Below are 115343 nucleotides of genomic sequence, written 5' to 3'. Positions count from 1 at the left end.
GCCTGCTTATTTATATTTTCTAACAACCCGGGTTATATTCAAAAAAAACCACCCGGCTTTTTACCGGGCGGCTAAGCACCAATAAACAAGATCTAACACTATACCTTTTCCTTCCAAACAGCCACTATTTTATATATCTCCCCGGCTGTGTCAAAGTTATAATTTACATTACCCCAGTCGATGTTATTAACAAATCTGGTAATATATTCCTTTTTGTCCGATTTATAATCCATTTGAAAGGCATGCTCGTAAATATCCAGGACCAACAGGGGGAAGGTCAGCCAAATCGCTTCGGCGTTATCATCAGCAATATAGTTTGACAACTTCCCTTCACACAGGTCAAATACAAGCATTACCCAACCCCGGGAACCCAAACCCAAAGCTATGAATTGTTCCAACCATTCCTCCAGTGAACCGAAATCCCGGATCATCATATTGACAAGTCCCGGAGAAGGTTGAGTTTGCCCCGCTCCCAGGGAAGCAAAATAGTTATTATGCAGCACAACGGAGTTCATGACCTGTGCTTCTTCTTTTTTCAGTACCCGCAACATATTAAATGCCAAAACGTTGTATGATGTATCAGCTTTGAGCAACCGGGCCCTTATTTCCCGCAGTCTGAACCGGTAAGCATTAAAGTGGGCGTTGTAATGGTGCTCTAGTTGTTCAGCGGATATTGGACCACGCTTTGTATCACTGACAGGGCTGCCCAGTTTTTCATTCACCAAGTATATTTACCCCCAAGACTTGTTTCCATCCCATAATAACAAATAATAATTAAACGTTATTTAATTAATTATTAAAAAATCATTACAAATATATATCGTTGTTCGATAATTATGCTTATTGAAGGTGTCAGGATATCAACCGGTAAATTTGTATCCCGTACCCCATACTGTTTTTATATATACCGGATTTGATGGATCACTTTCAATTTTTCCCCGCAATCTACGAATGTGCACATTAACAGTGTTGTCGTCCCCCGGGTAGGTATTGTCCCAGATACATTTAAGAAGGTGCGGCTTGATAAATACCTGGTTGGGGTGGGAGGCCATCAGCCACAGCAGTTCAAATTCCTTGGGCGTCAGGCTAATTGACCGGTCTTCAATTTGCACCAACCTTTGATCATAATCAATAACCAATTTACCATACTTGAGCACCTTTGCTTTGTGTTTGGCAGCAGCAACGCTGCGCCTCAGTACCGCCTTGATACGCAGCGCCAGTTCCACGGGACTAAAGGGTTTAACCTGGTAATCATCTACTCCCAGGCGAAAACCCACCACCCTGTCCACTTCATCACCACGGGCAGATAAAATAATCACCGGCGCATCGGTAAATTCCTTTAATTTTTGCAAAGTTTCAAAGCCATCCATACCGGGCATCATTAAATCCAGTACAATGAGATCGGGTTGTTTTTCCCGGGCCGACTGCAATGCTTCAAAGCCGCTGGCAGCACAAATAACTTCAAAACCCTCCCTGAGCAAAGAATGTCGCAATATTTTCAACACCTTGGGGTCATCATCCACGGCCATTATCTTATAGCGCAAATTTTCGCCTCCTTACAAGCGCCTCCTCCCTAAGGCCCAAAATGTATGTAAAATTTTAACACAATTATCAATAAATTAATTTGCAGCTTTTGATTCGTCATTATATAACGGAATGGTAAAAGTAAACAAACTCCCCCTGCCAACATTGCTTTGTAAAGTTATGGTTCCACCATGCATTTCCACCAGGTTTTTTACCAGTGTGAGCCCGATGCCGGTACCACCATATTTTCGGGAACTGGTGCCATCAACCTGGTAAAACATTTTAAAAACGGCGACTTGTTCTTCAAGATCAATACCAATACCATTGTCAGCAACACTTACACTAATTTTGGAATCTTCCGGTTGCAAAGCTGCATTAACCCGCACCCATCCCCCGGGAGCGGTAAATTTAATGGCATTACCCATTAAGTTGGTCAATATTTGTCCCAACCGCCCGTGATCAGCCCTAACAGCCGGTAAATCAGCAGCTATGCTTAGTTTCAAATCCACCCCTTTATTTTCAAACTGCGGTTTTAAACGCCGCGCCACACCCGTGATTACTTCTTCTAAATTCACCTTTTCCAGATTTAAAACCAATTTCCCGGCCTTTATACGGGATAATTCGGCTATTTCATTCACCCTGTTCAGCAAGTCGTGGCTACTATCACTTATTTCATTTAAATAATCTCGTTGCAGAGGATTTAAAGGACCGGTTTCCTTATCGGATAAAAGTTCGGTAAAGGCAATAATGGCGGTTAGAGGTGAACGCAACTCGTGATTGGTATTAGCCAGAAAAAAATCTTTAAATTGTTCGGACTCCTTTAAAAGGCGGTTGGCTTCAGCAAGTTCACCGCTTTGGCGGACCAGTTCGGCATTGGTTTTATATAACTCGCCAATAGATTCATCAAACAGACCCTTTAATATCAAACTAAAAGAGATTATTTTGAAAAAATGTCCCATAAGGTTATAAAGATCATAAACATTTGTGTAAGTAACAAAGGCCAGCTCGCCCATTATACCAACGAGCAGCGCGTAAAACAGGTAGACATCTCTTATATCATTTGACCGGGTGGTGTATATTTTAAAAGCCGCCAGCAGGTAAAATACTATAATTACGCATTCCAAGGCTAATTTTAAGGGTGTTTGCCGCATGGCATGAGGGTCGTACATGATGGGCAAATGGGCCAATTTGACCGCCACCAACCAGGTCACCATCCCGGAAGCAAGTAAAGCCAGGGCCATAATTACCAGCGGTTTTTTTATGCGGATTACCTGGTTGGGCAAAAAGACAGCCGCTAGAATACCCAGTCCCTGCACCATCCTGGCGATCACCCAGTAAGTTGAGGCCTTGTTGGCGGTATTGGGAGTAATAAAGTCGGGCATAGAAACATAAGACAAAGTATGTACGAAATCAAAAACGCCAAATATTAAAAATGTCAGAGCAATAACCAGCATTTTCCTCTGCCACTGGTAAAGATAATCATACCAGCAAAAAATACAAACCAGCATGGCCGCCACAATACTGGCAAATTCCAAAATCATATGGGCGGTTAAAAATATGTCCGGCTCAAGAACCAAGTAAACCCTTCCCACCCATAAGCATAGTAATGCCGATAAAAGGAGTATTACTGCTATCCAACGATTTTGGATGTAAAGGGGCACATCACCAACACCTTTCGATTATGATTGACTTCAAGACCCGGTGAAAGATATTGAGTATAAGATATCTATCCTGCATTGCACTACCGCAAAGAAAAGCAGAATGGAGAACATTCTTATTCGGAAAATAAACTCAAGGGAATAAAAAGAGGGTAATGCAATATATTCGCATAAAGGGCAAAAACTCCTTTAAATAAGCAACCCTGAATTCTTCGGGTTAGATGCAAACAACCGGACGTTAATAGCCCGGTTATCATGTATAACCTACAGGTGGTAAATTTTTGATTAATAAACCATTAATTAATGTTAATCATGTGTGGCGAGATCAAGCCACCTGCTCTTTGTTGATTTCATCCATCATTTGCATAAATATACCAATTATCTGTTTCGATGCATTGGTAAGGCTGATCACATGGCGAAAAGCCTCATTACTATTGCCTTCATGATGATGTTTGACTGCCGCAATGCCATGCTGGTGTACCAGGCGATGGGGTTCTTCGATGGCGGCAAAGGAACGCTGAAGTGCCTCGCTATAGCCTTTGATTACGTCTTTACCATCGCCGTAGTACCAGCGACCTAAACGGCAGTTGTGGTGATCCGCCAGTGTATTATCCCCGGCTATTTCCCCTCTGATAGTCTTAACCACCAGGTTTATCCAATTGGCATGGTCAATAATCCGTTCCGCCAGGAAAGCCGCCAATCCGATAGCCTGAAAATCCCGGCGGTGCTCAATGGCTTTCCATACATCACTGGTAACCCGCAGGGATAGTTCACCATGTTCTTTAGCATCGCTGGCCACCTCATCGGCAAACTTGGTATTTTCAGCAATGGTTTCTGTTTCAGCGGCGATTTCCTGGGTAACCGAGCTTTGTTCATCGGTGGCATTGCTCAGCTGGCTTAGTATTTCCGTCATGGACTTTACACTCTCTTCAATACTGTTAAAAGGTGAAGCTAATTTCATAGCTGATTGAATACCGTTTTTAACTGCATTTACACTATTGTCCAATACTTTAAGGGTAGTATTCATCCCCTCAGTTACCAGGGTAACGTTTTCTTTTATTTGGCCGGCGGACTGTTTGGTCTGTTCCGCCAATTTACGTATTTCTCCGGCCACCACAGCAAAACCACGGCCGGCCTCGCCAGCCCGGGCGGCTTCGATAGACGCATTTAAAGCGAGCAAATGGGTCTGTGAAGTGATTTCATTGATCACCTCAACTATTTCTCCGATACGGTTCACCCGGTGGTTCAGTTCTTTAATGACCCCCACCAATTCACCAATATTGGCATTGGCATGTTCAAGCTCCCGCAGGGCGCTTTCCAGCACCTCTTTGCCGGAGCCCACTTCCTTTTCCACTTCATGCTGCACACCGCTGGCATACTGGGCCGAAGCGGTGATTTCTTCTATAGATGCAGACATTTGTTGCGCCGCCGCCGATAGCGCGTCCAACTCAATGCTTATATTTTTAATACGGTTTTCAGTTTTATAAGCAGTTAGTTCATTATAAGCATTGGAAAACATGGAAAAGGCAGTGGATTTGGCCATGGCACGTAATAATAATATGATATCCTGGTCATTACATTTTTTAAAAAAGGATATTTTCATTCTTTTGCATCACTCCCCGCTTCTTATTATTATATTATATTAAATATAATATTATAAGCCCTTATTGCAAATATTTTATATTTTTTAGACCCAATCTTACCAAAAAGCCAAGGAGCTTTAGGACAGCGGCAGTTCAGTACATACAGCAACTTCGGCAAATAAATTGCATACAAGAGTAAACGCTGCTTTATCCCTGGTGGATATATTCGCCATTGCTACTAAATATCTTTTTTCCTTTAAGAAAGATCCTCAAAAAAGATCTAAAAATTTTAAATTAACCGAGCTCGCAAATAGTAGCTGTTGCAAATTCCCAAAACACATCTATCTATTCCCTTTGATCAACCCGAATATTTTAAACAAATTACGAAATTTAAACGGCTTCCTATCACTTCTTGTGTTATTAATCTCCATAACAGGTTCCTTTTCCTCAGTATGTAATAGTTTTCGTGCCGGAATAGGGGCAAAATGATTGTTAGTTTCTTTACTACGAATCGTTTCTTCTTCAATTTTATGAAGCCGCTGGGTAAAAAAAGCCAGACCTAAACCAAAAGCAAAATGCGCAATTATCGTCACCATAATGCCTAAGGGTTCTTGAGGCAGCTTTGCTTGTACAGATTGGCCCAATAAAGTACCAAAGAGGTTTACCCATATAAATAAACCAAACCCGATTCCTTTAATCCAAATGTGTTTTGTACCGGTCAAGCTGATTAAACCTACAAAAAGAACTCCTAAAGTAGCTGAAACCGTTAAATCTGCCACTCCTCCAATTATGTACGATATTGGTTGTTGCAGATCATCACGTTCGAGAAATCGTGAAGCTGTAATCTGCCAAAAGACAACGTTGGTATAATTCAGTAGATATGAAATGTAATTAACAGATAATTTTAGAATGTCCGCAAGAATACCAATTATCGCACCAATCAAAATGATGTCTTTACCCATAATTTATTCTCCCTTAACACCTGTGTGAGATCCACCTATTATATCTGCACCTGGCACCATAGCCTGTTTTTAAACAAACTTTTTAATATTATTTACCGTTGTTTGAAATGTATACTAATAATTGAAATATGACATTACACCTGAATTCGCCGTGCTTCCCAGGCCGTTTATGGCAAAATTAAAATGAGCACTTTGGAAGTAAAAAAACAGAACATAAAACTGGAAAAAACCATTGCCAGCACCCCTGCATTATCTTACCCTTCTAGTTGATGGGGCTAAAAAGAGGTAAGAAAGAAAGAGAGAATGTTGACAATGGCTCAGATACAGAAGTCATAGCAGAAATGATTTTACCAGCGGCAGCGTGATAATAAAATTAGCCCCTTTACCGGGCTCGCTTTCAGCCCTGATAAGGCCTTTGTGGGTGTGGATAATACGCTGCGCTATAGTAAGTCCCAACCCTGTTTTTTCTTCCCTGGTTGTAAAGAAGGGCGTAAAAACATTATCCAAAATATCATGTTGAATCCCAGGCCCGTTGTCGGACACAATGAGCAGAGCCTCATTTCCGGACAACTCGGTGGTAATATTGATCATTGCACCGCAGGGTAAGAACTCTAAGGAGTTATCTAATATCTGTAGCAGCGCCAGTTTAAGCGAGATCATGTCTCCCAGGATTATCGCACCAGCCTGTAGTTTTGATACCACCTGTATTCTTTTTTCCTTTAGTTGGTCGGCCACCAGCGAAACAGACATATGGACTAACTGGTCTAAATTCACTGGTTTCATATCCAGGGCTTTAGATTTTGACATATGAGTAAATCTTTTTACTAAATTGTGGATTGAATCCAACTCTTTTAAAATAATATCTGTGTATTCCTTGACCTTTTCTGTAGGTAGGTTATTATCCCCGGCTTTTTGGTTCAGGATTTGTACCAGTCCCCTGCTGGTAGTTAGGGGGTTTAGAATTTCATGGGCCATGCCTGCTGCCACGTTACCCAGCATGGAAAGCTTACTTGATTCACTGAGCCGCTTATGAAACTCATAAATGGGTGTAATGTTTTTAAAAATACCTACCGCGCCTATCGTATTACCCTGTTCATCCCTCAACAGCATGGTATCTGTGGTTATATAAAGGTTATTAAAACGGGCTTTTTCGGAACCAATGTTTTCAAACTCCTGGCCGGTTTCCAGGGTAATCAGGGTGTAACGTTCTCCCGGGGGGATTTGGGCAAAAACTTCGTTATAGTGAATTCCACTGATATCTTCGGATCTAACATGAAATATTTCCTCGCAGATACGATTCACGTAAACTAAATTTCCCTTGGCATCAATGATAATAATACCTATATTGGCGGAGTTTAAAATAGGTTCAATTACAGCCCGTACTTGTTTATTAAAAACTAGGCTAGCGATACCCTTATGGAACATATAATATACTCCCTAAATGATTAATAATTCTTTGAACTTATTTTTACGCGCATTGTCCCAGGCAGCGCAGATTACCGGTTTCTGTTGCATAACAAGCTTGATACATGTATCGCATTCGGTCCTGCACCGTTTAATCTCCTCGTTTTTCCCTTCTGCAGCCTTTTGAGGCCAAGAGGGGTCTGCAAACAGGACCCTGGCCAGCCCCACCAGATCGGCCTGGTTGGACGCCAGTATCTGTTCCGCAGCCTCCGGGGTAGCTATACGGCCGGCGGCTATTATCGTGGTTCCGACAACTTCCTTGATGGAGCCGGCCAGATCAGCCATGTAGTTTTCTTGCATGGATAGGGTAACCTTATCCGGTAAGAACATGGACTCATAAGTACCGGCGGTCACGGAAAGATAAGCAACGCCAAGTTTATCCAGTTCTTTTGCGTATATTTTGGCTTCATCCAAATGCAAACCGCCGGGCAACCATTCGTCGGCCATAAACCTGTAACCCACCGGGTAATCCGAGCCGAGTGCCTGCTGTACCCTGTGCACAAGCTGAAGTCCGAAACGCATGCGATTCTCCAGACTTCCGCCGTACTGGTCGTTACGCATGTTGGTTCGCGGGGAAAGAAACTGCGCCGGTAGATAACCGGTAGCCCCGTGAATTTCCACCCCGTCAAATCCTGCTTGCTTTGCGCGCATAGCAGCATCAACGTATTTTTGTATCACTGATTCGATCATTTCTATGTTCATTTCCTCAGGTGCCGGGCCGCCGAACGCAGGAACTGGCGACGGTGCAATTGGGTTCGGCACCATGGCGAACCGCCCACCATGATTGATCTGGCAAAACGCCGCCGCTCCACCTTCTTTAATCACGCCGGCTAAACGTGATAGCTCAGGTATGGATTCGTCGCTGTCGATGGCCATAAGCCTTCCAAATCGGGAACGCTGACCGTCTACAATCATGTTTTCCACCACGACCAGGCCAACCCCGCTTGCGCCCATTTCTTTGTAATGTTCCAGGATAGCCGGGCTTATGGTACCGTCCGCATTGCCGTAGCCGGTAAACATAGGCGCCATGGTTATCCTGTTTTTCAGCAAGCAGTTTTTGATCCTTGCCACCGTGAAAAGCCTGGAACCCAAAATCATCCCCTCCTTTTATTATCAATAATTTAACATTTTCTTGACAGATTAATGAATATCCTTCCAGATATAATAAAATATATCATTTTATGTTATATTAAAAGTCAATTTATGATTTTAAGGATAAATAAGATCTCAAAAAAGAGATAACACCGGAGATTGACTCCGGTGCTACTGCTGATTTCCTGGTGGGAGCAAACGGGCTTGAACCGCTGACATCCTGCTTGTAAGGCAGGCGCTCTCCCAGCTGAGCTATGCTCCCTCGCTTGTTATTCAATTATAATGCCGGAGATGTGTCCTCCGGCACCGGTTTTTACTGGTGGGCGATGACGGACTTGAACCGCCGACATCCTGCTTGTAAGGCAGGCGCTCTCCCAACTGAGCTAATCGCCCTTGTGGTGACCCCACCGGGATTCGAACCCGGGTTACCGCCGTGAAAGGGCGGTGTCTTAGGCCTCTTGACCATGGGGCCGTTATGATCCTTGAATTAGTGGTGGGCCCACTAGGATTCGAACCTAGAACCAGCCGGTTATGAGCCGGATGCTCTACCGTTGAGCTATGGGCCCGGAGGGATTGGCTCCCCGAGCTGGATTCGAACCAGCAACCCTCCGGTTAACAGCCGGATGCTCTACCGTTGAGCTATCGAGGAACGCTACAGCAGTTATTATACAATAAACCTACCCCTCGGTCAATAGTATTTATCAAGTAAATTTTAACTAATCCAAGTAATCCTTTAACTTTTTACTACGGCTGGGATGGCGTAGTTTTCTGAGGGTCTTGGCCTCAATCTGCCTGATCCTCTCCCGGGTGACACCGAATTTCTGGCCCACTTCCTCAAGGGTTCGCGCCCGGCCATCATCCAGCCCGAAGCGCAGGCGCAGCACCTTCTGCTCCCGGTCGGTCAGTGTAGTTAGAACATCATCCAATTGTTCCCGGAGCAAAGTAAAGGAAGCCTCCTCGGCCGGTGCCCGGGCATCGTGATCTTCAATGAAATCACCCAGGTGGGAATCTTCCTCTTCACCAATGGGAGTTTCCAGCGATACAGGCTCCTGGGCAATCTTCAGTATTTCACGTACCTTTTCCTCGGAAATACCCATTTCTTTGGCAATTTCCTCGGGCAGCGGCTCGCGGCCCAACTCCTGCAGGAGTTGCCTGCTCACCCTTATTAATTTATTGATGGTTTCCACCATATGCACCGGAATGCGAATAGTCCGGGCCTGATCGGCTATGGCTCTGGTAATGGCCTGCCTGATCCACCAGGTGGCATAGGTACTGAATTTAAAGCCCTTGCGGAAATCAAACTTTTCCACGGCCTTAATGAGACCTAAGTTGCCCTCCTGTATAAGGTCCAAAAACAACATGCCCCGGCCTACATAGCGCTTGGCAATGCTAACCACCAGGCGCAGGTTTGCCTCGGCCAGCAGGCGTTTGGCTTCTTCGTCACCCTGTTCCATACGCTTGGCCAGTTCAACTTCCTTTTCCGGTGTCAAAAGGGGTACCCGTCCGATTTCCTTTAAGTACATGCGCACGGGATCATCTATGCCAACGCCCTCCGGAACAGTTAGGTCAACCTCCACGTCGTCGCCGGAGTCGTTATCATCTTCTTCAATGGGGGAAGCGTTGATGGTCTCGATATCCTGAGCGTCAGGCACCACTTCGATACCCATGGCGGACAATTTCTCGTATACATCGTCAATTTGCTCGGGAGTAAGGTCTATACCCTGTAAACTGTCCATGACCTCGTGATAAGTCAAGACTCCCCGCTTTTTGCCCTTTTCAATTAATTCCTTGACATTTTTTAAAACCTGTTTTTTATTGGAGTCTTCCTTGCTCATTGCAACATTTCCCCTCCCTTCAGGGTTTGATTAATAGAACCTATCTCTTGCAAAAGGCGTACCATTTCATCGCGATCCCCGGTTTTTTCCGCAACGGCCAGGGCATCCTGCAATTGCCGGCTCTTATCCTGCAGTTGTCTTTTTTTTATAGCAGTAATATAGCCGTGTAAAAGCAACTCCGTATTTTCGCCGGGAACCGGTTCCATTAACATAGCACTCAACCTTTGTTGATACTCCTCTTCCATGTAATCAAACACAACAGATAATGTATAAGAAACAGGCTGTTTATATGTGTCTAAAATTTTGTCATAAACCTCGCGGCAAAAATCATCCTGAAAAAAGTTGCCCGGCAATACACCGGCAACGGTATCAATCAATTTCTCATCTTCCAGGATTAACCTTATTAACCCGTACTCGGCCCTTTTACCAAAATCACCGTTAAATTTAATATTACTTATATTATGCTTATTATTAGCAATTTTATCCGGTTTTACTGCATTTTTTCGATTGTTATTGGTAAATTTTTGGAGTTTTTCCACCACAACATGGTAACCGGTAAACAGTTTGGCCGCCACCAACCTGATCGCTTCGTTCTTTTCCAGTTCTCCGGGTATAGCTGCCAAAGCGGGTAAAACCTCCTCCAGCACGGCATCCTTGGCCACAGAACCCCCCTGATACCTGGCCATGGCCCTTTGGAGTTTAAACTCCACCAGCGGTGTGGCCTTTTCAACCTGCTGTTTCCACTGGTCGAGGCCCCGGGTGCGTAAAAATTCGTCCGGGTCCTTGCCTTCGGGCAAAGTTAATACTCTTACCCGGCACCCCAACTCCTGCAATATATCAAGTCCCCGTACTGCCGCCGCCATTCCCGCAGCATCAGCATCGTAGGCAATAATTACTTCCCTGGTATAATTCATCAACAAACGCCCGTGTTCTCTGGTCATACTGGTGCCCAGTGATGCCACCGTATTGGCCATACCAAATTGGTGAGCGGCTATGGTATCCATATAACCTTCGGTGATGATAACGTATCCCGCTTCACGAATGGCCTGCCGGGCGCGATCCAGACCGTACAGTATCTTACCTTTACTGAAGTAATCCGTTTCCGCGGTATTCAGATACTTGGGCAATCCATCCCCCAGCACCCGCCCGCCAAAACCGACCACCCGCCCCCGGACATCACTGATGGGAAACATCAAGCGACCCCTGAACCGGTCATACACTTTACGTTCACCGCTAACCGCCAGACCAACCTCCAGCAACTCGGGTATGCTAATACCCTTACTCTGCATAAACTTCAGCAGAGCGTCCCATGACGGAAGCGCATAACCCAAGCCGAAGTTTCCGATCATGTCCGGTGAAATACCCCTGCCCCTCAAATATTCCCTGGCCACGGCCGCTTCGGGATGCCGCTGCAGTATAGACTGAAAGAATTCTCCAGCCAGGGCGTTTATCTTCCAGGCTTTTTCCTCCCGGCGCAGGCGCTCCCGAACCCTGGGGCTGTAACCGTCGGGGACCGCCACACCCACCCTTTCCCCCAACATTTTAACCGCCTCGGGAAAGGATAAATTATGCTGCAGCATGATGAATTTAAAAACATTACCGCCCGCATTGCAACCAAAACAATAAAATATTTGTTTATCGGGCGTAACTGTAAATGACGGATCGTTTTCCCGGTGAAATGGACAGTGGCCTACATAGTTGCGACCTTTTTTCTGCAGCGTTACATACTCGGATATTATCTGTATGATATCAGCCCGCTGCCGAATATTCTCCACTATCTCTTCGGGAATAAACCCGCCCATGGATATCACCTTCCAACTGACCGCTGTTTGGCAAACTTTCCAAAACGCAAATCATATTGGTCGTTTAACATTTATTCGCTGTCACTATAAATTATCCTTCCGGGTTCGACATTTTTTTGTCTGCTGTTCCACCCTGCCTGGTGAAACTGCCCCCGGGAATGGCGAAAGACCGGGGAATAAACAACTGTTTAAACTGGGTAATGGCGTAACGGTCCGTCATGCCCGCTATATAATCGCAAACCGCCCGCTCCACGCCTACGATGCGGGACCTGGTCCGGTGTTCTGCAGGTAAATACTGGGAATACTTAACCCAGTAAGTATAAAGGTATTGCAGCACATGCCGTGCCTTGTCCTCTTCACCCTTGGCTTCGGAATCTATATAAACATGGTCAAAGAGAAATTGTCTTAATTTGTCGGTCGCCTGCTGCACCTCACTGCTCATGGCAATAACCGGCCTATCCCGGCTGTTTATAATAACATCCGTGACCATGGTATTAATGCGCGTCCGGTGCTCAAAGCCCAGTATTTCCAAACAAATAGCGGGCAAGTCCCGTACTTTTAAGATTCCGCCCCGGATAGCATCGTCAATATCATGGTTTATGTAGGCCACCCGGTCAGCTATGCTAACTACCTGGCCTTCCAGAGTGGACGGGCGCACCGGCCCGGTGTGGTGCAGAATACCGTCGCAAACTTCCCAGGTAAGGTTAAGCCCCGTCCCACCCTCCAGTTCTTCCACCACCCGCAGGCTCTGCCGGTTATGTTTAAATCCACCCGGCATGACTTCATTGAGAGCGTTTTCTCCCGCATGGCCAAAGGGAGTATGCCCCAGATCATGCCCCAGCGCTATAGCCTCGGTGAGATCCTCGTTAAGGCGCAGGGCCCGGGCTACGGTGCGGGCTATCTGAGCCACCTCCAGGGTGTGGGTAAGTCTGGTACGATAATGATCGCCCTCGGGAATGATAAATACCTGGGTTTTATGTTTGAGGCGACGGAACGCTTTGGAATGGATAATTCTATCCCGGTCACGCTGGAATGCCGTTCTGATCCGGCACGGCTCTTCAGGATGACGGCGACCAACCGAGCGTGCGCTGCACACTGCAAAGGGAGATAAAACTTTTTCTTCCATTGCTTCGGTGTACTGGCGAATGTCCACCTGTACCCCACCCCTTGAAAAATAGATTTAAACGGGTAATCCACAAGTAAGATAAGTTACCCCCGACAAGCCTGACAAGCGACCAGCGGGGGTAAACAGGCAATACTATTATTTCCCCTGGGTACGGTGGGCACGCAGGCCAGCGGTAGCCTGGGCCACCTCCAACACCCGCCGCGCCAGGATACGGGTGCGTATTAACCCATCACGGTCATCTTCGACCGGACGCTGGGCACAGGCACCCAGGTGCCCGGAATCATAATCAATAAAGCCGTCCCCCACCACAGTCATACCCTGACAAAACATCATATCCTGCATAGACCGCAGAGTAGTTTCCTGCCCGCCAAAACGGCTGGCACCCACCGCCAGCGCACCGCCCACCACATTAAGCAGCGCCTTGTCCTTGCGTAAAAAACGTGTTTTATCCCAAAAGGCCTTCAGCGGTGCTGAAACAGTACAGAAATACACCGGGCTGCCCATAATGATACCGTCACAACGGCGCAGCAAATTATAAGCTTCCTCCAGCGCCGTGTTACGGAAGCAATTACCTTCACAAGGATTGGAACAGGCCACGCAATAGGGCACCTTGGACTTGGTCATTAAGTCGGATACCTGCATAAAATGCCCTTCACCGCCTGCAGCCGTTATCTCTTCCAATGCCACCCGAAGCATCAGTGCTGTATTACCTTTGGCGTTGGGACTTCCATTAATTGCAACTATATACATAGAACTCCCTCTTTCTTCAATAACCAGTGTTTAAGTTGGCCCAACTACTTAACATCTCATCTAAGATTTAAGCACGAATTTATAAAATTTATGCCCAAAACCATGATTTATGCTTTATATCAAGGGGTCAACCGTACCGAAGCCAATAATTGATACACCGGGCCTCTACTGGTGAGCCGGCTTTTCATTAAATCAATGCTGGATACCGCCAACCCGCCGATATTCCCCCGGTCATCGCCAATTTCCCGTGCCCTGCGCACCAGCAAATCACTGCCCTGGGGAGAGCGTAATCGCCCCAGAGTTAAATGGGGCGCAAAATTTTGACCATCAGCCCAGCCCAGCGCGGTCATACACTCCTCCACCCGCCGGTATAGGCGGTGGAACTTTTGCACTTCACCATGCACGCCTACCCAGATAACCCGGGGGCGGCGCGGCCCCGGAAAAAAGCCAAGCCCGCTCAACTGCAATTCAAAACCACCCGTTCCGTGCACGGCTTCATCCACCACTCGGACAATTTCATCAATCCGGGCATCTTCAACATCACCCAAAAATTTCACGGTTAAATGCAGGTTATGCTTTTCAACCCATTTAACATTAACCGGGGCGGTACGTAAATCGGACTGCAATGCAGCCAGCCCGGCTTTTATATCCTCCGGTAAATTAACGGCCCAAAAAAGTCGCAACTGCCGCACTGTATCACCTGCCTGTCCAACAAAGGGTTGTGTCGATGCCCTGGATTTTTTGTACTTCTATATTTTTTCCCATATTCCTCTTAGTTAACAAATATTTAATATTGACCATTTAAAAGGCCAACGGCCTTCTGCTAAGCTTAAATAAAAAACCAGGGTACCGCGTCATAATCCCATCAGGTGACAGAACCCTGGTTAAAATTTTTATTTAAGCCTTACTTAGATTGGTCTTTATTTTTAACAGCAGCCTGGGCGGCAGCCAACCGGGCAATGGGCACTCTGAAGGGTGAGCAGCTTACATAGTTTAAGCCGGTAATATGACAGAATTCAATGGATGAGGGCTCGCCACCATGCTCACCGCAGATACCTATCAACAAATCGGGTTTCACACTACGACCCAGCTGCACCGCGGTTTGCATTAATTTACCCACCCCGCTGCGATCCAGCACCATAAAGGGATTATCCTTCAATATTTTCTTCTCCACATAATGCTGCAGGAACTTACCCTCGGCGTCATCACGGGAGAAACCCAATGCGGTTTGGGTCAAATCGTTGGTACCAAAGGAGAAGAAATCAGCCGCACCGGCCACCTCGTCGGCCAAAAGCGCCGCCCGGGGCACTTCGATCATGGTACCCACGGTGTATTCAAACTGCACACCTGTCTCCTTCATTACATCGGTGGCCGTCTTCTCAACCACCTGGCGCAGGAAGGAAAGTTCGTTAACATCAATCACCAGTGGTATTTCCACTTCCGGAATTACCTTATAGCCTTCCCGTACCAGCCGCGCCACGGCTTGGAAAATAGCCCTGGCCTGCATGGCGTAAACGGCCGGGAAGGTGATACCCAGGCGGCAGCCCCGGTGTCCCAGCATGGGGTTGAATTCAGACAGCGCGCGCACTTTCTTGAGCAGTTCTTCCTTTTGCCTGATTTCGTCGGCACTGCCTCCGGTCAGCCGCAAAGTGGTGATTTCCACCATCAAGTCCTCAGCATTGGGTAAAAACTCATGCAACGGCGGGTCCAGCAACCGGATGGTTACCGGCAAGCTTTCCATGGCCTTCAGAATACCATAGAAATCCTCTTCCTGCATAGGCAGCAATTGAACAAGGGCATTATTCATCTGCTCGACATCCGAGGCCAGAATCATCTGTTGCACTATGGGCAGGCGATCCTGGGCCATAAACATATGCTCGGTGCGAACCAAACCGATACCCTCGGCACCGAATCCCCTGGCTTTGGCAGCGTCTGCAGGTGTGTCGGCGTTGGCCCGCACGCCCAAAGACCGGATTTCATCCGCCCAGGTAAGCAGTTGCTGAAATTCATCGCTGAGCTCGGGATCAATCATGGGCACCTCGCCCAGCATGACCTGACCTGTAGCCCCGTCTATGGAAACGATATCGCCTTTTTTAACGGTTACCCCGCCAACTACAAACTCTTCTTTGGCATAATCGATACGAATAGCTTCACAGCCGCACACACAGGGTTTACCCATACCCCGGGCCACCACTGCAGCGTGGCTGGTCATACCGCCCCGGGAAGTAAGGATACCCTGGGCCTGCACAATACCATGAATATCATCCGGTGTAGTTTCAGTGCGCACCAAAACCACCTTTTGCCCGTCCAGGCCAAGTTTCTCGGCCTCATCGGCATCAAACACCACCTGGCCGCTGGCGGCACCGGGGGAAGCCGGAAGACCTTTGGCAATTACCTGTAGCTTGGCATTGGGGTCGATGCGCCGGTGCAGCAGGTGATCCAGGTGGGCCGGTTCCACTCGCATGATTGCCTCTTCCTTATTAATCAGACCCTCGTTTACCATATCCACCGCAATTTTGATGGCGGCTTGGGCGGTACGCTTGCCATTACGGGTCTGCAGCATCCACAACTTGCCCCGTTCAATGGTAAACTCGATATCCTGCATGTTGCGGTAATGTTTTTCCAGTAGTGTGCAGGTTTCAGCAAATTGTTTGTATACACCGGGCATGGTATCCTTCAAAGTGGCAATGGGCTGCGGGGTACGGATACCGGCCACCACATCCTCACCCTGGGCATTAATTAGATACTCGCCGTACAATTCATTAACGCCGGTGGACGGGTTGCGGGTAAAGGCCACGCCGGTACCACAGTCATCGCCCAGGTTACCGAACACCATCACCTGGACGTTCACAGCAGTGCCCAGGCTGTCCGGTATTTTATTCACTTTACGGTAAACAATGGCCCGCTCGTTATTCCATGAATTAAACACGGCATAAATGGACTTAAACAGCTGTTCCATGGGTTCCTGGGGAAACGGGCTGCCGGTTTCCCGTTCAATAAGCTTCTTATATTCTTCCACCACCACCTGCCATTGTTCGGCAGTCAGTTGATTATCAAATTGGACATTGGTCAAATCCTTTTGCCTTTCCAGGATGTGTTCAAATTTATCATGCTCAATACCCAGCACTACATCGCCGAACATATTTAAAAAGCGGCGGTAGCAGTCCATGGCAAACCGGTCATCCCCGGCGGCCCTGGCCAGTCCCTTGACTGTTTCATCGTTTAAACCCAGGTTCAACACAGTATCCATCATACCGGGCATGGAAATGGGTGCACCGGAACGCACGCTGACCAGCAAAGGATTGTCCGGATCGCCAAAGCGTTTACCGGTTTTCTCCTCCAGTGTTTTTATCTTTTCCCGCACTTGCTCTTCCATGCCGGGTGGGAATTGCCTGTTCTCTACATAAAACTGGTTACAAGCATCGGTGGTGATTATAATGCCAGGAGGAACCGGTAATCCTATACTGGTCATTTCCGCCAGGTTGGCACCTTTACCACCCAGCAGATCCTTCATATCAGCCCTTCCTTCTTCAAATGTATAAACCCATTTGTTAACTACCATGCCTTTCCCCCCTGTAGTATATTTCCAGCACGCGGCTGGCGGTTTCTTCAACGGCTTTATTAGTTACATCAATTATTGGGCAACCAATTTTTTTCATTATCATTTCTGCGTATTCCAATTCTTTTAAAATGCGTTCCATGCTGGCATAATCGGCATTGGAAGTAAGACCCAGCGATTTTAACCGCTCCCGCCTGATTTCATTAAGCTGCCTGGGACTGATTTTCAGGCCAATCACCTTGTGCCGAGCCAGGCTGAAAATTTCCTCGGGCGGAGCCACTTCCGGTACCAGCGGCACATTGGCGGCCTTGATACGTTTATGGGCCAGATACATGCACAATGGTGTCTTGGAAGCGCGGCTCACTCCGATAACCACCAGATCCGCCCGCAGGATACCGCGGGGATCCTTACCATCGTCATATTTAACGGCAAACTCAATGGCCTCCACTTTACGAAAGTACTCCCGGTCCATTTTGCGCACCAAACCCGGTTCCAACCTGGGCGGGGAGCCTTTCAGCCTGGTTAGGGCTTCCAACATGGGGCTCATGATATCCACCGTTAGGATCTGGTGTTTTTTTGCTTCCGCCACAAGAGTCTCCCGGAGCTCCGGCAGTACCAGTGTATAGGCGATCATACTATTAAACTGACCGGCTTCCTCCACAATTTCCGGAATTTCCGATGCTTCATTAACGTAGGGAACCCGGCGGATCTCCACCTCGCTGCCGTCAAACTGGCTGGCTGCCGCCTTGGCCACCAATTCAGCCGTTTCACCAATGGAATCCGATATGATATATATTACCGGTCTTGGTTTATTATTTTCCGTGGATATGGATACCGCCTCCTTAGTAAGCACCTTCGCCCAATTCAACAAACAGCCTGGTGACATTGGTTTTGCTGAACCGCCCCACCACTTCCAGATCCTTGTGGTCGTCCTTTCCTTTAACCTGGCGCACCACCGGTAAGGCATCCACTTCATGGGTGATTAATTTACGGGCAGCCTCCAAAACTGAAGCGTCTGACTCCACATAAACAACATTGGGCATTCTGGTCATTATTACCCCTACAGGCAATTTGTGTATATCCTGCCCGCCCAGGGTGGTTTTGAGCAAATCTTTGCGGGAAATTACCCCTTCCAGAAGGCCACCTTCACGTACAACAAACATGGTGCCCACATCTTCTATGAACATGGTGACAACAGCATCATAAACCGTGCACTGCTCGGAAACCACCACCGGTACCGATTTGATATCATTGATGGTTATTTGGTGCAGTTTTTCAGCCAGCTCCTGCCCGGGTTTTTTGCCGCTGTAAAAATAGCCTACCCGGGGGCGGGCTTCCAGCATGCCCGACATGGTTAAAATGGCCATGTCGGGTCGCAGCGTGGCTCTGGTAAGTCTCAGCCGCTCGGCTATTTGTTCACCGGTGATAGGCCCTTCCTTCTTAACTATTTCAAGAATAGTTTCCTGCCTTTTGCTTAGCTCCATATCATCGCCCCTTGCAGAGCAAATATGCCATACTATTAACCTTGGCTCTTATAAATAATATATATTATATATTCAGATGGAATTTCCTCTTAATAAGTATATTATTTTTTTGTTAAGCTTTTATCATATTTCAATGATTTTATTTATTTGATGTTACCATTTTACTCAAGTCTGCCATACTACCAATAAATGCCGCGATTTTTTTCAATAGCGCCAGGCGGTTATCCCTGATCCGTTCATCATCCACCATCACCATTACATCATTAAAAAAGCGGTCCACCGGTTCTTGGAGCCGAGCAATGGTGGAAAGGGCGGCGCCGTACGCCCGGTCGTTCATTCTGGTGGTGGCGGTGGCGGATACTGATTGAAAAGCCTGGTAAAGTTCCCGCTCGGCGGCTGAATCAAACAGTGCCGGGTCCACCCGGTCATGGGCCGCTTTCCTGGCCAGGTTATATGCCCTGGTAAAGGCAGTGAGCAAGGCGTCAAAGGCCGGGTCCGTGCGAAATTCTTCCAGGGCCTGGCCCCGCAGCCAGGTTCCCGCCAAATCATCTATACCGGCGGCCAAAACAGCATCAACCGTATCATAGGGCAATCCCCTGTCGATAAATAAACCACGCAGGCGCTGCCGGAAAAATTCTTCCAACTCTCCGGTAACCTGCTCCAGCGTCAGTTTCATGTGCACCCGGCCGGTGTAGCCGCTGTACGCCCGGGCAATAATCTCCCGCAGGGACAGTACCAAACCGCCATCCAATATAATATGGCATATTCCCAGAGCCTGGCGCCGCAGGGCGTAGGGATCCTGGGATCCGGTGGGCATAATACCCACACCAAAGCAACCCACTATGGTGTCGGCCTTATCGGCAATGCTCAATACCCGGCCCGGTAATGTTTCAGGCAACTCATCGCCTGCAAAGCGGGGCAGGTAATGTTCATATATCGCCCTGGCCACCCTTTGCGGTTCACCTTGACGCAGGGCGTACTCCCGTCCCATAATCCCCTGCAACTCCGGAAACTCGTAAACCATGTTGGTTAACAGATCTGCTTTGGCCAAATAGGCGGCCCGGGTGGTGTCCCCCTGCTCTTCAAGACTTGCGCCCAAACGAGCGGCCAGCAAATCGGCCAGGGCGGTAATGCGCTGCACCTTTTCGTAAACCGTACCCAGGCTTTCTTGAAACACCACCTTTTGCAGTCCTTCCACCCGATCCGCCAGATTTGTTTTCAAATCTTCCTGCCAGAAAAAGGCGGCATCGGAAAGGCGGGCTCGCAGCACCTTCTCATTACCGGCTCGGATAATATTGATGCTTTCCTGATCGGTACCGCCGTTACCCACGGCAATGAACCGGGGCAGCAGGTTACCACCCTCATCGCGCACCGGAAAATAACGCTGGTGTTCCCGCATGGGGGTAATTAATACTTCCCCGGGCATTTGCAAATATTCTTTATCAAAACTACCGCACAGGGCAGTGGGATATTCCACAATATTAGTAACCTCATCCAACAAGTCGGGATCAATTTCCGCCTGCCCGCCTTCCCGGGCTGCAGCTTCAGTTACCTGCCGGCGAATGATTTCCCGGCGTTCGGCCAGATCAACAATTACATTCGCTTTACGCATTACATCAAAGTAAGCGCCGGCCTCATCAACAACCAGCTTACCGCTGCTCAGGAAACGATGGCCGTAAGTATAACGATCGGCTTGCAAACCAGCCATAGTGAAGGGCAGCACATCACCGCCCAAAAGACAAAGCAGCCAGCGGATGGGGCGGGCAAAGCGCATGTCCAGGTCGCCCCAGCGCATGGGTTTGGGGAAATGCAGCCCTGTGATTAGTTCCGGGGCCAACTCCTTTAGCACGGCAGCGGCAGGCCGGCCGGCCTCCTGCTTGACGGCAAAAACATAGTCCACCGGGCCCACCGATCTGCGCACCAGATCTTCCACCTTGACACCGTTGCTTTTGGCAAAGCCAAGGGCAGCCCGGGTGGGCTCCCCATCAGCATTAAAGGCCACCTTCACCGCCGGGCCTTTAACCTCTTGCAGCAAAGATTGCTGGGTTTCCGCCACTTTCCGTACAAAGACGGTAATGCGGCGGGGGGTGCCGCAGGTGATAATTTCCTCATAAGCCAGCCGGTGCTCCTGCAAAGATTGTTCGGTTAGTTTTTGCAATTGAGTCAGGGCCGGTTCTAAAAACCGGGCCGGCAGTTCCTCCACACCTATTTCCAATACAAAGTCCTTGGCCATATCAGGCACCCTCCTTCCTCAACAGGGGATATCCCATGGCTTCCCGCTGCTCCACATATTTTTGCGCACAGGTCCGGGCCAGGTTGCGTACCCGGTGGATAAAACCGGTGCGCTCGGTAACACTGATGGCGCCCCGGGCATCCAGCAGATTAAAGCTGTGTGAGCACTTTAAAACATAATCATAGGCCGGCAGTACCAACCCTTTGTCCGCCACCCGCCGGGCCTCGCGCTCGTACATATCAAACAGTTTGAACAGCATGGCTGTATCCGCTTCCTCAAAGTTATAGTGAGAATGTTCCACTTCACCGCGGTGATGCACGTCACCATAGCTGACGCCATCCACCCACTGGATATCATAAACGTTATCCTTTTCCTGTATATACATGGCCAGACGCTCCAGACCGTAAGTGATTTCGGCGCTTACCGGCCGGCAATCAATACCGCCGCACTGCTGAAAGTAAGTGAACTGGGTAATTTCCATGCCGTCCAGCCAGACTTCCCAGCCCAGACCCCAGGCACCCAGGGTGGGCGATTCCCAGTTATCCTCCACGAAACGAACGTCGTGTTTGCGCGGGTCAATACCGATGGCCTGTAAGCTCTCCAAATAAATATCCACCACATTGTCCGGCGAGGGTTTCAAGATGACCTGGTACTGGTAATAGTGCTGCAGCCGGTTGGGGTTTTCCCCGTACCGGCCGTCCGTAGGCCGTCGTGAGGGCTCCACATAGGCCACCCGCCAGGGCTCGGGTCCCAGCGCCCGCAAAAAAGTAGCGGGGTTCATGGTACCGGCTCCCTTTTCCACATCATAGGGCTGCTGAATAATACAATTTTGTTTGGCCCAAAAGGCATTCAGCGCCAGTATCAATTCCTGGAAATTCAAATCTAACCAACCTCCCATATAAATATGAAAACCCCCCGGCCCGGCATAAAGCCAGGGACGGGAGGCATTTCCCGTGGTTCCACCCTGATTGACCGCCCCAATAAGGAACGGCCCACTCTTTGTGGGCAGGCTTTACTCACCGGCCCAAAACACCGGCTTTCCTCCTGCGGCTCGGGAGCCCCTTTCACCAAGGCATGCCACCGGTTCACACCACCCACCGGCTCTCTGCAGGGCAACACATTAGCTACTCTTTCCCTCATCGCCAAACTTTAATTATTTTTGAAGCAAGTTTAATTCAGGTGAAGATGCTTTAACTCCACTGAATTTAAAACTGCAAATGTTGGCCTTTGCTTCCCGCTTATAGAGGCGGGAGATTTGCGCCGGTATTTCTTACCATACGTCCTTTGTAAGGTTGGAATACCAGTCCTTCAGGGCGCCAAGTTATTCAGGTCAAAATAAATTTATCAAATCTTGTCATTAAAGTCAATTATATTAGATTACTGTACCGGTGGGTTTTTATAGGTAAAGGTTTCGCCGGTGGCAGGCTGTTCAGATTGCCCTTCCCCCTTTTTGGACCGGTGCTCTATCTCCAGGGTGTATTTTTTGGCCATTGCGGTGGCCGTGCCCAGTGCCCCCAGTATGGCCAATTCACTGCTGGCCAGGGCGGCCAGCACGCCCAGTGCGCCCATTGTGGCCGGCATTTCAAAAACAGTGCGCTCGCCTTGCTTAACCTTGATTCTGGTGTCCTGACCCCGTTGCAGCATTGATTTAACATGCTCCAGGATATCCTGGGCACGGCCCTGTACCTTTTCGGTAAACTCGTCCTGGCCTGTACCCCCGGAGCATGACCGCTCAGACTCTTCCAAATTGATTAACGCCTCAACCACGTCACCCCCGGCATCATCAAGGGCCTTTTTGGCTTCCCGGTAGGTAACCCCGGTTCTGGATCTGATTAAATCGATTTTTTCCAGATCGCTGTTCATGCACGGTTCCCCCTTAAATCATAATTTTGGATATCTTATGGATAAACATATCGTGTTTTGATTAATTTAACCTTTTAAGCAGCTTCTTTATACACCGGGCTTAAAACTATTCAGTTTATCCATAAACTGTAGTGACCGGGACAGTTTTTCCATGTGCCACTGTAAATATTCCCGCATGATAGCGCGCATTTGGAACCGGCATGACTGCGACACGCGTAACCTGTTAATCTTATTTATATCCCAGTTTAATAACGTTTGCATTACCGCCACTGTGCCCCTATTACAGGATATTCCCCCGGCACTGCCGGCACAGCGGGAACAAACCAGGCCACCGGCCCGGGCACTGAACCGGGCTATGGGGCCGTTCACCTGTCCACCACAATTGACACAACTGCTTAAACCCGGCAAATAACCCAACATGGCCATTAATTGCATTTCAAACCACCGCGCCACCAATTCCGGGTCGGCTGTTTTATCCAGTTCCCGCAGGGTTTTAACAATGTGCACAAAAACATCCCCGTGGGGATCTCCGTCCATAGTAAGGGCATCCACCAGTTCAGCAACATGGCCGGCATAAAGCATTTTATCCAGATCCGCCACTAGCCCGGGAAAAAATTCCCGTCCCTCGCACTGGCTGATACTGTCCAACTCCCGCCCCCGCCGCAGTAAAAAATCAGTTACCGAAAAGGGCTGCACCGCCCCCCGCTTGCGGCTGGTGGGTTTGGCCACTCCGTGGGCCACCACCTTGATTTTGCCCCGCTCTTTGGAGAAAAGGGTTAAAATGCGGTGAGCGTCACGCATTTGCCGCGAATTGAGCACCACCGCCAGTACTTTGTAAAGCTTCATTATATCCTCCCAGCCACAGATACTCCTAAATTATATCATGTCAATATGACAATAAAATGTCCACAATGTACAGTTAACCGTCAATGAAAATAAAAATGAGGAGGAACTGTAAATGTCCAGCACGTGCATAAAAAAGACGGGCTTGTTAAAATACCGCGTGCCATTGGAGCAACCGTGTATTTAAACAATTCCGTCCTTTGATCCCTAAATCCATTTTTTCATCTTGAACACCATAAACATCCAAGCCGTCACCCCCAAAAGTCCCGCGGCAATGGCAACGGTGGACCAGGGGCTGTTCTGTTCGGGTAACGGTACATTCATGCCGAAAAAGCCGGTAACAAAGGTCAAGGGCATGAAAATAAAAGATATCACGGCTAGTACACGAATGGATTCGTTGGTCCGGGCACTGATGATGGAGTAGTATGTCTCCAGGGCACCGTCCAGTAAATCCCTAAAGCTGTCGATGGAATCGATGATGCGCTCAATATGGTCCACCAAATCCAGGTAGTAAGGTTCGCTTTCTTTGGAGATCTGGAATACAAACTGGCCGTTACTACCGGAAAACATCCTCTTTTGCGGTAAAATAGCTCTGCGCATGGACAGGATAGTCCTTTTCAGGGCCAGGAACTCCTCGGTAATCTCCTTACTGGCCTGCTCGTACAGTTGATCCTCCAACTCGTCAACCCGCTGGTCGATGCGGTCAAGGATGGGGAAATATTCATCGGTAATACCGTCCAGGATGTAGTATAAAAACATGTCGGAACCTTGTTCCATATACTTGGTCCGGTTGGACAGGCACTCCCTGGCCATACGCCCCAGGGTGGGCAGCGTTCTGCGATGCACCGTCACCACATAATTGGAACTTAAAAACACATTGAGCTGTTCAAGGGTTATTTCCTCGTCACTGTCTTCCTTATAGCGCAGGGCATGGAGCATGAAAAAATAGTATTTATCATAAGCGTCCACCTTGGCCCGGGGGCTCTGCTGCAAACAGTCCTCCACAGCCAGGTAATGAAAATCAAAAATATCCGCCAGGTAATTCAGCTCACGCCCGTTTGAAAAGTCATACAGGTCCACCCAAAGCAAATCATCTTCATGTTGAATTAAATCTTTCTGCGTTAAATCTACATCATGGATTAACCGTTTCCGGGTGGCATCGTAAAAATAAGTTTTGATCATCCGGGTCACCTCCACGGAAGTTATGCAGTTCTGTATTAGTATGCACAGCTAAACTTCGTCGGTGAGGAGATTCTTCCATGCAGGCACCCCCTTTTAATGCAATATAAAAGGCCTTCAGTAGAAATATGAAGACCAATAAAAAACATTCGCCTTCTTCACTCGTGCAGTTTTGGCTCTATACAGCTAGAGAATTTATCTCAGCCACATTAGGTAAAACCTTAATTCGGTAATACCTGCTAACCCGTTACTGTCTCTCGACATTTCCGGGCAGTGGCCTGTGTCTGCATAGTAGCCTCACCTAACGAAGAACAATATTTAATTATTATTCCAAGTATATCTTATTACTTACATGGATAATTGTCAAAAACTTTTATTCCTCCAGCAAACCGAAATTACGCATATCTATGTCCCGGTTACGCCAGTCTTTTTTTACCTTGACCCATAATTCCAGGAAAATTCGCGAGCCCAAAAGCGCCTCCATCTCCTGGCGAGCCCGCTGGCCCACTTCTTTAAGCATGCGACCACCCTTGCCGATTAATATACCCTTTTGACTTTCCCGTTCGGTATATATAACCGCCCGTACAGCCACCATATCCTGGTTTCTTTGTTCCACCTCCTCCACCACCACCGCTACCGAGTGGGGTACTTCCTGGCTGGTCAAATGCAATACCTTTTCTCTGATCAGCTCGGCCATAATAAACCGTTCGGGCCGGTCCACCACCACATCACCGGGGTAGTATTGGGGGCCTTCGGGTAGATAATCAATAATTATCTGCTTAAGACGCGACACGTTTTCTCCGGTAAGGGCCGATACCGGGACGATTTCGGCAAAATTACCGGCTTGCTGAAAAGCTGCTATTATGGGCACCAAATCGCCTGGTTTAACCAGGTCTATTTTGTTAATAGCCAGCAGCACGGGACCCGTCACTTTTTTAAGCTGTTCCAGCATATAACGGTCCCCGGGGCCGGGCATGGCCGCTTCCACCAGCAGCAGCACCACATCAACTTCCCGCAGGGTATTCAGGGCTACCCCCACCATATGTTCACCCAGTTTGTGCTTGGGCTTGTGGATACCGGGAGTATCAATAAATACGATCTGGTAATCCTGGCCGGTAAGCACGCATTGTATTTTATGACGGGTTGTCTGGGGCTTATCTGACATGATGGTTATTTTTTGACCCAACATGCTGTTTAGTAAAGTGGATTTTCCCACATTGGTTCGCCCTACAATGGTTACGAAACCTGATTTGAAAACTGGATCTGGCATAGTAAACCTTTATCGTTCCTTTCGTTATAGAGGATAAAACTGCCGGCACAACTTAAATACGTGTGCTCAGCGAAAAAGCCGAGGGTAGTAATTCCGCGACAGTTGTTTCCCGGTATGCACCATGCCGGTTGGCCAGATATACCCTGGTACCGGTGTCAAACTCAGCCAGCACCTGACGGCAGGCCCCGCACGGACTGCAGTATTCCTCGGTGCCGGCGGCCACCGCCAGCGCGGCAAATTTACGTTCTCCATTGGCTACAGCAGTAAATAGAGCTACCCGTTCCGCACAGACTGTCAGACCATAGGATGAGTTTTCCACGTTGCAACCGGTATATACCCTGCCACCGGTTGTAAGAAGCGCCGCACCCACCGCAAAATTTGAATAAGGCACGTAGGCATTTTGCCGGGCTTCCAAAGCCAGGGCAACCAATTGTTCCGGTTTCATTCCCTCTCCTCTCCTTAAACCCGCAAACGGGGCCAAATTAATAAATAAGCCACTACCAGTGCATTTAATGCAGTAAGCAACACAGCACCGGCAGCCACATCTTTAGCAATTCGGGCCAGCCGGTGTTGCCGGGGGGACACCAAATCCACCACCGCCTCCAGGGCTGTATTGAACATTTCCGCAGCCAGCACCATAAATATCGTTACGGCAAGCAGCACCAACTCTCCCGGTGGCAGTTTCAAGTACAAACCGGCGGCCGCTGCCACTAGCGCTGCCAGCAGGTGAATTTTCATATTACGCTGGGTACTCACAGCGTAAAGTATACCGCTTATGGCCCAGCGAAAGCTGCGCAGCAGGCTGAACAACCGCCATCACCTCTTTACAAAATAGTTCTTTTACAACATAGCTAATGTCAACTTCAATGCCCGGCTTTTAACCGTTCAACGCCTGGTTCAAGTCCCACCTCAAGCGGCGGCAATTCAGTCCCCTTGCCGGGCATGTTATCTTTCAACCATTCAAGCTTATGGGCATGCCTTTCCAGGGCGCAAAACATATAAAAATATTTCCTCCAGACTTTCAACACCCGGCACCACCGGGGGTGGTAGTGCCATTGGATGCGGGAAGGCCCGCTTTGGTCAGGATGTTTTCCTCCTGTACGCGCATTTTTTGTTTGCCGGGCCGGTCCCCGTGGTCATAACCCAGCAGGTGCAACACACCGTGTACGGTCAGGTAGGCTACCTCCCGGGTAAAACTATGACCGTATTCAGCGGCCTGGCGCCGGGCGGTTTCCAAAGATATCACCACATCACCCAGCATGGGTTCGTCTTCATCCCCGGGCATGGCGGGACCTTCCAGCATGGCGAAGCTCAGCACGTCCGTGGGACCGTCAACGCCCCGGTATTGCCGGTTTAAACCAGCAATATAATCATCATCCACGAATACCAGACTCACCTCGACGTTTTCAGGTATGTCGTGCTCCTCAAGGGCCCAAGCCACCACCCGGGTGAGCAATTGCTCCAGGTCAGGACCAACTGGTACCTTTTCCTGTATATTGTTTATTAATACCGGCACTTAAGTTTTCTCCTTTCCATTCCCAGTAACCCGTAAAAAATATCAACCTCTACTTAAAACTTAATCAACCGGTACCTTTTCCCGCAGATTGTTTGCGATTACCGGCGCGTTTACTATTCCTTCTTTCCATTTCCTTGCTCATATCCGGGTATTCTATCCTGTTATGAAATATTCCTGACAGCACCCTTAAAAATGCGCCGGCTATAATATTTAGGTCCTTCAATGTGAGGTCACATTCGTCAAGTTGCTCGTCCATAAGCTTGTCCTTGATTATTTTGCGCACCATCCCCTCCACCCGGCCGGGGGTACGGTTTGGCATGGAACGAACCGCCGCCTCCACCGCATCGGCAAGCATCACAATGGCTGCTTCCTTGGTTTGGGGCTTGGGTCCTTCATACCTGAAGTCATCTTCGGACACGCTTTCATTTTTATTATTTTCCGTCGCCTTGTGGTAAAAGAAACTGCATAAACTATTACCATGGTGCTGTTCGATTATTTCAGTAATGCCCAGGGGCAATTTGTGCTCCCGGGCCAGTTCCACCCCGTCTTTGACATGGGAAGTCAAAATAAGGGTGCTTAAAGTGGGCGCTATTTTGTCATGGGGATTTTCCCCCCCCATCTGGTTTTCAATAAAGAAATAGGGACGTTTTATTTTTCCGATATCGTGATAATAGGCCGCCACCCGTACCATAAGGGTGTCTCCCCCCACCGCGTCCGCTGCCGCCTCGGCCAGGTTACCCACCAGCAAACTATGATGATAGGTGCCCGGTGCCTCGATTTGCAGGCGTCGCAAAAGCGGGTTGCCGGGGTTGGACAATTCTAAAAGGCGCACGGAAGAGGTAATACCAAAGGCACTTTCCAGATAGGGTATGGCCCCGTTGGTCAAAATGGAGGATAGTATGCCGTTGACGGTACCCAGTACCAGGCTGGAGGTAATCAATAGGCCAGTGGGTGTGCCATCCACCAATCCCATGGTAAAAATAGCCGCCACATTGGCCGCACCGGTATAAAAACCGGCCCGGGCCATATCACCCCGCTGGCTGAGCTTGCTCACCCCGTAAACGCCGGTAAAACCGCCGATAAGGGCCACCGCGGCGAACCTGATCTGACCACCGGTCATAATGGCCAGTAAAAAACTCATAATGGCCACCACCAGGACGGCCAAACGGGAATCCAATAGAATGGCGATGAGCATACCCGCCGTGGCAATGGGGGCGACGTAAGCCAAAAGAGCCCCGAATTCAGGCCACTGGGTGATGTTAATGGCAATGATAGCCTTGGATACGCCCAGCACACCAATTACAATGATACCCATCAAATATAAATGGCCGGCATGATTATATATTTCCCTGTTTTGCTGGTAAAGGTAAAAAAGAACCACCAACATCAACAGGGCCACCAGCAAGGCCGAACCCAAAATGGAGGAAACCGGCAAAATGGGACGGGAGAGACCCAGTGCCTCCAGCTTGGCAATATGTTCCTCGGTGACTATCTCCCCCACACCGATAATCTTTTCCCTTTCCTTAATGGTCACCATCACCGGGGGTACCGCCTCCCGGGCCGCCTGCTGCAAACGCTGGGTTTTATCGATGTCAAAGAATTTATTAGGGCGCAGGTAATAGCTCACCATTTCCGCCGCCAGCGTTTTATAGGAGCTATTCAACTGTAAATTATTAACCTCACTCACCAGGTAGTTTTCCACATTTTTAATATTTTCCTGGGTTATACCCTCCCTTGCCTCCATAGCCCTGGCTATCATAGAGGTCAGACTGTTTCTCACCCGCTCCAGGCTTCCCGGATCAGGGATGGCCAGTGTGGTAAGAACATCACCGGGCAGGCTGAAGGGGATTTCCTCTTCCAGCCTGGCTATTTTTTCGCTTTCATCTAGCCCGGCATCCATTTGTATCTCACCGATGGTATTTACCAGCGTGGAAATGTTCTGTTGCACATCCACGCTTACCCGCGGGTCGGTAATATATTGCTGTTCCACCTGGTTGGCCGCTAAATTTTTGGCCTCCTCGGTTTTTACCTTGTCTTGAAAGATCACGCTGCGAGGGGCAAAAACATTGGTGGGCGAAACCTGTCCCACCACCAGGTTAACCCTTTGGGGCATAAACTCCACGGAAATAAGTAAAGTCAGCAACACAAAAAACAAACCAGCGGCCATCCCCCTGCGCACTTTGCGCTTGCCGACCAGCCGGTTTAAGCTATCCGCCAGTTTTCCCCTTACCGCACCCAGAGAAAACATTTATATCACACCTCAGTTCTTTCCGCCAAAGCACCTTTTTCCTCATAAGCCTGGACTATTCGCTGGACCAAAGGATGTCTGACAATGTCCTCACCGGTAAAATGATGAAAAGCTATCCCCTCGATACCATCAAGCACTTGACGAGCGTGCACCAATCCCGATTGTTGTCCCCTGGGCAGGTCCACCTGGGTTTCATCGCCGGTAATCACCGCCCGGGAGCCGAACCCCAACCGGGTTAGAAACATTTTCATTTGTTCGGGGGTGGTATTTTGGGCCTCGTCTAAAATAACAAAAGAATCGTCCAGCGTCCTACCCCGCATGTAAGCCAGGGGTGCGATTTCAATAACCTGCCGCTCCAGGTATTTTTGGGTATTTTCAATACCCAGCACATCATAAAGGCTATCATACAATGGCCGCAGGTATGGATCCACCTTTTCCTGCAGATCGCCGGGTAAAAACCCGAGCTTCTCACCCGCCTCCACCGCCGGCCTGGTCAGCACTATTCTGTTCACAGCCCGGTTGCGCAGTTCCCTTACCGCCATCACCACCGCCAGGTATGTTTTACCCGTACCGGCGGGTCCCAGGGCGAATACCACGTCATGTTTATGCAACTTCTCGATATATTGCTGCTGGCCTATTGTTTTTGGTTTAATTTTTTTACCCCGGGCTGTTACCAGTACCACATCCCTGGCCAGTCCGGTCAGCGCTCCGGCATGGCCGGAATTTACCGACTTAATGGCATAATTGATCTCGTGTTTGGTCAACCGGTTGCCGGCCTGGTAATATTCCTGTAACTGTTCAATTATTTTTCTTGTTTTTTGCACCTGTTCACTTTGTCCCATGATGACCAGCTCTTCACCCCGGGCTACCATTTTCACCCCCATCGAGTTTTCCACCAAAGACAAGTTCTCATCATGTTTGCCAAATATTTCTGCCGCAGCACCAATATCATCAATTATAATTCTGGTTTCCGTTACCCGTGCACCTGTATTATCCGTCAATACCAGAGCCTCCTCCACCCGGTTGATGAGGTTTTTCCACAGTTATTTCCTCCAGCGTTTCCACCTGGAGCCGAACCCGGACAATATCCTCTTCACTGGCGGTCTTCACTTCCTGCAATTTTGTTTGCAATATTTTAACATTACCGGGCATCCTGCCACGCAATTCCTCCATTGCCCGGTCACCGGCCAGGTCACGGGCCTCGGCCCGGCTTATTTTATTAATATAAATATCTTGTTCTACATATTTAACCGTTATAAATTCGACGGGTACATTAATATTCCTCCATTGGGGCAGCCTTTTAACTTCGGCGTGTTCAGCATAATGAGTATAGGGCACTTGCCGGGGACCCATTAAAATTATTTCCTTGCCCCCGATTTTCATGCAAAGTTTGGTAATCTCCCGCCCGGTGGGCCTGGTTATCTTTTCCTCCAGTTTGATTTCTTTATAGTCATCATACCATACCCGGGCCCGAACAATACCCCGGGCATGCACATACTGCACCGGCGGCCGCTGCTCATCCTCTTCCGGCATATCAGCATTATTTTCATCTTCTTCATCAATTTCCGGGGGAGGTATAGCCGCCGAAATTAAAACCTGACCGGCGGTTACTGTGTCCCCCTCCTGAACCAGCGGGTGACCGGAAAGTACCAGTATTTCTTTAATGAGACCGTCCTTTTTGGCCACCAGGTCTACGGGATGTTCTCCGTTATCGGGTGGTAATACCTTTTCCACCACTTTAACAACCACCCTTGTCCCATCAACAGTCACACCTACCCATGCCAGGCCGCCCACCTGCTGCATAACCGCCTTTTCCAGTTTCGCCGTATCCAAAGACCACCTGGGCACCCCGCGATGCAGGCCGGCTTTGCGGAGAACCCCGGCTATTTTTTCATCATCCACTGCATTATTGCCTGTTATGTCAATAAACCATACAAAAGAAGATAGTGCATACAGTACAACGACAAAAAACAGTGCCCCGCCCACCAACGCCCGGCGGCGACGCAACCTGCCGGCATAAAATGGTAAACCGTACCGGTGCATAATTTGAAACCGGCAGCGTGTCATACGGGCCACATGACGCAAGGGTTGTACATCCCTGCGCCGTACATTTAGCGCCACCCGTTCTCCGATGGCACCTGTGATTCCCCAGAGATAAATACCCCGGGTGGTGGCCAGGTTGACGAACTTTTCCAGGCATTCCTCGGGGAGGGTAATAGTTACATAACCGTCTAAATAATTTAACAGCTTGAAAAACATTCTCCACCCCCCTAACTTAGAAAAGTAAGGCCGGTTATTTGCCCCTCCACGCATATTTCGTCAGGCATAATATTGCGCAGGGTCAAGTTTTCACCGGTCACCTCGATCACTTTGTCGCTGACCACCACCCGCACCAAGTGGGGGTTATATTCCTGAATACCGCGATGATTTTCGATAAATACCTGCAGGTTACCCACTAACACGATTTTGGGCAAATCCAGCATAATATCCCCCGGTAATTCCAGGTAATCTGAAAATTGTCTTTTAACTTTGTTTTTCAAGTCCTTCCAGGCCATAAAAAATCCCTCCTCGCCACTAATTTATGCGGCGGGGAGGGGAAAAATAACGGCTGTCTGGTTAAATATGCCATTATTTGACCTGCACGCTATTAATTTAATTGTTCTGTTTTTTCTGCATATCCCGCAAGGCATCCGAAATAACTTCGGCAGATATGCCACCGTGGAAGCGAGGTTCATCGTTAATCACCGTAAGGGGCAAACGCACCCGGGGTAAAATAGATTCGATTTTGGGATAATCCTTCACTGCCTCGGTGGAAACATCCACGAATTTCACATTAACTTCGTCGCCAAAACTCCCTTTTAAGGCAATGCCTAATTCCTCGGCCTCTTGTTTCATGGTCTTTTCTGATCCGCAACCTGCGGAGGGCCTGGGGCCTCAGCCAACATGGGGCGTGGGAGCATTTAAACCGAAAATAATAACTTCAAATGGTTGCAATGTTATTTCCTCCTTATATATCGTTAAACTAATTTACCTTCAAATTTTATCATAACCTGTATCTTTAATGTATACCTTTACTATTTTTTTTATAGCCTGCACACTTAAAAATAAGCATATTTTTTTGCTGATACCCGTTCTATAAAATTATTTTATCATTTCCATAAAGGATTTATTAAATATGAACAGAATATTCCACTGACATGCCCCGTGAATATAATGTTAATTTTATGCCCGTTAGGTGGCATGCTATATTAAAGGAGGCCCACAGGCTATGTCTGATAACGCGATAAAGCTTACCGCCCTGGCCAAGACACCCGGGTGAGCGGCTAAAATAGGGCCGCATACCCTGTCGCAGGTACTGCGACACTTACCCGTATCCAGTGACCCGGGTCTTTTGGTGGGGCTTGACACTTCGGATGACGCCGCGGTATACCGCCTGAATGAGCACCAGGCCTTAATACAAACCGTGGATTTCTTCACCCCCATGGTGGATGATCCCTATCTGTTCGGCCAAATTGCCGCCGCCAACGCCCTGAGTGATATTTATGCCATGGGAGGCAAACCGCTTTTGGCATTAAATATAGTATGCTTTCCTGATTGCCTGCACACCGCCATACTGGAGGAAATCTTAAAGGGCGGGGCCGACAAAGTGGTGGAAGCGGGCGGTATTATTGCCGGGGGACACACGGTCCGCGATGATGAACCCAAATACGGGCTGGCGGTGACCGGCCTGGCAGCACCCGAGGGTATTATTTCCAACGCCACCGCCCGGCCCGGAGATTGTTTAGTATTAACCAAACCCCTGGGCACCGGTATTATCAATACCGCCATCAAAGCCGGCCTGATATCCACCGCAAGCGTGGAAAAGGCAGTACAATGCATGTCCGCATTAAATAGCGAAGCTTCTATGGCCATGCGGCGCAACCGCGCCAGCGCCTGTACCGACATCACCGGATTTGGCCTGCTGGGACACGCCGCCGAAATGGCCGCGGCCAGTAAAGTAAGCCTCGAAATTTATTTTTCCGCCGTGCCGTTGCTGCCGGAAACAACGGCGATGGCCCGCATGGGTATTATACCGGGAGGCGCCTACGACAATAAAAACCACCTGGGTGATCAAATAGCCCTTGACACATCGCTGAGGCCGGAAGAACAAATGATACTTTTTGATCCCCAAACCTCGGGCGGATTGCTCATTGCCGTAAAGGAAGCGGCAGCGAACCGGCTGGTGGCGGAGCTAGTGGAAAGAGGCGTAACAGCGGCTGTGATAGGCCGGGTAGTGCCGCCCGGGGAAAAACTGATTAGTGTCATGAAACTGCCTGATAGGCCTTTATAGTACTTTAGAGTTTGTTTGAAAAGCAGGCTTTGGCGGGCACCGCAAAAACCAGCCAACGTAGAAATTATAAGTGGATTTGGCACGGACTTTTCTAACAGCCCATTTAAAACCAGTTCAAGCTCACAAGGAGGCAATAGCATGAGCCCTAAATTAGTGGACTGCCGGGGACTGGCCTGTCCGAACCCGGTCATAAACACCAAAAAAGCTCTGGAGGAAACAGCTGACGGCACCATCATCACCATTGTGGACAACGATGTGGCCCGGCAAAACGTCATGTTGTTCGCCCAAAACGCAGGCTGCCGGGTGAGCGAACAACAAAAAGACGGCGCATATTATTTGACCATAACCCGTGGCGATGCCCCGCCCGCAACAGGCCAAACCGCTACAAATCACTCCGGGGACAACGCCCGCACTTTGGATGCGTCCCCTGACAGACCGGTTTATTTTATCACCACCAACGCGCTGGGACAGGGGTCCCCGGATTTGGGGCAGGTACTGATAAAAAGCTTGTTTACCACCCTGGCAGCCATGACCCCGCCACCGGCAGCGTTGTTATTTTTAAATACCGGGGTGTTTTTAACCTGTGAGGGCAGCCCCGTCCAGGAGCAACTGGAAAAACTACACGCCTCGGGCACCGCCGTGCTATCCTGCGGCACCTGTCTGGAATATTACCGGATTAAAGATAAACTTTTACTGGGCAACATATCCAATATGTTCGAAATAAACAATTGGCTCACAGGACCGTATAAAACTATTACCATCGCTTAACACCGGGGCAAAGCGATATTGTTCAAGGTTATTTAAGCAATATATCCCACCGAAACGGCAATAAACCCTGTAACAAGGGTTTATTGCCGTGTATTTTGTATTTTTATTATTTTCAAAATAATCTACTCAGTCATTATGATATAATTGTTGTGCAACATAACAATTCACAAACAACGGAGGATTTTATGTACTGGACTGGATTTACGCCGGATGAAGCCAGGGAAATCCTTGTCAACAAGGATAAATCCAAAAGGGACAAGCGTATGGAATTGGCCGAGGCCATCGATATCTTTGTCAAAGACGGCTATAACATTGGCATTGCCGGTTTTGTAAATAGCCGTCAACCCGTAGCCGCAATTCATGAAATAATCAGACAGGGGAAAAAAGATTTAACCCTCTCTTTTCAATCCGCCGGGCTGGCCGTGGAATACCTGGCCGGTGCCATGGCCCTTGACCCAACCCGGTGTTCAATTAAGCGGTTGGAATTTGCCTATTGGGCTCACGAATCTTTCGGCATATCACCGCTGTTTCGTTATTTGGCCGAAAGCGGTAAAGTAGAATTGGAAGATTGGAGCAATTTTAATATGTCGGCCCGGTTTAAAGCCGGTGCCATGGGTATCCCCTTTATCCCCTGCCGTAGCCCGCTGGGCAGTGATGTGATGCAGGCCAACCGTTCCAAAATAATGGAATGTCCCTTCACCGGCGACCCGGTAGCCTTACTGCCCGCCGCACACCCCCATGTGGCCGTAATACACGTACAGGAAGCCGATATTTACGGCAACTGTAAAATTAAAGGGCCGCTGTTCACTTGTCCTGAGATAGCCATGGCTGCAGGTTATACCATATTAACCTGCGAACGGATAGTGGACCATGAAAGAATTATCAATGATCCCAACCGGGTGAATATACCATTCTTTGCCGTGGACGCGGTGGTGGAAGTACCCTTCGGCGCTTACCCCGGCAACTGTCATAGTCATTATTATTTTGACGAAAGACACATCAAAGAGCTGCAGGCAGCGGGAGAAGCCTTTCGTAAAGGTGACCGAAAGCCACTGGAAAATTATTATACACACTACATTTATGAGGTTAAAAATACAGCAGAATTTCTCAGTAAGATACCTTATAAACAACTGCAGCACATTCAACAAATTGAAATTAGGGACTTTCGCCTTATCCACAGCGTATCACGATCGGATAACGGCGCAAATGCAAAATCTCCGGCCATGCTCCACAGACAACTAAGCAGCGGGAGGTGAACAACATGGAAATTCTTGACACTTATGCCGATGATTTTTCTCCCCAAGAAATGATCGTTGTGGCGGGAGCCCGCCTACTGGAAAATAACAAGGTGGTGTTTGCAGGTACCGGGCTGCCGATGGTGGCCATAACCCTGGCCCAGCTTACCCATGCCCCGGGCATCATACCGGTGTTTGAAGCCGGGGCGGTGGGGCCGCGCTTGACCAGGGGGCTGCCTCTTTCAGTGGGTGATTCACGAACCACCAGCAAAGCCATGTATTTGCAGGGGCTCAATTCAGCCTTTGAACTGGCTCAGCGTGGTTTTTGCGATTATGGTTTTATCGGCGGTGCTGAAATAGATGTTTATGGCAATCTAAACTCCACCATGATCGGAGATTTCCCGGCGCTTTACCAAAGCCCCAAAGTACGCTTGCCAGGCAGCGGCGGTGCCAGTGATATGGCCGCTTCCTGCGAGCGAACTATTATCATCATGGTGCACGAGAAGAGACGTTTTAAGGAAAAGTTGAGCTATTTGACCAGCCCGGGCTTTTTGGACGGCAGCCCCGGTGCGCGTAAAAGAGCCGGGCTGGTGGGCAAGGGGCCATACCGGGTGATTACCACCCGGGCAGTGTTGGGGTTTGATAATGAAACAAGGCGCATGAAACTTTTAGCCACCATGCCCGGGGAAACTGTGCAAAGCGTGCAGGAAAATACCGGTTTTGATCTGCTGGTTGACGACAATGTTTACCAGTTTGAGCCGCCTTCCCGGGAGGAAATCAGGCTGGTACGTGATGAAATTGATCCCGAAGGTTATTTTATCAAGAAAATAATCAAGTGAATTCTCTTTATCGAAATAGACCGCGATGGCGTCTATTTCTACCGCCACGGGAGTTTAGCACTTCGCCGAGGATCATGCTCCCCAAAATGGTTCTTTTGCTGTGTATTGCAGTAGCCAGCGGATTACCGGCACGCCGCCACATTCGGTTTGCCGTGGGTTTTTGTGGTATGGTGGTAACGGTATCGTCAACAGGACCGGTATCCTTTATTGTTTCTGCTGCCGCAGGTTGCTGCCTCCGGTTAAAGACCGGTTCCTCCAATTCCACCGGCCTTTCCCATTCCCACGGGCTGTCGGGCGACGGAACGTTTCCGCTGCGGGGGGGCCTGTTCCACGGGCCGGGTAGAGGGCCGTCCTCGCCGCGGGTATCCCATGGGCCGGGCAGAGGGCCGTCCTCGCCGCGGGCATCCCATGGGCCGGGCAGGAGGCCGTCCTCGCTGCGGGCATCCCATGGGCCGGGCAGTGGACCACCCTCATTTCTACAAATTGCGTCGCCCGAAGCGGTATGTTCAATATCCCCCCGGGGCGGGCGGCCAGGCCTTCGGGGTAGGTTACCTCTGTTTTTGCCCATGATTCTGCTCATTATAAGATATGCTATTATCAGTATAATGATTGTAGTGCTCACGGCTATATGCCCCCCATTTTCTTTGGTATTATGCTGGCAATTTCCAAACGCTATTTGGAAAGGTAGCCGTTCCCTTCTTCCTTATCTTCACCCGTGCCCATTTTGGATATATTTTGCCGCATACCGGTGTCAGCCAGTATATTCTGCATATTATAGTAATCCATAACTCCCAAATTACCCTGCCGCAGCGCATCAGCCAAAGCCCTGGGCACCTCGGCCTCGGCCTCCACCACTTTAGCTCGCATTTCTTCCACGGCAGCCCTCATTTCCTGCTCCCGGGCCACGGCCATGGCACGCCGTTCTTCAGCTTTGGCCTGGGCGATGTTTTTATCCGCCTCGGCCTGATCCATTTGCAGTGTGGCACCAATGTTCCGGCCCACATCAACATCGGCTATGTCAATGGACAGTATTTCAAAGGCAGTACCGGAATCAAGCCCTTTTTCCAGCACCGTACGGGAAATAGAATCGGGGTTTTCCAGCACTTCTTTGTGGTTTTCCATGGAACCCACGGTGGATACCACCCCTTCGCCCACCCGGGCCAAAACGGTTTCCTCACCGGCACCGCCCACCAGCCGGTCGATATTGGCCCGTACCGTCACCCTGGCCATTACCTTTACTTCAATGCCGTCCTTGGCCACCGCCGATACCAGGGGAGTCTGGATAACCTTGGGGTTGACACTCATCTGCACGGCTTCCAACACATTGCGTCCCGCCAGGTCAATGGCGGCGGCCCGTTCAAAGAGCAAATTGATATTAGCCCGCTCCGAAGCGATCAGTGCATCAACCACCCGGTCCACATTGCCGCCGGCCAGATAATGGGCTTCCAACTGGTCCACCGTTATATCCAGACCGGCCTTGTAAGCCTTAATCAGCGGGTTAACTATACCGGCCGGGGGTACCCGGCGCAAGCGCATCCCGATCAGGGTGACAATGCCCACCCGCACACCGGCCGCCAAAGCGGAAATCCACAGCCCCACCGGAATAAAACTGAATAAAACCACCACCGCCAGTATAATAAGTACCACAAGAATTAAAAAAGTAATACCGGCAAACATTAAATACCTCCTCTAAACTAATTATTCATACATACCTATGCCAGGGAGTTTATCGTATAGTATATTTTTACCCGCCAAACTTTTTCCATAACCGCCACAGGCGGCGGCCCCGGCAGTCGGGAACTGATATAATCATGATTGATCCCACAAACGCACCACGATACGAATACCTTCCACACGCACCACCTTTATCTTGGCCCCGGCCGGAATAAATCCCCCTTCACTTACCACATCCAGGCGCTCCCCGTTTACCCGGGCGGCACCGGACGGGCGCAGCGGAGTTAAGGTAACACCTTCCTGACCGGCAAAACGCGCCAATTCCTGTCTGGACACACTGTATCCCTCTTCTTTGCGCTGCCTGTTACCCAAAGTAAACCACTGCCATAAATTAAATTTGGACATTACTTTAATGCCCGCCACAAATACCAGTATACCAACCGCCAGGGCCACCACCAATGCTTTGAGGGTAATGGTACCATCAACACTAAGCAGCATTACACCCCAGCCAATGAAGATAATTCCGGCCAGACCGGCCACCCCGAAACCCGCGGTAAACACTTCCAGTACCAGCGCCAAAAAGCCCAGCAATAAAGACAAGACCGCCAGCCACGGAACCAGTTCCGGAGACACGTTAAAAACCCCCCGTTTCTTAATTAAAATGAATGGGACCCCTAAAAGCCAGGTGTCATACGTATTTTATGCAATTGTCCTTTATATGCGCGGGTATTTTAAATGCCCGGCGCTGTTAGCACCGGGCACATCCCTTTGTTGTTCAAGACCGCGCAAAGGTCTTTAATTATATTCAATTAAAACGATCTGGAAAATCTAGCCTTGCGCTTGCGAGCAGCTTCAGACTTTTTCTTTCTTTTTACGCTGGGCTTTTCGTAATGTTCGTGTTTTCTGGCTTCAGCGAGAACCCCTGCCTTTTGACAGGTGCGTTTAAAACGCCGGAGGGCACTGTCCAGGGTTTCATTTTTGCCTACTCTGACTTCTGCCACTGACTCTTCCCTCCCCTCCGCTTAAACCGTAAAACTTGCACTAAAATCAAGCTGAAATACAACCTCCAAATAAAAATTACCACACCGTAACATTATACATTATGCCTTTAGGGTAGTCAATTACCCGGGCGGCCATTGAAGGGTCCTGCCGGCCAAAAAATGATAATGAATATGCCAAACCAGCTGACCGGCATCCTTCATGCAGTTGGAAACAAGCCTAAATCCCCGCTCGGTAAGTCCCATGTCTTTGGCCACGCTAGCGGCGGCTAATTGCAGTTTACCCAGAATATGGCTATCCTCGGGCTGTAGATCAAAAAACGTGGGAATATGTTTTTTAGGTATAAACAAAAGGTGGGTAGGAGCGGCAGGTTGAATGTCCTTGAACGCCAGTATGCAGTCGTCCTCGTACACAATATCAGCCGGAATTTCCCTGTTTATTATCTTACAGAAAATACATTCCTGCACCTTCTTCCACCTCCTCCCTAAAAAAGAAGCATCACGGCGACTTAAGACTTGTTATTACATTTCAACACGGCATCTCTAAATCCTGCCTTATTTATACCTTATTTATAAATTATTCTCCCCTTAAGCCCGGTGCCACTGATTGCGGTTACCTTTATATCCGCCAGTTGTCCCCGCCACTCTTCCCCGGCCGGAAAGAAAACCCGCACATAATTTTCAGTCAACCCTTCATATATTTCCCGGTGTTCACCCGCCGTTCGGTCCAATAACGGCCCGGCGTGTTCACGGGCTGTGAAACCGGGCACGGCTTGTTCCACCAGCACCGGCACCGTTTTACCCAGATACCGGGCCGCAAAGGAGCGGGCCAGTGCATGGCCGATATTAATTAATTCCCGGCTGCGTTCCTCCTTGACCCGGGGGTCCACCTGACCGGGAAAGTTCGCTGCAGGCGTGCCCCGGCGGGGTGAATATTTAAACACATGCAACGCTGAAAACTGCATTTCTTTAACAAATGCACAACTCCGCCGGAAATGTTCATCCTCTTCACCGGGAAAGCCCACCATAATATCGGTGGTGATACCCACTTCGGGTAATTTATCACGCACCTGGGCCAGCAATCTACGGAAAAAGCCGGTGTCATAACGGCGCCTCATTTTCTTTAATATATAATCGTCCCCGCTTTGCAAAGGTATGTGCAGATGCTGGCAAAAGGGCGGCCCGGAAGCCACGAGGTCCAATAATTCCGGCGTAATATCGTTTGGCTCCAGGGAACTGAGTCGCAGCCTGGCAAGACCCGGCACGTTAGCCAGCGAGGCCAGCAATTGCACTAAATCGACACCACCGCCGGTCCCCCGGCCATAGGCACCGGTATGTATACCGGTAAGCACCACTTCCTTAAAGCCATGTTTCACCAGACTGCGCACTCCGGCCTGGACACTTTCCGGCGCCCGGCTGCGCAGGGGGCCCCGGGCATAGGGGATAATACAATATGAGCAGTAGTTTTCGCAGCCCTCCTGAATTTTTAAGTAAGCCCTTACCCGGCCCTGGTGAGACTCGCCGGGCAGTTCCTCGAACTCCCGGCACCCGGCAATATCCTCAACCGCCTTTACCTTACGCCCTTTGGATGCGCTTTCCACCAGGTCCACAATATCAGCCCGGCGCCCGGCCCCCACCACCACATCGACCCCCTCCAATTCCAGCACCTCATCGGGAGCTGTTTGGGCGTAGCAACCCGTTACCGCCACTACCGCCCCGGGGTTGGTTCGGCCGGCCCGCCGGATTAACTGTCTGGACTTGCGGTCGCCCAGGTGGGTCACAGTGCAGGTATTGATTATGTAAACATCCGCCGGGCTGTCAAAGTCCACCACCTGGTACCCCCGCCGCCGGAATAATTCCTCCAGGGCCGCCGATTCATACTGGTTTACCTTGCAGCCCAGGGTAGTCAGGGCCACCTTCTTTTCCGCCATGTCAAGGATTACCCCCCAAATCACCCCAGTGATATAATATCATGGCCAAGGCGGCGGGTCCGGCCGTTTCGGTGCGCAGTATGCGCGGCCCCAGGGTGACGGGAATGCCCCCCCGCCGGCGGGCTGCTTCCACTTCCTGTTGTTCCAGACCGCCCTCGGGGCCAATCAAAACATATACCTCATCCGGCCTGGGCCGGCTGCGCAATACCTCTTTTAAAGTCAGGCCGCATTCCTCTTCCCAGGGAATCAGCACCAGCGCACCCGGTGGTATATTATCCAGGGCACAAGACCACTCCAACGGCTCGGCCACCCCGGGCACCAGTGCCCGGCGGCATTGTTGGGCAGCCCCGACAGCAATGCGCTGCCAGCGTTCCATGCGGACTGCTTTTTTAGAGTCATCCAGGCGCACCACACTGCGCTTGCAGAATACTGGCCAGAAAGCCGCCGCGCCCAGTTCTGTACCCTTTTGAATGACAGTATCCATCCGGTCGCCCTTGGCCAATCCTTGCACCAGTACCACCCGCAGGGGGGGTTCGCCGCCGGCCTGTCCCCGGCGGAGTACCAGGCAGTTTACACTCCCACCCGCTACGGATTCGATGCGGCTCTCATATAAATTACCCCGCCCGTCCAGTAAAGTAATTATATCCCCCGGCCCCAGCCTTAATACCCTTTTGATATGATGGGCTTCAGGCCCGGTGACGATGATGCTATTGCCCTGCACTTGATCCGGTGTTACAAAAAACCTGGGCATAATTTATCACAACCTTGCCACGGTTAACCTTTATTTAATTCCAACACAGCTGTAGAACAGCACAAATACATTAAGGTCCGCGGTTAACCTGTCAACTATAACCTTTCAACTTTATATGCATGCCTTTCCCGGGCACAAGACGCCAAGAAAGAATTTCTTTCAGACTTTCAACCTTTCAATGCCCGGCACCGGAGGTGGTATTGCCACCGCTGCGGTAAACCACGGCCACCCATTCGCCTTCGGTCAGTTCTTTTACGGGCTCAAGACCGGCAGCGACCAGCGCCCGGCGCACTTCACGGGCCCGTTCATTGATGATCCCCGAAGCAATTAACCTGCCTCCGGGCTTGAGCGCCGCCGCCGCAGCCGGGGCCAGGCTGATAATGACATCGGCAATGATGTTGGCCACTACCAAATCGGCCTGCCCGGCCGCCAGGTCATCCAACAGGTTGCCCCTGGCCACCGACACCCGGTCAGCCACACCATTGCGCCGGGCATTCTCCCGGGCCGCCCGCACCGCTGTTTCATCGATATCCACAGCGCTCACCTGCCGGGCACCCAGCAGTGCCGCCGCCACGGCCAGTATACCTGATCCCGTACCCACATCGTAGACCACCGCGCAGCCCGGTGCAAATTCTTCAAGCAAAACCAGGCACATGGCGGTGGTGGCGTGAGTGCCGCAGCCAAAGGCCATACCGGGGTCCAGTTCAATGATGATTTCCCCCACCCGGGCGCAGTAATCCTCCCAATAGGGCTTCACTACAATATTTTTACCCACCCGCAGCGGTTTATAATACTTCTGCCAGGCAGTGGCCCAATCCTGCTCCCTAACCTCCCTGGTACGCCAGCGCACGGGCAAATTAGTAAGCCTGCGGGATAAACTCTCCAGCCGTTCCGGCAGGGAGCAATCACAACAAAAATACCCCTTCACCGTAGTTTGCCCGCCTTGCGGCAACTCCAGGGCAGGGGACACCGTTTCAGCGTTACCTTTGGTCACAAGTTCTACAATTAAAGCGGGGTCTTCTATAACAACCCCGCCCGAACCAATTTCATTAAAAACATTAGCCACTACCTCCACCAACTCAGCGGGGGCAGTAACTGCAATTTCCAACCATGTCAAACCCAATACCCCCCGGGGTCAGACCCCAACTTGTTAAACTTATAGACACATCTCGACATTTTTATCCACTGCCGTGCCAGGGTTACAGTTTAAAAGGCGGCTAAACGGGACCCGGGCACCCGTTTTCAGATACTAACCGGTAAAGGCATCCTTTACCTTTTCAAAAAACCCCTTGTCCGCGCCACGGGATTTTTGACCCTCAATGCGCCCGAATTCCCGGAGCAGTTCCCTTTGCTTACTGGTTAGCCTGGTGGGTGTAACCACTTTAATACGCACATGCTGATCCCCGCGACCATAGCCCCGTACATCGGGAATGCCCTTATTTCGCATACGCAGCACCGTACCCGACTGGGTTCCCTCCGGCACCTTCAGCTTAGCCTGGCCCTCCAAAGTGGGTACGCTGATTTCATCACCTAAAGCTGCCTGGGCAAAATTGATTTCCGCGTCAATAATGACATGGTTACCTTCCCGCTTGAAAACAGCATGGGGCTGAACATAGATATATACAAACAAATCACCCGGCGGCCCGCCTCGCAAACCGATTTCCCCCTCACCGGCCAGGCGCAACCTGGAGCCGGTATCAACCCCGGCGGGGATTTTTACCTTTATCGTTCTGCTGCGTTTCACCTGGCCGGATCCCCGGCAGGTGGGGCAGGGTTTTTCAATAATCACCCCGGCACCGCGACAGCGGTCACAGGTGCGGGACTGTACGATACGCCCGAAGGGGGTACTTTGGGCATACTGAATCTGCCCCGTGCCATGACAAACGTCACAGTTTCTCTTTGAGGTGCCCGGTGCCGCACCACTACCGCCACAGGTACTGCAATTCTCGGTACGGGGGATTTTAACATCCTTTTCCAAACCAAAGGCGGCTTCCTCAAAGGTAAGCTCCATATCCACCCGCAGGTCGGCACCCGGCTCGGGACCATTCCGCCGCTGGCGCCCGCCACCACCGAAAAACATATCAAATATATCACCAATACCCCCGAAGTCGGCACCGCCAAAACCGCCAAAACCACCGTTAAACTGGCCGTCTGTGGCCGCATGCCCGAAACGGTCATAAGCCCCACGCTTTTCGGGATTGCTTAATACTTCGTAAGCCTCGTTAATTTCCTTAAATTTTTCTGCAGCATTTTTGTCTTCCTTATTGGCGTCGGGGTGATACTGGCGGGCCAGTTTGCGAAAAGCCTTTTTAATTTCATCCGGTGAAGCGTCCCGGGAAACGCCCAGTACCTCATAGTAATCCCGTTTTGCCACGGCAACCACCACCTCATACTTCAAACACCACAGGGAGGGCTTAAAGCAGCCCCCCACGCAGCATCTATTTTAAACCACACGAACTTATACTATTCTACGCCTTGCGGCCAAATCCTGTTACTTTATTTGCAAACAATATCTTTATTTTTCTTTTTTATCCCCATCAACCTCGTACTCAGCGTCCACAACGTTCTCTTTGTCGTCTCCGGCCGCCTGCCCGCAACCACCAGCGCCACAGCCCGCCCCGGTATCGCCGGCCTGCCCGGCCCCGGTCTGTTGCTGTTGTTGATACAGTACGGCGGAAAGCTCATACAGCGGCTTGGTCAATTCTTCAATGGCCTGCTTGATTTTGTCAATGTCATCGCCCTTGGCGGCTTCCTTGAGCTTCTCCGAGGCCTGATTGACCTGTTCCACTTTATCCTTATCGGCCTTATCACCCAGGTCTTTAATAGTTTTCTCGGCCTGGTAGATCAGGCTGTCGGCCTGGTTGCGCAGTTCCACCAACTCTTTGCGGCGCGCGTCTTCCGCAGCATTTTTCTCGGCGTCTTTGACCATCTTGTCAATCTCTTCATCACTGAGTCCCGAACCGCCTGAAATGGTAATGCTCTGGCTTTTGCCCGTACCTTTGTCCTTGGCCGATACATTGACGATACCGTTGACGTCTATATCAAAGGTAACTTCTATTTGCGGTACACCCCGGGGTGCCGGCGGTATGCCGGACAGTTGGAAACGCCCCAGCGTTTTGTTATCCGCCGCCATGGAACGTTCACCCTGCAGCACGTGGATTTCAACTGTTGTTTGCCCGTCGGCGGCGGTGGAGAATATCTGGCTCTTGGATGTGGGAATGGTGGTGTTACGCTCGATCAGCTTGGTAAACACACCACCCAGGGTTTCAATACCCAGTGAAAGCGGTGTAACATCAAGCAGCAGCACATCCTTTACCTCACCGGCCAGCACACCGCCCTGAATGGCCGCACCAATGGCCACACACTCGTCCGGGTTGATACCTTTGTGGGGTTCTTTTTGAAGATACTTTTTAATGGCTTCCTGAACGGCCGGTATACGGGTAGACCCGCCCACCAGCAGTATCTTATCGATATCCTGGGGTTTAAGACCGGCATCGCTCATGGCTTGCCTGGTTGGTCCCATGGTCTTTTCCACCAAATCCGCAGTCAGTTCATTGAACTTGGCCCGGGTAAGGTTAATATCCAGGTGTTTGGGACCGCTGGCATCGGCTGTAATAAAGGGCAGGTTGATATTGGCGGACATTACGCCGCTCAGTTCCACCTTGGCCTTTTCCGCCGCGTCCTTGAGTCGCTGCATAGCCATCCGGTCGCCCTTTAAATCTATACCGGTTTCCTTTTTAAATTCGCTGATCAAGTATTCCACAATGCGCTGGTCAAAATCATCGCCACCCAGCCGGTTGTTACCACTGGTGGCTTTCACCTCAAACACACCGTCGCCCAGTTCCAGGATAGACACGTCAAAGGTGCCCCCGCCCAGGTCAAATACCAGGATGGTTTGCTCGTCACCTTTATCCAAACCGTAGGCCAGTGAAGCCGCCGTAGGCTCATTGATAATCCGCAGCACCTCAAGGCCGGCGATTTTACCGGCATCTTTGGTAGCCTGGCGCTGCGCGTCGGTAAAGTAAGCCGGCACGGTAATAACAGCCTGGCTTACTTTTTCCCCCAGGTAACTTTCAGCGTCCGCTTTCATTTTTTGCAACACCATAGCGGATATTTCCTGGGGGGTATAATCTTTACCATCTATATTTACTGTATAATTGGAGCCCATATGCCTCTTAATAGAGCTTATGGTGCGGTCGGGGTTGCTGACGGCCTGGTTTTTAGCCACCTGGCCCACCAACCGCTCGCCTGTTTTTGAAAATCCCACCACCGAAGGGGTGGTACGCCCGCCTTCAGCATTGGGGATAACCACTGCCTCGCCACCCTCCATGACAGCCATACAGGAGTTGGTGGTGCCCAGGTCTATACCCAGTACTTTAGCCATATTTGTTCGCCTCCTATTGTTTTGCTGTAAATCAGCCTTCGGATTTAGCTACTTTTACCATCGCCGGGCGCAGTAATTTATCCTTCAGGAAGTATCCCCGGCGAAATTCCTCTATTACTGTATTATCATCATACTCATCGGTTATTTCCTGCATAACTGCCTCATGCCGGGTGGGATCAAATTGTTCACCCACTGCGGCAACAGGGGAAAGCCCCTCTTTTTGCAGCACATCCTGCAGTTGCCTGAAGATCATGGCCACTCCCTCGGCCACCTGGACCGGGTTCTCCTCCCTGGCGGCCAGGGCCAGTTCAAAATTATCCAACACGGGCAGCAACGCCTCACATAACGAAGCCGAGGCATACTTAAAGACTTCTTCCCTTTCCCTGGTCGTACGTTTACGATAATTATCAAAATCAGCCTGCAAACGTATCAAACGGTTATAATATTCCTCGGCCCTGGCCTTTTGAGCGGCCAATTCCTCCTGTAGTTGTGATACATCCACCGGTTGACCTGTAGATCCACCCGGCAAATCAATCGGCGGGTCATCCACCGCCCCACCTTCCATCCGGCTTTCAGGCGAGGTTTTGTCAGAGGCGGCACCTTCAGCAGTGTTATCTGCCCGGCAATCCGCCTGAGTCAAGTCATTATTCGAAAGGTCTTTATCAGATACCGCGCCACAGTTGACGTCCGCACATCCGCCAGTTTCTCTGCCGGCTGCGGCACAGTGTACTTTATCCATGCAATCACTCCTTGCCACTACATACAGTAAAGCGGTCCTTTATGTTAATAGTGGTTTTATTATTTGCCTCGCCAGCGCATTAATCTTTCCATGACCAGCGAAAGGTTTTCCGTCATATATTCCACCACAGCAAACGCCCGGGCATAATCCATCCTGGTGGGACCCAAAAGGCCGATACTCCCCACCGGTTTACCTTTCATGCGATATGTGCCCATCACCAAACTGTAATCCCTCAACCGGTCGTCCATTATCTCCTCGCCAATACGTACCGTAACGCCCTCTTCCTGAAAAACATCGGACATGATATTGGCCAGTTCATGTTCATTTTCCAGCAAGCCCAGCAGCACCTTTACCTTTTCTATACTATGGAACTCGGGCTGGTTTAAAATATTGAATAAACTGCCCAGGTATATTTTCTCCCCGGTTTCGAGGGACAAACCCTCCTGGATTACATCCATCGCCATGTTTAGAATATGCTTTTGTTTAGCCAGCTCAAAATAAATCTCTTTAATAAGTGTAAGGCGGATGTTTTCAATTGTTTTGCCCTGTAGTTTATGATTCAATACAGAGGAAATAGTTTCCAGGTCGGCAGCCCTAATACTTTCCGGTATATCAATAATCCGGTGGTGCACAGCACCGGAGTCGGTTACCACCACCACCATGGACTGCCCCTCACCCATATGAACCAGCTGAATGTGCTTGAACCGGCCCCGGCCAAAGTGGGTGGACATAACCACACCGGCATAGTTGGTAATCTGCGATAATAATTGCCCGGCACTCCTGAGCACATGGCCAACTTCCTGCTTCTTGGTCAGGTAACCGTTCAGCAATAGTTTTGCCTCATCAAAATTGAATTCCTCGCGTTTCATCAAATGATCCACGTAATACCTGTATCCCTGGTCGGAAGGAACCCTTCCAGCCGAAGTATGGGGTTGCTCAATATACCCCATCTCCTCCAGATCGGCCATTTCATTGCGAATGGTGGCCGGACTCACCCCCAGTTTATACTTTCGTGCAATGGTTCGTGAGCCCACCGGTTCCGCTGTGGCAATATAATCCTGCACAATGGCCATGAGCACACTTTTTTTCCTGGCGTCAAGGGTCACTTGCCACACCTCCCTTGTTAGCACTCTCCCATATTGAGTGCTAACATCTAATAAAAACATAGCACTAGTGGTTTCATTTGTCAAGAATATTCAGCACAGGGACAAACTCACTCATTACCGCATTGGCCACCGCCAGTCCACCTGCAGTTAAACGCAGGTGTTTACCCTGGAACTCCAACATACCCTTGTTTACCAGTGATTCGGTAAGGCCGGGGTAGATATGATCAATAGGCACGCCAAACCGCTGCTCAAAAAGCTCCAAATCAAGACCGCCGGTCATACGCAATCCCAAAAAAATTGTTTCAAAGATATCGTTCTCCGGGGTAATATCTTCAGTCCAGGCCACAGGTAAACGCCCGGTTTCCAACTTGTCTATGTATTCAGCCAGGCCGGCCTCGTTAGCCATCCGTTTTCCGCCAATACGGGAGTGGGCCGCCGGCCCCAACCCCAGATAGTCCTGGTTATGCCAGTAAACCAGGTTGTGGCGGCATTGCCGGCCGGGCCGGGCAAAGTTTGATATCTCATATTGCCCGAGGCCGGCGGCATTTAACATGTCAATGGCCGCCCGGTACATAGCCAGGCTGGTTTCTTCGGTACAGGGAACCAAAATTCCGCTGTCCACCCGCTCCTTTAAAGGAGTACCCTCTTCCAACTGCAAATCATAGGCGGATACATGCTCGGGCTGCAATATTATCACCTGTTCCAGACAGTAATACCACTGGTCGAGGGTCTGGCCGGGCACCCCGAAAATGAGATCCAGGTTAATATTGGAGAAACCCGCTTCCCTGGCCCACCGTACCGCATCCAATGTTTGTTCGTGGGTGTGTATACGCCCTAGGGTGTCCAGTATATCCCGGGAGCAGGCCTGGGCCCCCAGGCTGAGCCGGTTGACCCCTGCCCGGCGCAAGGCGGAAAGCTTGACGGTGTCCACCGTACCGGGATTGGCCTCAACGGTAAACTCCGTTTCCGGTGATACAATAAAATACACATCTATTAAATTTATTATTTCCAAAAGCATACCCGTTGATAAACAGGTGGGGGTGCCCCCACCGATAAAAACGGTGGACAAATGCCACCGTTTTTCATGCTTATCTCCAGCCAGCAGTTCCATTTCCCGGCGTAAGCCGGTAATATAACGGCGAGCACTGGATTCGTTATATGAATATGAAACAAAGTCGCAATATTGACATTTGCGAACGCAAAAGGGGACATGAATATATAGCGCGGTGGGCGGGCCAAACAGTGGTTTTAAAACATCCTTGGTTTTAACCATCCGGTACTTCCCTGTCAGGCAACGCCTGATGGGCCGATTTTTTGTTTCAGGCGGGCAACCAGTTCGGCCTCGCCCTCGGGATGCTGCAGGCGCTCTTTGACCGCCTTCCAAACTTCGGGGCATTTAGCCCCGGGCAGTTGCATAATTTCCCGCACCGCCCGGTCCACCCGGCGCCGCTCTTCTTTGTTGGAAGGGGTAACGCCCGCCTTTTCCATGATAACGCCCATATGTCGTAAGTAGCAGCTCATTTGTGTCACCCTTTACTTTTTTTCTTCACCAATATTCAGTACCGCCATAAATGCTTCCTGGGGAATCTCCACATTACCCACCTGTTTCATCCGCTTTTTACCTTCTTTTTGTTTTTCCAAGAGCTTGCGTTTACGGGTGATGTCACCCCCGTAACATTTGGCCAGCACGTCTTTGCGACGAGCTCGCACCGTTTCCCGGGCCACCACTTTATTGCCGATGGCGGCCTGGATGGGTATTTCAAACAAGTGGCGGGGTATCAACCCCCGCAGTTTTTCCACCAGTGCCCGGCCACGCTGGTAAGCCTTTTCCTGGTGCACGATAAAGCTTAAAGCATCCAGGGGCTCTCCATTGACCAAAATATCCATTTTAACCAGTTTGGATGGACGGTAACCCGCCCAGTCGTAATCCAGGGAGGCATAGCCCCGGGTACGGGATTTCAACTGGTCGAAAAAGTCAAAAATAATTTCACTCAGGGGCAAATCATATTTTAGCATGACCCGGTTCTGGCTCATATACACCATATCCTTGTAGACCCCCCGGCGTTCCTGGCTTATCTCCATCACCGCCCCCACAAATTCCTGGGGCACCATGATGGTGGCCGCCACAAAGGGTTCTTCCACTGATGCTATTTTACCCGCGGGCGGCATCAGGCTGGGGTTGTCTATTTCCTGTGTTTGGCCGTCCGTTGTGTTGACCCGGTACACCACACTGGGGGCGGTGGTAATGAGGCCCAGGCCGTACTCCCGCTCCAGTCGCTCCTGGATAATCTCCATATGCAGAAGGCCCAAAAAACCGCAACGGAAACCAAACCCCAAAGCTTCGGAAGTTTCAGCTTCGTAAACAAGCGAGGCGTCGTTCAACTTGAGCTTGTCCAGGGCGTCCCGTAAATCACTGTAATCGTTTGATTCGACGGGGTACATCCCGCAATAGACCATGGGCTTGATCTGGCGGTAACCCGGCAAGGGCGCAGCGGCGGGGCGGTTGGCATCCGTAATGGTATCCCCCACCCGGCAATCCCGGGCGTTTTTTATGCTGGCGGCTAAAAAACCCACCTCACCGGCCAGCAGTTCATCAACCGGGGTGGGGCCGGGCTTGAACACCCCTAACTCGTTAACTTCGTATTCTTTCCCGGTGGCCATCATTTTAATGCACATGCCCTTTGCCAGCCGGCCTTCCATCACCCGAAAGTAGGCAATAACCCCTTTATATGAATCATAGTGAGAATCAAAAATCAAGGCCTGCAGTGGTGCTTTGTAGTCACCCCGGGGCGGGGGAATTTTATTTACAATAGCTTCCAGGATTTCGTCAATACCTTGCCCGGTCTTGGCCGAGGCCAGTATAGCGTCCGAAGCGTCAAGACCAATAACTTCTTCTATCTCGTTTCTGACCCTTTCAGGGTCAGCCGCAGGCAAATCTATTTTATTGATCACCGGTACCACTTCCAGGTCGTGGTCGATAGCCAGGTACACGTTGGCCAGTGTCTGGGCCTCGATACCCTGGGCGGCATCCACCACCAACAGTGCCCCCTCGCAGGAAGCCAGGCTGCGGGATACTTCATAGGTAAAGTCAACGTGTCCCGGAGTATCAATAAGGTTAAGGATATATTCCTCCCCGTCCCGGGCCCGGTAAATCAGGCGTACAGCCCGTAGTTTAATGGTAATGCCCCGCTCCCTTTCCAAATCCATATTATCCAGCACCTGCTCGTACATTTCACGCTGAGAAAGTGCACCGGTATATTCCAACAGCCTGTCCGCCAGAGTGGATTTGCCATGATCAATATGGGCAATGATACAAAAATTACGAATCCGATCCTGTCTTATTTCCAACGGTAATTCCTCTCCCCCTTAAAAAGGTCAATTCATGATATTATATCATTTGCCCGCATAGGTGAAAAGAACCATAGCCAGTGTACAACGGGGCTGACCGCTGCCGAAGTTATGTTAAAGTAAACGCTACCCCTTTACAGGTCGAAAGCCGGCGGCCAGAGCCTCTTTTTCTGTTTTAAACCAGCGTTCCGGCTTAACGCTGTCGTAATAGGGGCTGTCCGGCATATGGTATATTTTTTCCCCTTTGCTGTTTATATTTCCTTTAATCAGACCACGGCCGCCGTCATCAACATATACACGCTCGTTATTTGGAGCAACTGCGCCGCTTTTTATGGGTTCGGCGGCGGCTCCTGGCTCGCCTGTTTGTCCCGGTGCACCGGGTTTGTTTTTACCGGTGGTTACATTTATCTCCCGGCCATCTGTAACAAAAACAACCGTGCCGTCGAGATCGGTCCTAAACACATTGACTCCTTGTAGCCTGGCCATAGTTTCCCGGTGCGGGTGACCGTAATCATTACCGGCACCAACACAGATAACCGCGTATTGGGGCTCCACCGATTGCAAAAAAGCTGCTGAAGTTGACGAGTGACTGCCGTGATGCCCCACCTTAAGGACGTTGGCTTGCAAGGAAACACCGCTTGCCAGCATTTCTCTTTCCGATTGTTCCTCGGCGTCACCGGTAAAAAGGAAACTAACCTCTCCCCAGGTAACCTTGATAACAGCCGAGTAATTGTTCATCTCCTCGTATTCAGTGCCAAGCGGGGCCAGTATTAACGCTTGCAGGTTGCCATCATCAATTATCTTGAGCCCTGCTTTGGCAGTGTTGATATTTAATCCTTTGTACTCGATGGCTGCCAGTACATCTTCAAACGTTTTGGTGGTGGTGGTTACCCGGGGCATGTATACCCGGCCGATGGTAAAATTTTTTATTACCGTGTCCATACCGCCGATATGGTCCGCATGGGGATGGGTGCCCACCAGGTAATCAATTTTCTCAACCCCGGCTCCGGTTAGATAATCAACTATTGTATCACCATCGTCATTATCACCGGCATCGATAAGCATGTTTTGGTTGTTGGGCAGTTGCACCAGTATGCTATCAGCCTGGCCCACATCAAGAAAATGAACCTTTAATTGGCCGGACAGTACTTCTCCCGAAGGCTGCCCCTCAGTTGTCCGTTCAAAACCCGAATTATTTGTTTCCGGGCCGGACAAAAAATCCGTAGATTTCGTATCGCTACTACAACCAGCGGCAAACAGCAGCAATATGGCGCAGACAATAAGAACAGGCCATAACCCTTTTTTTCTATTACTCTTTTTATACACAGGTCATCCCCTTAATCACTGAAAACCCGACCGGCCAGCTTTTCCATGGCTTGTTTTCTCCGGCCGGTGGCTTCCTGGTCAACTGAAATTTGGATATTAATAACATCGCCCGGCCTGGCACCCTTTGGCACCAACACCTTGGGGATATGAAATATTCTTCTTTTATATTCTATCAAGGCGTATTCCCCTTCAAAACGGTCAATTACCAGCATTTAAAACCTCCTTGTGTTTTCTGTTCAATCATAGATCATGCCGCCGGGTTACCAATTCAAAGGCCGGCGGTTTAGGCGTGTTTATTAATATCCCATCATACGGCTTAACCATGCCTGGCGGTTATTTTTTATATATCTCCAACGGACTTTTAATTGATTGTATTTTTTTCGACCGCCTCCTGTTAAAAAGTTGCGCTTTAAAATTTACAACATTTAGTTAACTATTATTATTTATTTAGCTATTTCATATCCTATTCCTGCACGCCTGGTTTAAATAAAATCATAACGCCCTTTACCTCGTTTATGGTAAAGGGCGTGACACCGGTTGCAGGTTAGGGCCAACCAATAACTTCCCGCACTTTATGCTGTACCGGAACCAGTCGCCGGCTGACTTCATCCAGGCCATCGCGGCAAAGCTCACCGGCCTGCTCAATTATTTTTTCCCGCTCCGCGCTGTCCGGCCATACACGGTTCGGCAATATATCACCCGGCCACGGGTTATCCAAAGACAAATGCAAAGTTTCACCCAAAAGGGTTATCTCCATCTCATCTCCCACCCTGCGCCAATCAAGTAAAGCCAAAGGTTGCTCGGGAGCCACCAGGCAATTAAAATTTATGACAGCAATATTAATGCCAAAAAAAACCAGGCCCGTACAAAAGCCCAAAACAACTAGCATTGATTTACTTGGCATTTGCATACCTTCACCTTTGCCGCTTTTATCTTTATATAATTACCAAATTCAGCCTGGCCTATTCACCATCCATATATCGTTTGACCAATTCTGCCACGGGACCCGCCAGCATGCGCGCGGCAAGAACAGCTTCCTCGGTGGAGTTGCTGACGCTGCCCACTTCCAACAGCACAGCCCGGGGGTGTAAAAACTGATTATATCGCCCCTCCAGGATACGCACCCCCAGGCACAGCCCGGGCCGCTGTTTATCGATCTCAGCGGCTAACTCCTGGGCAAAGTTGTAGTTTTGCCGCCAGGTGGGGAAGGGTGACCGGGCATCCGAGCCGACGACGATAAGCACAGGTGCCACCTGCTGCCCGTCCACCGTTACCAGACTGTTTTCCCGCGACTTGCCTGCATCGCGGTGAATATCCAGCACCACCTGCACCGACGGGTTTTCTTCAAGCAATTTTTGCAGTGTTTCCTGTGATTTAGTGTAGGAGCTGTTGTAATTGGTGTCATTGATGGTGTCGGAGCGGGCTACCCGCACCCCGTATTTTTTTTCCAGCTCATCCTCCAAAGCCTCGGCCGCTTTTACCACTCCGCCCCGCTTACCGGTAAGCCGTTCCATACCGTCGGTAAGGGCATAGGTCTCACCGGTATGAGTGTTATAAATAGCCACCAGGCTTTCCTCCGAAAGGGGGGGTGGGGACTGTATTGCTTCCTCACCGGGCAAAGGCTCATGGTCAAGTGACATTTCCGGGGCCATAACCGGGGCGCTTGGCTCTTGGCCGTTGACCTCCCGGGCCCAGAGGGGCATTTGGTAGGCAACTATATGCACCGGGCGCCGCGGGTCCGGTCTGAATACCCGCCCCAATTGTGCCACCAGGGCACCCGGCGCCACCACCTGGGGAACATCTTCCCGGCTTCCCGACCAGGCCATCACCGGTACGGCCACCCGCATGATACTTTTGGGATCACGGTCGTTCCAGGCCAGCAGTGTATTTAATACTGCGTGTCCGGCCCTGGTAAATGCAGGCGACAAAATAACCAAACAATTGATTAGTAGCAAGGCCAGCGCCAGTAGCAGTATTAAAGATATGCCCGGTCCAAACCTGGTCCGCGGCCTGTACCTGCGATAGCGATAATGATATGCGGGGTGCATAAAATCCCCCCTGTTTACCCGGCATTTGCGACCTTACTGAGTTGTAGTAACCTAATAATACAAGGCCACACCCTGAATGATTTTGCCATGACATTTCTAATAACTATTCCCGGGCTCGGGGAATTATTACCACTTATCACACACACGGGTTCAACAGGGTTTGGCAAGTTTCCAAATATGAACAATAAGTTATGTACGTTATTCCTGTATAATTTCGTACTAAAGAGCGTGCTTGGACCATGAAAGCAAGGGAAAACGTCCCCGTGCTTCCCCTGTTTCGGTCACAACTAAACCCCCGCCACTTTAGCGACGGGGGTTTAATATGCCTTTAGGTGCATTCACAATTAGCACCTCATGGATGCACAAAACGACGGAGCGTCAGCGCAGCACCGTGGGTACCACGGCGTCAATCAACCCGATTACGAAGGCCGAAATCAACGCCCCCACCAGGCTGACGCTGAGCATATTGGGTATAATAAATTGCGCCAGGTAAATTACCACGGCAGCGGTAAGAAAACCTACGATGCCACGGTTCTGGGGCGAAATTTTATCGCCCAATAGTGCCTCGGCCACATAGCCCAGCACCGCAATCACGGCCGCGGCAATCAAAGCGCCTGTAAAGCCGCCACGTACTACAAACCCGGGAGCCAACCAGCTGACAACAATTAGTACAAGTGCTGAAACAACAAAGCGAATAGCCAGTCCAATCCATTGCGACATTTTTACTTCACCTCCTTATATTCATGCTATAATTATCATTAACCAAAAAACCCGCCTGTATACCAGGGGGAGCTTGCAATTTTTTTTAGTGCATGGTAAAATTGACGCTGTTGGGAGGTGAAAAAATGCCTAATATTAAATCTGCTGCCAAGCGGGTGCTCATTACTAAAAAAAGAACCGAGCGCAACCGGCGCATTAAATCCACAGTTCGCACCGCCATCCGCCGCTTCCAGGAAGCTATGGCCGCTGACAACAAAGATGACGCCCAATTGAAATTACGCCGGGCGCTTGTTACCATAGATAAAGCGGTTACCAAAGGCGTACTGCACAAAAATACCGCAGCCCGCAAAAAATCGCGCCTTACTAAATTCTTTAATAAAAATATAGCCGGTTAAAAAGCTACCACCCAGTTATGAAAACATGGGTGGTTAATTTATTGTTAGAGGCAAATTTTTAAAATAAACGTTTCCATGGCCGGGTAAAAATCCGCCCGGCCGGTTTTTATATTATGATCCAGCTCGGTAAGATTTTGTAACGCCTTAACCAGCTGTCTCGCTCGAAAGTTCTTACGCTGGGCGTATATTTTTGAATAAACAAAGGGGTGCAGGTTAAGGTCTGCTATGATTTGCTCCCGGGACCGGCCGGAGCCTGCCAACCCTTGCACCTGCAATATCAATCTGAACTGCCTGGCCACCATACCGATAATTTGCTGGGGCTGTTGTTTTTGCAGCAGCAGGTTGCGAATACCGGTCAGCGCCCGCACGCAATTTTTTTCCCCGATGGCATCAACCACTTCAAATATGTTATCCTCCACCCGTGCGGCCACCAACTGCCGGACCGTCTCCAGAGTAATGGTTTTGCCGTGCCCGGTATAACATGACAGCTTCTGCATTTCATGGTAAAGGGTGTACATATCCCGCCCGCAGCGGGCCAGCAATTCCCCCGCCGCTTCCCGGCTGATGGTGCAGCCTTCTTCCTTAGCCCGCTTGGCCAGCCATTTGGTGAGGTCTGCCGGCTTTAACCGGGTGAATTCAATAGCCCGCCCTACCCGGGCCGTTTCCTTGTAAATCTTTTTACGCCGGTCCACGTTTTGGTCCGTTTCAAATACCAGGCATGTGTTCTGGCAAGGGGCGGCCAGGTAATCCAAAACATATTTTATTTCCCGGTCATTTTTTCCCGCAGCCGCATGGAATATTTGCGGACTGCGCACCAGTAACAGCCGTCGTCCCGGTAAAAAGGAGGCGTAGGTAGCGGCAGTTACAATTTCCTGCCCCGATAGTATAGAGCCGTCCAGTACATCGAAGTTTAATTGCTCCCCGCCCGGGGGTAAAATATATTCCTTGAGACGCTGGACAGCCTGCTCCCGCAAATAACTTTCCGGGCCGTAAAGCAGGTAGACCGGAGCAATACCACCCTTTTTCAGCTCAGCCAGAAAATCAACATAGTATTTCAAGACAAAACACCGCCGCATACGGGGCAGGACGGGTCGCGACTGATATCAACGGTGAAGAACTGCATGGACAGGGCATCAAAGGTTAAAAGACGACCCCGCAGCGGTTCCCCGATGCCCAGGATTACCTTAACCGCCTCGGCGGCCTCCACCGCACCGATAATACCGGGCACTGCCCCCAAAACCCCCATCTTGTCACTGGATGGAGCGCCCTCGGGGGGGCTTCCTCTGAATATGCAGGCCAGGCATGGCCCCTGCCCCGGTAGTATGGTCATAGCTTGTCCGGTATATCCCAACACCCCGCCGAAGATATACGGCTTACGCTTTTCCACACAGGCCTGGTTAATAAGAAACCGGGCCGCAAAATTGTCGGTGCCGTCCACCACCAGGTCATAGAGGGCGATTATCTCTCGAAAGTTTTGCTCGTTAAGCCAGTGCCCGTAACCGGTAACCTGCACATCCGGGTTAAGGGCGGTTAATTTTTGCCGGGCCGACTCGATCTTGGGGCGTCCCAAATCCGGAGTGGTATGCATAATTTGCCTTTGCAGGTTGGACAAATCCACCTGGTCACCATCCACCAAGCCTATGTGCCCGATACCGGCCGCAGCAAGGTAGTAACTTACGGGAGAACCCAAACCACCGGCCCCCACCACCAGAACCCGGGACTGCAGCAGCTTGGCCTGGCCGACCGCGCCTACCCCATCCAGCAAAATATTTCTTTTGTAGCGCTTCAGTTGTTCATTAGTAAATTGAACGTTTGGTTCACCCATCAGAACAACTCCCTACTTCGTAATAATTAAAAGGCATAATATTTTTATTATTTACGCCCGAACTTTTCCAGTATAAAATTCGCCACTGCAGTAATATCTCCTACATCAAAACACGGTACATCTTCTTCACCAGGATAAGGTTTACCCACCACGGCCACCAGTTGCCCGGCCCGGGCCGCCGGTCGATCCTCGCCATAGCCGGCCCGGCGCACCTCCAATTGGGGATACGGCCCGCTTTTGTATCCTTCGGTAAAAACCATATCCACATTACCCATCAAGGCAGCTATATCGCCGGGGGCGGGGTCACCTTCCGTCTCCATCACCAGACCGATTTTGCCCGGCCCGGCTATGGCAGTGCAGACCGCCCCGGCCCGGGCCAACCGCCAGGTGTCTTTACCCGGCTGGTCCATTTCAAAGGGACCCCGGTGGTGTTTAATTACCCCCACCCGTATTCCCCGGCTCCGCAATTCGGCCACCAGCTTTTCCAAAAAGGTGGTTTTACCCGTGTTGTGCCAGCCTACAATGGAGATTATCGGTAATTCAAGCTTATTCGTCAATGACCCGCACCTCATCGCCCACTTTTACCAAACCATCCTTTAACACTTTGATAAATATACCCTCTTTGGGCATGACACAGTCACCGGCCTGGTGGTATATGGCACAGCGGGTGTGGCATTCCTTGCCAATCTGGGTAACCTCGCCCAGCGCCTCTCTCCCAATGGCTATCTTTGTACCGATGGGCAGGGTGACCAAATTCACTCCAACGGTGGTAATGTTTTCGGCAAAATCGCCGGGATTAACATCCAGCCCGGCATCGCGCATTTTTTGCACGCTTTCTAGGGCCAGCAGGCTAACCTGCCGGTGCCAGGGACCGGCATGGGCGTCCCCTTCCAGCCCGTGCCCGGCCACTAGCCTGCCGCTGCCGGCGTTCTTTTTGCGCATTCCCTTTTTGGGGCTGGTGCAAACCGCCACTACATATCCCACGCTTCCTCACCCTCCCTTTCAAATGTGCCACTTTTACCACCAGTTTTATACACTAGCCTGACCCGGCCCAGCACCATTTCCCGGTCCACGGCCTTGCACATATCGTAAATAGTTAAACCGGCCACGGTAACCGCCGTCAAGGCCTCCATTTCCACCCCGGTCTTGCCCGTGGTACGCACCCGGGCCTGGATTTGCACCCGGTCGGGAGGCTGCAGGCGGAAATCCACGTTGACCCCGGTTAAGGTAATGGGATGGGCCATGGGAATAAACCGCCCCGTTTCCTTGGCGGCCATAATACCGGCTACCCGGGCCACGCCCAGCACATCACCTTTGGCCACCCCGCCCCGGCCGATCAACTCCAAGGTGGCGGGCTGCATGAGCACCTCGCCCCGGGCCACCGCCACACGCACGGTGTCGTCTTTACCGCTGATGTCCACCATGCGGGCCGCACCACTGGCATCGAAATGATTTAAGCCCTTATAGCCATAATCGCTCATAATATTATTAACCTCCGATTTGGGACATAATGCGGTCGTCCTTTTGCCACCCCACCGCCAGGTCATGACAGTCAGGCTTGGCATAAATAGCCTCTTTAAAAATACCGGCCAGTTCACCGGTTCCGGCACCGGCCCGCAGTGCCTGCTTCAGGTCAATCTCCCGGCCGCTGAACAAGCAAGGCCGCAGTTGACCGGTGGCCGTAAGGCGCAGCCGGTTACAGGCGGCACAAAAATGATTGCTCACCGCTGAAATAAAGCCAATGGTCCCCGGCGCACCGGGGAAGCGGCTGTAACGGGCCGGGCCGCTGCCCAAAATATTCTTCTCCTCCTCCAGATTACCCAATGTCCTGGTAATTAATTCTCTGACTTCCTGGTTGGAAATAAACCTCCCTTTGGACCAGGCGTCTGAAGTACCGATGGGCATCAATTCAATAAACCGGACATGCAGGGGCTTGTCCAAAGTAAGCCTGGCCAAATCCACCAGTTCATCATCATTAAAACCCCGAATGGCCACCGTGTTAATTTTAACCGGCCCCAGTTCGTTTTGTAACGCGGCAGCTATACCGCTGCGCACCAAATTAAGATTTCCATACCGGGTAATGCGGTGGAACTTGGCGGGCTTTAATGTGTCCAGGCTTATGTTAACTCTTTTCAGCCCGGCCGCCTTTAAATCAGAAGCCATTTCGCCCAGTAAAATTCCGTTGGTGGTCAGGGCAATATCATCTATCTCAGGTATATCACGCAAATTTCGGAGCAGGTCCAAAATACCGCCCCTCACCAGCGGCTCCCCGCCGGTGAGACGTACTTTTTTGATACCCACAAGTACACCGGCCTTTACAACGGTGACAATTTCCTCCATGGTCAGTATTTCACTGTGCGGTATATGTTTAATTCCTTCGGCGGGCATACAGTAAACGCAGCGCAAATTGCACCGGTCAGTCACCGAAATGCGCAGGTAGTTTATTTGCCGCTGGTACCTGTCATGCATTGTTACACCTTCTTTTATTTTATATAATATTCGCTAATTAATAGCGACCTTTTTGCTGCAGCAGAGTTAATGTAAAAGTAACCACATAGGCAAGCAGTAAAAGGATAACACTTAAGGCAATGCCGATATCAAAATTACCCTTGTTGACCTCCATTACAGTGGCGGTGGTCAACGTACGGGTTTGGCCCAGGATATTCCCCCCCACCATCATGGCCGCCCCCACCTCGGAAACCACTCCGCCAAAACCGGCAATAACCGCGGCTAAAAGGCCCAGGCGGGCTTCTTTGATCAGTAGCCAGTATAGCTGCCAGCGGGAAGCCCCCAGAGCCAATATTTGCAGCCTGATTTTAGGATTCAGCTGCCCGATGGCTGCCATACTAAAACCAGTTACAATGGGCGAAGCGATTACCGCCTGGGCAATAATTATGGCCGAAGGGGTGTAGATAAGGTCCAAAAAACCCAGGGGACCGGAACGCCAGAGCAGTAGGCTGACCCAGAGGCCCACCACCACCGGGGGAAGTCCCATACCCATATTTACCAGGCTTACCGCCACGTTGCGCCCGGGAAAAACCTTGAAAGCCAGGAACAGCCCCAGGGGCACCCCGATTAATAAGCTGATTATAGTAGCCGTACCGGAAACCCGTAAGGTAAACCAGGTAATCCGCAGCACCTCCGGGTCACCGGACAGCAACATCTGCACAGCCTTAACTAATCCTTCCCAGACCATTTCCAAGCCGATATACCGTTCCTTTCCGAGTAATTTTTAAATTTAAGCGAATTTTCAATCAATATGCTCAAACTAACATAACGCATATAAAAAAATTAAACTTCGAAGAACCGTTGAAAAATTTTGTTCATCTCCCGGTCGGCCTCCAGTCTAAAACTATGGAAGGTTTCCAGCAAATGAACGGCCTCCGGAGTAAGTTTGGCACCTCCGCCCGTTTCACCGCCTACCCTGGTGACGACCAGGGGTATGCCCCATTTTTGTTCCGCCGTCTTTATTTTACCCCAGGCGGTACGATATGACATGCCCATAACTGCAGCGGCCCCGGCAATGCTGCCGGTTTGTTTGATATGCTCAAGTAGTTGAAAAAAACCGTCCCCTAGAATGCCGCCGCCTTTTTCCAGCCAAAATTTATAACCCAAACTAAATTTAGTATCCTCCATAGCCAAATCAACCACCTCCCACCGGCGGGAAAAGGGATATTCTTTCTCCACTCGTAGTGGTATAATCCAATGTTTGATGCCTGCCATCCACCAGTACAGTAAAAACCTGATCTTCGGGAACACCTATTTTGTGCAATAAATCCCTGATTGTTGCACCTGCCGGCAATTCCACCGGCAAAGGCTGACCAAACCCCACACCAGGCAAAAATTTCTCCAAGCCGCTGAACACCCGAACCTCAACCTGCAACATTCTCACCTCACATTGAACCAAACTTGCCCGGCAGCAACAAATCATAGTATATTTCGATAAAACAGGGTTTGTGCAGGAAAAACATCTCCCACAAACCCTGCTTGTTACATTATACTAAAAATCACAAGCTCCGTCCACTAATTCGACATATATCGAATGGCTTTTTATACTTGCCCCGCTCTTGTTAATTACCGGTCTTATGCACCGCCGGTTCTTTGCCTTTACCTGACCGGCCCAGCACCAGGGCTAACAAAATGCCTACCGCAAGGGTGGCCAGCATAGCCACGGTGCTATGCAGCACATACCAGGCCATTAAATACAACATGGCAATAACAATGGACATTAGCATCAGCGGAAAGGCCACCTTGAAAAATGCCATAAAAGTAATGGGCACGCCTCTTTTTTCCGCCATGCCTATGACCACCACATTGGCCGAGGCACCGATAATGGTACCATTACCCCCCAGGCAAGCCCCCAGCGACAAAGACCACCACAGGAAATTCAAATCGCTGATACCGCCCAGACGACCCATATCCTGGATTAATGGAATCATAGTGGCCACAAAGGGGATGTTATCCACAAAGGCCGAGGCAATGGCCGACAGCCACAAAATTAATAAACCGGCGGGCAACAATTCCCCACCTGTCACTTCCAGGGCAAAACTGGCAATGGCTTCAATAACCCCCACTTCTTCCAATGCACCCACCACGACAAACAGCCCGATAAAGAAGAATATAACTGGCCATTCAACAGCCTGGAAGGCATGTTCGGGGTCCATACGGGTCACCAAAAGCAGCAAAGCCGCACCGGTCAATGCAATTACCGAACTCTCCAAATGCACGAACTGGTGCAGTACAAAACCAGTGATCGTTATACCCAGTACAGTTAAACATTTCTTGAGCAGGACATGGTCCTTGATCTCGGCGTTTTCGTCCATAGCCATGATATTATTCATTAACTCCGGCCTCGTTGCCAATTGTTTACTGTATATCAATTTTAGTAAAAATATGGTTACAACATAGATTACCACCACCACAGGAGTTAAATTAATTATAAAGTCCATAAAACCAAGATGGGTGGCGCTGCCGATCATTATATTGGGAGGATCACCGATTAGAGTGGCGGTACCACCGATATTGGAAGCCATGATTTCCACAATCAGGTAAGGTATCACGTTAACTTGCAGTTGCCGGGCTATAGCAAAGGTCACCGGCACAATGAGCAGTACGGTGGTCACGTTGTCCAGTAAAGCGGATAGCACAGCGGTAATCAGAGCCAGGGAGGCCATAATCCGTACCGGTTCACCTTTGGCTCCCCTGGCGGCCTTGATGGCCAGGAATTCAAATACCCCGGTTTGCCTGGTGATGCCGACAATAATCATCATACCTATCAAAAGGCCGATGGTATTAAAGTCTACATAATGGACAGCGGCCTCTTCGCTGACAATACCCGCTAGAATAACCAGCGCCGCGCCGCAAAAGGCAGCTACAGCCCGGTGAATCTTTTCCGATACGATAAAGGCATATGTGATCAGGAAAACCGCTGTTGCAAATATAACCTGGTTATCTGCTTGCATAATCATCTCCCTCTATGACGGTATAGTGCTAGTAGTGACCAATTAATATAACAACAATACAACGCACCGGTTGGGTACAGGGGTACTATTGGAACACTATCAAAATCCTTTCATACCGGTCACCTCCCTCAATGCATAAAAGTAAAAAAAACAGGGGAGGTGGTCAAATAAAAATAAACTGACCACCCCCCCCAGCAGTCGAAACCGTTACAGCCTGGCAATCATAGGTATGTTAGTGATACCCTTAGACCCATAGCTTTAGCGTCCCTGGCTTTAACCAGGTTTGCCTAACCCGTGGAGAGTACTTATATCTAATTATTCCGTAAAGTAGTATATTCAAAATAATTATATAGTATATTTATTGACCGGGCAACCTCAATAACGGCCGTATAGCTCAATGGGCTCCCTGAAACAGACCGTTGCTCCCAATATCAGGCCTCTATGACTTTGTGATTTATTTTTCACTTACGTATGGCTATGCGCTCCACCGGTTTTGTGATGACAACTTTTATCACCAAGCTGCTTATTATTAGCGGTGCAGGATGCCACAGCATCACCAACTATTACTCTAAGCAAGTTGGGCCGGTCATACTCATTTTTACCGGCCCCGTAACCAACCCGGTCAATGGTCATGGCAGGCAGCCCCACCCGCCCCTCGGACAGCGTGGCCACCAGCGCGGCCCCGGTGGGGGTCACTGTTTCCATACGCACACCGGCATCATATACCGGCACACGGGCCCCCGTTAAAATTTCCAGCGTGGCCGGGGCGGGTGCCGGTATGATACCGTGCTGGCAGTGTATAAAGCCGGATCCCAGGGGCAGCGGTGATACAAATACTGCCTCGACCTCCAACAGGTGCAGTCCCAGCACCGTCCCCACCACATCGACAATGGCATCCACCGCACCCACCTCGTGAAAGTGAATTTTCTCAGGGGTGGTTCCGTGCACCCTGGCCTCGGCCCGGGCCAGGGTTTGAAATACCTGTTTGCTTTTATTCTTTACATTTTCCGGCAGTTCACTGGCAGCAATAATTTGTTCAATATCGGGCAGGTAACGTAAATGCTGTCCCCGGGTGGAGGTCTCCACCAGTATATTCTCGGCTGCAATACCTGCCCGGTGCACCTGTTCCCGGCGCAGCTCATAACCATCCAGCGCAAGCCCCGCCAATCCCTGGCACAGCCGGTCAAAATTTACCCCGGCGCCCACCAGTGCCCCCAGGCACATATCACCGCTAACACCGGAAAAACAATCAAAATACACTGTTTTCATTGTAAAAACCCCCCACATAAAGCCTTTCCCCGGCAACCCATTGTTTATAATAAAATTAGTTTGTACGGAAAACGAATTAAATCTAAAAAATACTATAACATTTTTCCAGCGGTTTATGAAAAATTTTCACACCGGTGGTCCAAAATAAACTATTCCCGCCAACTTGACAATCCCATTGGCACATTATACTATTTATTAGTTAAGATATATCTTTAAGTCACAGGAGCACCTCGTTTGTTGGGGTTTCACCTGTGCCACAATGGGGTATGCTAAATCCTTGAAGTTGCTCCTACAACTTCAAGGATTTTTAATTACCACTGCCTGACTCACAATTTTATAACTTTGCAACCTGTAAGTAAGAACTTGTTTGAAAAGTAGGCTTTAGTGCCAGGTGTTGAAAAATTTAATCTTTCAACACCTGGCACCGCGGGAGCACCGCAAAAGCCGGCCAGCGCGAAAGATTATAAGTGGCTCCCCCGGGCGAACTTTTCGAAAAGTCTCGGTAATATGAAACGATATTTTATATTATGACCCTGATTTCTAATATAACGCTAGGACGGTGTGCAAATGCAGTTTATTGATTTGACCCATACCATCGCGCCGGGCATGCCCGTATACCCGGGCACCGAACCACCCCGGATAACCGGGGCCTGCAGTATTGCCAAAGACGGTTTCAGGGAAAAGACATTGTTCATGTATTCTCACACCGGCACCCATATTGACGCCCCGGCCCACATACTGGAAGACGGCGCCACCCTGGACAGCCTGCCGGCGGCACATTTTTACGGCAGAGCCACCGTTCTGGATGTATCTCGACTTCCGGGACCGGAAATAACAAGGGAGTTAATCAGCCTCCCCCCCCGTGTAAACATAGATTTTGTTATTTTTTACACCGGGTGGTATCATAAGTGGGGTACACCCGCATTTTACACGGGTTTTCCGGTACCCTCCCCCCAAGCGGCCAACTACCTGGCGGGGCTTGGTATCAAAGGTGTGGGCACGGATGCCATTTCCATAGACCGGGCGGGAACCACGAATTTTATCATACATAAAATTTTCCTGCAAAAAAACATGATCATAATTGAAAACTTAGCCAACCTGGCCGGTTTGGCCGGTAAGATCTTTACCCTGTGCTGCTTTCCGTTGAAGATTGCAGATGCAGATGGCGCGCCGGTTCGGGCAGTGGCAATTTGTGATAACGGGGAACACCGGGCCAGCAACTGAACCAGGATAAGGCAATAAAACTTAAATACGGGGGAGATGTTGATGAGTTTACTGGAAAAAGATGAAAAACAGGGCAAGCGGATTATCATCACCGTTATCGGTCCCGACCGGGTAGGTATCATTGCCGGGGTCACCGGTATTCTGGCTAAATATAACTTTAACATACTGGATATCAGCCAGACCATCATGCAGGAATTTTTAGTAATGATGTTAATTGTAGACAGTGAAAACAGCACCATTGACCTGTCCGAGCTAAAGAATAATTTGGCTGATAAAGGAACCGAATTGGGTGTTCGTATCGACGCCCAGCATGAGGATGCTTTTAAATTTATGCACAGGCTTTAATAAGGGGGTCTTAGTTTGCTTACCATACAGGAAATCATGGAAACAATTACCATGGTCCAGGAGGAACACCTGGACATCCGCACCATCACCATGGGTATCAGCCTGCGGGACTGTGCCGATAACGACCCCCGGGCCGCCTGCCGTAAAATTTATGATAAAATCACCCGGCTGGCCGGTAACCTGGTGCCGGTGGGCGAGGCCATAGCCCGGGAATACGGCATACCCATAGTAAATAAACGCATATCGGTCACCCCCATCGCCCTGGTGGCCGAAGGCAGCCATACCGATGATTATTTGATCTTCGCCGAAACCCTGGACCGGGCAGCAGCCGAGGTGGGAGTAAACTTCATCGGCGGCTTTTCGGCGCTGGTACACAAAGGGATCACCGGTGGCGATAGAAAACTGCTGGATTCCATTCCTGCCGCCCTGGACACCACCGAGCGGGTATGTGCATCGGTGAACGTGGCCACCACCAAAGCGGGCATTAATATGGACGCCGTAGCTCTGATGGGACGGGTGATTAAAGAGGTAGCTTCGCGCACTGCCGACCGGGACGGGTTGGGCTGCGCCAAGCTGGTGGTTTTTGCCAACGTCCCCGAAGATAACCCCTTTATGGCCGGTGCTTTTCACGGCGTGGGAGAACCCGAATCAGTGATTAACGTTGGGGTAAGTGGCCCGGGGGTGGTAAAGCGGGCTGTAGAACGGGTTAAGGGCAGTGATTTCGGCACCCTGGCCGAAACCGTTAAAAAATCTGCTTTTAAAATAACCCGTATGGGTGAACTGGTGGGACGCTCCGCTGCCGCGCGGCTGAACGTGCCCTTTGGTATTGTGGACATCTCCCTGGCCCCCACTCCGGCGGTGGGTGACAGCGTGGCTGAAATATTGGAGGCCATGGGCCTGGAACGCTGCGGCACCCATGGCACCACGGCGGCTCTGGCTCTCTTAAACGACGCCGTGAAAAAGGGCGGGGCCATGGCCTCGTCATACGTGGGCGGGCTATCGGGCGCATTCATACCGGTCAGTGAGGACGCCGGCATGATCCGGGCGGTGGAGGAGGGGGCACTGCAACTGGATAAACTGGAGGCCATGACATGTGTTTGCTCGGTGGGACTGGACATGATTGCCGTGCCCGGAGATACGCCTGCGGAAACCATATCGGCCATTATTGCCGATGAAATGGCCATCGGCATGATCAACCAGAAAACCACCGCTGTGCGCATTATCCCCGCGCCCAATAAACAGGTGGGTGATCACGTGGAGTTCGGCGGCCTGTTGGGCCGGGCACCGGTGATGCCGGTGCATCGTTTTTCCGCCGCCGATTTCGTCCGGCGGGGCGGCCGCATACCCGCCCCCATCCACAGTTTAAGCAATTAGCCCACCATGTGAATCGTGGTTTATAACAAGCGCTTGGTGGTAAAATTGGTTCAAAGTCAGGCCGGTAAGATACCACCGTTTACAAACAGGCAGCGAGTTGATATATCAAAACAACCCGCTGCCTGTGTCATCTTGCCGTTTGCACCTCAATATCCCACCCGTCGGTAGTGAACAGCACAGCTCCGTCCCGGTCATTGCGAAAAATAACGGCACCGGTGCTGTTTAATGCTTCCAGTGTTTCCGGAGCAGGGTGACCGAAGCGATTATTTTTACCCACCTGGATGACGGCATACCCGGGTGCCACCGCTTCGAAAAATTCCGGCTCAAAAAAACGACTGCCGTGATGTGGGACTTTCAGCACATCGGCCTGCAGTCTCGCCCCGCTGCCCAATAAATCCCGCTGGGCTTCCTCCTCTATATCCCCGGTTAATAAAAAAGACACCTGTCCGTATTCCAGGCGCAGTACCAGGGAAGCATCATTTAATTCTTCCTCTGAAGCAGCGCTCAACTCCCTGGCCGGGGCCAGCACGGTCACTTCCACATCCTTGTCAATATGCAAAGCATGCCCGGCCCCCACCCGGTAAACCGGAATATTCAAGGGGGACACAATTTTCAGCAATGCCTCGTAACCAGGCGCACCGGACAGCACCAAAGCCCCGACGCTCAACTTTTCGGCCACGGGCGGCACTCCCCCCGCGTGATCACCATGGGGATGGGTGACCGCCAGCACGTCCAACTTGTCCATACCCAGGCGGTGCAGGTAGGGCACCACAATGGTCTCCCCCACCCCACGGCTGTCTTCCGGATCTCCCATCCGCCCGCCGGCGTCCACCAGCATGGTGCGGCCGCCGGGAAAGCGTACCAGTATACTGTCGCCCTGGCCCACATCAATGAAATGCACCTGCAGCCGCCCGCCAACGCCTCCCCAGGGCCAGAAAATAACCAGCAGCAAAAAAACTGCCAGCCCAACCGAGGCCATCCTTATCCGGCGGTTATGTGTACCAAGCCAACACAAGGGCGCAGGCAAATTTGGCGGCATTACCAGGCGACCACCAATCAATTCCGTTATTCCCACCAGGCCGGCATACCAGAACGCCACCGCATACCATGGGGGTGTAGCCACATGGGAATAACCGCCCGGTAGCAAGCTGATTAGGCGCGCCAAACCGGTAAAAAAGTCTATCAGTACCCCTGTGCCCGCATTTATGATGGCAGCGGCAGGCAAGAAAACAATGCCGCAGGCCGAACCCAGAAAACCCAGCAGCATAATCAGCCCCACCAGTGGCACCAGCAGCAAATTGGCCAGCGGGGCCACCGGGGTCACCAGATTGAAATAATATATTAATAAGGGCAGGGTAGCCAATTGAGCAGCAATGGTCACCCCAAGGGGTAGAGCCAGCCAGCGGGGCCACCCCCAACCTTTAACCAAGAACGCACTGATTTTTGGCATGAGGTATAATATGCCCCAGGTGGCGGTGAAGGACAATTGAAAGCCTATTTCATACAGGGCAGAAGGATCGAACAACAGGATAACCAGTGCCGCCAGGGCCAGGGTGCTGGGCCAGTCCCTTTCCCGGCCCAGGTATACCGCCATGAGCACCAGTAGGCCCATAATGCCGGCCCGCTGCACCGCCGGACCCATACCGGTCATTACAGCGTAAAAGACCAGCACCCCCAGGGCCAGGGCGGGCACGACCCGGCGCGGCAACCCCAGTGCTGTGGCCAGCAACAGTACCCCGGCCAGTACAAAGCCCACATGCAAACCACTCACACTGAGCACGTGGGCAACACCGGTTTGGCTAAAAACATCCTTAACGGACTGGTCAATGCCCCCGGTATTGCCAAATAACATCCCGGCCAGCACCGCCGCCTGCCCTTCGTTCAGGGTAAGACTCGCCACCCCGGTCAGCCTTTGTTTACCCTGTAAAGCCAGGCGGACCAAGGGATTCCCCCCGGTTCCAAGTATCTGGACACTGTCCGGTTTATCTACGTTCATTAAACAATAAATACCCCGCCGCGCCAGGTAGTTCCGGTAATTAAAGGCCCCGAAGTTACCGGGTTCCCCGGGCCGGTATAAAAACCCCTTCACCCGCAGGTAGTCGCCATAATTGCAACTGCTACCACCACCATATATTCTAACCAGCACCAATCCCCCGGCGTCCACCCGCTTATCGCCAAGCCAAACCGCCTCGGCTGCTACAATATAGGCGGTATAATTTTTACGCACATCGGGCTCACGGGCCACCATACCATCAACGCTCACAAAGTGGCCAGCAAAACGCTCGGGCCCGTCGGGACGCTGTATACTATCCAAGCCGGCCACAAACCAGCCCAATACAATGAATAATAGAATAATAAACCAGCGATTATCCCAGCGGTTAAAAATACAACCGGCCAGCACAACCACCATACATACCAGCGCCAGTAGCAAAAGCACTCCGGGCACAAATCCCCATGCTGCATTAAGCACGATACCTGTTATAAAACATATGGTTATCACCAGTAGGGGCCGGTTCATGGCGGCAGCTTTCCCTTCATAACTCCCCCCGCTTTTAAACCCGCGTTAAGATTAAGACAGCTTGAATTTGTGGACAAACTTTCCAGTATGACTAAAATAATAGCATTGTTTCAGGTAAAAACAACCCTGCCGGAGGTAAAAATATCACGCAATTGCATCAAATCTAACAGAACCCGTATCCCAGTACACTGTCAACCAACCATAATTACAAAAAAAATAGGAACAACAGCGTTGTTCCTGACAGGTGGTAGTTAAGTTTTACTCGGCGTCTTTAAACCGGATCATCGGGCATTTCTTGCAAACATCAATGCCGGGCCATTCCTGGCCGGGGGAGCCCACCATCGAGGGACCGCCGTATTTGGCAGTGCGGCGCAATAATTGACGGGCCAACAATCCAATATCACCGCCGGGTATAAAAAGGTTCACTTCGCCCCTTTCAGTTTTACCGGAAGTGTAACTACCGGCACACATGGTGTTCATATTGGGTTTTTGCTCATTGTAACAATAAACCATACCACCACACACCGCCGAATTAACGGTATGGTTGAATTGCAAGGTGGGTACTTTTTTGGCACCGATATAGTCGTTCATAATGTGATAGGCTTGCAATACATTGGTCACCATAAAAACAACATCCGGGTCCACTGGTGTTTTGCCCAGGGGAGCGGTCATAAACCCCTTCAACTTGCCTACAGGAAGCATTGGTTTGGCCAGCAGGCAATCTTTAGCATGATCCCAGTCCGCAGTATATTTTACATGACCGTCAACTTCCTCATCACTAGGAGCGCGTAAACCCAGGCAGGTTTTGGCGTTACCACACATTAAGTTGTCTCCGTTGGCTTTCACTATATAGTTGTTCATCCGGGAAGCCAGAGCGATTTGGCAAACGGTCATTTTGGGCCCGGGCAGCTTTTCAGCCTTAAAATTGTTATATTCCTCTTCATCCCAAAAAAATTTTACAGCTACCGGATGGTAATCAAGTTTATACAAATACTCCAGCGCATCGGCCATTTCAGCATAGGTCAGATCCTTTTTAGCAAGCTCCTCAACGTTTAACAACATAAATACCGCCCCCTTCTGTTTATTACTCTCGATTATCGTTTAAATAAACTTTTATTATAATTAACTTAACAGATATCCGACACTTTTCATGTCAGGGTAGCGACACTCAACATGTCTTTATAATGACAAAAAATATGTCCGCAATATGACATAATGAGCACAATCCCGCCACATAACAAAGAAGCCCCCAACTCCTACCAACACAGGGTTGACCGGAGCCAGGGGCTCTAATATGTAATTTAAGCCACAACAACGTCTAATTGACACAAATCAAGTTTTTCATTTGTTCGAAACGTTTTTCACCAATGCCGGAAACGTTCTGGATATCCTCAATGGTTAAAAAAGGGCCATGCTGGGTGCGGTAATCAATAATCCTCTGGGCCAGGGAAGGGCCAATACCGGGCAATTCCTCCAGCTGGGCCATGGAGGCAGTATTTATGTTGATACTCCCGGCACCATTGCCACCCGGAGAGACAACTCCTTCGGCAGTCAATGCGCCTTGCACCGCGCCCGGCAACTGCTGCCGGCTTATTTGCTCCACACTGTAAACGGTGATTTGCTTACCATCCTCAAGCGTCGCCGCCAGGTTCATATAATCAAGGGCTGAATTTTCCGTGGGACCCGCCATATTAACAGCATCCACCACCCGTGACCCGGTGGGCAGGCGATATACACCGGGTTTCTGCACCGCCCCGGCCACATGGACTATAACATGCTGTATTTCCTTTGTTTCACTGGACCGGGCCGTGGAGCCATTGCCGGGGTCACCATTTTCCACCGCACCGGGCACCAGGTTGTCAGTCACCAGCGGCCCGGCTGTTTGCATGCGGGCATATTTATGACCGGCGCCGAACAGTATCACCGCAGCCAGAATCAGCAGAACCCACTGGTGCCTTTTTTCCAACTGAAACATGGTCACCACCGCCAAATAGTATAATTTCACCGGGGAAATTCTACCTTTGCCGGTAAAAATCCTCTTATAAAGTTAAACTTTTCAAAAACAGGCAGTCTTCATTATTACCAGTTATTTATACAGACACGGCCGGTAATATTGGCACCATGGCCATGATCGCCACAGGAATAACCGAACACGCGGCGAAAATAATATAAAATTTCAAATATTACAAGAAAGGACGGAAAAACGAGATGGGTTTATTAAGATGCTTGTTATTCGTACCCGGCACCGATCGCAAAAAAATAAACAAGGCTTTCGCCCTAAACGCCGACGCCGTCATTATGGATTTAGAGGACGCAGTGGCCATAAGTGAAAAGCACACCGCCCGGCGGGTAGTCAGCGAGACCATTAATTCTTCGGCATTGCCCGTTACCTACGTGCGGGTTAATGCAGTATCATCGCCCTATATTTTAGCCGATCTTCAGGCCGTGGTACAGCAGAGGCTGGCCGGTATCATGCTGGCCAAGGCGGAAACGGCGGAAGAGGTGCGCCGGGCTGACTGGCTCATGGGGCTGCTGGAAGAGGAACGGAATATACCCCGGGGCACGCTGGAACTGGTGCCCTTTATTGAAAGCGCCCGGGGTATCGAAAACGCGGGCGAAGTGGCCGCCGCCTGCCCCAGGGTGAAAAGACTGGCCTTCGGCGGCAACGACTACACAGCGGATACCTGGACCACTTACTCCGAAGATGGCAGCGAGCTTTTTTACGCCCGGGCCAAACTTATCGCCGCCTCCCGGATGGCCGGCATAGAACCGCCGCTGGATACTGTCTGCCCCTTTATAAAAAACATTGACGCTCTGCGCAAAGATGCCCACCGGGCCAGAAAATTGGGTTTTCAAGGAAAAATGGTTATTCACCCAGCCCAAATTGAACCGGTTAAGGAAATATTCAGCCCCACCCCGGAGGAAGTTGCTGCCGCGGAAAAAATCGTGGCCGCCTTTGATGAAGCCGAGGCCAAAGGTACCGGCGTTATCCAGCTGGACGGCAAAATGGTGGAATACCCCATAGCTAACCGCGCCCGGCAAATTTTGGCCGCCGCCCGGGAATTAAAATAAAGAAGCACGCCGGGACAAAGGCGTGAGCGCGGGGACGGTTCCCTTGCTTCCCGAAGATAGCAAGGGAACCGTCCCCGCACTTCTCACCGTGTTCCTTTAAACTACTTAGTCAAGGTCAACAATATATCATCACCTTGATTAGATACATCAACCCGCCACCCTTTATTTTCGGCCAGGCGGGATACATTTTCCCGGGCTGCGGCGTTGCTGACCAGCACACGTACAGTACCGGTGTTCATGTTATCCAATACCCGTTTGGTCAGCAGCACGGGTTCAGGGCACAGCAATCCCCGGGCGTCAACTTCCCTTTCCAAAGCTAACACCTCCTGTCACCACCGCCGGTCGATTCACCATTCCTATGGCGAATACAACCAGCAGGCCCAAAATTACCGCTATTTGACCGGCCAGGGGCACCCCGTCGGGGCTGGCGGCAAGACCAAAGTTATGGGATACGGCCGCTCCGGCCATGAGCCCTATGATAGTGACGGCACAATCGGTGTTTCCTTCGGCTGCGGCCACCAATTGCCGTAGCGGGCAACCGCCCAACAGCACCGCCGCCCAACCGGCCAACGCCATGCCCAAAAAGTTCCACAGGCCATCGGTATGGGCCACCGGCTGGCCGGTAAATCCGATATTAAATGCCCCTACAGCCAGGTTTCCGGCCAGGGCCACCACAAATATAGTGATAAAGCCATACAATAAATGTCCATCCCGCAGAATAATAAAATCCCTGATACCGCCCACCATGCACAACCGGGAACGCTGGGCCAGAGCCCCCACAGCCAGGCCGGCCACCAGCGCTATCCAAACAGGCGCATGCATGGAACCGGGCCCTTGCTCACTAAAAAATAAAAATGCGGGTTTAGCCAGTAAAAGAATAAATAATACCGCCATAAATGCCGAAAAAAGGTAGCCATTGCTTTTCGGCTGGGGAACAGCCCGGCCCAGGGTGAATCCGGATTTAAGAAACCATACCCCCACAGCTACCCCGGCCACCAGACCGGCCAGACCCACTCCGGCGTTTAGGTCTCCCCCGGCCAGCCGCAAAACAGCCCGTACGGGGCAGCCTAGAAACACCAGCATGCCCATCATGGCAAAAAAGCCCAGGGTAAAACGTGTAAAGGAACTGGAACCGCCAACGGCTCTAAACTCCCTGGTAGCCTGGGAAGCAATAAAAGCGCCCAGCACCAGGCCGATAATTTCGGGTCTTATGTACTGTACCGGCGCAGCCCGGTGCAACCCCAGGCCGCCGGTCGTATCCCGCAAAAAGCAGGCGATACAATACCCCATGTTGGCCGGGTTACCCATTTTGACCAATATCACCGCCAGCAACCCCAGCACTCCCCCGGCGGCAATAATCAACAGCCGCTGCTTATTCAATAATACCTCCCCCTTAAACATATTTGGAGGGGAGAAGTCGGAATCGAACCGGACTCCCGCCTGGATCGCAGGCAGGCCAACGGGTTTGCAGCCCGCGGGGACCACCAGATCCATTCTCCCCGGTCAATCTAATTCGGCAAAGAGCATAAAAACCCTTTATCCCCAGCATTTAATTTATTTATGGATAGATCTTTCAGCACAAAAATTTTTTATTATTCGGTGCTTTAAAATAAAATGCACACGGTATTTACCAATAATAAAGAAAAACAGGCCGGCGCAAGAACAACAAGGCGCCCTCCGCTCCTATAAAAAGAGTAATTTATAACTTCCGACATTTATATAAAAATATTTTATTTGAGCAACAAAAATATCTTATTTATAATATTCCAAGTAGATTTGCTTGGAAAGGGAGATTAATTAAATGAACAACTATCAAGAGATGTGGCGCACGCTGGGATTGAACATGGAGGCCCACGACCAGTTGTTGCAAGTGTTGCCGCCCACCTATCACGATGTTTACCTGACGCAGGCCAACAGGCCGCAGGGTATGGAATACTTTGATTTTGTGGTTAATGAAATACACGGTTTAAGGATCCAGGAACTGCAAGAGCACAAAAAGGCAGGCGGCAAAGTTATCGGTGCCTTTTGCGTGTTTGTTCCCGAAGAAATTGTACGGGCGGCCGGTGGTATCTGTATTGGTCTTTGCTCCGGCGTGGAAATAGGCACGGCCGAAACGGAAAAAGTACTGCCGCGTAATATCTGCCCGTTGATTAAATCATTCATGGGCTTTAAGCTGGGTAAAGTTTGTCCCTATTTTGAATCCTGCGATATAGTGGTGGGTGAAACCACCTGCGACGGTAAAAAGAAAGCCTTTGAAATACTAAATGACTACATTCCGGTCCACGTGATGGAAACACCACACATGAAGAAAAACCGGGACCGTCGGCTATGGCTGGAGGAGGTGCGGGATTTCGCCCGGGTAGTGGAGAAAGCCACCGGCCACACAATAACAGCGGATAATTTGGCCAAAGCTGTCCAAGAAGTCAACAATAAACGGCGGGCTCTGCAGCGCCTGGCCGAACTGCGCAAACAAGACCCGGCACCCATCAGCGGCAAAGACAGCCTGCTCATTGAACAAATAGCCATGTATGACGATGTGGCCAGGTTTACTGCCAAGGTCAACGCTCTGTGCGACGAACTGGAGGAAAAAATAAAAGCCGGCCAAGGGGTTTTTCCCCGCAAGACTCCCCGGGTGATTGTCACCGGCACGCCCATGGCCATCCCCAACTGGAAGGTGCCCCACATCATTGAAAGCAGCGGCGCGGTAATAGTGGCGGAAGAGTTGTGCACCGGCCTGCGTTATTTTGAAAATGAAGTGGCCGAGGATGGGCAGACCAAGGATGGCTTGTTGGAAAACCTGGCCGCCAGGTACCTGGGCATCAACTGCGCGGTATTCACCCCCAACACCGGACGCATGGATAGACTGCTTCAGCTGGTTGAAGATTACCACGCCGACGGGGTTATCCACTGTGCACTATCCTTCTGCGATCCCTATGCCGTGGAGGCCAACCGGGTGGAAAAAACCCTCAAGCAGCATAACATACCACTGTTAAAAATTGAGACAGGCTATGACCAGGAGGATTCCGGCCAGCTCAAAACTCGGGTGGAGGCTTTTATCGAGATGCTTGGATAACTGAAAGGCGGTAGTTGGTATTGTACGCTGGAATAGATATCGGATCCCGAACCATAGGTTTTGTGGTGGTATCCGGCGGCCAGGTAACTTACTCCAGTATTGCGGACACCGGATTTGAACCCCTGAACACAGCCAAAAATCTGCTTACAGGTAAATATAACCGGATAGTGGCCACGGGCTACGGCAGGCATGCCGCCCGCTCCGCATTTGCTCACCGGGTGGTCACGGAAATTAAAGCCCACGCCATGGGAGCAGTGCATATTTTTCCCAGTGCGCGTACCATACTGGACATTGGCGGCCAGGACACCAAGGTTATCCTGCTGAATGAGCACGGCGCTGTGATTGATTTTCAAATGAATGACCGGTGTTCCGCCGGTACGGGAAAATTTTTGGAGGTCATGGCGGCAGCTCTGGGCTACCCGGGCATTGAGGACTTTAACGCAGCGGCACTGGCGGGTGACAATGGTATTAAAATCAGCAACATGTGTACCGTGTTTGCCGAATCCGAGGCGGTATCACTGCTGCACCGGGGAATCCCCCGGGAGGACATTGCCCGGGCACTGCACGCTTCGGTGGTGGAAAGAACAGCGGGCATGCTGCGCAGGATTGGCTTTAATCCCCCGCTGGTGTTCACCGGCGGGGTGGCCAACAACGGCTGTATTATAACTCTGCTGGAGGAGAAACTGGGTACAGAGGTGCTAATTCCTCCCGACCCCCAACTGGTGGGGGCGCTGGGCGCAGCTTTGGCAGCCCAAAATGACAGCGCTGTAGGATAAAAAACTATGGGAAAGCAGCAGGGAGCACGGGGGCGGTTCTCCCGCTTCCTGTTGGAAGCAGGAGAACCGCCCCCGTGCTTCACTAATGGTTTTTAGCACAGGCAGCGCAATGGTCGCCCCAGAAGCGGTCTGTCAAGGTGAGTACACTGTAGTTAACTGCCTCCTCCGGGCTTGCACCGGTGATTTTTTTGTAGCACTTGTCGCATACCTTTTTACCGGCGGCATTTGCCAAGGAGAACGGTATCCCCAGCCCGGCAAGCCTTGTCTTCCTGTCGGGCACTTCTATATCTTCGATATCCACAGCATCATTACTCACCACCACCAACCCGGCATTCCCCTGCAGTGCCGGGTCGTGGACTACTGTAAAAGCTTTGCCCATTTTGCCGGCCAAAAGCCGGTATTTTTCCACCGCGTGGTCATTGATATCGCCGCTGGCGACTACTTTGGTGGCCCGCCGGTCTTTTAAAGATTCCACTATTTCCGGATATACGGCGGGCTCGGCAACCTGTGCTTTGGTAAGCAAACGGATAACCCTTTCCCTGAATTCACCCAAATAATGAACTTTTTCAGCATGTCTGATTTCCGGTACCCCGTGATAACCTATCGAAAGTTCCTTATATAGTTCATCACGCTTAGTCCATTCACTAATAGCCTCTTGATGTATATCACTATCCATGCACTTTCCCCCTGTCAAGTAAAATTTTCTCCATTTTGTCCTCATAACGTGAAGTGCGAAAGTGCACACCCTTGCCCATTGTTTTCACCACGTGCCAGTGCTAATATGAACCAAGAATATTGTTTTCGTAAAGGGTGGTATTTATGATACAAATTGATATACCCGGCAGAGAACCGCTACAACTAAAACACATTGTGCTGGATTACAACGGCACCCTGGCCAAGGACGGTATACTGCTGCCCGGCGTTGCTGAAAGGCTTAATTTGTTGAGTGAAAGTATTGAAGTACACATATTAACCGCAGATACCTTCGGCAAATGTGCCGGTGAATGCCGGATTATCAATAGTACGCTGCACATTCTTAACCAAGCGGTGGGCTCGGAGGAAAAAAAGGCCTACGTGGAAAAACTAGGGGCGGAAAACGTAGCAGCTGTGGGTAATGGTGCAAACGACAGGCTTATGCTGGCCACGGCCGCCCTGGGTATAGTCATACTAGGCCCCGAGGGAGCCGCTGTAAGTACGCTGCAACATGCCAATGTGGTGGTAAAGGATATCAACGACGGCCTGGAGTTGCTTTTACACCCCAAACGCCTAACAGCCACGCTGCGGCTATAAGCCCGAAGAAAACACCCGGTCCTAAAACCATCGAAGCGGTTCTGTACCGGGTGTAGTTTTTTTCAAAGCTTTAGATGATCTTGATACCAAAGGTAGCCAGGATATAACCTGTACCAATATAAGTCAGTATTACAGCGAGAAATATTTTTAGATACTGGCCTTTGATGTATTTGGACAGCGTCGGGCCAAGGTAGGAACCAATTATCACACCAACAACTTCAAAGGAAAGCAGCATAAAATCCAGGCTGCTGCCCATGCGAATATAGTTCATAATGCTGGTGGCTGAAGTGATTAATACCGATAACACCGAAGTGCCCGCCACGATGAACATGGGAAACCCAAGCATACTGCTCAGAAAGGGCACCAATAAGAAACCACCGCCCACCCCCAGCGCTGCGGATAATATCGCCACCAATATACCGGCAATGAAGGGTTTAACCGCGTTAAACTTAAATGTTTCACCGGCAAAGGTAAATTCATTTTGTATACCCACGTGACTAAATTGAACTCCGATATTCTTTAGCTCATTTAATCTACCTGCGGCCTTAAGTTCCTTTACCTTTTCTTCAAAGGCCTGGTTTGCTTTTTTTACGGATTGCTGCTTATCTTTATTGGAAGGCAGCATCTCCAGCCATATTTTAACCGCAATTAACAAGGTAATCGCACCAAAGAAAGGTCTGTATGTGTCCATACTTGGTAAATATGTATGGGAAAGATAAGACCCCACCAAGGCACCTACAATACCGCCCAGTCCCAGGGCAATAGCCGCCGGAACCACCAAACGGCGCTCCTTTAAATACAACGGTGCTGAAATTACCGGACTGATTAAAGTTAGTACCTGATTCATGGGCTTAACCATATTGGCATTCTTTATGCCGAATATGGTTATATGACCAACCCCGGATAATATACCGCCGGCGGCACCCACCGTTGAATAAACATACCCCACAAAAACGGACCATAGCACCAACAATACAGGATTTACCGTTACACCTGCCACCGCAAACTCCATTATTATCCTCCTTTATTGTCTTTATAATTAAATAAAATATCAAATGCTTGACAATTAAGAAGTCACCGGGGCGCCATTATTTGGTCCGCATACCGACATTTTTTAACATAGGTTCAAATGAAGCACGGGGACGGTTCTCATGCTTCCAACGTCCAAGGTGCTAATTTATAGCCCAACAAAAAACCACTCGGCAAACCCGCGATTAAGGGTTACCGAGTGGTTATAATGTTATACTTTGCAAATAGCAAGTGTATTAAATGCTAATGCCAAATGCGGAAAGAACATAACGCAAGCCAATGTAAGTCAGTATCACAGCCAGGAATATTTTGAGGTATTGACCTTTGATATACTTAGAAAGTACGGGACCAAGATAGGAACCGATAATTACACCGACAACCTCGAATCCCAACATGGCAAAGTCCAGGCTACTGCCCATACGGATGTAGTTACCAATACTGGTGGCCGAGGATACCAAAATGGAAAGGGTGGATGTACCGGCCACGATAAACATGGGGAAGCCAAGAATACTGCTCAGGTAAGGAACCAGCAGGAAACCACCGCCCACGCCAAGGGCTGCCGAAATAATGGCCACGATACCACCGGCGAGGAATGGCGACAGGGCATTATACCTGAAAGTTTCACCCGCAAATGAGAACGTATTGTTAGTAATGCCCATTTCACTGAACTTGACGCCGATATCTTTAAGTTCATTCATTCTGCCAGCCGCTTTAAGTTCCTTAACCTTTTCTTCAAAGGCTTTATTAGCCTTTTTCACAGCCTTTTGCTTTTCCTGAGCCGAAGGACGCAATTCAGACCAAATTTTTAATGCTATGAACAGGGTAATGGCACCGAAAAACGGCTTATAACTATTCATATCCGGCAGGTAGGTATGCGAAAGATAAGAACCAACAAGCGCACCCACGATACCGCCTAAACCCAGGGCAATGGCGGCCGGAACCACCAAACGGCGCTCCCTGAAATACAGCGGTGACGAAATCATGGGGCTAATTAATGTTAACACCTGGTTCATTGGTTTGACCATATTAGCATTTTTCATACCGAATATACTAATATGACCGACACCAGCTAAAATACCACCGGCGGCGCCCACTGTGGAGAAGACATAACCCACAAACAGAGACCATAAAATCAGCAAAATTGGATTTACAGAAACACCCGCAACTGAAAATTCCATATACTTAACCCCCCAAAATTTTTTACTCGAGTCACCCTCGGCTGCTGCCCTTCGTCATGCTTGTTCTTTAATCATATTCATTGATATATTAAGCATTGGACAGCTGCACTTTTCTGTTTTTAAATTTTTTGCGCAAAATGTAAAATATAATAGCAACTACCGGGTATACCAAAACAATGGGAATCTCGCTGCCCAGTCCGGGTAGACTTACAGGTAAGCTAACAAAGCTAATTTTTGTAGTAATAACGGCCAGCAAAAATAGATGGGGCACAATAAAACGCAAGCCGTCAAAAAACATGTAAGTCAGGTATTTCATAAACAACTCGTTTGATTCGATTTGCAGGTTTCTGTATATTTGTTGATTATCTATTTCCAAGGCAAGCCTGGATAATTCCTGCAGCTCCTTTATTCTATCTCGTAACTGTTCTTGCTCTTCGCGCTTGGGATGGTACCATTTGTCCAACAAATCACTAAAATTCATTTACATCACCTGCTTTCCACTTAAGATCCGGATTAAGGCAACCGATTGTCAGTATTATTCCACCAATCACCCCCATTTAACCATTTTTATGGACAGTAAACGCCCACCAGGCTGAATTTACCAAAACCCGGCGCAACGATAAACAATAATTAACTTTTATAATCCTTGCAATAAGATTAGCAAATAATTATAGAGTTTTATGTCGCCGAATTGACAACGACTAGGTCTGCTTAACGACAAAAAAGATGTCATCTAGATGACATCTTTTTTGTGAGGTAACTCCTTTTTACCATTAAGTACTATTTCTAAGGCCAGGGTCTATTAAATTATATCTTTGAGAAATAACTTTTAAGAGATATACCTTTCCAAGCACTGCCTGTCTGTTATCATGATAATACCATCTTCCATCTCAAGGCACCGCTCTTCCCGCATGGCACTCAGTATGGATGTTACCGTCTGCCTGGAGGCACCGATCATGGCCGCCAAATCCTCGTGGGTAAAACGTGGCTCTATCCTGATTACACCGTTCACCTGCTGCCCACAACCCTCGGCTATTTTCAACAAAAGAAGGGCCAGACGGCTGGTAACATGGCGGGTAACCATTTCATGCACTCCCAATTCGGCATCCCGCATGCGCATCGCCAGCAATCTTGCCACTTTTAAAGCAATGGTGGTCTCGCAGGATAACAATTCGAAAAATGCCTCTTTATAAACAACAATCAACTTCACATCAGTAATGGCCCCGGCATTACAAGTACGCTCCACACCGTGCAGCGTTTCCGCAAGCCCCATAAGCTCGCCTGGCCTTCTTATTGAACCCACCGTAACATAACGACCGTCACCGTTTATGCGGAATATCTTTACCCAGCCGCTTTCAATTAAAAACACCCGGTCAGCGGGGTCACCATTGCAAAAAATGTTTTCGCCCCTGGTATATTGCCTGGCTATGCCCACTTGACGAATCATTTCCCTTTCGTAATCTGCCAGCCTGACCACGTTCCTGAAATTCATTAGACCCTCCACAGAAAGGTAATCATAATGTTTACAGTTAACATATTATACCTATTGGGTGTTTGTTTCAGTCTTGCATCGGACAATTGTTTGTCAACTAGGGAGCAAGTGCACAGAAAAAAACCGGTAATAGAACCGGTTTTATACTACCCATTTGGCCAGTTTGTCTGGATTGACAATGCGTATAGCTCTGCCTTCGTAAACAATGCTTCGTTCTTGCTTAAAAGTGTTTAACAATGAAGTAACCGTCTGGCGTGATGTGCCTACCATATTAGCTATTTCTTCATGGGTAAGTTTGAGATTTATCTTAACGCCGTTCTTGGTTTGCTCGCCCATGCGCTCACCCATTTTGATCAGCATCAGGGCAAGCCTGCCGGGAGCTTGCCAGCAAACCATTTCGTGGATAATGGACTCGGCCTCGCGCATCCGGGCACCCAAAAGTTTAGCCACTTTAATAGCCAGGAAGGGATGTTGAGACATTAATTCTTCAAACCTGGTGTTGGTCATAACCACCATGGTCACGTCATTAATAGCTCCGGCAAAGCAAGTGCGCTCAACTCCCAGTATGGTTTCAGCCAATCCCATCATTTCCCCGGGGCTGCGGATGCTGCCCACAGTAACTCTCCTGCCATCGGTGGACAACCTGTAAATTTTAACCCAACCGCTTTCCAGCAAATACACCCGGTCGGATATATCGCCGGCGGCAAATATGACATGACCCTTTGGATAATGCACCGTTGAACCGGCCTCTCTGACCAGCATTTTTTCAGCTTCGGTGAGCATGGGGTCGGTCCTCAATATAGTGTTGTTGCTATATGCTAAATCACTTATGTTATTGCCATTAAATAGACTCATGATATCACCTCATTTAAGTCCTTTGGTTAGCATATTAACTATTCTATATAATATATTCACATCCATATAAAAGTTTAAGCAAGGATTATATGATGATCAATGATCATTGCCAGGAAGATCAGGAACAAATAGGGGCTGGACAATTTATACAAAAACCAGGCTTTTTTTTGCTCCGGTGCAAAGAACAGGTAGATATTCCCGGCGGCAATAACAAAACCACAAACTATGGCCGATACCAGGTAAAAGGTGCCCATGGTACCAGCAAAGTAGATACCGATAGACAAAGCAAACATGGCGATTACAGTAAACAAAATATACAACAATGTACGCTTGGTATTGCAAACCACCGGCAGCATGGGTACCCCAACTTTACGGTAATCGTCCTTGTAGAATATGGCCAGGTTCCAAATATGATTAGGTATCCACAAAACCACCAGTAAACTGATCAAAACCGGCAGCAACTCCACCTTACCGGACACCGACGTCCAACCAAACAAAGCTGGCAAACCACCGCTGAAACCACCCAGAATAATATTCCACGCACTTTTACGCTTGAACCACAGGCTATATATACCGACATAACCCAGCATGCCCAGGAATATGCAAACAAAGGACGCAAAATTCAGACTTAGAGCAATAACCGAGGCCACCAAAAATTGCGCCAAACCCCACACCAATGCCTTTTCCGGAGGGGCTATTCTGCCTGAAGGAATAGGGCGCTGTCTAGTCCTTTCCATAATGGCATCAATATCCCGGTCCACATAACAGCTAACAGCGTTTACCCCGGAACAAGCCAGGGTAATGGCCACCAGTGACTTTAGCAGCACCGGCATGGACATGGTATATTCCGCTGCGGCCAGAAACATGCCGACCAAAGCCGTAAATACAAGCAAAAACACCGATCTCGGCTTGGTAACTTCTATATAGTTTTTGGCAGTATAAAGCCAGTTCTTCACCTGGGAACCAGTCTTTACTCCCACCGGATTACCATACATGAGATCCCTCCCGGTAGACTTTTAGAAAATTGGCGGCTCGTCTACCAACTTGGCAAACGCCCACGCTTTTATACTATGGGAACCGACAGTTACCTAATTAAGGTTTTATATAATTAACTACTCATAAAGGGACGGTATTAATTATATCACATATTTAGATATTTTGTTGAAATATTTATAACAATCACTCATCCGGGTTTACCGCTGTACCCAGGTAGAACATGGCCCGGTTGCGGTAATGCTGCGCCATTTTACTAAAATTTTCTATATCCTCTTCGGTTAACTGGCGCACCACCTTGGCCGGAGAGCCCATGGCCAGTGTGCGGGGCGGGATCTCTTTACCACCCGGCACCAGTGAACCGGCCCCGACAACACTGTATTCACCTATTTTGGCACCGGAAAGTACAACCGCGCCCATGCCAATCACGGCACCGTCACCCACCCGGCACCCGTGCAATATGGCGTTATGGCCCACCGTTACGTTATCACCGACAACCAAGGGGTATCCCCCATCCTCGTGAAGCACAGCCCCATCTTGAATATTCGTGCCGCAACCTATTTGCACGTCATCCACATCGCCCCGGATTACTACATTGTACCATACACTGGAATTATCACCTATGGTCACCCGGCCAATGATACGGGCCCCGGGGGCTACAAAAACCGTTTCGTGCAATTGCGGTATTTTATCTCCATAAGAGAAAATATTTTGTTCATTCATAAGAAAACCTCCAAAAATTAGTATCATTAAGCGGGATTCTATAGCAAAGCAGCGTTTATGAGCCTGAATATCTCTCTTTTAAAACCAACTGTGTTTATGATAAAATGCCATTATGCTCTTAATGCCAGCCAAGCATGGCCGATATCGTTCTAAAATATACTTTGCAAAGCGGTGATCTATTGACTAAAGATTCAAAGGAATTCATCCAGGGCTCGGCATCTGCTATTGTCTTTGCCTTTGAACTGTTACCACTGGGTCTGCTGTTTGGAGCCATGTCAGCCGACGTAGGACTTTCCGCTACGGCCGCCATTGGTATGTCAGGTCTGGTATTCGCAGGGGCCAGCCAGTTTTTAGCCATCACCATGCTGAGCGCGGGGGCCTCAATGACCACCATAGTGCTGAGCACCCTTTTTATCAATTTACGTCATTTCTTAATGAGTTCATATGTAGCCGGTGTCATACCGGGCCGGCGTTTGGCCAGTTATCTGCCGGTGGGACTGTTTATCACCGACGAAAGCTTTGCCCTTGCCTCTCAACGATTGGGTAGGAACGGAAAGGTATCGTATTATTATATAGTAGGCGCCAACCTATCCATTTATGTACAGTGGATGATCGCCACGCTGGCGGGGATTTGGTTGGGCAGTGCTTTGCCCGGGCTGGCCGACCTTGGCATGCAGGCCGCCCTATATGCACTATTTGCCGCGATTTTGGCCCTTTCACTGAGCAATTGGGTAGATGTACTGGCTGCGGTACTGGCGGCTATACTGGCCATATTATTTACCATTTACGGCCACCCGAATCTGGCTGTTTTGCTGGCCAGTTTGTTGGCTTCTATTACTATGCTGGGGGTGCAAAAATGGACGCACAAATCTGGCTGATTATTGGGGCAATGGCTCTGGTGACGGCTATTCCCAGGCTATTGCCCTATTTCATTATCAACAAACGTTCCTTACAGGCACCGGTTAAAAACTGGCTTAAGCTGCTACCCATTGTCATTTTTGCCAGTATGATTGCACCGCCGCTGCTGACGGAAAACAACACCTTCGCCCCGCTGGCTCACTTAACAGATCTGGCAGCCGTGGCACTGGCGGGTACGATAGCGTTTTTTACACGTAACCTGGCCTTTAGCCTGGGTGGCGCAGTGGCCGTTCTACTGGCGGCGGAATACCTGTTATAATCCGTTATTAGCTTGAGTTCTTAATCTACCGAAGCTACCTCTTCCACAATGCGTTTGAATATCTCCTTTACCGGCAGTATTTCTTTAACTTTTGCCACATTCTGGCCGCAAAAAACCAGGCCTTTATCCACCTTACCGGTACGGGAATTCTCCAGGGCATCCATGATGCAGTATTTGCCGGAACAAACTTTGAGGCAATTACGGCATCTCTCCGGCCTGGCCTGGCTGCCGTTAAGCAGTTGTTCAACGAATTCATTGCGCAGAGCCCGGCCGGGCATGCCCACGGGGCTTTCCACCAATATTACATCCTCGGGTCTAGCCTTGAGGTACATTTCTTTGAACGCTTCAGCTACAGCACATTCTTTGCTTAATACAAACCGGGTGGCCATTTGCACTCCGTCAGCACCAAGCTTGAGCATGCGGGCAACTCCGAAACCGTCTACAATACCACCCGCGGCAATGACCGGTATTTTTACCCGTTTTCTAATTTCCGGCAATATCTCGCACAAAGACCGCCGGGTGCCCAAATGCCCCCCTGCTTCGGTGCCTTCGGCCACAACCGCAGCGGCACCGTGCTTTTCGGCAATGGCGGCAAGCTTACCCGAAGATACAATGGATACCACCGGCACGCCGGCCTCCCGTCCCCAACCGAATATGTCCCGGGAGAAACCCGCTCCGGAAAAAACCACATCTATCTTTTCCTCCAACGCTGTACGCACTAGGGTCGCAAAATTGCGAGCGGCAAACATGATGTTGACTCCAATTATACCCGAGGACTGCTCCCGTGCTTGTCTAATTTCCATCCGCAGTTCCTCGGGATCCATACCGGTGGCCCCGATAACACCAATACCTCCGGCGTTGGCCACGGCAGCGGCCAGCGGGGCGGTGGATACCCGCACCGCCATCCCCCCCTGAATGATGGGGAATTTTGGTACCAACTGGCCTATTTTAATTTGTGGTAATTGCAAAGTATATGTTCTCCCTTCTATTCTATGAAATTTTACACTCAACTACGCCATTATCAATAATCTAAAAAAATATATCTTATCGTAATCCATTATAGTATAATCTGCAATACGTACTATATCAAATATTTTAATACATATTTTGCCTATTTAAACACGATCATCAAATGAAACATTAAAAGAAAGCTCTTTCCCCCCGGGGACACTGGTCCTCCTGGACCCCGGGTTACATCACCAACATCCCGGGCGGCGATTCAACAGCGTACCCGTAACCCGGTGGAGAATTTGCGTCACAATGAAAACCCGGTGCCCTACCGCACCGAGAAGTTTGATTTTACTGAAAATATGTACGATAAACTTGATACGGGGAACAACCCTCCGGCAGTGACTTCCCGGCTCGTTTTTACGATGAACCGGCCTGCCCGGGCCCGGCCATGGGCAATAAACTGGACCGGGCCAAGGTAAGCAAAACTCCGGCTGAATATTACCGTGCCCGGGACCGCAGCCCCCAAACCGGTCACCCCACTCCCGCCAAACCGGCCGCGCTGGACCTTGATTAATAGTTGCCAGGGACATTTATTTTGATGGGTGCCATATAGAAGACTTCGCCAGGTCTTCCCGGAGCATAAAGCTCTATAATATTTTACTGAGGAAAGCCCTGGTGCGCTCGTTTTTAGGATTGCCAAAAACCTCCGCGGGTGTGCCCTCTTCCACCAGGCGCCCCTCATCCATAAATATCACCCTGTCACCAACTTCACGGGCAAAGCCCATTTCGTGGGTCACCACCACCATGGTCATGCCCTCCCGGGCCAGGTCCTTCATTACCCCCAGCACCTCACCCACCATTTCCGGGTCCAGAGCGGAAGTTGGTTCATCAAACAGCATAATTTTGGGGTGCATAGCCAGCGCCCTGGCTATGGCCACGCGCTGCTGCTGGCCACCGGAAAGCTGGTCAGGGTAGACGTCGGCCTTGTCGGATAAACCCACCTTTTTTAACAGATCCCGGGCCACCTTTTCCGCTTCATCCCGGGACATCTTCTTCACTTTGATGGGCGCCATGGCTATATTATCCAGGGCAGTTTTATGCGGGAACAGGTTAAACCGCTGGAAGACCATACCCACATTCTGGCGTACCTGGTTAATATCCGTATGTCTATCGGTCAGGTTGACCCCATCAATAAAGATTTCGCCCGAGGTTGGCTGTTCCAGCAAATTTAAACAACGCAAAAAAGTGCTTTTACCCGACCCGCTGGGACCGATTACGCAAACCACTTCCTGGAGGGTGATATGGCAGCTTATACCTTTTAGAACTTCCAGTTTACCAAAACTCTTAAAAAGATTATTAACTTTAATCACCGGTTTTCAGCCTCCTCTCCAGGTAATCAACATAACGGGACAAGCTGAAGGTCATAACTAAATAGAATAATGCAATGGTGATATAAATGGCGAATGCTTCATACGTTCTGGCCACCACCAGCATACCGCTCTTGGTTAGTTCTATAATACCAATTACCGAAAGCAGGGAGGTGTCTTTAAGCATAGCAATGATTTCATTGAATAAAGGTGGAATTACCCTTTTGAAAGCCTGGGGCAGTATAACAAACCGCATAGCCTGCCCGTGGGTCATACCTAGAGAACGCGCGGCTTCCATCTGGCCCTTTTCAATGGACTGCACCCCGGCCCGAAAGATTTCCGCCACATAAGCACCGCTGTTTAAACTACAAGCCATTATCGCCGCCAGTAACCGGGGCATGGCGTAATTCTCTATCAATTGGGGCATGCCGTAATTTTCCATTAAAAAGCCCTGGGCATCATTTAACAATGCCGGTACACCATAGTAAACAAGCAGGATTTGCACCAGCAAAGGAGTACCGCGGAAAAAGTCCACATAGGCTGTGGCTAGAACACGTAAAAGCCTGTTTTTGGAAAGGCGGGAAAGACCCGCAATGAGACCGATAACACAACCAATGGCCACCGAAAACAAAGTAATGAATACTGTTACGCCGGCCCCTTTTACCAAAAAAGGTAAACTTTGTATAGCAACTTCCAAAAAATTTCACCCCTTAACCGAAAACAGTAAATATGCGTAATGCTGGAACATTACGCATATTTACCTGCGATATAAATTTAAAGCTATAATTAACTCTGGGGTTCGCCGGGCAAGTATTCCGGTGGCTCAACTCCGAACCACTTTTTATACAGTTCGGCGTACTTACCATTCTCTTTCAAAATTCGTAGACCTTCATTAACGGCTTCCAGCACCTCCGGCTTTTGTTTGGGCACAGCAATGCCGTAATGTTCGCTGGTTTGCATATCACCAACAATCTTAATTCCGTCATTACCCTGGTTAATGTAGTAAGCAACCACGGGGAAGTCACATATTATAGCATCTATGGCACCGTTGTTCAGATCCATAAACCCGCCATCCATTGTATCATAGGAGATTATGTTGGCATTGGGCACTTTGTTGGCTTCGATTTCACCGGTAGTACCGGTTTGCACTCCAATTTTCTTGCCTTCCAAATCGTCAAAACCCTTGATGGTTTCGTTTTTGGCCTGGACGGCCACACTCTGGCCGGACAGGTAATAGGGCATGGAAAAGTCCACTTTTTTCAAACGATCTTCGGTTATGGTCATGGCTGAAATGGCACCGTCAATGCTGGCGGTTTCCAGTGCCGGAACCAGACCCTTAAAATCATAACTTATAATTTCAATATTGGTACCAACAGCTTCGTTAATGGCAGCGATTAATTCCACATCAAAGCCGGTCAGTTTACCGTCAGCACCGGAGAATTCAAAGGGTGCATAGGATGTGTCCGAACCAAAGACCAGCTTGTCCCCTGCAGTTGCCGGTGTTTGTCCATTGTTAGCATCATTGGCTTGTTCACCGCCGCAGCCGGCCAACGCAAACACCATGGCCAGTACAGTAAATAATACTAAACCTGCTCTGAATATTTTTTTCAAAACCTTTCCCTCCTAAATGTTGACTAAATATTCAAAAACAAGATAACTTCCTTTTACACCTCCCCTAGTAAACTTAACAATTGGTTAATTTTCGTCTTAAAACACAAAAATCCTGCCGAAAAATTAATATTTTCGTAGAAAGCTGTTCCACGTTTGCCCGGGCACCCGCTTGACAAGGTTTTTAGCCCGTGGGAGAATTATGTGATACTGCGTGGGTATATGTATCTGCCCAATTAACCATCATAGTTTTATGCTTTATTGACAGCTGATTGATTAAAGACAGCGAGGAATATCAATTATATGGAAGCAAGTAGAAAAAGACAGGTCAAAGCCGATTTGGCATTATTATTTGTAGCTTTTTTTTGGGGTATAACTTTTGTGGTAGTTCAGGATGCCCTGGCGGACATTACCCCCTACTATTTCCTGGCCCTGCGTTTCCTGATGGCAGTGATGTTTCTGGCGGCTATTTACCGGGGTAACCTGTCCCGTATAAACCTGTCCGCACTGCGCAGCGGCATATTCATCGGACTTTTTTTATTCGGCGGTTACGCATTTCAGACCGTAGGCCTTAAATACACGGGTCCGGCCACCGCCGGCTTTATAACGGGCCTGGCAGTGGTGATGGTACCGCTGTTCTCCGCCTTGCTTTACCGGCACATGCCCAGACCCTTTGTTATAGCAGGTGTAACCTGTGCAACCCTGGGTTTGGGGTTGCTAACTTTACAGGGCGGCACGTTAAATCTGGGTCCGGGAGACCTGCTGATATTATGCTGTGCCATATGCTTCGGGCTACACATAATCATGGTGGGGCGCTATGCCGGACAACATGACCCGGTATTGCTGGCCATTGTCCAAATAGCTACGGTTTCAGCCATTAGTTTTGTCTTTGCCCTGGCCTTGGAACACGTCCCAACACAGATTACCACCCGGCTTTGGATAGCGTTTTTAATTACCGCCATCCCGGCCACAGCGCTGGCTTTTTTAATCCAAAACACTGTACAGCGCTATACTTCAGCCACCCATACGGCCATTATTTTCACCATGGAACCGGTATTCTCGGCCATCACTGCTCACCTGTTGGGTAGAGAAATACTTACCACCGTTCAGGTGGCAGGGTGCCTGTTTATACTGGCCGGTATGCTGGTAGCCGAGCTAAAGGGCGAATAAGTTTAAGAATGGCAAAAATAACCGGCATAATATAATTAAGACAACCCCAAAACGTCAAAAAAATCTCGTTTTTTTAGGAACCTTTCTTATCCCTTGCCATATTTTAGGTAAAAGGCTGTTTGCAGAACTCTGTATCTGAGGTGAGGGGGTAAAATTTTGTTTTTTGAGACGATGTTCACATGGATGTTTAAAATCGCTTTAATTATCCTTATTTGCAGTGGTTTGCTGGTTGCAAACATATACTTCGAGGTAAACTTCCCCAAAGTAAACCGGGTAAATCTTGATTCCGGAAAAATACCACCGGGGTCCAAACTAAGTATCCTGCAGATAACGGATTTTCACAACTGGCACCCCACTGACCGGCACCAAAAGCTGCTCCGGGATATCAGGCAACTAAAGCCCGATTTAATTGTTATAACAGGTGATTTAGTGGACAGAAAAACCGTTAATTTTGATAACGTGTTTTACCTGGCCCGGGAGCTGGTAAAAATAAACCCGCATACATATTTTGTATGCGGCAACCACGAATGGGCCAACAGAAAGTCGCAAGTTTTTTTAAGCGGTTTAAAGAACTGCGGGGTGATAGTTTTAAACAATGGACATGAGGTCTGGTCCAATACCCAACTGGCCATAAACATCTGTGGGGTGGATGACCCCAGCACAGGAAGGGCAAACCTGGACAAGGCGACTAAAGGTATCAACACAGAATTCCTCACGGTGCTGCTGGCCCATGCACCGGCAATCGTCAAAAAACCATCGATTACCCAAGCCGATCTGGTATTATGCGGCCATACCCACGGCGGCCAAATACGTTTACCCTTTGCAGGCGCTGTCATTGCACCGGGTCAGGGTCTCTTTCCCGCGTATGACAAGGGAATTTATCAAATCGGCCCCCATACCACCCTGTATATTGACAGCGGACTGGGCACCGGCGTGATGCCGGTCAGGTTTTTAAACCGCAGCCAGGTAAGCTTTATTACAATAACAGGTAAATAAATCTCAACACAATTATTTTTACTGCTATAATATTAATGAGCGGGTTTTTAAGTAAGCAAATTTTTTATTGGTATAATAATACTGCAATAAACAAGGCAAAATACCCTTGACTATCATATTTACGGGGTGAAATTTATCGATGGGTAAATTAAAGGATCCTTTCAGCGGGCTATCCCATTTGGCCGGGGCTGTTCTATCCATCGTCGCTCTGGTCGCACTGGTTTATAATGCGGTATTACATGGCACGGTATCACATATTGTCGCCTTTTCCATATTCGGTGCCAGCCTGGTGCTGCTTTACACAGCCAGCGCCCTTTACCACCTGCTGCCTTTGTCTCAAAAGGGCGCGCTTATTTTACGGCGCATAGATCACATGATGATCTTTGTTTTAATTGCGGGTACTTATACACCGGTTTGTTTAATTCCCTTGCGGGGGGCCTGGGGCTATTCCTTTTTAGTGGGCGTATGGCTCTTAGCCATTGCGGGTATTTTAGTTAAGATTTTCTGGATGGAGGCCCCCCGCTGGTTCTCCACACTATTATATGTTATGATGGGTTGGCTCATCGTCATTCCCTTCTGGCCATTAATTCAAACAGTTTCACTGGGCGGAATCGTATGGCTGGTGCTGGGCGGCCTGTTTTACACCACCGGGGCCATATTATACGGCACTAAATGGCCGCCCAACATCATCCCCGGCTGGGTTGGCTTTCATGAAATTTTTCACGTGTTTACCATGGCCGGAAGTTTCAGCCACTTCTGGTTGATGTCCAGGTACATCCTGTACATATAGGCCAAGACTCGTTTATCTATTTCTCCTTACATTTATTCATTCCCGTGTAAATAAAAACAGCGTCCCTGAGAAATGCCGCAGCACCAGGCTGTTGTTTGTCGTAATAAGCCTTGAATCTTTCATCGTCCACGTACATCTGCACCACGCCTGCGTGGGCTTCTTTTGTATAACTATCCCAATAAAAACTCAGCCACCGGCGATGTAAATCCGCGGCTTTCTGGGCCAGTTCACTCGCCGGATCGCCGGTGGCATATGCTTCCTTGAGGGTCTCCAGCACCCTGGTACCCAGTTTTTCCAATTCGGCGTACTGCTCCCTGGTCATGCTGCGGAATTTCTGGTAGGATCTATCCACTTGCTCGTGACCATATTTGGATCTAATCTCTTGACCATACTTTTTTTCATTGTCCTCAATCATTTTTTGTTTAAAACCTTCAAATTTCTCCTTGTCCGTCATGATAATTCTCCCTTCTGCCTGAGCGATGGTTTTGTCCACATTGGCAATTAAAACTTCCAACTGCTCCTTTTTCTTGATTAGCTTTTCACGATGTTCCCGCAGAGCCTTTACCTTATTGAAATCAGGTGCGGTTACTATATCTTTGATATTCTCCAAGCTAACGCCCAACTCTCGGTAAAAAAGAATTTGCTGCAATCTGTCGACCTCTGCCTGTCCATAAATGCGGTAACCCGATGAGTTAATTCTGGCCGGTTTTAAAATCCCTATTTCATCGTAATACCTCAACGTTCGAGTTGTAACCCCCGCCAATTTAGCCATTTTTTGCACTGTGTACTCCATGACCGTATCCCCCCTGCCATGATAAAAATACACCTTTACGCAGCGTCAAGGTCAATACATTTCTACCATACTATCCCTTGAATTTGCATAAAAAAATACATGCACCATGAAGCATTTATCGCATTGTCGATATATATCGTAATTTAGGTTGAGAAATATGTAAAAATTAGCGCTAATTATAGTATAATACGGCTAAAAATCATACTCTTGTTGTAACTTATATTTATGACTCATCTTGTATGATTTTTATCTATACAAAGGAGGTCTGGTTGTGGGAAAAAAAAGCGATATACCAAGCAACAATAACAAATACCCGCTGGCCGCAAGTCCAATTGATATTGGCCCGGTGAAGCTTAAAAACCGTATTGTTTTTCCAACATGGCAAGTAAACTATGCCAACACCGACGGGACGGTATCCGAAAAATTATTAGAATTTTACACCGCGATGGCCGACGGTGGCTGCGGTCTGATTTTTACGGGTTGTGCGGTGGTTTCGCCCGATACAGTGGCATTTAACCGTGTCATGAGAATAGACGATGACCGTTATTTGCCCGGATTACGTAAACTTTTTCAAGAAATAGAAAGCCGGGGCAGTGTACCCGGAATACAATTAATCCACTATGGACGCCAGGCTTTAACCTCTGTGACAGGATGTGAACTTATAGCGCCAAGTCCCATTCCATGCCCGGTAATGTCCAAATTTGACCCGCATTATAAGCTGCGTGAAATGACCGTGGATGATATCCACCGGGTTTATAATGATTTCATTGCCGCGGCAGCCCGTGCCGCAGAAGCAGGAGCCAGGGTAATTGAGGTTCATGCTGCCCATGGTTATTTACTAAATGAATTTTTATCGCCCTATTCAAATCACAGAACTGATGATTACGGCGGCAATGCAATAAATCGTGCCCGTCTCATTTTACAAATAATCAGAGGGATAAAAGACAAGCTCGGCAACCGCGTAGCCATAAGCTTACGCGTTAGCGGCAACGAATTCGTTGAAGGTGGACTGAGGCCCATTGATTTTAAAGATTTAATTCGCCAATTTGAACAAAACGGCATCGATATGTTAAACGTATCCGCCGGTGTTTACCAGTCCATGGAGCGCATTGTGCCTCCCGCCAAATTGGGTGTTGCCCCCCATATTGATATAACTGCGGAATTAAAACAGTACTCAAGGGTCCCGGTATGTGCAGTGGGGTCCATTGACTCCCTTGAATTGGCGGAAGAAGTACTATATGCCGGAAAAGCGGAACTGGTAGCCATGGGGCGGGCACAAGTGGCAGACCCTGCCATTGTAAACAAATCATTACTTGGCAAAGAATCCGAAATAAGAAAATGTATCAAATGTTCTAAATGCACATTCTGGACGACAGGTGACCCGCAAATGTATTGTTCTGTCAACCCTGCATATCAAAGACCCCAAAAGGTATTGAACGAATAAAGGATTGAATGATGGACAATCTGTTTACTTATATAGCCAATATAGACATTCTTCTTCCGCCCAGTATATATATTGAAAAGATACTGCAGGTCCTCTGTGATAAATTAGGTTATTCCTTCAGTTCTGTAATTGAAGTGGACGAGCAAGGAATGGGCTGGATGATTGCCTCTTATAACCTGCCGGCAAATTATCCCCATGATGTAAACCAGAAAGCCCCGGTTCTTTCCAGCCCCTCGGGGGAAGCTATCTCTACAGGGCACATTGTCGTAGTCAATAACCCTTCACAGGAACCACGCCTGGCGGCCTGGTATGACATGATCAACCAGTACAACATAAAAACCATTATATGGGTGCCGCTAATCAGCAATGGCACTGCCTTTGGAACATATGTGCTGTATGATACCCGGTTGAGAAACACGCCACAAGAGGAACTGAACGTGCTGAAACAAATAAGTGTTATGATTTCCATCGCTATATATAGCAACAACTACCTTGACCAGCTCAATCAAAAAACAAGCGAATTGGAAAAGGAGATTACCAGGCGTAAACAGATAGAAATAACCCTGCGTGAAAAGGAAAGCTTTCTTGCCGGGGTAATCGAAAGCATACAGGATGGTTTATGTGTTATCGATAGTGATTTCAATATTATACGGGCCAACACAACAGTGGAACGCTGGAATTTCCAGCAGCGGCCACTGGCAGGAAAAAAATGCTATCAAGCCTTTAAAGGGCGAACTGAAATTTGTGATAGGTGCCCTGCTTATGACACCTTAACCACTGGCACATCCAGTTATGTCCTGGTAACCATGAAAGATCCCGGCGGCGATATAGTCGGCTGGAAGGAAATATACAGTTTTCCCCTTGTCTTAAAAAAACTCGATAAAATTGAAGGGGTTATTTTATATGTAAGGGATGTAACTGAAAAATTAAAAACAGAGCAAGAGATGGCCCGTCTTGAAAAATTCAATTTAATAGGTGCTATGGCCGCCGGTATCGGCCATGAGATAAGAAACCCCATGACCACCGTACGCGGGTTTTTACAATTATTAAGGGAAAAAAAGGAATGCGCCCAGTATGGCGGTTATTACAACCTGATGATTGAAGAACTGGACAGGGCCAACAACATCATATCCACATTTTTGTCTTTGGCCAAGGATAAACCAAAGAATTTACAAATACAAAGTCTTAATGCCATAATTGAGTCTATCTACCCGCTATTACTGGCTGACGCAACGGTTTCCGACTTAAACATCACCCTGGAATTAAATAATATTCCTGATTTGTATTTAGATCCGGAAGAGATACGACAGTTAATTCTAAACCTGGTACGCAACGGATTGGATGCAATGTCTCCCGGGGGAACTTTGACCATCAAGACATATGCCGATAGAGGTGAAGTAATCCTGGCAGTACGGGATGAAGGCAGCGGAATTAGCCCTGAGATTTTAGGAAAGCTGGGCACACCTTTTTTTACCACAAAGGATAACGGGACCGGTTTGGGACTGGCGATATGCTACAGCATTGCCGACAGGCACAACGCTGAACTACAAATAGAAACAGGTCCCGGTGGCTCCACTTTCTCTGCCCGGTTTAAATTAAACAGTGAATGAAAACCCGGCTTTCGATTAGTTCTTTTTATGCTACCATGGTGTTGTTATATTAAGTCAAGGGGATGTTTATAACGGAAGCGACAGAACCGCACCCCTGCTTCCCCTTGCATTCCTTTTATATTTGTGTTATACTAATTAAGTTATCGCGGGATGGAGCAGCCGGTAGCTCGTCGGGCTCATAACCCGAAGGTCGAAGGTTCAAATCCTTCTCCCGCAACCAGATCAGCAAAACCCCTCTTTAGGAGATTAAGAGGGGTTTTGCTTTTTATCATCATTTCACCAATAATTTGTGCATAAGCCCCAGCGCCGGCGGAACCAGTATCAATGACGCCACTTTATACAATTCCCGAGCTTCGATTACCGGTTCTGTTAGCACTGGTCAAACTCCTTAAGCATCCCCAGGTTTACCACTGCAGGTATTTATATGGACATACCGCCAGGCCCACAACACCCGGCCCAACGTGGGTACCCACCACCGCGCCCATCTGGCTGTACGCCATTTCAGGGCAATTGAGTTTTTCCCGCACCAAGTCCTGTAAAGACTTTAATCCCCCGGGATCATTACCATGAGTCATAAAACAATAAAGCGGCCCGGAATCTTGACACTGCTCGGCCATTAGCTGCACCAGCCGGTTAATAGCCTTTTTACGGCCCCGAACCTTCTCATAGGGATGTATCACTCCGTCCACTATGGTGCACAGGGGTTTGACATTCAATATAGTGCCCAAAAAGGCCTGGGCTTTGCCGATACGCCCACCGCGCTGCAGGTATTCCAGGGTATCCACCATAAAATATACCCGGTGGTTGGCAATAATATCCTGCACCAGGGCCACCACCTCAGCCCGGGAACGTCCGGCCTGGGCAGCCCGGGCCGCCGCCAGCACTACCATACCCAGCACTACACTGACGGTGCGGGAATCTATCACTTCCAGCCCGTCATAATTCAGCATGGTCCTGGCCAGTTGGGCGGACTGCAAAGTACCGCTCATCTGCGCAGATATATGAATGGACACAATATCCGCACCTTCGTCAATCAACGGGCGATAATATTCCACAAACTCGGTAGGTGAAGGCTGGGAGGTAGTGGGCAATTCCCTGCTGGCTGCCAGCCGGCTAAAAAATTCGGCAGCCGATAGATCCACCCCATCCACAAAACATTCCGACCCGAAAAAAACCTTCAATGGCACCACGGTAATACCGTATTGCTGCACCAATTCACGCGGCAAATCAGCCGTACTGTCAGTAACGATACGGACTTTGGGCATGGATACAACACCTTCCTTACAACAAATTATCCGGAAAGCCAGTGCTCCCGGCCACTGTTTCAAAGTGAAAAGAAAGCATCCCCTTCTTGCTACTCCACCGAGATTATTAAATGGTATAAAGGCTGCCCCCCGTAATGCAGCTCGAAATCAAACTCGTCAAATTCTTCTTCCATCTTGTTGACAATTTCCCGGGCCTCGGCACCCGACATACCGGCCCCGTAGTAAAAAGTAATTAACCCGGTATCATCATCAACCATTGCCCGCAGTAAATCCATTACCAATGCATCGAGGTGACGCCCCACAGCCACCAACCGGTCACCCGCCATCCCGATAAAATCACCTTTAGCTATGGTGTTACCTTCAATAACAGCATCCCGAACGGCCACAGTCACTTCACCCGTTTTAACAACACCTAATGCACCCTCCATTTTGCCAGCGTTTTCCGCGGCAGAAGCGTAGGGGTTGTAAGCCAAAAGCGCCGCAAAGGCCTGGGGAATACTTAACGATGGCACCACATGCAGCTCTTTTTCGGCCATTGCCGCAGCCTGCCGGGCCGCCAGCAAAATATTTTTGTTATTGGGCAGCAAAATTACCGCCGGGGCGTTAACATTATTTACGGCCTCCAAAAGCTGTTCCGCCGAGGGGTTCATGGTTTGCCCCCCCTCAATAACCACATCCACTCCCATACTTTGCAATATGGTGCCAATACCTTCCCCTGCACCAACAGCCACAATACCCAGCGGCTTGCTTTCATCACCGGCGGTTTTGCCGGCTTCACGGCGCAATTCCTGGTTTTGTTCCTCCATATTACCAATTTGGACAGACTGCAGCGCACCGTATTTCAAGCCGCACTCCAGCACCAGTCCCGGATGATTGGAGTGAATATGCACCTTGGTTGCCCGGTCGTCCCCCACCACCAGCAGACAGTCACCATAAGGGGATAACTCCTGCCGCAGCGTGTCTATAGGTATATTGCGCCCCATTAGGATAAATTCGGTGCAATAAGTAAATTCAATACCAGCGGTAAAATCCCTGGCCCGGCTGCCCATAAATTCCTTCTGCTGGCTGGCCGCCAGATCAAATAATTCAATATTACGCCGGGCCGCTGCATCCTTAAGGGCCTGGATAATGCCCTCCAGTATAACCACCAGCCCCTTGCCGCCGGCGTCCACTACACCGGCCTCCCGCAGCACCGGCAATTGTTCGGGGGTACGGGCCAGGGCCCGGTTTGCGGCCCGGTAACCCACCACCAGCACCCGCACGGGATCTTTGCTCCGGGCAATGGCATTATCCAAAGCAGTGGCTATTTCCCGGCATACCGTCAACATCGTCCCTTCCACAGGGTTTCCCACCGCTCGATAGGCCGCATCGGCCCCGCTTACAAAGGCACGGGCGATATCGGCGGCACCTGCGCGACTGCAGCCCTCCAGCGCCCGGGCAAAACCGCTGAATATCTGGGATAGAATAACCCCCGAATTGCCCCGGGCCCCCATCAGGCAGCCCCGGGCCACCGCCGCAGCTACGTCACATATTTTACCACTTTCTACCTGCCGGGCTTGCTTAACCCCGGCCAGCATAGTAAGGTACATATTGGTTCCGGTATCACCATCGGGTACGGGAAAAACATTCAAAGCATCAATTTCTGACTTATTCAAAGCCAGCAGGTTGGCGGCACCCACCAGCATGTATTTCATTTGCTCTCCGTCAAAAGAGTATATGTACACTTAAAATCCCCCTTGTCATTACATTAAGCCCGGATGTACAATACGTGCAAATATAAATTCTTCGTTTTTACTGGTAAAACCTTTTTGTTTTTACAGCCAAACTAAAACTTAATATGGCACTTTGCACAGCAATACGATTCAGGGGGATTAACGATATGGCCAGGCAAGCGGATGTAATTATCATAGGCGCAGGAGTAATTGGTTTGAGTACCGCCTATCATTTAGCACGTCAAAATAACAACCTGCGGATTATTATTGTCGAAAAGGAAAAATTCCACGGGGCAGGCTCTACTGCCCAGTGCACCGGGGGTATCCGACACCAGTTCACCAACCCGGTAAATGTACAATTAACTAAAATAAGTTATCCCTGGTTTCTGCGGTTTGCCGCCGATATGGAGTACCCCATTTATTTTCGCAAAAGGGGCTATCTTCTGGTAACCGGCCGCGCAGCCCGGTGGCAGGAACTGCAAGACATTATAAAACAGCTCAACCATTTGGATATACCTGCCCGACTGCTGGCCCCGGAGGAAATCACCGCCAGCTACCCCTTTGTGCTGACCGGTGATTTGCTAGGAGGCAGCTATTGTCCCCTGGATGCCTATGCAGACCCTTACGGGGTAATGGAGGGCTACTACAGGCAATGCCGCAAGCTGGGCGTACAGGTGTTATGTGATACCGAGGTCACCGGCATTAACACAAGTGATAGCGCGGTTACCGGTGTAGTCTGCCGGCAGAACAGCCAGCCCGGCAACCCGGCGGCGGTCGGGGAGACACTGGATGCCCCGGTGGTAATCAACGCTGCCGGACCCCACCTGCATCTACTGGCTCGTATGGCCGGCCTTACCTTACCTGCCGCTCCCTACCGCCGGCAAGTATATGTATGTGCCCCTATACCGGCTATTCCCGCCGGTATCCCCTTACTGGTGGACATGGACACGGGATTTTATATTCACGCTGAAAAAAACGGTATATTGCTGCTGGGGGGTACCGACCGGGACAGCAGCCCCGGTCTGGAAACCACGGTGGACCGGAGCCGGTTGCCCGGTTTCATTGAAGCGGCCACGGGCCGGGTGCCGGCTCTGGAGGAGGCCCAGATCACCCGCATATATACCGGTATCCGCTCCTTAACCCCCGACGGGTTGGGCATACTGGGTGAAACCGGGGTGAAGGGCTTTTACTGCGCCGGTGGTTTTGGCGGCAACGGCTTTATGCACGCCCCCGCCATCGGACAGATCATGTCCTGTCTGGTGCTGAGGAAACAGCCGCCCCTGGACCCGGCGCCCCTTTCCCCCGAACGGTTTAATAATGCCTCCAACAATGCCGAAGGGGCATTATTCTAAAGGAAGGACGGGGACGGTTCTTTTGCTTCCAAAATAAAAGCTAAAGAACCGTCCCCGTCCTTCCTTGTACTCCCCTTTAGGGCATTGGGTGGTACACGCTTCTTGTAGCCATTCCCTGCCCGGTTTGCCAGGCCAGGGGCTGGGTGTTGGCCGGGCGCACCTCATACCAGTTACGGTCGTGCATTAAATCAAAAAGCTGCTTTTGCATGTTTATCTCATCATTGTTAAGCTGGATCATCGTGTTACGTATCCGGTCATTGGCCGATTCCAGCACTGCCCTGTGATAGTTGGCGGATATATGCTTGGTATCCAAAAGCAAATCAGTCATTATTTCCCTGTCTCCGAATTGCATCTTTGTCCCCCCTCCAATTTAGTGTTGAGCCACGCCGGAAGCCAAACCGGCATCCTGCAACAGGCTGTTTAAAGTACTAACATGACGCTGTCCCTTTTCGGCCATCTGCTGTAATAGGGCTTGTACCGACGGGTCACGGGTAACGCTCATATACAGCTGTACCTTCCTAGCACAGATATCCTCTGCACGCAATTGTTCCTCAATGGCCAGCCTTTCCATTTCGGTTAGTTTGCCCATATGCATTATTTTTCACCTCCTCCGGCAGTTAATGACAGGATTATTATCTGCCCGGTATTTATATTTATACAAACCGGCTTCTGGTAAAATTTGCAACCCCCATTATCTTACACAAACAAGCCAACAAGTAATTAAATACCACCCAACAAAGGCATAAATTTGTTTTTTCGTCGTAATATGTATAAGCATGAATTTGAGGAGGAGATCCCTGGAATGGTTAAGAGGTTATTGGTTTTGCTGGTAGCCTTTAGTTTTTGTTTGGTTCATGCCAGTACGGCCTTCGCAGCAGCAACGATTATCATCGACAAATCAACCAACAAGTTGCATTATTACCAAGACGAGGTGCTGCTCAAAACCTTCCCCGTCGCCACAGGAAAAAGTCCATCACTTACCCCTGAAGGTAACTTCACCGTAGTGATCAAGCTGGTTAACCCGTATTACGCCCGTGGCGGTATTGCCGGGGGCAGCCCACAAAACCCGCTGGGCTATCGCTGGCTGGGTTTGAGCGTGGGAGGTGGCGGTATATACGGTATACATGGCACCAATAACCCCGCATCCATTGGCACCTACGCCTCCGCCGGATGCATCCGCATGTATAACCAGGACGTTAATTGGTTATTTGACCATACGCCGCTAGGTACGCCGGTGCAAATTATCAGGAGCGGTGCAACCCGGGTTCCAACACCTCCAAAGCCCAAACCGCTGCCGGTTACAGTGGCACTGGGGGGAAAAAACATTGACATCAAGGTACCGGTGGGCACAAGCCCGGATGGGTCACCGCTGTTGCCACTGCGGCCAATTTTTGAAGCGCTGGACTATGCCATTGGCTGGGATGATGCCAGCCACACCATCCACATAACTAAAGGTAATGAATATATAAACGTTGCCTGCACCAGTGGTCGAGTAACGACAAGGCAAAGCGTGTTTGTTTGCCCCGAGCTTAAACTGGCACAGGGCGCTGCCCACGCCCCCATTTCCTTCTGGCAAAGGGTGCTGCCAAAAACGCAAATTAACTGGGATGCCGGGCAGCGAAGGGTTACATTCAACGAAAAAACCATCATGGAAAAGCCATTTCCAGGCACCAGCGCCCCGGGGGAGGCTGTACTCCAAACACCTTAAATTAAACACTGCCGGCACTCGCCATCCAGGTGTAGTGCCGGCAATTTTCTTCCATTGCACACTTATTCAGACAATCTTTGCAGGATAGCATCTTGTAACGGAGAATAATGTAATAAACACATATACTGGCAGGTGAAAATTTTGCTTGAAACTTCAAATCTTGATACAATTTTCAGCAAAATCGTTCAGCATATAAAAGAATCTCAGGAACAAATATATGATATCGCAGAGCATACCCGAGCTGAGCATGACAATATAAAGGATGAACTGGAGAATGTAAAAAAAACGGTGTCCCAGTTAATTAAACGGGAAAACAAACTACGGGCGCAGGAGAGAGCAGCCCGCATCAAACTAATGGATGTAAGTAAAAATTTTAACCGTTACAATGAACAGGATATTAAAATGGCCTACGATAAAGCCCAGAAAATGCAATTGGAACTGGCCATGCTGCAGGCCCAGGAACAAATGCTGCGCAAAAGGCGGGACAACCTGGAGCGAAGCCTCAAACGGATGCAGGACATGCTCGATAAAGCAAATAACATGAATTCCCATCTAAGCGTGGTATTTGAATATCTAAGCAAGAAACTACCCACCATATCTTCCAGTATTGAGGAATTACACCAAGTGCAAAAAATGGGCATCAGTATCATCAAAGCCCAGGAGGAAGAGCGCAAGCGATTGGCCCGGGAAATACACGACGGCCCGGCACAGCTACTGGCCAACGTGGTAATGCGTGCAGAGTACATATTGAAATTAATGGAAGTCAACCCTGCACACGTTAAAAAAGAACTGGTCAACCTGCAGGAACTGGTCAGGCAAAGCCTGCGGGATGTACGCAAAATAATTTTTAATCTAAGACCGATGTTGCTGGACGATCTGGGACTGGTTCCGGCCATCAACCGTTACATAGAAGATTATACAAAGCAATATGGTATCAATACCAAGTTTGTATCCTTCGGCAAGCAAATACGGCTACCCCAGGCCGCCGAAGTGTCTCTCTTCCGAATAGTGCAGGAAGCACTGAACAACGTGCAAAAGCACGCCCAGGCCAGGCAGGTTATGATTAAAATAGAGCAACTTGCTGATAAAATAACCCTTATTATAAAAGACAACGGCAGGGGTTTTAATGTCGAATCGGTGGAAAAAAACAAAGGTCATGAATGTTACGGGCTTATTAATATGCGGGAACGGGTACAAATATTAAAGGGAGAATTTAAAATAACCAGCGCTCCGGGGCAGGGTACTTTAATCAGTTTAAGCATACCAGTAATCACTAAAGATTGTCGTACCACCGGCTCCGCTTAATGATAAAATCGGGGAATATGTTATTTGGTTATTCTGACATTAAATGAAACAAAGGGGGCATAAATATTGCAGCTGATTAATGTACTAATTGTTGATGATCACGCCCTCATTAGAGAAGGGATCAGGAAAACTTTATCACTGGAGCAGCGTATACATGTGCTGGGGGAGGCTGCCAACGGGCAGCAGGCCATAAAAATGTGCCTTAATCAACATCCCGACATAGTGTTGCTGGACATTAACCTGCCGGATATAACGGGCCTGGAAGTGTGTAAGGTCATTAAAAAGGAATCACCCAACACGGGTATCATTGCCCTGACCATACACGATCAGGAAGAATATATACTGGAGATGATTCGCAGCGGTGTCGCCGCCTACCTGCTTAAAGAGATCAGCCCTGATCAGCTGATTGATACCATACTGCAGGTGGCTGAGGGGAAATCATTTATTTCACCTTCTCTGACCGCCAAAATTTTTAACCAGATTAATAGATTATCGACCACAAGATCTTTTGGGCAAAGGCCCTACGGGTTGACGGACAGGGAACTGGATGTGCTTACCCTGCTGGCCAATGGTGATTCCAATAAAATAATCGCCCAAAAGCTGTTTATCAGTGAAAAAACAGTAAAAAACCACCTGACCAACATTTTCCACAAGCTAAACGTTACTGACCGTACCCAGGCGGCATTACTGGCTATAAAAGAAAAAATAGTGCATATTTAAACCCCGCACACCTGCGGGGTTTTTCCCTTACTCACATTTTTTGGATACTGCCTGCAAAATTTAACCACCTAGACATTAAACCTAATGTTTAATATATCTCCGTCCTTAACAATATAATCTTTACCTTCCAACCGGGCTAGCCCTTTTTCCTTGACTTTGTTCATACTGCCCAGATTGCGCAAATCATCATAAGCTACCACTTCGGCCCGAATGAAACCGCGCTCCAGGTCGGAATGAATTTTACCGGCGGCGCCTTTGGCATTCAATCCAACCGGAATGGTCCATGCTTTTACTTCGTCTTCACCCACGGTGAAAAATGATATCAATCCCAGAGTATCGTAGGCAGCCCGGGCCAACCGGTCAATGCCTGATTGCTGCAGTCCCAGATCATCCATAAACTCCCGCCGGTCATCCACGGGCAGTTCGCTGATTTCCATTTCAATCAGGCCGCAAACCTCAAGCAGTATGATATCATTTTCAGCAGCATAGGCACGAACTTTTTCCTGCCCCGGGTAGTTACCGCCCCTGAGCTGTTCCTCATCAGTATTAATCACCAGTATTATGGGCTTGTCCGTTAAAAAGCTGTAATTCACCAGTAATTCCCGCTCATCTTCAGAAAGCTCGACCCTGCGCATAGTCACTTCATTTTCCAACGCTTCCAGACACTTGCTCAGCACTTCCAATTCCGCCAACTGCTCTTTTTTTATCTTTTTACCTTCCTTAATGCGACGGATTCTTTTTTCCACCAGGTCCATATCAGCCAGCAGCAGTTCCAGGTTAATGGTTTCTATATCCCGCATGGGATCAATATTCCCGTCCACATGGGGCACATTTTTATCCTGAAAAGCCCGAACCACGTGTACCAGCAAATCGGCATTGCGAATACCGTCTAAAAAACGGTTGCCCACCCCTTTTCCCTCGCTGGCCCCGCGCACCAATCCCGGCACATCGCTGAACTGGATTTGGGCATAAGCATTTTTCTTGGGCTTGTATAGATTAATTAGAAAGTCAAGACGGGCATCGGGCACCTCGGCCATGGCCACGTTAATTTCAGTTTTGCCCGTCAAATAATTGGACGTCTCCAGTCCCGAGTTGGTTACCAAATTAAAAAGTGTGGTTTTTCCCACCATCGGCAAACCGACAATACCACAAGTCAACATTTGCAGTTCCCGTTCCTTTCTCCAGTGGCAGATAGCATTTCGTTTAATTTTACCTTCTTGCTCCAACATATTCAAGACGTATACACCATAACCGCCGGCCCGCCTAATCAACCGTTAAAAACAAGCTACCTTTTTCTATTGATTGTATATAGATCAGTACGCCGCAAGGTTAATAACGGCAGGCGCCGGCGCACTTCCCTAATTTTCTCCGGGTTCACTTCCACCATAATTATTTCCTCACCGGTTCCCGCCCGGGCCAGTACATCACCCCAGGGGTCCACCACCATGGAATGGCCGTAGGCCACATATCCCCCCTGGTTATCCCGAGCCGGGGAGGCCGCCGCCACAAAAACCTGGTTATCCACCGCCCGCGCCCGCATGGTCAAATCCCAGTGGGCCGGGCCGGTAACTGTATTAAAGGCAGCCGGTACCACCAGTATATCCGCTCCGGCCAGGGCCAGCAGGCGGGCCAACTCTGGAAAACGAACATCAAAACAAATCATGACCCCGATTTTGCACCATCCAGCGTCTATAACAGTAAATTCACTGCCCGGTCCCAGCGTGCTGGACTCCTGCACCCTTAAGCCGGGCAAATCCACATCAAACAAATGCACCTTGCGGTGCCGCCCTAACAAGGTACCCCGGGGACCAAAGGTAAAGCAAGTATTGTAAACAACATCCTTTTCCCTTTCGGGGATGGACCCCCCCACCAGCACAATGTCCAGCTCGGCTGCCAACCGGGATAGCATTTGCACCGTTTCACCGCTGGGGTAAGTCTCGGCATAGCCGGGGAAGAGATGGGTCTCGTAGGGACAATTGAACATTTCCGGCAGCACCACCACCTGTGCTCCCCGCCCGGCTGCCTGGCGCACCAACTCACCGGCATGTTTTATGTTAACGGCTTTGTCCTCGGCAACTTTAATCTGGCAAATAGCCAGTTTGCATTTTTTTATCAATACAACAAACACCTCTCTTTAAAAAGTATAAAAACCACTTTCAGCCAAACAAAAGTGGCAAAAAGTGGTTATATAAAACTGCCCAGTAAAATTTATTCCTGAATTACATTTCAACTAGGCCTGTACTACTTCTTTCACCTCGGGCACAGCTTGCTTGAGCGACCGCTCAATCCCCAATTTAAGGGTATATGTGGACATCGCTCACCCACCACAGGCACCTTTAAGTTTAACTTTAACTACACCATCCGGTGTAACATCCACAAGCTCAACGTCACCGCCATCACGCTGCAGCATGGGACGCACTTTATCCAAGGCAGCTTGTACTTGTTCGCGCACTGTTTCAAACCTCCCTTCTGAAACTATTATAACAACCAAGGATTAATATTATCAGTATATCCAAACCGCAACTATTCCTATTTTAACTGCAAATTACCAGTGAAGCAATAGTAAAACTTTTTTTAATAACTGGAAACCTTAATTAATTCTTTGCATAGATGGATTTCACCATATTACGGCAGCATTAAATAAAGGTCCACTCTGGCTAAATCTATATCTTGCTGTAAACCGGTAATTGTCTGCTGCTGCCGGGCTATTTGCCCGCGTAATTCATCCAATTCACCTAAAAGGGCCGTATCTTTTCCCTTTTGAACATTTTCAAGCTGGAAAGCCAGTTTATTTTCCCGCTCCCATAGTATATTCAGCTGTTCTTGGGCCTGTTGCATATCGTCAGCCAAATCCCTGGTGCGAGAATGGATTTCCACCTGACCCATACCGTTTAATTGATCAATAAACTCATCCGCAAAGCTTGTAGGAATGCGTAACACCCAGCAATGCCCGGTTTGCTGCGGGTTCGCCTCAACGTAGCCACCGTACTCGCCTGCTGTTGCATTCCAGAGGTCCTCGGTAATTTGGTCCTCCGTAATTTGCTGCGTATCTAAAACCAGTGTAACAGTATACTCCCTGGCCACATGAAGATCATTTTCAACACTGAAACTGCCATTCTCAAGCTGGTTGGCCTCATCCCTAAACCTTTCCCGGGGTGCGGCCATAATTGAAAACATAGCATCTTCACCGGTGGGCTGTTCTTCCGGTGCCGGGAAATCACGGGCTGTGTGTTTTTCCACCTCGGAATAGTCAGCACCCGTGTCACCACTATCCGCATTGGGTGCGGCAGTTACACCTTCATCTCCCACAACGGGCGGGGGCTGGTTCCCCAACCCACTGTCGGCAATAGTACCTGCCCCTCTTTCGGAAAGAGGCATACCGGGTACTTCCGGTTCATTCCGGTCTACATCCGGGGTATCATTATTGGCGATTAATACATCATTGGTTGCTCTTGCTTTTTCAACGGCCTGTTCCCGGGCTTCAGGTGTGACACCGTCATTTTCCTTATCGCCCCCGGGCAGTTCCTCACGGAAAGTTGTATTTTGGCCAGTGTTTGACTGGGTGGCAATATCAAATACCCCCCCCTCATTCTTATCATACCAGAGGGCGGTAACACCTACGGCAAGAAATATTACCGCTGCTGCAGCCAGTGTTTTGGTCCATTTTGTCCAGGGCACCCGGTTTAGCCGGCTACTATGCCCGGCAGTGACAGCCGGTCCGGGTAGTGACTTGAGTTTTTGTCGCAATTCTTCGTGGAACTCCCGGGGCGGCACCACCTCCGGCAATTCCCTGACCAATTCCACCGCAGCCCGCAAATCGTCGTATTCCAACCTGCATGCGGCACAAGCAGCAAGATGTTCTTCCACTTGCACCGCTTGGGAAGATTCCAGCATGCCATCAATGTATGGTGACAACATTTCACAGATATCACGACACTGCATTGTTCTTCCCTCCTTTGGCTTTAAGACGACCGCCACCGGGCAAAAGTTCCCCCTGCCTGCTCATCCTTTCCTTGAGGGCGTTTCTGGCCCTGCTAATGCGTGATTTCACCGTACCCAGGGAACATTGCAACACACTGGCAATTTCCTCATAGCTCATACCCTGTATCTCACGCATGATCAATATTAACCGGTGGTCATCGGAAAGCTGGTTTAAACAAAGCTGCACCTGGCGTTGCACCTCCCGGCGCTGCACAGTTTCCTCGGGGGAATAGTTGTCGTCGGCGGTGGGCGTGTTGGCAGGTGAGGCATCCATCATTTCGTCCATGGATACACTACGCCGCCGCTGCCGCTTTCGCAGTTCATCCCGGCAGATATTGGCTGCAATGCGGTAAAGCCAGGTGGAAAAGGCAGCATCCCCCCGAAACCCTTCCAGTGCCTGGTATAAGCGAATAAAGGTATCCTGGGCCAGGTCGCTGGCATCGGCATGATTACCCATGAAGCGATATGCTAAACCATATATCTTGCTTTCGTAGCGGCGCACCAGCTCATCAAAGGCATCCATATCGCCGTTTTTAGTTTTTTGTACCAGCACCTCATCGGGAAGATGAACCATAATTTCACTCCTGTCCAACAAAAAAACCAGGGGCTTGCATATCCCCTGGCATACTCTTCGACACTGTTGAACATACTTCCTGCCGATTGAAAATGGTGGTTAACAGTATAAACACGGTAGAAGTTAACACCACAAAAACAGTTGACAATGGCAATTTAACTGTGTTAGAATTTATCTTGCAGGTCAGCGATAGAAACATTGTGCCGAAGTGGCGGAACTGGCAGACGCACACGACTCAAAATCGTGCGGGTTATCCCATGCGGGTTCGACTCCCGCCTTCGGCACCAAAACCTAGATATATCAAGGGTTTGAATGAAGTGGTAGTACTTCATTCAAACCTTTTTTATTTTGGTGAATCGTGCGTGACTCACTATGAGCTTTTATCCTTCATTTCATGACCGCTCACCAGGTTGAAAATATTTCATGGGAGTGATAATGATGGTGAATAAATATGAGATTTATCAAACTGCAACAGTCATTGGGCTTCATGAAGCCATCCATTTAATTTACCAAATTGAAGTACCTGTCAATATCGTAATTGATAGTACTTGCACGTTTATTGTCTATTGCTAACACCATTACGTGGGCACTACCGGTATTATAAACCTTCAAGTTTTTAGATATCTGCTATTGAACTTCTTTGGTTCCTTTTTTATTTCTTACCTTACTCCAAACTGCGGCGGCGACAAGCGTCAGAACCCCTCCGATTAAATAGGGGTAGTAATCGACAAGCAATGCTTCCAACACTATCCAATTTTGCCCAATGACCAGCCCAAAGGATATTAACAGCAGTATCCAGCAAGTGGCTCCCACCGCAGCCATACCTATTGCTGTAACAAAGGACATCTTACTTATACCGGATAGGTAGGGCACAACACTGCGGGCTACAGGTAAAAAATAAGCAATTAAGATAGCCCAGGGACCGTATTTTTCGAACCATTTTTCCAGCCTGGTGGTTTTTTCCGGTGTTAAGCATATAAACCGGCCATATTTTTCTATCAACGGTGTACCGATTTTCCGGCCGATGGTGTAACCCGAGGTAAACCCGCCCAGGGTACCGGCCATAGCCACTATAAAAATCTGCGTATAATTTAAAATACCCATATGCGAAAAGTATCCCGATAAGGTAAGCATTGTCTTTGAAGGCATGGGAATACCCAGGGTATCAATGAACATGGTAAAAAAAAGAGCCCAATAGCCATAAAGTTCCACAAGTTCCAGCGCTACATCTTTATAATCCAAAATCTCATCCCTGCCAATCGACATTTCTTTTTAACTCACCCAACAAGCACGTTTTCCATTACAATACTTTTACACAGGCATAGTTCGCTTCAATTTATGTGATATAGATAATTCATTGATAGATATATAAACAAAAAGGTACACGGCATGGTTAAATCATAAGCCGGTACCTTGACAAAGTCTATAAGCTATTACCGCATATTTTTAAGTCTGGCCACCCGGTCCTGAATAGGAGGGTGAGTGCTGAACAATCTGGCCACGGCAGCACCGGAAAGCGGGTTTACAATAAACAGATGCGAAGTTGCCGGGTTAGTCTGCATAGGAATACGATGTGCCGCTGATTCCATTTTAAGCAGGGCATTGGCCAGCCCATCGGGTGAACCGGCAATACGTGCCCCGGTTGCATCGGCTAGATATTCCCTCGACCGGGAAATGGCCATTTGTACTATCATAGCCGCAATGGGTGCCAAAATAGCCATAATCAGCCCGCCAATCATCCCGCCGCCTTCTTCATCCTCACCCCGGCCCAGCCCGAATATGGCTGCCCACTGAAAAGCATTGGCCATCATGGTAATGGCGCCGGCCAATGCGGCTGCTATGGTGCCCAACAGCACATCCCTGTTTTTAATGTGAGCCAGCTCGTGGGCCAGTACACCTTCCACTTCAGACCTGTTTAGCAAGCGCATAATACCTTCGGTGACGGCCACCGCTGCATGGGAAGGGTTGCGCCCGGTGGCAAACGCGTTGGGTTGATCGGTAGGTGTTACATAAAGCTTGGGCATAGGAATACCTGCACGCCTTGATAACCTTTGCACCATCTCATAAAGCTCGGGTGCCTCGGCCCGGGAAACCGGGTACGAGCGTGTCATTTTAATTGCAATTTTATCGCTGTAAAAGTAACTGAAAAAGTTCATGGCCATGGCAATGAGGAAAAACAACATTGCTCCGGACTGACCGCCAATGGCATTTCCCATCAACACCAGTATTATGGTCAGCACGCCCATTAACAACCATACTTTTAAGGTATTCATATACATACACCTCCGTTTTATTATTCTATCCATGGATTTCCCTTCCAACCCGGGCGGATTGTTCCAGAGCCATTAATGTTAAACAAATGGGGTAATTTCATTAATATAAATAATTAGTGCGTTCATAATAGCCATCCCCTTTATCATAACCTGCCTGGACAAAACCGCTGCTTGGCTGGCATCAAGATTGGACGCAGGTTGCAGCTGGGTAAGTTGATTCTCCAGCTGTTTGATTTGTTCCCGGATGAAATCAATATTAATTTGATTATCTTGTTGTCCGGCCTGATCCAGTTCAAACAAACGAAATTGTTCTTTTATTTCCTCCAGGGTAAACCGCTGCGCCTTCAAAATCTCGATGATTTTAAGCCTTGCCAGGGTGTGCTCGGTGTAGTACCGGTAATTATTTTCCAAACGAACAGGCTTAAGTAAGCCCAGGTTGGTATAATAATCGATAGTTCTTCTGCTCACCCCGGCTAACTGGGCAATGGCACCGATTTTATAGTATTTCAACTCCCCAAAGCTACCACCTCACTTACATTATATAATATAGCCAAAAAACTGTACAGTATAACGTTTTAGTTTACCCCCTCTTAAATATAAATATTAAGCTCAACTTGGCAGTAAAACTATTCAAAGGTAATGTAAAGTTATTACCTTAAGCCTATGTTAAATAACGCTCCCAACAAGTTATATGATAAAAACGGACATAACAAATATCACATACAAGCTACCGGTCAAAACCAGCGTTGCAGGACGAATGTATTTTTTCAACTGCAGGCTTAGATAGATCAGCCCAGCCCCCGCAAGAGCCAATATGGCGCTAATCAAGGCCAGGTCGGACAGCACCCAGGGCGTAAGGACAATTCCCAATGCGGGTATTAGGGAGCTTTGAAAAACCATAGCTCCGGTAATATTACCCAGAGCGAGGGTGTCCTTGCCCTGGCGCACCCAAATTAGGCTATTGAATTTTTCAGGCAGTTCCGTAGCTATGGGGGCAATGAATATAGACACTATGAAAGGTGATATATGCATAAGCTCAGCCACACGTTCAATACCGTCCACAAAGAAGTTGGCACCGGTGACAATGCCGGCAAGGGCCACAAACACCTGCAGCACTATCACCCGAATACTTGGCTCTCTGTGCTTCCGGGCAAAATACAGTGGCTTTAATTGGGTTTCACCCAGTTTACTCCCTGCTTTAATGGTACGGGTAACGTAAATAATGTATGCAACCACCAGTAAAAAAGCTATGTGCAGTTTGTATGCAGCTGGTAAAAAGGCAGCAAGTATTGCCAATGAGTACACTATAATAAAAAATAACAGGTCTCTTTTCATAATGTTATGATCAATAAGCATAACTTGACGCTTTTGGCCATTTACCGTATAGACCAGCGCGGCAATACCCGTAATGCACAGGGCCAAAGTAGCCAGCATAAAGGGCGCACCCAAAATGGCACCGATACCTATCTCATGTGCTGCTTCCCCGGTTCCCAACAAAATTGCTATTACGGGGATTATTGCTTCCGGCAGGGCAGTGCCCACCGCGGCCAGTACGCTGCCCACCGCACCTTCGGATAGTTTTAATCTTTTACCCAGCCATTCCACACCGTTAGTAAAAATCTCGGCACAAAACAAAATTACAGCCAGACCACCAATTAAGTAAAGTAATAAGAGCATGCAACATTTCCTTTCTAATTTCTTTTAAATTGCCATTGGTGAACAATATAATGGTATCCTAATCCCTCAAGTGCCTTTGTCCATGATATATAAAAAAGCGAGACCTTCACGCAAAATCCGTGAAGGTCTCGCTTAGCTTACTTAATCATGAAAGCTATGTCAAACCGGGCAAAGCCGTATTGACGATTTGACAACCCGTCAGGCCGGGTAGCTACTCCCCTTAGTTGTTATTTTACGTGGCCTTACATATGCTGTCAATAGTAAATAATTAAATTTTTATAATACAATCACTTCCGGGAGGCCATAATTACGCTCATGTTTATCATGGCCGCACCATGGCTGTTCAATGCATGACAGGTGAATTTTTATATGTTAAAATCCAGTATCTCCTTTACTGGAATGGCCAGGCCGGTAACTTTCTCCTCACCGTTGACCTGCCTGTACATATTGCCAAAAACCACTCCCACCACCCGCCCATCGTGATCAAAAACAGGACTGCCACTATTTCCGGGATATATGGGAGCACTAATACCAAATACTTCGGCGGGTTTATCTCCAACCATTAAGTATTGTTCCACCCGGCCTTCGGCCACGATATTGTTAAGGCCTAGCGGATTACCCACCACCCTTATTTTATCACCGGGTGCAGGCTGATCATCAACATTTAACGGCACCACCGGTAGTTTTTCCCCCTGCAGGATAACCACAGCCAAGTCAAATTCCGGCTTGCTGACCCATTTCACGGCCTTGAATACTTCACCGTTCGGAAAATTAATCACCATATTCAGTGCATCTTCAATAACGTGGTGATTGGTAACTATTACCCCTTGGGGGTCGATATTAAAACCTGTGCCCGACTTTTGTTCCACCGGGGCCAGTGCACCCTGTTTCCGTGCCACCACCTGAATTTGCACCACCGCCGCCTGAAGCTGCCGGGTATCTATATCTTTCTCCAATTGCAGCGAACTGGTTATTAAATCCCCCAGTGGAGCTTGTAGAGCAGGCCAGGAAGTGGCGGCAACCAGACCCAAAAAAGCCACGGCGGTTATAATTGCCACCACGCGCAATAATAATGACGGCCGGGCAGAAACTGTTTCATTGTCATCTTCAGCATTATCATGACCGTTATAGTAATAATCGTCATATTCATCATCTATGAAATCTTTTTCCCGATAATCATTGTCCAAGCAAGCGTTATCTAAATAATCGTTATCCGTGTATTGATAATCATCCATAGTGTTATTAGTATCACATTCAATAGGTTTTTGTTCCGCATCCCTGTTTTGACCCTTTATATTGATATTCATATGCACTCCCATCGTTATTCATCATTATCCATATCATCTGTTTGCTATGAATATAATATCCTTATGATAAAGGTTGGTCCAGAGAAATATAATAAACCTCCCGGACAAAACCAGGAGGTTTATTTAAAATTAATTCCGGCAACTACCTACTCTCCTACCCCTACGGGGCACACAGCAGGGTATAAGCTCAAGTACCATCGGCCTTAGAGAGCTTAACTTTCCGTGTTCGCGTGTGCCCCGGAGGGGTAGGATGGGAACGGGTGTATCCTCTCCAGTATGGTCACCGGAAAACTTATTAGACGTTTGAATTTAGAAGTTGGAAATTGGATAACCAAACTCATTATCCCTTCAAAACTGCACAGCGATTTGTTTTTTTAAAGCCCAGGCTTTTTCACTTTGGTTGGATTATCCTTGGCGCTAGTAGTCTTTCCAACTTCTAACCTCCAATTTCCAACCTCCGCCTTTTGCTGGTCAAGCCCTCG

116 protein-coding genes, 8 tRNA genes, 1 rRNA gene, 1 pseudogene and 2 riboswitches are annotated in these 115343 nt (G+C 49.3%); of the genes and pseudogenes, 26 read left to right on the top strand and 100 right to left on the bottom strand.

Going from position 1 to position 115343, the window contains the following annotated elements:
- Window positions 1-98: 98 nt before the first annotated feature.
- The 35 genes from LX24_RS02385 to LX24_RS02215 all read right to left on the bottom strand — a co-directional run bounded on the left by LX24_RS02385 (window position 99) and on the right by LX24_RS02215 (window position 32886).
- Window positions 99-722, bottom strand: a complete 624-nt coding sequence (locus tag LX24_RS02385; RefSeq protein ID WP_243131594.1) for a superoxide dismutase — start codon at window positions 720-722, stop codon at window positions 99-101.
- A gap of 138 nt (window positions 723-860) precedes the next feature.
- Complete coding sequence (locus LX24_RS02380) at window positions 861-1544, bottom strand: response regulator transcription factor (RefSeq protein WP_166510540.1); 684 nt, start codon at window positions 1542-1544, stop codon at window positions 861-863.
- A 75-nt stretch (window positions 1545-1619) separates the two neighbouring features.
- Window positions 1620-3101, bottom strand: coding sequence for a sensor histidine kinase (locus tag LX24_RS02375; protein ID WP_166510539.1), 1482 nt, complete (start codon window positions 3099-3101; stop codon window positions 1620-1622).
- A gap of 406 nt (window positions 3102-3507) precedes the next feature.
- Window positions 3508-4785: a methyl-accepting chemotaxis protein gene (locus LX24_RS02370; RefSeq protein WP_166510538.1), complete on the bottom strand. Its 1278-nt coding sequence runs from the start codon at window positions 4783-4785 to the stop codon at window positions 3508-3510.
- Between the two features lie 321 nt (window positions 4786-5106).
- Window positions 5107-5727 (bottom strand): DUF6789 family protein, encoded by a 621-nt coding sequence (locus LX24_RS02365; protein WP_166510537.1) that lies wholly within the window; start codon window positions 5725-5727, stop codon window positions 5107-5109.
- Window positions 5728-6057: 330 nt separating this feature from the next.
- On the bottom strand, window positions 6058-7152 hold the full coding sequence (locus LX24_RS02360) for a two-component system sensor histidine kinase NtrB (RefSeq protein ID WP_166510536.1): 1095 nt from the start codon (window positions 7150-7152) through the stop codon (window positions 6058-6060).
- A 12-nt stretch (window positions 7153-7164) separates the two neighbouring features.
- Window positions 7165-8283 carry an oxidoreductase gene (locus LX24_RS02355; protein ID WP_207706502.1) on the bottom strand — a complete coding sequence of 373 codons (1119 nt, stop codon included), beginning with the start codon at window positions 8281-8283 and terminating at the stop codon, window positions 7165-7167.
- 186 nt (window positions 8284-8469) lie between these two features.
- Window positions 8470-8545, bottom strand: a tRNA-Val gene (locus tag LX24_RS02350).
- A 55-nt stretch (window positions 8546-8600) separates the two neighbouring features.
- A tRNA-Val gene (locus LX24_RS02345) sits at window positions 8601-8676 on the bottom strand.
- Between the two features lie 3 nt (window positions 8677-8679).
- A tRNA-Glu gene (locus LX24_RS02340) sits at window positions 8680-8755 on the bottom strand.
- Between the two features lie 19 nt (window positions 8756-8774).
- Window positions 8775-8849, bottom strand: a tRNA-Ile gene (locus LX24_RS02335).
- 8 nt (window positions 8850-8857) lie between these two features.
- Window positions 8858-8932 (bottom strand) — tRNA-Asn (locus LX24_RS02330).
- A 67-nt stretch (window positions 8933-8999) separates the two neighbouring features.
- On the bottom strand, window positions 9000-10118 hold the full coding sequence (gene rpoD, locus LX24_RS02325; RefSeq protein ID WP_166510534.1) for an RNA polymerase sigma factor RpoD: 1119 nt from the start codon (window positions 10116-10118) through the stop codon (window positions 9000-9002).
- A complete protein-coding gene (dnaG, locus tag LX24_RS02320; protein ID WP_166510533.1) occupies window positions 10115-11920 on the bottom strand; it encodes a DNA primase in 1806 nt (601 codons plus the stop codon). Before dnaG ends, rpoD begins: the two co-directional genes overlap by 4 nt.
- Before the next feature lie 91 nt (window positions 11921-12011).
- Window positions 12012-13073, bottom strand: coding sequence for a deoxyguanosinetriphosphate triphosphohydrolase (locus tag LX24_RS02315; protein ID WP_166510532.1), 1062 nt, complete (start codon window positions 13071-13073; stop codon window positions 12012-12014).
- A 108-nt stretch (window positions 13074-13181) separates the two neighbouring features.
- Window positions 13182-13796, bottom strand: a complete 615-nt coding sequence (locus LX24_RS02310) for a flavodoxin family protein (protein ID WP_166510531.1) — start codon at window positions 13794-13796, stop codon at window positions 13182-13184.
- Window positions 13797-13915: 119 nt separating this feature from the next.
- Complete coding sequence (gene thpR / locus LX24_RS02305; protein ID WP_166510530.1) at window positions 13916-14488, bottom strand: RNA 2',3'-cyclic phosphodiesterase; 573 nt, start codon at window positions 14486-14488, stop codon at window positions 13916-13918.
- Between the two features lie 212 nt (window positions 14489-14700).
- Window positions 14701-17358: a pyruvate, phosphate dikinase gene (ppdK, locus tag LX24_RS02300; protein WP_166510529.1), complete on the bottom strand. Its 2658-nt coding sequence runs from the start codon at window positions 17356-17358 to the stop codon at window positions 14701-14703.
- Entirely contained in the window at window positions 17348-18226 is an 879-nt protein-coding gene (locus LX24_RS02295) for a pyruvate, water dikinase regulatory protein (protein WP_423244318.1), read from the bottom strand. Before LX24_RS02295 ends, ppdK begins: the two co-directional genes overlap by 11 nt.
- A complete protein-coding gene (ccpN, locus tag LX24_RS02290) occupies window positions 18198-18839 on the bottom strand; it encodes a transcriptional regulator CcpN (protein ID WP_166510528.1) in 642 nt (213 codons plus the stop codon). The genes LX24_RS02295 and ccpN overlap by 29 nt, the downstream gene beginning before the upstream one ends.
- 139 nt (window positions 18840-18978) lie before the next feature.
- Entirely contained in the window at window positions 18979-21072 is a 2094-nt protein-coding gene (gene glyS / locus LX24_RS02285; protein WP_166510527.1) for a glycine--tRNA ligase subunit beta, read from the bottom strand.
- Between the two features lies 1 nt (window position 21073).
- Window positions 21074-21952: a glycine--tRNA ligase subunit alpha gene (gene glyQ / locus LX24_RS02280; RefSeq protein WP_166510699.1), complete on the bottom strand. Its 879-nt coding sequence runs from the start codon at window positions 21950-21952 to the stop codon at window positions 21074-21076.
- A gap of 497 nt (window positions 21953-22449) precedes the next feature.
- The gene (locus LX24_RS02275) at window positions 22450-22935 is read right to left on the bottom strand and encodes a DUF4342 domain-containing protein (protein ID WP_166510526.1); all 486 of its coding nucleotides are present in this window, start codon (window positions 22933-22935) and stop codon (window positions 22450-22452) included.
- A gap of 87 nt (window positions 22936-23022) precedes the next feature.
- Complete coding sequence (gene recO / locus LX24_RS02270; protein ID WP_166510525.1) at window positions 23023-23781, bottom strand: DNA repair protein RecO; 759 nt, start codon at window positions 23779-23781, stop codon at window positions 23023-23025.
- Window positions 23782-23985: 204 nt separating this feature from the next.
- Complete coding sequence (gene corA, locus LX24_RS02265; protein WP_166510524.1) at window positions 23986-24960, bottom strand: magnesium/cobalt transporter CorA; 975 nt, start codon at window positions 24958-24960, stop codon at window positions 23986-23988.
- A gap of 147 nt (window positions 24961-25107) precedes the next feature.
- Window positions 25108-25273: riboswitch (M-box (ykoK) riboswitch) on the bottom strand.
- Between the two features lie 57 nt (window positions 25274-25330).
- On the bottom strand, window positions 25331-26227 hold the full coding sequence (gene era / locus LX24_RS02260; RefSeq protein WP_166510523.1) for a GTPase Era: 897 nt from the start codon (window positions 26225-26227) through the stop codon (window positions 25331-25333).
- A 52-nt stretch (window positions 26228-26279) separates the two neighbouring features.
- Entirely contained in the window at window positions 26280-26672 is a 393-nt protein-coding gene (locus LX24_RS02255) for a cytidine deaminase (protein ID WP_166510522.1), read from the bottom strand.
- A 14-nt stretch (window positions 26673-26686) separates the two neighbouring features.
- Window positions 26687-27037, bottom strand: coding sequence for a diacylglycerol kinase family protein (locus LX24_RS02250; protein WP_166510521.1), 351 nt, complete (start codon window positions 27035-27037; stop codon window positions 26687-26689).
- Between the two features lie 53 nt (window positions 27038-27090).
- Complete coding sequence (locus LX24_RS02245) at window positions 27091-27255, bottom strand: hypothetical protein (protein ID WP_166510520.1); 165 nt, start codon at window positions 27253-27255, stop codon at window positions 27091-27093.
- The gene (gene ybeY / locus LX24_RS02240) at window positions 27249-27743 is read right to left on the bottom strand and encodes an rRNA maturation RNase YbeY (RefSeq protein WP_166510519.1); all 495 of its coding nucleotides are present in this window, start codon (window positions 27741-27743) and stop codon (window positions 27249-27251) included. The genes LX24_RS02245 and ybeY overlap by 7 nt, the downstream gene beginning before the upstream one ends.
- Before the next feature lie 64 nt (window positions 27744-27807).
- Window positions 27808-29991, bottom strand: coding sequence for an HD family phosphohydrolase (locus LX24_RS02235; protein WP_166510518.1), 2184 nt, complete (start codon window positions 29989-29991; stop codon window positions 27808-27810).
- Window positions 29992-29996: 5 nt separating this feature from the next.
- Window positions 29997-30992, bottom strand: coding sequence for a PhoH family protein (locus LX24_RS02230; RefSeq protein ID WP_166510517.1), 996 nt, complete (start codon window positions 30990-30992; stop codon window positions 29997-29999).
- Window positions 30982-32250 carry a sporulation protein YqfD gene (gene yqfD, locus LX24_RS02225; protein WP_166510516.1) on the bottom strand — a complete coding sequence of 423 codons (1269 nt, stop codon included), beginning with the start codon at window positions 32248-32250 and terminating at the stop codon, window positions 30982-30984. Before yqfD ends, LX24_RS02230 begins: the two co-directional genes overlap by 11 nt.
- Before the next feature lie 11 nt (window positions 32251-32261).
- Entirely contained in the window at window positions 32262-32546 is a 285-nt protein-coding gene (gene yqfC / locus LX24_RS02220) for a sporulation protein YqfC (protein WP_166510515.1), read from the bottom strand.
- A gap of 97 nt (window positions 32547-32643) precedes the next feature.
- Window positions 32644-32886: a hypothetical protein gene (locus LX24_RS02215; protein ID WP_166510514.1), complete on the bottom strand. Its 243-nt coding sequence runs from the start codon at window positions 32884-32886 to the stop codon at window positions 32644-32646.
- Window positions 32887-33259: 373 nt separating this feature from the next.
- Here LX24_RS02215 and selD point away from each other — a divergent pair, with 373 nt between their 5' ends.
- The 4 genes from selD to LX24_RS02195 all read left to right on the top strand — a co-directional run bounded on the left by selD (window position 33260) and on the right by LX24_RS02195 (window position 37163).
- Window positions 33260-34321: a selenide, water dikinase SelD gene (gene selD / locus LX24_RS02210; RefSeq protein WP_166510513.1), complete on the top strand. Its 1062-nt coding sequence runs from the start codon at window positions 33260-33262 to the stop codon at window positions 34319-34321.
- Window positions 34322-34459: 138 nt separating this feature from the next.
- Window positions 34460-35089, top strand: coding sequence for a sulfurtransferase-like selenium metabolism protein YedF (gene yedF, locus LX24_RS02205; RefSeq protein ID WP_166510512.1), 630 nt, complete (start codon window positions 34460-34462; stop codon window positions 35087-35089).
- A 185-nt stretch (window positions 35090-35274) separates the two neighbouring features.
- On the top strand, window positions 35275-36345 hold the full coding sequence (locus tag LX24_RS02200; RefSeq protein WP_166510511.1) for a CoA transferase subunit A: 1071 nt from the start codon (window positions 35275-35277) through the stop codon (window positions 36343-36345).
- Window positions 36346-36350: 5 nt separating this feature from the next.
- Window positions 36351-37163, top strand: coding sequence for a CoA-transferase subunit beta (locus tag LX24_RS02195; RefSeq protein WP_166510510.1), 813 nt, complete (start codon window positions 36351-36353; stop codon window positions 37161-37163).
- A 7-nt stretch (window positions 37164-37170) separates the two neighbouring features.
- Here the strand turns inward: LX24_RS02195 and LX24_RS02190 are convergent, their stop codons facing one another.
- From LX24_RS02190 to LX24_RS02095, 20 genes are all read right to left on the bottom strand, one after another.
- The gene (locus LX24_RS02190; protein ID WP_166510437.1) at window positions 37171-37785 is read right to left on the bottom strand and encodes a hypothetical protein; all 615 of its coding nucleotides are present in this window, start codon (window positions 37783-37785) and stop codon (window positions 37171-37173) included.
- Between the two features lie 50 nt (window positions 37786-37835).
- Complete coding sequence (gene floA, locus LX24_RS02185; protein WP_166510509.1) at window positions 37836-38840, bottom strand: flotillin-like protein FloA; 1005 nt, start codon at window positions 38838-38840, stop codon at window positions 37836-37838.
- A 132-nt stretch (window positions 38841-38972) separates the two neighbouring features.
- Entirely contained in the window at window positions 38973-39470 is a 498-nt protein-coding gene (locus LX24_RS02180) for an NfeD family protein (RefSeq protein ID WP_166510508.1), read from the bottom strand.
- A 176-nt stretch (window positions 39471-39646) separates the two neighbouring features.
- Window positions 39647-39838 (bottom strand): 30S ribosomal protein S21, encoded by a 192-nt coding sequence (rpsU, locus tag LX24_RS02175; RefSeq protein ID WP_166510507.1) that lies wholly within the window; start codon window positions 39836-39838, stop codon window positions 39647-39649.
- Window positions 39839-39958: 120 nt separating this feature from the next.
- Entirely contained in the window at window positions 39959-40303 is a 345-nt protein-coding gene (locus LX24_RS02170) for a histidine triad nucleotide-binding protein (protein WP_166510506.1), read from the bottom strand.
- Between the two features lie 98 nt (window positions 40304-40401).
- Window positions 40402-41766, bottom strand: a complete 1365-nt coding sequence (gene mtaB / locus LX24_RS02165; protein WP_166510505.1) for a tRNA (N(6)-L-threonylcarbamoyladenosine(37)-C(2))-methylthiotransferase MtaB — start codon at window positions 41764-41766, stop codon at window positions 40402-40404.
- A 1-nt stretch (window position 41767) separates the two neighbouring features.
- On the bottom strand, window positions 41768-42517 hold the full coding sequence (locus LX24_RS02160; RefSeq protein ID WP_166510504.1) for a 16S rRNA (uracil(1498)-N(3))-methyltransferase: 750 nt from the start codon (window positions 42515-42517) through the stop codon (window positions 41768-41770).
- 175 nt (window positions 42518-42692) lie between these two features.
- The gene (prmA, locus tag LX24_RS02155; RefSeq protein WP_166510503.1) at window positions 42693-43634 is read right to left on the bottom strand and encodes a 50S ribosomal protein L11 methyltransferase; all 942 of its coding nucleotides are present in this window, start codon (window positions 43632-43634) and stop codon (window positions 42693-42695) included.
- 132 nt (window positions 43635-43766) lie between these two features.
- A complete protein-coding gene (gene dnaJ / locus LX24_RS02150; protein ID WP_166510502.1) occupies window positions 43767-44891 on the bottom strand; it encodes a molecular chaperone DnaJ in 1125 nt (374 codons plus the stop codon).
- A 141-nt stretch (window positions 44892-45032) separates the two neighbouring features.
- On the bottom strand, window positions 45033-46901 hold the full coding sequence (dnaK, locus tag LX24_RS02145; RefSeq protein ID WP_166510501.1) for a molecular chaperone DnaK: 1869 nt from the start codon (window positions 46899-46901) through the stop codon (window positions 45033-45035).
- A gap of 31 nt (window positions 46902-46932) precedes the next feature.
- Complete coding sequence (gene grpE, locus LX24_RS02140) at window positions 46933-47640, bottom strand: nucleotide exchange factor GrpE (protein WP_243131578.1); 708 nt, start codon at window positions 47638-47640, stop codon at window positions 46933-46935.
- A gap of 59 nt (window positions 47641-47699) precedes the next feature.
- Window positions 47700-48746, bottom strand: a complete 1047-nt coding sequence (gene hrcA / locus LX24_RS02135; RefSeq protein WP_166510500.1) for a heat-inducible transcriptional repressor HrcA — start codon at window positions 48744-48746, stop codon at window positions 47700-47702.
- A 73-nt stretch (window positions 48747-48819) separates the two neighbouring features.
- On the bottom strand, window positions 48820-50019 hold the full coding sequence (hemW, locus tag LX24_RS02130; RefSeq protein WP_166510499.1) for a radical SAM family heme chaperone HemW: 1200 nt from the start codon (window positions 50017-50019) through the stop codon (window positions 48820-48822).
- Between the two features lie 14 nt (window positions 50020-50033).
- Window positions 50034-50267 (bottom strand): hypothetical protein, encoded by a 234-nt coding sequence (locus LX24_RS02125; RefSeq protein ID WP_166510498.1) that lies wholly within the window; start codon window positions 50265-50267, stop codon window positions 50034-50036.
- Between the two features lie 12 nt (window positions 50268-50279).
- Entirely contained in the window at window positions 50280-52094 is a 1815-nt protein-coding gene (gene lepA / locus LX24_RS02120; protein WP_166510497.1) for a translation elongation factor 4, read from the bottom strand.
- Between the two features lie 126 nt (window positions 52095-52220).
- Window positions 52221-53420 carry a ComEC/Rec2 family competence protein gene (locus LX24_RS02115; protein ID WP_166510496.1) on the bottom strand — a complete coding sequence of 400 codons (1200 nt, stop codon included), beginning with the start codon at window positions 53418-53420 and terminating at the stop codon, window positions 52221-52223.
- An 11-nt stretch (window positions 53421-53431) separates the two neighbouring features.
- On the bottom strand, window positions 53432-53632 hold the full coding sequence (locus LX24_RS02110; RefSeq protein ID WP_166510495.1) for a DUF3006 domain-containing protein: 201 nt from the start codon (window positions 53630-53632) through the stop codon (window positions 53432-53434).
- A gap of 332 nt (window positions 53633-53964) precedes the next feature.
- Window positions 53965-54324: a hypothetical protein gene (locus LX24_RS02105; protein ID WP_166510494.1), complete on the bottom strand. Its 360-nt coding sequence runs from the start codon at window positions 54322-54324 to the stop codon at window positions 53965-53967.
- Window positions 54325-54382: 58 nt separating this feature from the next.
- Complete coding sequence (gene spoIIP, locus LX24_RS02100) at window positions 54383-55468, bottom strand: stage II sporulation protein P (RefSeq protein WP_166510493.1); 1086 nt, start codon at window positions 55466-55468, stop codon at window positions 54383-54385.
- 378 nt (window positions 55469-55846) lie between these two features.
- On the bottom strand, window positions 55847-56188 hold the full coding sequence (locus LX24_RS02095) for a phage holin family protein (RefSeq protein ID WP_166510492.1): 342 nt from the start codon (window positions 56186-56188) through the stop codon (window positions 55847-55849).
- Window positions 56189-56313: 125 nt separating this feature from the next.
- Between LX24_RS02095 and rpsT the strand changes: the two genes are divergently transcribed.
- Window positions 56314-56583, top strand: coding sequence for a 30S ribosomal protein S20 (gene rpsT, locus LX24_RS02090; RefSeq protein WP_166510491.1), 270 nt, complete (start codon window positions 56314-56316; stop codon window positions 56581-56583).
- Between the two features lie 44 nt (window positions 56584-56627).
- Here rpsT and holA read toward each other — a convergent pair whose 3' ends face one another.
- From holA to larC, 11 genes are all read right to left on the bottom strand, one after another.
- The gene (holA, locus tag LX24_RS02085; RefSeq protein ID WP_166510490.1) at window positions 56628-57641 is read right to left on the bottom strand and encodes a DNA polymerase III subunit delta; all 1014 of its coding nucleotides are present in this window, start codon (window positions 57639-57641) and stop codon (window positions 56628-56630) included.
- Window positions 57638-58408, bottom strand: coding sequence for a HesA/MoeB/ThiF family protein (locus tag LX24_RS02080; RefSeq protein WP_166510489.1), 771 nt, complete (start codon window positions 58406-58408; stop codon window positions 57638-57640). The genes holA and LX24_RS02080 overlap by 4 nt, the downstream gene beginning before the upstream one ends.
- 47 nt (window positions 58409-58455) lie before the next feature.
- A complete protein-coding gene (mobB, locus tag LX24_RS02075; protein ID WP_166510488.1) occupies window positions 58456-58965 on the bottom strand; it encodes a molybdopterin-guanine dinucleotide biosynthesis protein B in 510 nt (169 codons plus the stop codon).
- On the bottom strand, window positions 58955-59392 hold the full coding sequence (locus LX24_RS02070; RefSeq protein ID WP_166510487.1) for an MOSC domain-containing protein: 438 nt from the start codon (window positions 59390-59392) through the stop codon (window positions 58955-58957). The genes mobB and LX24_RS02070 overlap by 11 nt, the downstream gene beginning before the upstream one ends.
- The gene (moaC, locus tag LX24_RS02065) at window positions 59380-59889 is read right to left on the bottom strand and encodes a cyclic pyranopterin monophosphate synthase MoaC (protein WP_166510486.1); all 510 of its coding nucleotides are present in this window, start codon (window positions 59887-59889) and stop codon (window positions 59380-59382) included. Before moaC ends, LX24_RS02070 begins: the two co-directional genes overlap by 13 nt.
- Before the next feature lie 7 nt (window positions 59890-59896).
- Complete coding sequence (gene moaA / locus LX24_RS02060; RefSeq protein ID WP_166510485.1) at window positions 59897-60877, bottom strand: GTP 3',8-cyclase MoaA; 981 nt, start codon at window positions 60875-60877, stop codon at window positions 59897-59899.
- A 37-nt stretch (window positions 60878-60914) separates the two neighbouring features.
- Window positions 60915-61610 carry an ABC transporter permease gene (locus LX24_RS02055; RefSeq protein WP_166510484.1) on the bottom strand — a complete coding sequence of 232 codons (696 nt, stop codon included), beginning with the start codon at window positions 61608-61610 and terminating at the stop codon, window positions 60915-60917.
- An 89-nt stretch (window positions 61611-61699) separates the two neighbouring features.
- Window positions 61700-62044 (bottom strand): winged helix-turn-helix domain-containing protein, encoded by a 345-nt coding sequence (locus LX24_RS02050; protein ID WP_166510697.1) that lies wholly within the window; start codon window positions 62042-62044, stop codon window positions 61700-61702.
- Window positions 62045-62051: 7 nt separating this feature from the next.
- The gene (locus tag LX24_RS02045; RefSeq protein ID WP_243131577.1) at window positions 62052-62294 is read right to left on the bottom strand and encodes a MoaD/ThiS family protein; all 243 of its coding nucleotides are present in this window, start codon (window positions 62292-62294) and stop codon (window positions 62052-62054) included.
- A gap of 184 nt (window positions 62295-62478) precedes the next feature.
- Complete coding sequence (locus LX24_RS02040; protein ID WP_166510483.1) at window positions 62479-63870, bottom strand: ArsB/NhaD family transporter; 1392 nt, start codon at window positions 63868-63870, stop codon at window positions 62479-62481.
- Window positions 63871-64075: 205 nt separating this feature from the next.
- Window positions 64076-64168, bottom strand: a riboswitch (cyclic di-GMP riboswitch).
- Window positions 64169-64335: 167 nt separating this feature from the next.
- Window positions 64336-65139, bottom strand: a complete 804-nt coding sequence (gene larC, locus LX24_RS02035; protein WP_166510482.1) for a nickel pincer cofactor biosynthesis protein LarC — start codon at window positions 65137-65139, stop codon at window positions 64336-64338.
- A gap of 567 nt (window positions 65140-65706) precedes the next feature.
- Between larC and LX24_RS02030 the strand changes: the two genes are divergently transcribed.
- From LX24_RS02030 to LX24_RS02020, 3 genes are read left to right on the top strand one after another with little or no spacing between them, the layout of a single operon-like run.
- On the top strand, window positions 65707-66363 hold the full coding sequence (locus tag LX24_RS02030) for a cyclase family protein (RefSeq protein WP_166510481.1): 657 nt from the start codon (window positions 65707-65709) through the stop codon (window positions 66361-66363).
- A gap of 42 nt (window positions 66364-66405) precedes the next feature.
- Window positions 66406-66708 (top strand): ACT domain-containing protein, encoded by a 303-nt coding sequence (locus LX24_RS02025; protein WP_166510480.1) that lies wholly within the window; start codon window positions 66406-66408, stop codon window positions 66706-66708.
- A gap of 15 nt (window positions 66709-66723) precedes the next feature.
- Entirely contained in the window at window positions 66724-68082 is a 1359-nt protein-coding gene (locus LX24_RS02020) for a PFL family protein (protein ID WP_166510479.1), read from the top strand.
- A 127-nt stretch (window positions 68083-68209) separates the two neighbouring features.
- Here the strand turns inward: LX24_RS02020 and LX24_RS02015 are convergent, their stop codons facing one another.
- From LX24_RS02015 to LX24_RS02005, 3 genes are all read right to left on the bottom strand, one after another.
- On the bottom strand, window positions 68210-70600 hold the full coding sequence (locus LX24_RS02015; RefSeq protein WP_166510478.1) for a DNA internalization-related competence protein ComEC/Rec2: 2391 nt from the start codon (window positions 70598-70600) through the stop codon (window positions 68210-68212).
- Between the two features lie 258 nt (window positions 70601-70858).
- Entirely contained in the window at window positions 70859-71662 is an 804-nt protein-coding gene (locus LX24_RS02010) for a DUF169 domain-containing protein (RefSeq protein WP_166510477.1), read from the bottom strand.
- A 256-nt stretch (window positions 71663-71918) separates the two neighbouring features.
- On the bottom strand, window positions 71919-72605 hold the full coding sequence (locus tag LX24_RS02005) for a ComEA family DNA-binding protein (protein WP_243131576.1): 687 nt from the start codon (window positions 72603-72605) through the stop codon (window positions 71919-71921).
- 203 nt (window positions 72606-72808) lie between these two features.
- Between LX24_RS02005 and LX24_RS02000 the strand changes: the two genes are divergently transcribed.
- The gene (locus tag LX24_RS02000; RefSeq protein ID WP_166510476.1) at window positions 72809-73672 is read left to right on the top strand and encodes an HpcH/HpaI aldolase/citrate lyase family protein; all 864 of its coding nucleotides are present in this window, start codon (window positions 72809-72811) and stop codon (window positions 73670-73672) included.
- Window positions 73673-73773: 101 nt separating this feature from the next.
- Here LX24_RS02000 and LX24_RS01995 read toward each other — a convergent pair whose 3' ends face one another.
- The 3 genes from LX24_RS01995 to LX24_RS01985 form a co-directional block, all read right to left on the bottom strand.
- Window positions 73774-73995, bottom strand: coding sequence for a sulfurtransferase TusA family protein (locus tag LX24_RS01995; protein WP_341473552.1), 222 nt, complete (start codon window positions 73993-73995; stop codon window positions 73774-73776).
- Window positions 73970-75052: a YedE family putative selenium transporter gene (gene yedE / locus LX24_RS01990; RefSeq protein ID WP_166510474.1), complete on the bottom strand. Its 1083-nt coding sequence runs from the start codon at window positions 75050-75052 to the stop codon at window positions 73970-73972. The genes LX24_RS01995 and yedE overlap by 26 nt, the downstream gene beginning before the upstream one ends.
- 24 nt (window positions 75053-75076) lie before the next feature.
- A tRNA-OTHER gene (locus LX24_RS01985) sits at window positions 75077-75173 on the bottom strand.
- Window positions 75174-75473: 300 nt separating this feature from the next.
- Here LX24_RS01985 and LX24_RS01980 point away from each other — a divergent pair.
- Window positions 75474-76745 (top strand): double-cubane-cluster-containing anaerobic reductase, encoded by a 1272-nt coding sequence (locus tag LX24_RS01980; protein ID WP_166510473.1) that lies wholly within the window; start codon window positions 75474-75476, stop codon window positions 76743-76745.
- Window positions 76746-76765: 20 nt separating this feature from the next.
- Window positions 76766-77521, top strand: coding sequence for an acyl-CoA dehydratase activase (locus LX24_RS01975; protein ID WP_166510472.1), 756 nt, complete (start codon window positions 76766-76768; stop codon window positions 77519-77521).
- Between the two features lie 82 nt (window positions 77522-77603).
- Here the strand turns inward: LX24_RS01975 and LX24_RS01970 are convergent, their stop codons facing one another.
- Window positions 77604-78197 carry a YueI family protein gene (locus LX24_RS01970; RefSeq protein WP_243131575.1) on the bottom strand — a complete coding sequence of 198 codons (594 nt, stop codon included), beginning with the start codon at window positions 78195-78197 and terminating at the stop codon, window positions 77604-77606.
- Window positions 78198-78340: 143 nt separating this feature from the next.
- Here LX24_RS01970 and LX24_RS01965 point away from each other — a divergent pair, with 143 nt between their 5' ends.
- The gene (locus tag LX24_RS01965; RefSeq protein ID WP_166510471.1) at window positions 78341-78811 is read left to right on the top strand and encodes an HAD family hydrolase; all 471 of its coding nucleotides are present in this window, start codon (window positions 78341-78343) and stop codon (window positions 78809-78811) included.
- Between the two features lie 70 nt (window positions 78812-78881).
- Here LX24_RS01965 and LX24_RS01960 read toward each other — a convergent pair whose 3' ends face one another.
- The 7 genes from LX24_RS01960 to LX24_RS01930 form a co-directional block, all read right to left on the bottom strand.
- The gene (locus LX24_RS01960) at window positions 78882-79823 is read right to left on the bottom strand and encodes a sulfite exporter TauE/SafE family protein (protein ID WP_166510470.1); all 942 of its coding nucleotides are present in this window, start codon (window positions 79821-79823) and stop codon (window positions 78882-78884) included.
- Window positions 79824-80076: 253 nt separating this feature from the next.
- Window positions 80077-81018: a sulfite exporter TauE/SafE family protein gene (locus LX24_RS01955; protein ID WP_166510469.1), complete on the bottom strand. Its 942-nt coding sequence runs from the start codon at window positions 81016-81018 to the stop codon at window positions 80077-80079.
- A gap of 88 nt (window positions 81019-81106) precedes the next feature.
- Complete coding sequence (locus tag LX24_RS01950; RefSeq protein ID WP_166510468.1) at window positions 81107-81499, bottom strand: hypothetical protein; 393 nt, start codon at window positions 81497-81499, stop codon at window positions 81107-81109.
- A gap of 348 nt (window positions 81500-81847) precedes the next feature.
- Window positions 81848-82510 carry a Crp/Fnr family transcriptional regulator gene (locus tag LX24_RS01945; RefSeq protein ID WP_207706500.1) on the bottom strand — a complete coding sequence of 221 codons (663 nt, stop codon included), beginning with the start codon at window positions 82508-82510 and terminating at the stop codon, window positions 81848-81850.
- A gap of 141 nt (window positions 82511-82651) precedes the next feature.
- On the bottom strand, window positions 82652-83293 hold the full coding sequence (locus tag LX24_RS01940; RefSeq protein WP_243131593.1) for a Crp/Fnr family transcriptional regulator: 642 nt from the start codon (window positions 83291-83293) through the stop codon (window positions 82652-82654).
- Window positions 83294-83439: 146 nt separating this feature from the next.
- Complete coding sequence (gene cyoE, locus LX24_RS01935) at window positions 83440-84360, bottom strand: heme o synthase (protein WP_166510465.1); 921 nt, start codon at window positions 84358-84360, stop codon at window positions 83440-83442.
- A 184-nt stretch (window positions 84361-84544) separates the two neighbouring features.
- Complete coding sequence (locus tag LX24_RS01930; RefSeq protein WP_166510464.1) at window positions 84545-85081, bottom strand: gamma carbonic anhydrase family protein; 537 nt, start codon at window positions 85079-85081, stop codon at window positions 84545-84547.
- A 179-nt stretch (window positions 85082-85260) separates the two neighbouring features.
- Here LX24_RS01930 and LX24_RS01925 point away from each other — a divergent pair, with 179 nt between their 5' ends.
- Window positions 85261-85959 carry an AzlC family ABC transporter permease gene (locus tag LX24_RS01925; RefSeq protein ID WP_166510463.1) on the top strand — a complete coding sequence of 233 codons (699 nt, stop codon included), beginning with the start codon at window positions 85261-85263 and terminating at the stop codon, window positions 85957-85959.
- Complete coding sequence (locus LX24_RS01920; RefSeq protein WP_166510462.1) at window positions 85938-86258, top strand: AzlD domain-containing protein; 321 nt, start codon at window positions 85938-85940, stop codon at window positions 86256-86258. Before LX24_RS01925 ends, LX24_RS01920 begins: the two co-directional genes overlap by 22 nt.
- A 20-nt stretch (window positions 86259-86278) precedes the next feature.
- Here LX24_RS01920 and LX24_RS01915 read toward each other — a convergent pair whose 3' ends face one another.
- Window positions 86279-87226, bottom strand: coding sequence for an NAD(P)H-dependent flavin oxidoreductase (locus LX24_RS01915; RefSeq protein WP_166510461.1), 948 nt, complete (start codon window positions 87224-87226; stop codon window positions 86279-86281).
- Between the two features lie 392 nt (window positions 87227-87618).
- Here LX24_RS01915 and LX24_RS01910 point away from each other — a divergent pair.
- A pseudogene (locus LX24_RS01910) lies at window positions 87619-87783 on the top strand (hypothetical protein); the annotation flags it as partial.
- A 73-nt stretch (window positions 87784-87856) separates the two neighbouring features.
- On the opposite strand, the gene LX24_RS01905 reads toward LX24_RS01910, so the two are convergent.
- From LX24_RS01905 to LX24_RS01895, 3 genes are all read right to left on the bottom strand, one after another.
- The gene (locus LX24_RS01905) at window positions 87857-88579 is read right to left on the bottom strand and encodes an amino acid ABC transporter ATP-binding protein (protein ID WP_166510460.1); all 723 of its coding nucleotides are present in this window, start codon (window positions 88577-88579) and stop codon (window positions 87857-87859) included.
- Window positions 88572-89273, bottom strand: coding sequence for an amino acid ABC transporter permease (locus LX24_RS01900; protein ID WP_166510459.1), 702 nt, complete (start codon window positions 89271-89273; stop codon window positions 88572-88574). The genes LX24_RS01905 and LX24_RS01900 overlap by 8 nt, the downstream gene beginning before the upstream one ends.
- Before the next feature lie 89 nt (window positions 89274-89362).
- Window positions 89363-90187, bottom strand: coding sequence for a basic amino acid ABC transporter substrate-binding protein (locus LX24_RS01895; protein WP_166510458.1), 825 nt, complete (start codon window positions 90185-90187; stop codon window positions 89363-89365).
- A gap of 300 nt (window positions 90188-90487) precedes the next feature.
- Between LX24_RS01895 and LX24_RS01890 the strand changes: the two genes are divergently transcribed.
- The 3 genes from LX24_RS01890 to trhA all read left to right on the top strand — a co-directional run bounded on the left by LX24_RS01890 (window position 90488) and on the right by trhA (window position 93140).
- Entirely contained in the window at window positions 90488-91354 is an 867-nt protein-coding gene (locus tag LX24_RS01890) for a DMT family transporter (RefSeq protein WP_166510457.1), read from the top strand.
- Window positions 91355-91510: 156 nt separating this feature from the next.
- Window positions 91511-92350: a metallophosphoesterase gene (locus tag LX24_RS01885; protein WP_207706499.1), complete on the top strand. Its 840-nt coding sequence runs from the start codon at window positions 91511-91513 to the stop codon at window positions 92348-92350.
- 139 nt (window positions 92351-92489) lie between these two features.
- On the top strand, window positions 92490-93140 hold the full coding sequence (gene trhA, locus LX24_RS01880; protein ID WP_166510456.1) for a PAQR family membrane homeostasis protein TrhA: 651 nt from the start codon (window positions 92490-92492) through the stop codon (window positions 93138-93140).
- Window positions 93141-93156: 16 nt separating this feature from the next.
- On the opposite strand, the gene LX24_RS01875 is transcribed toward trhA, so the two are convergent.
- Window positions 93157-93933 carry a MerR family transcriptional regulator gene (locus LX24_RS01875; RefSeq protein WP_166510455.1) on the bottom strand — a complete coding sequence of 259 codons (777 nt, stop codon included), beginning with the start codon at window positions 93931-93933 and terminating at the stop codon, window positions 93157-93159.
- Window positions 93934-94204: 271 nt separating this feature from the next.
- Here LX24_RS01875 and LX24_RS01870 point away from each other — a divergent pair, with 271 nt between their 5' ends.
- From LX24_RS01870 to LX24_RS01860, 3 genes are all read left to right on the top strand, one after another.
- Window positions 94205-95377: an oxidoreductase gene (locus tag LX24_RS01870; RefSeq protein ID WP_166510454.1), complete on the top strand. Its 1173-nt coding sequence runs from the start codon at window positions 94205-94207 to the stop codon at window positions 95375-95377.
- Window positions 95378-95385: 8 nt separating this feature from the next.
- The gene (locus LX24_RS01865) at window positions 95386-96987 is read left to right on the top strand and encodes an ATP-binding protein (RefSeq protein ID WP_207706498.1); all 1602 of its coding nucleotides are present in this window, start codon (window positions 95386-95388) and stop codon (window positions 96985-96987) included.
- Window positions 96988-97131: 144 nt separating this feature from the next.
- A tRNA-Met gene (locus LX24_RS01860) sits at window positions 97132-97207 on the top strand.
- Window positions 97208-97391: 184 nt separating this feature from the next.
- Here LX24_RS01860 and LX24_RS01855 read toward each other — a convergent pair.
- Together LX24_RS01855 and LX24_RS01850 are read right to left on the bottom strand one after the other, a co-directional pair.
- Window positions 97392-98252 (bottom strand): DegV family protein, encoded by an 861-nt coding sequence (locus LX24_RS01855; RefSeq protein ID WP_166510452.1) that lies wholly within the window; start codon window positions 98250-98252, stop codon window positions 97392-97394.
- An 89-nt stretch (window positions 98253-98341) separates the two neighbouring features.
- Window positions 98342-99976, bottom strand: coding sequence for a DAK2 domain-containing protein (locus LX24_RS01850; RefSeq protein ID WP_166510451.1), 1635 nt, complete (start codon window positions 99974-99976; stop codon window positions 98342-98344).
- 155 nt (window positions 99977-100131) lie between these two features.
- On the opposite strand from LX24_RS01850, the gene LX24_RS01845 reads away from it, so the two are divergent.
- A complete protein-coding gene (locus tag LX24_RS01845; RefSeq protein WP_166510450.1) occupies window positions 100132-101316 on the top strand; it encodes an NAD(P)/FAD-dependent oxidoreductase in 1185 nt (394 codons plus the stop codon).
- Between the two features lie 76 nt (window positions 101317-101392).
- Here the strand turns inward: LX24_RS01845 and LX24_RS01840 are convergent, their stop codons facing one another.
- Window positions 101393-101668 carry a spore coat protein gene (locus LX24_RS01840; RefSeq protein ID WP_166510449.1) on the bottom strand — a complete coding sequence of 92 codons (276 nt, stop codon included), beginning with the start codon at window positions 101666-101668 and terminating at the stop codon, window positions 101393-101395.
- Window positions 101669-101686: 18 nt separating this feature from the next.
- On the bottom strand, window positions 101687-101911 hold the full coding sequence (locus tag LX24_RS01835) for a hypothetical protein (protein WP_166510448.1): 225 nt from the start codon (window positions 101909-101911) through the stop codon (window positions 101687-101689).
- A 207-nt stretch (window positions 101912-102118) separates the two neighbouring features.
- Between LX24_RS01835 and LX24_RS01830 the strand changes: the two genes are divergently transcribed.
- The 3 genes from LX24_RS01830 (at window position 102119) to LX24_RS01820 (ending at window position 105049) form a co-directional block, all read left to right on the top strand.
- Window positions 102119-103024, top strand: coding sequence for a L,D-transpeptidase family protein (locus LX24_RS01830; protein WP_166510447.1), 906 nt, complete (start codon window positions 102119-102121; stop codon window positions 103022-103024).
- 132 nt (window positions 103025-103156) lie between these two features.
- Window positions 103157-104329, top strand: a complete 1173-nt coding sequence (locus tag LX24_RS01825) for a sensor histidine kinase (RefSeq protein WP_423244311.1) — start codon at window positions 103157-103159, stop codon at window positions 104327-104329.
- 66 nt (window positions 104330-104395) lie between these two features.
- Complete coding sequence (locus LX24_RS01820) at window positions 104396-105049, top strand: response regulator (protein WP_341473551.1); 654 nt, start codon at window positions 104396-104398, stop codon at window positions 105047-105049.
- 68 nt (window positions 105050-105117) lie between these two features.
- On the opposite strand, the gene ychF is transcribed toward LX24_RS01820, so the two are convergent.
- The 5 genes from ychF to LX24_RS01795 all read right to left on the bottom strand — a co-directional run bounded on the left by ychF (window position 105118) and on the right by LX24_RS01795 (window position 109604).
- The gene (ychF, locus tag LX24_RS01815; protein ID WP_166510691.1) at window positions 105118-106209 is read right to left on the bottom strand and encodes a redox-regulated ATPase YchF; all 1092 of its coding nucleotides are present in this window, start codon (window positions 106207-106209) and stop codon (window positions 105118-105120) included.
- Window positions 106210-106334: 125 nt separating this feature from the next.
- Complete coding sequence (locus tag LX24_RS01810) at window positions 106335-107165, bottom strand: carbon-nitrogen hydrolase family protein (RefSeq protein ID WP_166510445.1); 831 nt, start codon at window positions 107163-107165, stop codon at window positions 106335-106337.
- Between the two features lie 114 nt (window positions 107166-107279).
- Window positions 107280-107501 carry a NifU family protein gene (locus tag LX24_RS01805; protein WP_166510444.1) on the bottom strand — a complete coding sequence of 74 codons (222 nt, stop codon included), beginning with the start codon at window positions 107499-107501 and terminating at the stop codon, window positions 107280-107282.
- A 173-nt stretch (window positions 107502-107674) separates the two neighbouring features.
- The gene (locus LX24_RS01800; protein WP_166510690.1) at window positions 107675-108991 is read right to left on the bottom strand and encodes a zf-HC2 domain-containing protein; all 1317 of its coding nucleotides are present in this window, start codon (window positions 108989-108991) and stop codon (window positions 107675-107677) included.
- On the bottom strand, window positions 108978-109604 hold the full coding sequence (locus tag LX24_RS01795) for an RNA polymerase sigma factor (protein ID WP_166510443.1): 627 nt from the start codon (window positions 109602-109604) through the stop codon (window positions 108978-108980). Before LX24_RS01795 ends, LX24_RS01800 begins: the two co-directional genes overlap by 14 nt.
- Before the next feature lie 202 nt (window positions 109605-109806).
- Between LX24_RS01795 and LX24_RS01790 the strand changes: the two genes are divergently transcribed.
- Window positions 109807-109891, top strand: a tRNA-Leu gene (locus tag LX24_RS01790).
- A gap of 340 nt (window positions 109892-110231) precedes the next feature.
- Here LX24_RS01790 and LX24_RS01785 read toward each other — a convergent pair.
- The 6 genes from LX24_RS01785 to rrf form a co-directional block, all read right to left on the bottom strand.
- Window positions 110232-110870, bottom strand: coding sequence for a DedA family protein (locus LX24_RS01785; protein ID WP_166510442.1), 639 nt, complete (start codon window positions 110868-110870; stop codon window positions 110232-110234).
- 167 nt (window positions 110871-111037) lie between these two features.
- Window positions 111038-111877 carry a zinc metalloprotease HtpX gene (locus LX24_RS01780; protein WP_166510441.1) on the bottom strand — a complete coding sequence of 280 codons (840 nt, stop codon included), beginning with the start codon at window positions 111875-111877 and terminating at the stop codon, window positions 111038-111040.
- Window positions 111878-111955: 78 nt separating this feature from the next.
- Entirely contained in the window at window positions 111956-112387 is a 432-nt protein-coding gene (locus LX24_RS01775; RefSeq protein ID WP_166510440.1) for a MerR family transcriptional regulator, read from the bottom strand.
- A gap of 177 nt (window positions 112388-112564) precedes the next feature.
- Entirely contained in the window at window positions 112565-113554 is a 990-nt protein-coding gene (locus LX24_RS01770) for a sodium:calcium antiporter (protein WP_166510439.1), read from the bottom strand.
- Between the two features lie 365 nt (window positions 113555-113919).
- Window positions 113920-114861 carry a S1C family serine protease gene (locus tag LX24_RS01765; RefSeq protein WP_166510438.1) on the bottom strand — a complete coding sequence of 314 codons (942 nt, stop codon included), beginning with the start codon at window positions 114859-114861 and terminating at the stop codon, window positions 113920-113922.
- Between the two features lie 133 nt (window positions 114862-114994).
- Window positions 114995-115149: ribosomal RNA gene (gene rrf, locus LX24_RS01760) — 5S ribosomal RNA — on the bottom strand.
- Between the last annotated feature and the right edge of the window lie 194 nt (window positions 115150-115343).

It is taken from the genome of Desulfallas thermosapovorans DSM 6562, assembly GCF_008124625.1.
Taxonomy (GTDB): Bacteria; Bacillota; Desulfotomaculia; order Desulfotomaculales; family Desulfallaceae; genus Sporotomaculum; species Sporotomaculum thermosapovorans.
The sequence above is the reverse complement of the archived record's forward strand: the minus strand, read 5'-3'. Positions and strand labels throughout refer to the sequence as shown.

What these genes read in the sequence shown, in the direction of transcription:
- LX24_RS02370 (WP_166510538.1), bottom strand. Translation starts at nt 4,785, where the DNA reads ATGAAAATATCCTTTTTTAAAAAATGTAATGACCAGGATATCATATTA.
- LX24_RS02365 (WP_166510537.1), bottom strand. Translation starts at nt 5,727, where the DNA reads ATGGGTAAAGACATCATTTTGATTGGTGCGATAATTGGTATTCTTGCG.
- LX24_RS02360 (WP_166510536.1), bottom strand. Translation starts at nt 7,152, where the DNA reads ATGTTCCATAAGGGTATCGCTAGCCTAGTTTTTAATAAACAAGTACGG.
- rpoD (WP_166510534.1), bottom strand. Translation starts at nt 10,118, where the DNA reads ATGAGCAAGGAAGACTCCAATAAAAAACAGGTTTTAAAAAATGTCAAG.
- dnaG (WP_166510533.1), bottom strand. Translation starts at nt 11,920, where the DNA reads ATGGGCGGGTTTATTCCCGAAGAGATAGTGGAGAATATTCGGCAGCGG.
- LX24_RS02310 (WP_166510531.1), bottom strand. Translation starts at nt 13,796, where the DNA reads ATGTATATAGTTGCAATTAATGGAAGTCCCAACGCCAAAGGTAATACA.
- ppdK (WP_166510529.1), bottom strand. Translation starts at nt 17,358, where the DNA reads ATGGTAGTTAACAAATGGGTTTATACATTTGAAGAAGGAAGGGCTGAT.
- ccpN (WP_166510528.1), bottom strand. Translation starts at nt 18,839, where the DNA reads ATGGAGCTAAGCAAAAGGCAGGAAACTATTCTTGAAATAGTTAAGAAG.
- glyS (WP_166510527.1), bottom strand. Translation starts at nt 21,072, where the DNA reads ATGGCCAAGGACTTTGTATTGGAAATAGGTGTGGAGGAACTGCCGGCC.
- LX24_RS02275 (WP_166510526.1), bottom strand. Translation starts at nt 22,935, where the DNA reads ATGAACAGCGATCTGGAAAAAATCGATTTAATCAGATCCAGAACCGGG.
- recO (WP_166510525.1), bottom strand. Translation starts at nt 23,781, where the DNA reads ATGAAGCTTTACAAAGTACTGGCGGTGGTGCTCAATTCGCGGCAAATG.
- corA (WP_166510524.1), bottom strand. Translation starts at nt 24,960, where the DNA reads ATGATCAAAACTTATTTTTACGATGCCACCCGGAAACGGTTAATCCAT.
- era (WP_166510523.1), bottom strand. Translation starts at nt 26,227, where the DNA reads ATGCCAGATCCAGTTTTCAAATCAGGTTTCGTAACCATTGTAGGGCGA.
- LX24_RS02255 (WP_166510522.1), bottom strand. Translation starts at nt 26,672, where the DNA reads ATGAAACCGGAACAATTGGTTGCCCTGGCTTTGGAAGCCCGGCAAAAT.
- LX24_RS02235 (WP_166510518.1), bottom strand. Translation starts at nt 29,991, where the DNA reads ATGTTTTCTCTGGGTGCGGTAAGGGGAAAACTGGCGGATAGCTTAAAC.
- yqfD (WP_166510516.1), bottom strand. Translation starts at nt 32,250, where the DNA reads ATGTTTTTCAAGCTGTTAAATTATTTAGACGGTTATGTAACTATTACC.
- yqfC (WP_166510515.1), bottom strand. Translation starts at nt 32,546, where the DNA reads ATGGCCTGGAAGGACTTGAAAAACAAAGTTAAAAGACAATTTTCAGAT.
- LX24_RS02215 (WP_166510514.1), bottom strand. Translation starts at nt 32,886, where the DNA reads ATGAAACAAGAGGCCGAGGAATTAGGCATTGCCTTAAAAGGGAGTTTT.
- yedF (WP_166510512.1), top strand. Translation starts at nt 34,460, where the DNA reads ATGAGCCCTAAATTAGTGGACTGCCGGGGACTGGCCTGTCCGAACCCG.
- LX24_RS02200 (WP_166510511.1), top strand. Translation starts at nt 35,275, where the DNA reads ATGTACTGGACTGGATTTACGCCGGATGAAGCCAGGGAAATCCTTGTC.
- LX24_RS02195 (WP_166510510.1), top strand. Translation starts at nt 36,351, where the DNA reads ATGGAAATTCTTGACACTTATGCCGATGATTTTTCTCCCCAAGAAATG.
- floA (WP_166510509.1), bottom strand. Translation starts at nt 38,840, where the DNA reads ATGTTTGCCGGTATTACTTTTTTAATTCTTGTGGTACTTATTATACTG.
- mtaB (WP_166510505.1), bottom strand. Translation starts at nt 41,766, where the DNA reads ATGGCGGAAAAGAAGGTGGCCCTGACTACCCTGGGCTGCAAGGTAAAC.
- LX24_RS02160 (WP_166510504.1), bottom strand. Translation starts at nt 42,517, where the DNA reads ATGCCCAGGTTTTTTGTAACACCGGATCAAGTGCAGGGCAATAGCATC.
- dnaK (WP_166510501.1), bottom strand. Translation starts at nt 46,901, where the DNA reads ATGGCTAAAGTACTGGGTATAGACCTGGGCACCACCAACTCCTGTATG.
- grpE (WP_243131578.1), bottom strand. Translation starts at nt 47,640, where the DNA reads ATGGATAAAGTACACTGTGCCGCAGCCGGCAGAGAAACTGGCGGATGT.
- hemW (WP_166510499.1), bottom strand. Translation starts at nt 50,019, where the DNA reads ATGGTTAAAACCAAGGATGTTTTAAAACCACTGTTTGGCCCGCCCACC.
- LX24_RS02125 (WP_166510498.1), bottom strand. Translation starts at nt 50,267, where the DNA reads ATGAGCTGCTACTTACGACATATGGGCGTTATCATGGAAAAGGCGGGC.
- LX24_RS02110 (WP_166510495.1), bottom strand. Translation starts at nt 53,632, where the DNA reads ATGCTGGTAATTGACCGTTTTGAAGGGGAATACGCCTTGATAGAATAT.
- LX24_RS02105 (WP_166510494.1), bottom strand. Translation starts at nt 54,324, where the DNA reads ATGCCAAGTAAATCAATGCTAGTTGTTTTGGGCTTTTGTACGGGCCTG.
- spoIIP (WP_166510493.1), bottom strand. Translation starts at nt 55,468, where the DNA reads ATGCACCCCGCATATCATTATCGCTATCGCAGGTACAGGCCGCGGACC.
- LX24_RS02095 (WP_166510492.1), bottom strand. Translation starts at nt 56,188, where the DNA reads ATGTCGCAATGGATTGGACTGGCTATTCGCTTTGTTGTTTCAGCACTT.
- rpsT (WP_166510491.1), top strand. Translation starts at nt 56,314, where the DNA reads ATGCCTAATATTAAATCTGCTGCCAAGCGGGTGCTCATTACTAAAAAA.
- LX24_RS02080 (WP_166510489.1), bottom strand. Translation starts at nt 58,408, where the DNA reads ATGGGTGAACCAAACGTTCAATTTACTAATGAACAACTGAAGCGCTAC.
- moaC (WP_166510486.1), bottom strand. Translation starts at nt 59,889, where the DNA reads ATGAGCGATTATGGCTATAAGGGCTTAAATCATTTCGATGCCAGTGGT.
- moaA (WP_166510485.1), bottom strand. Translation starts at nt 60,877, where the DNA reads ATGCATGACAGGTACCAGCGGCAAATAAACTACCTGCGCATTTCGGTG.
- LX24_RS02050 (WP_166510697.1), bottom strand. Translation starts at nt 62,044, where the DNA reads ATGGAGGATACTAAATTTAGTTTGGGTTATAAATTTTGGCTGGAAAAA.
- LX24_RS02045 (WP_243131577.1), bottom strand. Translation starts at nt 62,294, where the DNA reads ATGTTGCAGGTTGAGGTTCGGGTGTTCAGCGGCTTGGAGAAATTTTTG.
- LX24_RS02040 (WP_166510483.1), bottom strand. Translation starts at nt 63,870, where the DNA reads ATGCAAGCAGATAACCAGGTTATATTTGCAACAGCGGTTTTCCTGATC.
- larC (WP_166510482.1), bottom strand. Translation starts at nt 65,139, where the DNA reads ATGAAAACAGTGTATTTTGATTGTTTTTCCGGTGTTAGCGGTGATATG.
- LX24_RS02030 (WP_166510481.1), top strand. Translation starts at nt 65,707, where the DNA reads ATGCAGTTTATTGATTTGACCCATACCATCGCGCCGGGCATGCCCGTA.
- LX24_RS02025 (WP_166510480.1), top strand. Translation starts at nt 66,406, where the DNA reads ATGAGTTTACTGGAAAAAGATGAAAAACAGGGCAAGCGGATTATCATC.
- LX24_RS02015 (WP_166510478.1), bottom strand. Translation starts at nt 70,600, where the DNA reads ATGAACCGGCCCCTACTGGTGATAACCATATGTTTTATAACAGGTATC.
- LX24_RS02010 (WP_166510477.1), bottom strand. Translation starts at nt 71,662, where the DNA reads ATGTTGTTAAACGTTGAGGAGCTTGCTAAAAAGGATCTGACCTATGCT.
- LX24_RS02000 (WP_166510476.1), top strand. Translation starts at nt 72,809, where the DNA reads ATGGGTTTATTAAGATGCTTGTTATTCGTACCCGGCACCGATCGCAAA.
- LX24_RS01980 (WP_166510473.1), top strand. Translation starts at nt 75,474, where the DNA reads ATGAACAACTATCAAGAGATGTGGCGCACGCTGGGATTGAACATGGAG.
- LX24_RS01970 (WP_243131575.1), bottom strand. Translation starts at nt 78,197, where the DNA reads ATGGATAGTGATATACATCAAGAGGCTATTAGTGAATGGACTAAGCGT.
- LX24_RS01965 (WP_166510471.1), top strand. Translation starts at nt 78,341, where the DNA reads ATGATACAAATTGATATACCCGGCAGAGAACCGCTACAACTAAAACAC.
- LX24_RS01960 (WP_166510470.1), bottom strand. Translation starts at nt 79,823, where the DNA reads ATGGAGTTTGCGGTGGCAGGTGTAACGGTAAATCCTGTATTGTTGGTG.
- LX24_RS01955 (WP_166510469.1), bottom strand. Translation starts at nt 81,018, where the DNA reads ATGGAATTTTCAGTTGCGGGTGTTTCTGTAAATCCAATTTTGCTGATT.
- LX24_RS01950 (WP_166510468.1), bottom strand. Translation starts at nt 81,499, where the DNA reads ATGAATTTTAGTGATTTGTTGGACAAATGGTACCATCCCAAGCGCGAA.
- LX24_RS01945 (WP_207706500.1), bottom strand. Translation starts at nt 82,510, where the DNA reads ATGAATTTCAGGAACGTGGTCAGGCTGGCAGATTACGAAAGGGAAATG.
- LX24_RS01940 (WP_243131593.1), bottom strand. Translation starts at nt 83,293, where the DNA reads ATGCTCACCGAAGCTGAAAAAATGCTGGTCAGAGAGGCCGGTTCAACG.
- cyoE (WP_166510465.1), bottom strand. Translation starts at nt 84,360, where the DNA reads ATGTATGGTAATCCGGTGGGAGTAAAGACTGGTTCCCAGGTGAAGAAC.
- LX24_RS01930 (WP_166510464.1), bottom strand. Translation starts at nt 85,081, where the DNA reads ATGAATGAACAAAATATTTTCTCTTATGGAGATAAAATACCGCAATTG.
- LX24_RS01920 (WP_166510462.1), top strand. Translation starts at nt 85,938, where the DNA reads ATGGACGCACAAATCTGGCTGATTATTGGGGCAATGGCTCTGGTGACG.
- LX24_RS01890 (WP_166510457.1), top strand. Translation starts at nt 90,488, where the DNA reads ATGGAAGCAAGTAGAAAAAGACAGGTCAAAGCCGATTTGGCATTATTA.
- trhA (WP_166510456.1), top strand. Translation starts at nt 92,490, where the DNA reads ATGGGTAAATTAAAGGATCCTTTCAGCGGGCTATCCCATTTGGCCGGG.
- LX24_RS01875 (WP_166510455.1), bottom strand. Translation starts at nt 93,933, where the DNA reads ATGGAGTACACAGTGCAAAAAATGGCTAAATTGGCGGGGGTTACAACT.
- LX24_RS01865 (WP_207706498.1), top strand. Translation starts at nt 95,386, where the DNA reads ATGATGGACAATCTGTTTACTTATATAGCCAATATAGACATTCTTCTT.
- LX24_RS01855 (WP_166510452.1), bottom strand. Translation starts at nt 98,252, where the DNA reads ATGCCCAAAGTCCGTATCGTTACTGACAGTACGGCTGATTTGCCGCGT.
- LX24_RS01845 (WP_166510450.1), top strand. Translation starts at nt 100,132, where the DNA reads ATGGCCAGGCAAGCGGATGTAATTATCATAGGCGCAGGAGTAATTGGT.
- LX24_RS01840 (WP_166510449.1), bottom strand. Translation starts at nt 101,668, where the DNA reads ATGCAATTCGGAGACAGGGAAATAATGACTGATTTGCTTTTGGATACC.
- LX24_RS01835 (WP_166510448.1), bottom strand. Translation starts at nt 101,911, where the DNA reads ATGCATATGGGCAAACTAACCGAAATGGAAAGGCTGGCCATTGAGGAA.
- LX24_RS01830 (WP_166510447.1), top strand. Translation starts at nt 102,119, where the DNA reads ATGGTTAAGAGGTTATTGGTTTTGCTGGTAGCCTTTAGTTTTTGTTTG.
- ychF (WP_166510691.1), bottom strand. Translation starts at nt 106,209, where the DNA reads ATGTTGACTTGTGGTATTGTCGGTTTGCCGATGGTGGGAAAAACCACA.
- LX24_RS01800 (WP_166510690.1), bottom strand. Translation starts at nt 108,991, where the DNA reads ATGCAGTGTCGTGATATCTGTGAAATGTTGTCACCATACATTGATGGC.
- LX24_RS01795 (WP_166510443.1), bottom strand. Translation starts at nt 109,604, where the DNA reads ATGGTTCATCTTCCCGATGAGGTGCTGGTACAAAAAACTAAAAACGGC.
- LX24_RS01785 (WP_166510442.1), bottom strand. Translation starts at nt 110,870, where the DNA reads ATGTCGATTGGCAGGGATGAGATTTTGGATTATAAAGATGTAGCGCTG.
- LX24_RS01780 (WP_166510441.1), bottom strand. Translation starts at nt 111,877, where the DNA reads ATGAATACCTTAAAAGTATGGTTGTTAATGGGCGTGCTGACCATAATA.
- LX24_RS01770 (WP_166510439.1), bottom strand. Translation starts at nt 113,554, where the DNA reads ATGCTCTTATTACTTTACTTAATTGGTGGTCTGGCTGTAATTTTGTTT.
- LX24_RS01765 (WP_166510438.1), bottom strand. Translation starts at nt 114,861, where the DNA reads ATGAATATCAATATAAAGGGTCAAAACAGGGATGCGGAACAAAAACCT.